Source organism: Sphingomonas natans (genome assembly GCF_030546695.1).
Classification (GTDB): domain Bacteria; phylum Pseudomonadota; class Alphaproteobacteria; order Sphingomonadales; family Sphingomonadaceae; genus Sphingomonas_I; species Sphingomonas_I natans.
Genome location: NZ_JAUOTP010000004.1, coordinates 171404 through 283375 on the forward strand (window position 1 = coordinate 171404; position 111972 = coordinate 283375).

At 67.0% G+C, this 111972-nt stretch carries 109 protein-coding genes (2 of these 109 only partly in view); 56 read left to right on the top strand and 53 right to left on the bottom strand.

What is annotated here, in order from left to right; genetic code table 11:
* Positions 1-1336, bottom strand: the 5' portion of a protein-coding gene (locus Q4F19_RS10415) for a zinc-dependent metalloprotease (RefSeq protein WP_303542275.1). Its footprint begins 1181 nt before the window's first position; 1336 of the gene's 2517 nt are visible here — the first part of the coding sequence; the start codon lies at positions 1334-1336; the stop codon falls past the left edge of the window.
* A gap of 217 nt (positions 1337-1553) precedes the next feature.
* Positions 1554-1946 (bottom strand): winged helix-turn-helix transcriptional regulator, encoded by a 393-nt coding sequence (locus Q4F19_RS10420; protein WP_431312398.1) that lies wholly within the window; start codon positions 1944-1946, stop codon positions 1554-1556.
* 116 nt (positions 1947-2062) lie between these two features.
* Between Q4F19_RS10420 and Q4F19_RS10425 the strand changes: the two genes are divergently transcribed.
* The gene (locus tag Q4F19_RS10425) at positions 2063-2806 is read left to right on the top strand and encodes an SDR family oxidoreductase (RefSeq protein ID WP_303542280.1); all 744 of its coding nucleotides are present in this window, start codon (positions 2063-2065) and stop codon (positions 2804-2806) included.
* Between the two features lie 64 nt (positions 2807-2870).
* On the opposite strand, the gene Q4F19_RS10430 is transcribed toward Q4F19_RS10425, so the two are convergent.
* The 3 genes from Q4F19_RS10430 to Q4F19_RS10440 all read right to left on the bottom strand — a co-directional run bounded on the left by Q4F19_RS10430 (position 2871) and on the right by Q4F19_RS10440 (position 8578).
* On the bottom strand, positions 2871-4463 hold the full coding sequence (locus Q4F19_RS10430) for an amidohydrolase (RefSeq protein ID WP_431312392.1): 1593 nt from the start codon (positions 4461-4463) through the stop codon (positions 2871-2873).
* A gap of 122 nt (positions 4464-4585) precedes the next feature.
* Entirely contained in the window at positions 4586-7723 is a 3138-nt protein-coding gene (locus tag Q4F19_RS10435) for a TonB-dependent receptor plug domain-containing protein (RefSeq protein WP_303542282.1), read from the bottom strand.
* A gap of 339 nt (positions 7724-8062) precedes the next feature.
* On the bottom strand, positions 8063-8578 hold the full coding sequence (locus Q4F19_RS10440) for an Lrp/AsnC family transcriptional regulator (RefSeq protein WP_303542285.1): 516 nt from the start codon (positions 8576-8578) through the stop codon (positions 8063-8065).
* Between the two features lie 241 nt (positions 8579-8819).
* Between Q4F19_RS10440 and Q4F19_RS10445 the strand changes: the two genes are divergently transcribed.
* The 3 genes from Q4F19_RS10445 (at position 8820) to wecB (ending at position 14285) form a co-directional block, all read left to right on the top strand.
* Complete coding sequence (locus Q4F19_RS10445) at positions 8820-9908, top strand: efflux RND transporter periplasmic adaptor subunit (RefSeq protein WP_303542287.1); 1089 nt, start codon at positions 8820-8822, stop codon at positions 9906-9908.
* A gap of 3 nt (positions 9909-9911) precedes the next feature.
* A complete protein-coding gene (locus Q4F19_RS10450; protein ID WP_303542289.1) occupies positions 9912-13037 on the top strand; it encodes an efflux RND transporter permease subunit in 3126 nt (1041 codons plus the stop codon).
* A gap of 99 nt (positions 13038-13136) precedes the next feature.
* Positions 13137-14285: a non-hydrolyzing UDP-N-acetylglucosamine 2-epimerase gene (wecB, locus tag Q4F19_RS10455; protein ID WP_303542290.1), complete on the top strand. Its 1149-nt coding sequence runs from the start codon at positions 13137-13139 to the stop codon at positions 14283-14285.
* A 1-nt stretch (position 14286) separates the two neighbouring features.
* Here the strand turns inward: wecB and Q4F19_RS10460 are convergent, their stop codons facing one another.
* Both Q4F19_RS10460 and alaS read right to left on the bottom strand, forming a co-directional pair.
* A complete protein-coding gene (locus tag Q4F19_RS10460) occupies positions 14287-15165 on the bottom strand; it encodes a pirin family protein (RefSeq protein WP_303542292.1) in 879 nt (292 codons plus the stop codon).
* Positions 15166-15265: 100 nt separating this feature from the next.
* A complete protein-coding gene (gene alaS, locus Q4F19_RS10465; RefSeq protein WP_303542294.1) occupies positions 15266-17941 on the bottom strand; it encodes an alanine--tRNA ligase in 2676 nt (891 codons plus the stop codon).
* Between the two features lie 126 nt (positions 17942-18067).
* On the opposite strand from alaS, the gene Q4F19_RS10470 reads away from it, so the two are divergent.
* Positions 18068-18277, top strand: a complete 210-nt coding sequence (locus Q4F19_RS10470; RefSeq protein ID WP_303542295.1) for a hypothetical protein — start codon at positions 18068-18070, stop codon at positions 18275-18277.
* 87 nt (positions 18278-18364) lie between these two features.
* Entirely contained in the window at positions 18365-19327 is a 963-nt protein-coding gene (locus tag Q4F19_RS10475; RefSeq protein ID WP_303542297.1) for an AEC family transporter, read from the top strand.
* A gap of 60 nt (positions 19328-19387) precedes the next feature.
* Here the strand turns inward: Q4F19_RS10475 and Q4F19_RS10480 are convergent, their stop codons facing one another.
* Entirely contained in the window at positions 19388-19735 is a 348-nt protein-coding gene (locus Q4F19_RS10480; protein ID WP_303542299.1) for a hypothetical protein, read from the bottom strand.
* A 136-nt stretch (positions 19736-19871) separates the two neighbouring features.
* Between Q4F19_RS10480 and Q4F19_RS10485 the strand changes: the two genes are divergently transcribed.
* Positions 19872-22157: an ATP-dependent helicase gene (locus Q4F19_RS10485; RefSeq protein WP_303542301.1), complete on the top strand. Its 2286-nt coding sequence runs from the start codon at positions 19872-19874 to the stop codon at positions 22155-22157.
* 278 nt (positions 22158-22435) lie between these two features.
* Positions 22436-23587, top strand: a complete 1152-nt coding sequence (locus Q4F19_RS10490) for a hypothetical protein (RefSeq protein ID WP_303542303.1) — start codon at positions 22436-22438, stop codon at positions 23585-23587.
* A 90-nt stretch (positions 23588-23677) separates the two neighbouring features.
* Here Q4F19_RS10490 and Q4F19_RS10495 read toward each other — a convergent pair whose 3' ends face one another.
* Genes Q4F19_RS10495 through Q4F19_RS10505 form a run of 3 tightly spaced genes read right to left on the bottom strand, consistent with a single transcriptional unit; the run spans position 23678 to position 26300 of the window.
* Positions 23678-24091 carry a DUF2497 domain-containing protein gene (locus Q4F19_RS10495; RefSeq protein WP_303542305.1) on the bottom strand — a complete coding sequence of 138 codons (414 nt, stop codon included), beginning with the start codon at positions 24089-24091 and terminating at the stop codon, positions 23678-23680.
* A 14-nt stretch (positions 24092-24105) separates the two neighbouring features.
* Positions 24106-25662, bottom strand: a complete 1557-nt coding sequence (locus tag Q4F19_RS10500) for a TolC family outer membrane protein (RefSeq protein ID WP_303542307.1) — start codon at positions 25660-25662, stop codon at positions 24106-24108.
* Positions 25663-25688: 26 nt separating this feature from the next.
* A complete protein-coding gene (locus tag Q4F19_RS10505) occupies positions 25689-26300 on the bottom strand; it encodes a protein-L-isoaspartate O-methyltransferase family protein (protein WP_303542789.1) in 612 nt (203 codons plus the stop codon).
* A gap of 365 nt (positions 26301-26665) precedes the next feature.
* Here Q4F19_RS10505 and Q4F19_RS10510 point away from each other — a divergent pair, with 365 nt between their 5' ends.
* The gene (locus tag Q4F19_RS10510; RefSeq protein WP_303542309.1) at positions 26666-28000 is read left to right on the top strand and encodes a VOC family protein; all 1335 of its coding nucleotides are present in this window, start codon (positions 26666-26668) and stop codon (positions 27998-28000) included.
* 88 nt (positions 28001-28088) lie between these two features.
* On the opposite strand, the gene Q4F19_RS10515 is transcribed toward Q4F19_RS10510, so the two are convergent.
* The 4 genes from Q4F19_RS10515 to Q4F19_RS10530 form a co-directional block, all read right to left on the bottom strand.
* Positions 28089-28517 (bottom strand): ExbD/TolR family protein, encoded by a 429-nt coding sequence (locus Q4F19_RS10515; RefSeq protein WP_303542311.1) that lies wholly within the window; start codon positions 28515-28517, stop codon positions 28089-28091.
* Between the two features lie 31 nt (positions 28518-28548).
* On the bottom strand, positions 28549-29031 hold the full coding sequence (locus Q4F19_RS10520; RefSeq protein ID WP_303542312.1) for an ExbD/TolR family protein: 483 nt from the start codon (positions 29029-29031) through the stop codon (positions 28549-28551).
* Between the two features lie 98 nt (positions 29032-29129).
* Positions 29130-29867, bottom strand: a complete 738-nt coding sequence (locus Q4F19_RS10525; protein ID WP_303542314.1) for a MotA/TolQ/ExbB proton channel family protein — start codon at positions 29865-29867, stop codon at positions 29130-29132.
* Positions 29868-29934: 67 nt separating this feature from the next.
* Positions 29935-30567 carry an energy transducer TonB gene (locus Q4F19_RS10530; protein ID WP_341850183.1) on the bottom strand — a complete coding sequence of 211 codons (633 nt, stop codon included), beginning with the start codon at positions 30565-30567 and terminating at the stop codon, positions 29935-29937.
* Between the two features lie 413 nt (positions 30568-30980).
* Here Q4F19_RS10530 and Q4F19_RS10535 point away from each other — a divergent pair, with 413 nt between their 5' ends.
* Positions 30981-31733: a hypothetical protein gene (locus Q4F19_RS10535; RefSeq protein WP_303542316.1), complete on the top strand. Its 753-nt coding sequence runs from the start codon at positions 30981-30983 to the stop codon at positions 31731-31733.
* On the opposite strand, the gene Q4F19_RS10540 is transcribed toward Q4F19_RS10535, so the two are convergent.
* Together Q4F19_RS10540 and Q4F19_RS10545 are read right to left on the bottom strand one after the other, a co-directional pair.
* On the bottom strand, positions 31688-32089 hold the full coding sequence (locus Q4F19_RS10540) for a dihydroneopterin aldolase (RefSeq protein WP_303542318.1): 402 nt from the start codon (positions 32087-32089) through the stop codon (positions 31688-31690). The genes Q4F19_RS10535 and Q4F19_RS10540 overlap by 46 nt on opposite strands.
* Complete coding sequence (locus Q4F19_RS10545; RefSeq protein WP_303542320.1) at positions 32089-32856, bottom strand: SDR family NAD(P)-dependent oxidoreductase; 768 nt, start codon at positions 32854-32856, stop codon at positions 32089-32091. Before Q4F19_RS10545 ends, Q4F19_RS10540 begins: the two co-directional genes overlap by 1 nt.
* A gap of 96 nt (positions 32857-32952) precedes the next feature.
* Here Q4F19_RS10545 and Q4F19_RS10550 point away from each other — a divergent pair, with 96 nt between their 5' ends.
* Genes Q4F19_RS10550 through Q4F19_RS10565 form a run of 4 tightly spaced genes read left to right on the top strand, consistent with a single transcriptional unit; the run spans position 32953 to position 35843 of the window.
* Positions 32953-33471, top strand: a complete 519-nt coding sequence (locus Q4F19_RS10550) for a GNAT family N-acetyltransferase (RefSeq protein ID WP_303542322.1) — start codon at positions 32953-32955, stop codon at positions 33469-33471.
* Positions 33472-33526: 55 nt separating this feature from the next.
* Positions 33527-34096 carry a DUF1285 domain-containing protein gene (locus tag Q4F19_RS10555; RefSeq protein ID WP_303542324.1) on the top strand — a complete coding sequence of 190 codons (570 nt, stop codon included), beginning with the start codon at positions 33527-33529 and terminating at the stop codon, positions 34094-34096.
* Positions 34093-34674: a CoA pyrophosphatase gene (locus Q4F19_RS10560; protein WP_303542326.1), complete on the top strand. Its 582-nt coding sequence runs from the start codon at positions 34093-34095 to the stop codon at positions 34672-34674. The genes Q4F19_RS10555 and Q4F19_RS10560 overlap by 4 nt, the downstream gene beginning before the upstream one ends.
* On the top strand, positions 34671-35843 hold the full coding sequence (locus tag Q4F19_RS10565) for a CCA tRNA nucleotidyltransferase (protein WP_303542327.1): 1173 nt from the start codon (positions 34671-34673) through the stop codon (positions 35841-35843). Before Q4F19_RS10560 ends, Q4F19_RS10565 begins: the two co-directional genes overlap by 4 nt.
* A gap of 8 nt (positions 35844-35851) precedes the next feature.
* Here Q4F19_RS10565 and Q4F19_RS10570 read toward each other — a convergent pair whose 3' ends face one another.
* The 5 genes from Q4F19_RS10570 to Q4F19_RS10590 all read right to left on the bottom strand — a co-directional run bounded on the left by Q4F19_RS10570 (position 35852) and on the right by Q4F19_RS10590 (position 43038).
* Positions 35852-37573: a putative bifunctional diguanylate cyclase/phosphodiesterase gene (locus tag Q4F19_RS10570; RefSeq protein ID WP_303542329.1), complete on the bottom strand. Its 1722-nt coding sequence runs from the start codon at positions 37571-37573 to the stop codon at positions 35852-35854.
* Positions 37574-37614: 41 nt separating this feature from the next.
* Positions 37615-39921 (bottom strand): DNA topoisomerase IV subunit A, encoded by a 2307-nt coding sequence (gene parC / locus Q4F19_RS10575; RefSeq protein ID WP_303542331.1) that lies wholly within the window; start codon positions 39919-39921, stop codon positions 37615-37617.
* A gap of 360 nt (positions 39922-40281) precedes the next feature.
* Positions 40282-40881 (bottom strand): TIGR02466 family protein, encoded by a 600-nt coding sequence (locus tag Q4F19_RS10580; RefSeq protein WP_303542333.1) that lies wholly within the window; start codon positions 40879-40881, stop codon positions 40282-40284.
* Between the two features lie 333 nt (positions 40882-41214).
* Entirely contained in the window at positions 41215-41892 is a 678-nt protein-coding gene (locus Q4F19_RS10585; RefSeq protein ID WP_303542334.1) for a PEPxxWA-CTERM sorting domain-containing protein, read from the bottom strand.
* A 222-nt stretch (positions 41893-42114) separates the two neighbouring features.
* Positions 42115-43038 carry a LysR substrate-binding domain-containing protein gene (locus tag Q4F19_RS10590; RefSeq protein WP_303542335.1) on the bottom strand — a complete coding sequence of 308 codons (924 nt, stop codon included), beginning with the start codon at positions 43036-43038 and terminating at the stop codon, positions 42115-42117.
* Positions 43039-43371: 333 nt separating this feature from the next.
* Between Q4F19_RS10590 and Q4F19_RS10595 the strand changes: the two genes are divergently transcribed.
* On the top strand, positions 43372-43527 hold the full coding sequence (locus Q4F19_RS10595) for a hypothetical protein (protein ID WP_303542336.1): 156 nt from the start codon (positions 43372-43374) through the stop codon (positions 43525-43527).
* Positions 43528-43591: 64 nt separating this feature from the next.
* Positions 43592-45661 carry a S46 family peptidase gene (locus Q4F19_RS10600; RefSeq protein WP_303542338.1) on the top strand — a complete coding sequence of 690 codons (2070 nt, stop codon included), beginning with the start codon at positions 43592-43594 and terminating at the stop codon, positions 45659-45661.
* Positions 45662-45698: 37 nt separating this feature from the next.
* On the opposite strand, the gene Q4F19_RS10605 is transcribed toward Q4F19_RS10600, so the two are convergent.
* Complete coding sequence (locus Q4F19_RS10605) at positions 45699-46226, bottom strand: hypothetical protein (protein WP_303542340.1); 528 nt, start codon at positions 46224-46226, stop codon at positions 45699-45701.
* 53 nt (positions 46227-46279) lie between these two features.
* On the opposite strand from Q4F19_RS10605, the gene Q4F19_RS10610 reads away from it, so the two are divergent.
* Entirely contained in the window at positions 46280-47692 is a 1413-nt protein-coding gene (locus Q4F19_RS10610; RefSeq protein ID WP_303542343.1) for a hypothetical protein, read from the top strand.
* Positions 47693-48519: 827 nt separating this feature from the next.
* Here the strand turns inward: Q4F19_RS10610 and Q4F19_RS10615 are convergent.
* On the bottom strand, positions 48520-50163 hold the full coding sequence (locus Q4F19_RS10615; RefSeq protein ID WP_303542346.1) for a M28 family metallopeptidase: 1644 nt from the start codon (positions 50161-50163) through the stop codon (positions 48520-48522).
* Between the two features lie 174 nt (positions 50164-50337).
* Between Q4F19_RS10615 and purC the strand changes: the two genes are divergently transcribed.
* Together purC and Q4F19_RS10625 are read left to right on the top strand one after the other, a co-directional pair.
* Complete coding sequence (gene purC / locus Q4F19_RS10620) at positions 50338-51114, top strand: phosphoribosylaminoimidazolesuccinocarboxamide synthase (RefSeq protein WP_303542348.1); 777 nt, start codon at positions 50338-50340, stop codon at positions 51112-51114.
* Complete coding sequence (locus Q4F19_RS10625) at positions 51114-51482, top strand: hypothetical protein (RefSeq protein WP_303542350.1); 369 nt, start codon at positions 51114-51116, stop codon at positions 51480-51482. Before purC ends, Q4F19_RS10625 begins: the two co-directional genes overlap by 1 nt.
* A gap of 28 nt (positions 51483-51510) precedes the next feature.
* Here Q4F19_RS10625 and Q4F19_RS10630 read toward each other — a convergent pair whose 3' ends face one another.
* From Q4F19_RS10630 to Q4F19_RS10680, 11 genes are all read right to left on the bottom strand, one after another.
* Complete coding sequence (locus tag Q4F19_RS10630; protein ID WP_303542352.1) at positions 51511-52530, bottom strand: CorA family divalent cation transporter; 1020 nt, start codon at positions 52528-52530, stop codon at positions 51511-51513.
* A gap of 77 nt (positions 52531-52607) precedes the next feature.
* Positions 52608-53471: an oxygenase MpaB family protein gene (locus Q4F19_RS10635; protein ID WP_303542354.1), complete on the bottom strand. Its 864-nt coding sequence runs from the start codon at positions 53469-53471 to the stop codon at positions 52608-52610.
* Between the two features lie 43 nt (positions 53472-53514).
* Positions 53515-54225 (bottom strand): ribonuclease T2 family protein, encoded by a 711-nt coding sequence (locus Q4F19_RS10640; RefSeq protein WP_303542356.1) that lies wholly within the window; start codon positions 54223-54225, stop codon positions 53515-53517.
* On the bottom strand, positions 54222-54644 hold the full coding sequence (locus Q4F19_RS10645) for a hypothetical protein (RefSeq protein WP_303542358.1): 423 nt from the start codon (positions 54642-54644) through the stop codon (positions 54222-54224). The genes Q4F19_RS10640 and Q4F19_RS10645 overlap by 4 nt, the downstream gene beginning before the upstream one ends.
* Before the next feature lie 48 nt (positions 54645-54692).
* Complete coding sequence (nadC, locus tag Q4F19_RS10650) at positions 54693-55532, bottom strand: carboxylating nicotinate-nucleotide diphosphorylase (RefSeq protein ID WP_303542360.1); 840 nt, start codon at positions 55530-55532, stop codon at positions 54693-54695.
* A 145-nt stretch (positions 55533-55677) separates the two neighbouring features.
* Entirely contained in the window at positions 55678-56697 is a 1020-nt protein-coding gene (nadA, locus tag Q4F19_RS10655; RefSeq protein ID WP_303542362.1) for a quinolinate synthase NadA, read from the bottom strand.
* Between the two features lie 63 nt (positions 56698-56760).
* Positions 56761-57060 (bottom strand): hypothetical protein, encoded by a 300-nt coding sequence (locus Q4F19_RS10660; protein WP_303542363.1) that lies wholly within the window; start codon positions 57058-57060, stop codon positions 56761-56763.
* A 152-nt stretch (positions 57061-57212) separates the two neighbouring features.
* The gene (locus tag Q4F19_RS10665) at positions 57213-58634 is read right to left on the bottom strand and encodes an MBOAT family O-acyltransferase (protein ID WP_303542364.1); all 1422 of its coding nucleotides are present in this window, start codon (positions 58632-58634) and stop codon (positions 57213-57215) included.
* 146 nt (positions 58635-58780) lie between these two features.
* Positions 58781-60184: an SGNH/GDSL hydrolase family protein gene (locus Q4F19_RS10670; RefSeq protein WP_303542366.1), complete on the bottom strand. Its 1404-nt coding sequence runs from the start codon at positions 60182-60184 to the stop codon at positions 58781-58783.
* Positions 60181-61185, bottom strand: a complete 1005-nt coding sequence (locus Q4F19_RS10675; RefSeq protein ID WP_303542368.1) for an SGNH/GDSL hydrolase family protein — start codon at positions 61183-61185, stop codon at positions 60181-60183. Before Q4F19_RS10675 ends, Q4F19_RS10670 begins: the two co-directional genes overlap by 4 nt.
* Positions 61186-61463: 278 nt before the next feature.
* Positions 61464-62279 carry a ferredoxin--NADP reductase gene (locus tag Q4F19_RS10680; RefSeq protein WP_303542371.1) on the bottom strand — a complete coding sequence of 272 codons (816 nt, stop codon included), beginning with the start codon at positions 62277-62279 and terminating at the stop codon, positions 61464-61466.
* Positions 62280-62573: 294 nt separating this feature from the next.
* On the opposite strand from Q4F19_RS10680, the gene Q4F19_RS10685 reads away from it, so the two are divergent.
* Entirely contained in the window at positions 62574-63869 is a 1296-nt protein-coding gene (locus Q4F19_RS10685) for a spinster family MFS transporter (RefSeq protein WP_303542373.1), read from the top strand.
* On the opposite strand, the gene Q4F19_RS10690 is transcribed toward Q4F19_RS10685, so the two are convergent.
* Complete coding sequence (locus Q4F19_RS10690; RefSeq protein WP_303542375.1) at positions 63845-64744, bottom strand: iron-containing redox enzyme family protein; 900 nt, start codon at positions 64742-64744, stop codon at positions 63845-63847. The two genes, Q4F19_RS10685 and Q4F19_RS10690, sit on opposite strands and share 25 nt — an antisense overlap.
* 111 nt (positions 64745-64855) lie before the next feature.
* On the opposite strand from Q4F19_RS10690, the gene Q4F19_RS10695 reads away from it, so the two are divergent.
* Both Q4F19_RS10695 and Q4F19_RS10700 read left to right on the top strand, forming a co-directional pair.
* Complete coding sequence (locus Q4F19_RS10695) at positions 64856-65866, top strand: 2-hydroxyacid dehydrogenase (RefSeq protein ID WP_303542376.1); 1011 nt, start codon at positions 64856-64858, stop codon at positions 65864-65866.
* 228 nt (positions 65867-66094) lie between these two features.
* Positions 66095-66382: a YMGG-like glycine zipper-containing protein gene (locus Q4F19_RS10700; RefSeq protein ID WP_303542377.1), complete on the top strand. Its 288-nt coding sequence runs from the start codon at positions 66095-66097 to the stop codon at positions 66380-66382.
* A gap of 73 nt (positions 66383-66455) precedes the next feature.
* Here the strand turns inward: Q4F19_RS10700 and Q4F19_RS10705 are convergent, their stop codons facing one another.
* The 3 genes from Q4F19_RS10705 to Q4F19_RS10715 all read right to left on the bottom strand — a co-directional run bounded on the left by Q4F19_RS10705 (position 66456) and on the right by Q4F19_RS10715 (position 69606).
* On the bottom strand, positions 66456-67151 hold the full coding sequence (locus tag Q4F19_RS10705; protein ID WP_303542380.1) for a glutamine amidotransferase: 696 nt from the start codon (positions 67149-67151) through the stop codon (positions 66456-66458).
* A gap of 109 nt (positions 67152-67260) precedes the next feature.
* A complete protein-coding gene (locus Q4F19_RS10710; RefSeq protein WP_303542381.1) occupies positions 67261-68664 on the bottom strand; it encodes an NAD(P)H-dependent flavin oxidoreductase in 1404 nt (467 codons plus the stop codon).
* A 75-nt stretch (positions 68665-68739) separates the two neighbouring features.
* Complete coding sequence (locus Q4F19_RS10715) at positions 68740-69606, bottom strand: alpha/beta fold hydrolase (RefSeq protein WP_303542382.1); 867 nt, start codon at positions 69604-69606, stop codon at positions 68740-68742.
* 53 nt (positions 69607-69659) lie between these two features.
* On the opposite strand from Q4F19_RS10715, the gene Q4F19_RS10720 reads away from it, so the two are divergent.
* Positions 69660-71066 (top strand): protein adenylyltransferase SelO family protein, encoded by a 1407-nt coding sequence (locus tag Q4F19_RS10720; protein WP_303542792.1) that lies wholly within the window; start codon positions 69660-69662, stop codon positions 71064-71066.
* Between the two features lie 51 nt (positions 71067-71117).
* Here the strand turns inward: Q4F19_RS10720 and Q4F19_RS10725 are convergent, their stop codons facing one another.
* Complete coding sequence (locus Q4F19_RS10725) at positions 71118-71792, bottom strand: cytochrome b (RefSeq protein ID WP_303542383.1); 675 nt, start codon at positions 71790-71792, stop codon at positions 71118-71120.
* Between the two features lie 140 nt (positions 71793-71932).
* Between Q4F19_RS10725 and cobA the strand changes: the two genes are divergently transcribed.
* The 6 genes from cobA to Q4F19_RS10755 all read left to right on the top strand — a co-directional run bounded on the left by cobA (position 71933) and on the right by Q4F19_RS10755 (position 76184).
* Positions 71933-72724 carry a uroporphyrinogen-III C-methyltransferase gene (gene cobA / locus Q4F19_RS10730; RefSeq protein ID WP_303542794.1) on the top strand — a complete coding sequence of 264 codons (792 nt, stop codon included), beginning with the start codon at positions 71933-71935 and terminating at the stop codon, positions 72722-72724.
* Positions 72721-72999: a DUF2849 domain-containing protein gene (locus Q4F19_RS10735; RefSeq protein WP_303542385.1), complete on the top strand. Its 279-nt coding sequence runs from the start codon at positions 72721-72723 to the stop codon at positions 72997-72999. The genes cobA and Q4F19_RS10735 overlap by 4 nt, the downstream gene beginning before the upstream one ends.
* Positions 72999-74645 carry a nitrite/sulfite reductase gene (locus Q4F19_RS10740; protein WP_303542387.1) on the top strand — a complete coding sequence of 549 codons (1647 nt, stop codon included), beginning with the start codon at positions 72999-73001 and terminating at the stop codon, positions 74643-74645. Before Q4F19_RS10735 ends, Q4F19_RS10740 begins: the two co-directional genes overlap by 1 nt.
* A complete protein-coding gene (locus tag Q4F19_RS10745; RefSeq protein ID WP_303542389.1) occupies positions 74642-75064 on the top strand; it encodes a DUF934 domain-containing protein in 423 nt (140 codons plus the stop codon). Before Q4F19_RS10740 ends, Q4F19_RS10745 begins: the two co-directional genes overlap by 4 nt.
* Complete coding sequence (locus tag Q4F19_RS10750; RefSeq protein WP_303542391.1) at positions 75057-75848, top strand: phosphoadenylyl-sulfate reductase; 792 nt, start codon at positions 75057-75059, stop codon at positions 75846-75848. The genes Q4F19_RS10745 and Q4F19_RS10750 overlap by 8 nt, the downstream gene beginning before the upstream one ends.
* A gap of 78 nt (positions 75849-75926) precedes the next feature.
* Complete coding sequence (locus tag Q4F19_RS10755; protein WP_303542392.1) at positions 75927-76184, top strand: hypothetical protein; 258 nt, start codon at positions 75927-75929, stop codon at positions 76182-76184.
* A gap of 15 nt (positions 76185-76199) precedes the next feature.
* On the opposite strand, the gene Q4F19_RS10760 is transcribed toward Q4F19_RS10755, so the two are convergent.
* Entirely contained in the window at positions 76200-77702 is a 1503-nt protein-coding gene (locus Q4F19_RS10760; RefSeq protein ID WP_303542395.1) for a replicative DNA helicase, read from the bottom strand.
* A gap of 137 nt (positions 77703-77839) precedes the next feature.
* On the opposite strand from Q4F19_RS10760, the gene Q4F19_RS10765 reads away from it, so the two are divergent.
* Genes Q4F19_RS10765 through dcd form a run of 3 tightly spaced genes read left to right on the top strand, consistent with a single transcriptional unit; the run spans position 77840 to position 79408 of the window.
* The gene (locus Q4F19_RS10765; RefSeq protein WP_303542396.1) at positions 77840-78322 is read left to right on the top strand and encodes a UPF0262 family protein; all 483 of its coding nucleotides are present in this window, start codon (positions 77840-77842) and stop codon (positions 78320-78322) included.
* A 6-nt stretch (positions 78323-78328) separates the two neighbouring features.
* Entirely contained in the window at positions 78329-78796 is a 468-nt protein-coding gene (locus Q4F19_RS10770; protein ID WP_303542399.1) for a cytidine deaminase, read from the top strand.
* 57 nt (positions 78797-78853) lie between these two features.
* Positions 78854-79408, top strand: a complete 555-nt coding sequence (gene dcd / locus Q4F19_RS10775; RefSeq protein ID WP_303542400.1) for a dCTP deaminase — start codon at positions 78854-78856, stop codon at positions 79406-79408.
* Between the two features lie 149 nt (positions 79409-79557).
* Here the strand turns inward: dcd and fsa are convergent, their stop codons facing one another.
* Positions 79558-80211 carry a fructose-6-phosphate aldolase gene (gene fsa, locus Q4F19_RS10780; protein ID WP_303542401.1) on the bottom strand — a complete coding sequence of 218 codons (654 nt, stop codon included), beginning with the start codon at positions 80209-80211 and terminating at the stop codon, positions 79558-79560.
* Between the two features lie 186 nt (positions 80212-80397).
* The gene (gene gorA / locus Q4F19_RS10785; protein ID WP_303542402.1) at positions 80398-81744 is read right to left on the bottom strand and encodes a glutathione-disulfide reductase; all 1347 of its coding nucleotides are present in this window, start codon (positions 81742-81744) and stop codon (positions 80398-80400) included.
* Positions 81745-82176: 432 nt separating this feature from the next.
* Between gorA and Q4F19_RS10790 the strand changes: the two genes are divergently transcribed.
* A complete protein-coding gene (locus Q4F19_RS10790) occupies positions 82177-82557 on the top strand; it encodes an endonuclease domain-containing protein (RefSeq protein WP_303542404.1) in 381 nt (126 codons plus the stop codon).
* A 6-nt stretch (positions 82558-82563) separates the two neighbouring features.
* Here the strand turns inward: Q4F19_RS10790 and Q4F19_RS10795 are convergent, their stop codons facing one another.
* The 3 genes from Q4F19_RS10795 to Q4F19_RS10805 form a co-directional block, all read right to left on the bottom strand.
* Positions 82564-84357, bottom strand: coding sequence for an acyl-CoA dehydrogenase C-terminal domain-containing protein (locus Q4F19_RS10795; protein ID WP_303542406.1), 1794 nt, complete (start codon positions 84355-84357; stop codon positions 82564-82566).
* A 155-nt stretch (positions 84358-84512) separates the two neighbouring features.
* Positions 84513-86816 carry a 3-hydroxyacyl-CoA dehydrogenase/enoyl-CoA hydratase family protein gene (locus tag Q4F19_RS10800; RefSeq protein ID WP_303542408.1) on the bottom strand — a complete coding sequence of 768 codons (2304 nt, stop codon included), beginning with the start codon at positions 86814-86816 and terminating at the stop codon, positions 84513-84515.
* Positions 86813-87949 (bottom strand): thiolase family protein, encoded by a 1137-nt coding sequence (locus Q4F19_RS10805; RefSeq protein ID WP_303542409.1) that lies wholly within the window; start codon positions 87947-87949, stop codon positions 86813-86815. Before Q4F19_RS10805 ends, Q4F19_RS10800 begins: the two co-directional genes overlap by 4 nt.
* 175 nt (positions 87950-88124) lie before the next feature.
* Here Q4F19_RS10805 and Q4F19_RS10810 point away from each other — a divergent pair, with 175 nt between their 5' ends.
* The 5 genes from Q4F19_RS10810 (at position 88125) to Q4F19_RS10830 (ending at position 92544) form a co-directional block, all read left to right on the top strand.
* On the top strand, positions 88125-88529 hold the full coding sequence (locus Q4F19_RS10810) for a DUF2147 domain-containing protein (RefSeq protein WP_341850184.1): 405 nt from the start codon (positions 88125-88127) through the stop codon (positions 88527-88529).
* Between the two features lie 26 nt (positions 88530-88555).
* Positions 88556-89857, top strand: coding sequence for an OmpP1/FadL family transporter (locus Q4F19_RS10815; RefSeq protein ID WP_303542412.1), 1302 nt, complete (start codon positions 88556-88558; stop codon positions 89855-89857).
* Positions 89857-91533, top strand: a complete 1677-nt coding sequence (locus tag Q4F19_RS10820; protein ID WP_303542413.1) for a long-chain-fatty-acid--CoA ligase — start codon at positions 89857-89859, stop codon at positions 91531-91533. The genes Q4F19_RS10815 and Q4F19_RS10820 overlap by 1 nt, the downstream gene beginning before the upstream one ends.
* Positions 91534-91544: 11 nt before the next feature.
* On the top strand, positions 91545-91925 hold the full coding sequence (locus Q4F19_RS10825) for a MerR family transcriptional regulator (protein WP_303542795.1): 381 nt from the start codon (positions 91545-91547) through the stop codon (positions 91923-91925).
* Between the two features lie 151 nt (positions 91926-92076).
* Complete coding sequence (locus Q4F19_RS10830; RefSeq protein ID WP_303542415.1) at positions 92077-92544, top strand: Hsp20 family protein; 468 nt, start codon at positions 92077-92079, stop codon at positions 92542-92544.
* A 67-nt stretch (positions 92545-92611) separates the two neighbouring features.
* On the opposite strand, the gene bla is transcribed toward Q4F19_RS10830, so the two are convergent.
* Genes bla through Q4F19_RS10845 form a run of 3 tightly spaced genes read right to left on the bottom strand, consistent with a single transcriptional unit; the run spans position 92612 to position 95623 of the window.
* Positions 92612-93472, bottom strand: a complete 861-nt coding sequence (bla, locus tag Q4F19_RS10835) for a subclass B3 metallo-beta-lactamase (protein ID WP_303542416.1) — start codon at positions 93470-93472, stop codon at positions 92612-92614.
* Positions 93473-93521: 49 nt separating this feature from the next.
* Positions 93522-95057 (bottom strand): M20/M25/M40 family metallo-hydrolase, encoded by a 1536-nt coding sequence (locus Q4F19_RS10840; RefSeq protein ID WP_303542418.1) that lies wholly within the window; start codon positions 95055-95057, stop codon positions 93522-93524.
* A gap of 44 nt (positions 95058-95101) precedes the next feature.
* Positions 95102-95623 carry an NUDIX domain-containing protein gene (locus Q4F19_RS10845; RefSeq protein ID WP_303542421.1) on the bottom strand — a complete coding sequence of 174 codons (522 nt, stop codon included), beginning with the start codon at positions 95621-95623 and terminating at the stop codon, positions 95102-95104.
* 90 nt (positions 95624-95713) lie between these two features.
* On the opposite strand from Q4F19_RS10845, the gene Q4F19_RS10850 reads away from it, so the two are divergent.
* The 3 genes from Q4F19_RS10850 to Q4F19_RS10860 all read left to right on the top strand — a co-directional run bounded on the left by Q4F19_RS10850 (position 95714) and on the right by Q4F19_RS10860 (position 96964).
* Positions 95714-96157 (top strand): DUF1810 domain-containing protein, encoded by a 444-nt coding sequence (locus Q4F19_RS10850; protein ID WP_303542424.1) that lies wholly within the window; start codon positions 95714-95716, stop codon positions 96155-96157.
* A gap of 79 nt (positions 96158-96236) precedes the next feature.
* Positions 96237-96728: a PilZ domain-containing protein gene (locus tag Q4F19_RS10855; RefSeq protein ID WP_303542425.1), complete on the top strand. Its 492-nt coding sequence runs from the start codon at positions 96237-96239 to the stop codon at positions 96726-96728.
* Positions 96729-96778: 50 nt separating this feature from the next.
* Positions 96779-96964, top strand: coding sequence for a hypothetical protein (locus Q4F19_RS10860; RefSeq protein ID WP_303542428.1), 186 nt, complete (start codon positions 96779-96781; stop codon positions 96962-96964).
* On the opposite strand, the gene Q4F19_RS10865 is transcribed toward Q4F19_RS10860, so the two are convergent.
* Entirely contained in the window at positions 96948-97427 is a 480-nt protein-coding gene (locus Q4F19_RS10865) for an SspB family protein (protein ID WP_303542430.1), read from the bottom strand. The two genes, Q4F19_RS10860 and Q4F19_RS10865, sit on opposite strands and share 17 nt — an antisense overlap.
* 87 nt (positions 97428-97514) lie before the next feature.
* Between Q4F19_RS10865 and hisB the strand changes: the two genes are divergently transcribed.
* The 6 genes from hisB (at position 97515) to Q4F19_RS10895 (ending at position 102002) form a co-directional block, all read left to right on the top strand.
* The gene (gene hisB / locus Q4F19_RS10870) at positions 97515-98111 is read left to right on the top strand and encodes an imidazoleglycerol-phosphate dehydratase HisB (RefSeq protein ID WP_303542431.1); all 597 of its coding nucleotides are present in this window, start codon (positions 97515-97517) and stop codon (positions 98109-98111) included.
* Complete coding sequence (gene hisH / locus Q4F19_RS10875) at positions 98101-98739, top strand: imidazole glycerol phosphate synthase subunit HisH (protein ID WP_303542433.1); 639 nt, start codon at positions 98101-98103, stop codon at positions 98737-98739. Before hisB ends, hisH begins: the two co-directional genes overlap by 11 nt.
* Positions 98736-99473, top strand: a complete 738-nt coding sequence (gene hisA / locus Q4F19_RS10880; protein ID WP_303542436.1) for a 1-(5-phosphoribosyl)-5-[(5-phosphoribosylamino)methylideneamino]imidazole-4-carboxamide isomerase — start codon at positions 98736-98738, stop codon at positions 99471-99473. Before hisH ends, hisA begins: the two co-directional genes overlap by 4 nt.
* A 175-nt stretch (positions 99474-99648) precedes the next feature.
* Complete coding sequence (gene hisF / locus Q4F19_RS10885; RefSeq protein WP_303542438.1) at positions 99649-100419, top strand: imidazole glycerol phosphate synthase subunit HisF; 771 nt, start codon at positions 99649-99651, stop codon at positions 100417-100419.
* 116 nt (positions 100420-100535) lie between these two features.
* Positions 100536-101534: an acyltransferase family protein gene (locus tag Q4F19_RS10890; RefSeq protein WP_303542797.1), complete on the top strand. Its 999-nt coding sequence runs from the start codon at positions 100536-100538 to the stop codon at positions 101532-101534.
* A gap of 81 nt (positions 101535-101615) precedes the next feature.
* On the top strand, positions 101616-102002 hold the full coding sequence (locus tag Q4F19_RS10895) for a hypothetical protein (RefSeq protein WP_303542440.1): 387 nt from the start codon (positions 101616-101618) through the stop codon (positions 102000-102002).
* A gap of 42 nt (positions 102003-102044) precedes the next feature.
* On the opposite strand, the gene Q4F19_RS10900 is transcribed toward Q4F19_RS10895, so the two are convergent.
* Positions 102045-102554, bottom strand: a complete 510-nt coding sequence (locus Q4F19_RS10900) for a hypothetical protein (protein WP_303542442.1) — start codon at positions 102552-102554, stop codon at positions 102045-102047.
* Positions 102555-102762: 208 nt separating this feature from the next.
* Between Q4F19_RS10900 and Q4F19_RS10905 the strand changes: the two genes are divergently transcribed.
* Positions 102763-103227: a hypothetical protein gene (locus tag Q4F19_RS10905; protein ID WP_303542444.1), complete on the top strand. Its 465-nt coding sequence runs from the start codon at positions 102763-102765 to the stop codon at positions 103225-103227.
* Positions 103228-103230: 3 nt separating this feature from the next.
* On the opposite strand, the gene Q4F19_RS10910 is transcribed toward Q4F19_RS10905, so the two are convergent.
* Entirely contained in the window at positions 103231-104214 is a 984-nt protein-coding gene (locus Q4F19_RS10910) for a GGDEF domain-containing protein (RefSeq protein ID WP_303542446.1), read from the bottom strand.
* A gap of 109 nt (positions 104215-104323) precedes the next feature.
* Between Q4F19_RS10910 and Q4F19_RS10915 the strand changes: the two genes are divergently transcribed.
* From Q4F19_RS10915 to Q4F19_RS10940, 6 genes are all read left to right on the top strand, one after another.
* The gene (locus tag Q4F19_RS10915) at positions 104324-105028 is read left to right on the top strand and encodes a response regulator transcription factor (protein WP_303542448.1); all 705 of its coding nucleotides are present in this window, start codon (positions 104324-104326) and stop codon (positions 105026-105028) included.
* Entirely contained in the window at positions 104997-106559 is a 1563-nt protein-coding gene (locus Q4F19_RS10920; protein ID WP_303542450.1) for a sensor histidine kinase, read from the top strand. The genes Q4F19_RS10915 and Q4F19_RS10920 overlap by 32 nt, the downstream gene beginning before the upstream one ends.
* Before the next feature lie 163 nt (positions 106560-106722).
* A complete protein-coding gene (locus Q4F19_RS10925; protein WP_303542451.1) occupies positions 106723-107166 on the top strand; it encodes an HPr kinase/phosphorylase in 444 nt (147 codons plus the stop codon).
* On the top strand, positions 107163-108089 hold the full coding sequence (gene rapZ / locus Q4F19_RS10930; protein WP_303542452.1) for an RNase adapter RapZ: 927 nt from the start codon (positions 107163-107165) through the stop codon (positions 108087-108089). Before Q4F19_RS10925 ends, rapZ begins: the two co-directional genes overlap by 4 nt.
* Positions 108090-108099: 10 nt before the next feature.
* Positions 108100-108507, top strand: coding sequence for a PTS sugar transporter subunit IIA (locus Q4F19_RS10935; RefSeq protein WP_293974234.1), 408 nt, complete (start codon positions 108100-108102; stop codon positions 108505-108507).
* Positions 108504-108779 (top strand): HPr family phosphocarrier protein, encoded by a 276-nt coding sequence (locus tag Q4F19_RS10940; protein ID WP_303542460.1) that lies wholly within the window; start codon positions 108504-108506, stop codon positions 108777-108779. Before Q4F19_RS10935 ends, Q4F19_RS10940 begins: the two co-directional genes overlap by 4 nt.
* Before the next feature lie 6 nt (positions 108780-108785).
* Here Q4F19_RS10940 and Q4F19_RS10945 read toward each other — a convergent pair whose 3' ends face one another.
* Positions 108786-109982, bottom strand: coding sequence for a DUF2252 family protein (locus Q4F19_RS10945; RefSeq protein ID WP_303542462.1), 1197 nt, complete (start codon positions 109980-109982; stop codon positions 108786-108788).
* Between the two features lie 146 nt (positions 109983-110128).
* On the opposite strand from Q4F19_RS10945, the gene Q4F19_RS10950 reads away from it, so the two are divergent.
* The gene (locus Q4F19_RS10950) at positions 110129-110959 is read left to right on the top strand and encodes a TrmH family RNA methyltransferase (protein WP_303542464.1); all 831 of its coding nucleotides are present in this window, start codon (positions 110129-110131) and stop codon (positions 110957-110959) included.
* 115 nt (positions 110960-111074) lie between these two features.
* Positions 111075-111972, top strand: partial view of an EAL domain-containing protein gene (locus Q4F19_RS10955; RefSeq protein WP_303542466.1) — the 5' portion only. It continues 368 nt past the right edge of the window; the window shows 898 of its 1266 coding nt (coding positions 1-898); the start codon lies at positions 111075-111077; its stop codon lies beyond the right edge, outside the window.

The window sequence follows — 111972 nt, forward strand, 5'->3', positions numbered from 1 at the left end:
GCTCGAGGATCATGTCGCGCTGGCCCTTGGGCATCGCGTTCCACACGTCTGGGCTGGAGAGGATCGACGGATCGGCGATGTCGATGCCCGTGCCGTCCGCGGGCAGCCCGCCCGAATAGGCATCGTAGAAATTGCCGATCGTGCGGATGCGGAAGCTGTCCATGTGCGTCTTGGTGCCGATGAGCTCGCCGGTGCGCGGGTCGCGATAGCTGCCGCCGGACGAAAAGCCGCGCTCGTCGCGGTCGATCCACAATACCGTCGGGTAGCGGATATCCATCGGGTCCACGTCGGCCGGCAGATCCAGCGCGACGATCGCATTCTTGAAGCCCGCCGCCTCGAACGCCTTGTTCCACCACAACAGCCCCTGCTTCATCGCGAAGCGGATCGGATCGGGGATCGCCGTGTCGAAATAGAAGGTGATCGGCTTGACCGGCTCGCTGAGCGCGGCCGACGGATCCTTCTTCTCCAGCCGATAGCGGCCGATGAAGCCGCCGCCCGGGGCATCGTCGGGCAGCTTGCTGAAGTCCTTGAAACGTCCGCCCAAGCCCACGCCGATGCGCGGATCGCCGTCGCGCGGCCGGAAATTGCCGATCGCGGGCGGGCGCAGGAAGCTGTGGTGGATCCGCATCGTCACCGTCTTGGCATCGGGCGTGACGACGCGGATCAGATTGCCCGGCGCGTCGCCCGAAAAGGTCGCGACCGTCTCGATCTCGGTATTGTCGGGGAAGGCCTTCATCCGCTTGGGATAGAAAGCGAAGCGCGCGGGATCGTAGCGGAACGCGCCCTGGTTGCTGCGCCGCATGTCCGCCTCGATATTGGCGGCGTCGCGATTGAACAGGGCCGTCGCGTCGACCATCACCTTGCCGCCCGCCTCGCTCTCGATCGGCAGCGCGGCGAGGACCGAGGTCGGGAAGCTGTCCGCGACATTCTGCTTGGCCGCGGCCGAGCCGTTGACCGAGCGGTAGGCGAGGTTCTGCTCCTCGACGAGCACCTTCTGCCCGGCGCGGACGAAGTGGATGACCATGCTTTCCTGCACGCCGCGATCGAACGGCAATTCCACCTCGCCGCCGCCCGTTGCCGCCGAGACGAAATAGAGCACGTCGCTGTCGAACGCGGGCACCTCAATCAGCACCTTGTTCTTCGCGGCATCGAAGGTGAAGGGCACATAGCCATCCGCGTGCATCGGCGCCGGGCCGGCGCGGGCGGACGTATCGTCGCCACCCTTTTTGGGCGGTGCCGCGAGCGCCATGCCGCCCAGCCCCAGCAGGGCTATCGCCGCGCAGCCCGTGCGCAACAGGTGGATGGCGCGCCGTCCGGCGGTCTCGTTTGGCATCATGGCTTTGGCTCCGAGGATATCTTGGGCGACTCTCTCCCAAGAGCCGGCCCAGTCAGCCTAGCAGACACGCGCGAGGCAGTTCCCATCATTATTGCGGCGATAGACGCGTTTGCGATCGAAATGCGGCGCTAACTTCGGCGTCTCTGACGTTTTCCCGTCGCTGTTTCAGCTCTGACACATGATCCCGCAACGGCCGCAGCTCACGGGAGCCACGCTTTCAGCCTTTCCGCGCGTCGAAGGCGCAACGCGCAGCGTCCACGATCGCCAGATTGCGCTCGGCCCAGATCCACACACCGCAAAAGGCCTCGCCGAGACTATGGCCGAGCGCGGTGAGCCGATAGTCGACGCGCGGCGGCACCACCGCATGAACGGTGCGGATGACGAGCCCGTCTCGCTCCATGGCGCGCAGCGTCTGCGTCAGCATCTTCTGGCTGACCCCGGTCACCGCGCGAGCCAATTGCGTAAAGCGCAGCTCGCCTTGCTCCTCCAGCACTTCCAGCACGAGCATCGTCCATTTGTCGGCGACGCGGCCGATCAGCTCATGGACGAGCGCCTCGACACGGGGATCCACGTCCTGCTCTGCAATGCCCGGCGCGCGCTCAGCGATCACATCCGCCACACGCTCTCCTTTTGGTACGTATAAATCTTTCTGGTGCCTTCTTTCGATCCGGCAGCACCGGCCTAGATCACCCGCATCGCCCGACTACGCAAGCAGGAGCAGCCTTCATGAAACTCACCGGCAACACGATCCTCATCACCGGCGGCGGATCGGGCATCGGCCGCGCGCTGGCGCACAGCTGGCATGATCTGGGCAATCACGTGATCGTCGCGGGCCGCCGGCAGGAGGCGCTGGACGAGACGATCGCCGGCCGCAGCGGAATGTCCGCGATGATCCTCGACGTCGAAAAGCCCGAGGCGATCGAAGCCTTCGCCGCCGAGCTCGTCGCCGCGCATCCCGCACTGAATGTGCTCATCAACAATGCCGGGATCATGGATCGCGAGGATCTCACCGCGCGGCGCGATCTCGCCAGCGCGGAAGCAACGATCGTCACCAATCTGCTCGGCCCGATCCGCCTGACCGACGCGCTCGTCGATCATCTGCGCGCGCAGTCCGACGCCGCGATCGTCAACACTTCGTCGGGCCTCGCCTTCGTACCGCTGAAGGGCGCACCGACCTATTCGGCGACGAAGGCCGCGATCCATTCCTACACGATCTCGCTGCGCGAGCAGCTCAAGGGCCTGATCGAGGTGATCGAACTCGCCCCGCCCGCCGTCCGCACCGATCTCACTCCCGGCCAGGCGACGCGCGAAGGCTATATGCCGCTCGATGCCTATATCGACGAGGTGATGGCTTTGTTCGCGGAAACGCCGACGCCTGAGGAGATCCTCGTCAAGGCGGTCCACTTCCTGCGCGATGCCGAAGCGGAAGGCCGCTTCCCCGCCGCGCTGGCCGCGGTCGGCGCGCTCTGAATCACAGAATGACCCCGGTCCGTCGAAAAGGGATGAAACGACGGACCGGGGGGACGGCGGGCGATCAGCCGCCCGTCGTGTTCAGGTTCGGATATTTGATGCCGAGCTGGTCGAGATAGGTCGGATACTTGCTCGGATCGTAATAGAATTTCTCCATCTGCGGTCGCAGCTTGTCCATCACGTCCTTGTTCAGCCAGATCGCCGGCGTGTCCTTGGCGGTGATGACGGGATCATATTTCTGATCCTTGAACTGGACCGTCTTCTGGAAGGTCTTGGCGTCGGCGATCAGCTTCGGCGTGGTCATCAGATCGAGCACCGTCATCGCCACCGCCTTGGCGCCCGCGACCGCGCCTTTGTGCGCGATCGGCGTCGCCATCGCGATCGCGCTGGTCTTGTTGTGGCCGATCATGCTCGGGATATTCGAGGGGAAGCGGATCGTGATCGTCGGCACCGTCCACATGATGTCGCCGATATCGTCCGATCCGCCGCCGGTCGGCACGCGCGCCTCATAAGGTCCGCCGAGCGGGGTCACCGTCGTGCTGAGCGGCTTGATCTGCCGCTTCTGCGCGGTCTGCACCGCCTTCGTGAACGCCTGGTCGTCGGCCGACCATTTCGGCATGCCGACCGCATTGATGTTCGCCCAGGCGGCCTCCGCCATCGGCTTGTTGCCATAATTGGGCGCCGCATAGCCCAGCACCTGGTGCGTCACGGTCGTGTCGGTCGCCTTGGCGGCGGCCTCGGCGATCTCGTTGCCCGTCTCGTAGAGCTTGCGCGTCGCGTCGAAGCCGAACTCGCGGAAATAATACCAGACCGAGGCCTTGTCGGGCACGACGTTGGGCTGGCCGCCGCCATTGGTGATCACATAATGCGAGCGCTGCGAGATCGGCAGATGCTCGCGCCGGAAATTCCAGGCGGTGTCCATGATCTCGACGCCGTCGAGCGCCGACCGGCCGTCCCAGGGATCGCCCGCGGCATGCGCGGTGCGGCCGTGAAACGTATATTCCACCGAGACGAGCGCGTTCGATCCGCCCATCCCCCAGCCGGTCGAGAAATCGCTGGAGACGTGCGTGAAGATGTTGGCGTCGACACCCTTGAACAGCCCGTCGCGCACATAATAAGCCTTGGTCGCGAGCAGCTCCTCGGCGATGCCCGGCCACAGCATCAGACGGCCCTGGATGTGGTTCTTCTCCATGACAGCCTTCACCGCGATCGCGGCGGCGATCTGGAGCGGCATGCCGCTATTATGACCTTCGCCATGGCCCGGCGCGCCCTCCACCATCGGCTTCAGCGTCGGCGTGCCCGGATATTGCGAGGTGCCGAGCAGGCAATCCTCGTCCGAGCCCAGGGCGATCAGCGGGCCGCCCGTACCCCAGGTCGCAGTCCACGCGCTCGGGATCCCAGCGACGCCCTTGGTGATCTTGAAGCCGTTCTTCTCGAGGATCGCGGTCAGATATTCCTGCGTCTTGAATTCCTGGAAGCCGGGCTCGGCGAAGCTGAACACGCTGTCGACCATCTCCTGGACGAGCTTGGCATGCGCATCGATGTTCGCGGCGGCATCGGCCTTCATCGCGGGCGGCGCGGCGGCGTGCGCGGCGCCGAGCGGCAGCGCGCCGGCGAGCATCGTGGCCGCGAACAGCGCGAGGCGGGAAGCTTTCATGGGGTCATCTCCGGATCGAAATATCGGCCCGGCGCCCGCCGGGTCGCGAGTGACGCAAAAGTGCACGGCACAAAAAGAAACCGGGCGGAGCCTATTAAGGCCCCGCCCGGCGGAGGGTCGGATCAGTAAGCGACGCGGATGCCCATGCGATAGACACGGCCCAGAACGTCGTAGAGGTTCCGGTTGGTCTGCGGATAGGCCGGCGTGTTGTTGCCGGTCGGGCCGTTGGCGACGAGCACCGGGTTCGAGTTCAGCAAGTTGTTGATCTTGCCGAAGATCTCGACCTTGGTCGGCCCGACGTTGAGCTTGTAGCTGGCCGAAACGTCGAAATACCAGGCGCCGGGGATCGTGTTGTCGTTGATCGTCGTCTGCGTGCTGTTCGAGAGCGGGCAGGCACTCGTGCACTCGACGAACTCCTGGCTATACTTGCCCGAGCTTACGCCGCGCGCCACCAGCTGCCCACTGAACGGACCCTGATCCCAGCCTGCCGACAGACGATAGGTCCAGTTCGGAACGCTGCCATTGTTGTTGCCGGCGCTGTCGGTGACCGGGTTGATGCCGTTGTTCGTCAGATAGTTGATATAGTGGGTCGCCAGCGCGCGCAGGGTAAGCGCGCCCTCATCGATACGCGTGCGGTAGCTCGCCTCGATATCGATGCCCTCGGTCTTCACCGATGCGAAGTTCTGGTAATAAAGGTTGATGCCGGTGATGGCCGAGGCGATATTCGCCGGGCCGGCCGCAAGACCGTTCGCCGTCTGGATCTGGCTGCAATATTGCGGCTGGTTGTCACGATAGCACAGGTTGACGATGTTCTGCGCGCTGATCGCGTCGATCGCCCCCTTCAGGTTGATCTTGTAATAATCGACCGAGGCCGCGAAGCCGCGCAGGAAGCGTGGCGTGATCACCGCGCCGCCACCGTAGGTCTTGGCCACTTCCGGCGTCAGCGGCGTCGCCGCGTTGCCGATGACCGAACCGTAGGTGTTCTCGAAGAAATTGTCCGAGCGGGTCGTGCCGTTGGCGAGCGGAACGCTGATCGCATTCGAGCGGCCGACGATCGAGAACAGCTCCTGAAGGCTTGGCGCCCGGATGTCGCGGGAAACCGTGCCGCGCAGCTTGAGGTCCTCGATGATCTGATAGGTGCCGCCCACCTTCCAGGTGTTGACCGTGCCCGAGGTCGAATAATTGGTGTGGCGGAACGCACCGTTCAGGTCAGCGCCCTTGAACAGCGGGATCACCGTCTCGGCGAAGACTTCCTTCACGTTATACGAACCGAAGGTGGGGAAGTAGTTGCCGTAGATCCACTTGGCGACGCCCTTGTCGGGGCCGGTCTGATCGACCGAGAATTGCGGATCCACCGAACCCGAGATCGATTCCTTGCGATATTCGCCGCCGAGGGTCAGCGAGACCGGGCCTGCCCACAGGTCGAACAGTTCCGGTGCCGAGATGTTGGCGCCGGCGAAGGTCTGCTTCAGCGTCTGCTCGCGCAAAGGCTGGTTGCCGCCGTTGAAGATATAGTTGAGCGCGGCCGGCGAGACATTGTTGCCGAAGCGGTTGATCGGCACGCAGCTGTCGCCCGGATGGGTCAGCGTGTAGCGGCAGGCGATGCTGCCGAGCGCCAGGCCCGACGTGCCGACATTGGCGGCGGTGACGGTCACGGCATCTGTCGCGCGCGACAGATACTGCGTCTGATAGGTGTTGATCAGCTGCTCGTCGGTCTTGGCGATGCCCTTCTGGCCGAACACTTCATATTTGAAGGCACGGTTGGCCACCTCGAACTGACCGCTGCCGCCCAGCACGTAGCGATAGACTTCGCGGGTATTGGCGCTGCCCTGAGCGGGAATGCCGTCATTGCCGAAGCCGACCGAGACCGAGGTCAGATTGGCGGCCGCCATCGCGGTCTTCACCGACTGCGGCAGGAAGGCATTGTCGTTCTGGATCGTGACGCCCGTCGAATAGGTCGCCTGATAATAGCTGACGCCGTGATATTTGGCGTACGAAGCCTGACCGTAGATTTCGAGCGCGTCGGAGAACTTCCAGCTTACGCGGCCGAAGGCGGTCTTGCGCTCTTCGTCGGGGATCAGCGTCGAGCTGTCATTGTGATAGGCGCGCGTCGTCAGCCAATCGTTGCCGACCAGCCACTGACCGGAAATCGCGGTGGTCGGGAAGTTCAGGCGGCTGGTGCCGGCGGCCAGGCCGTTGGCGACGATCTGCCCGTTGGCACCATCGGTGAAGTATACGCCGCGCAGCGCGCCCGACGTGATCAGGCCGCCCGGGGTCGAGCCGGACAGGCCGACGCTGGAGGCGACGATCTGTTCTGGCAGGCCATTGTCGGAAACGCGCACGCCGTTGACGGTGGTGGCGACATAGGCCGGATTGACGATCCGGAAGTAGCCGTAATTGTTCCAGGGACGGTCGATCGTGTGCTGACCGGCCTGGGTGAAGAACTCGCCCGATGCCAGGATATGGCCTTGTCCGTCGGGGCCGAAATCGGTGCCCGCGGTGATCGAGGCCTTGTGGTTCTGGCCATCGCCATAATCGGTGATGCCGAACTCGTAATCGGCCTTCACACCCTTGTAGGAGCGATCAAGGATGAAGTTGACGACGCCCGAGACGGCGTCCGAACCGTAGGCCGACGAAGCACCGCCGGTCACGACTTCCACGCGCTGGATCAGCGACTGGGGGAAGGTGTTGACGTCGACGACGCCGTTGCCCGCGGACGCCACCGAGCGGATGCCGTCGAACAGGACGAGCGTGCGGTTCGAGCCGAGGTTGCGCAGATTGACGGTCGCGATGCCGGCCTGGCCATTCGAGAGCGCGCCGTTCGAGTTGGCGGCGGTCGCCGAGCCGCGCACGGCGGGGAGCGTGTTGACGAAATCAGTGATGTTCGCGGGCACTTCGGCCGCGATTTCCTTGCTGCTGATCACGCTGACGGGGGTCGGTGCACTATAACCGTCGCGAACGATGCGCGTGCCGGTGACGGTGATCTCGCCTTCGTTGGCGGGCGTCGGCGCTTCGGATGCGAGCGAGGTGCGCTCGGTCGTCTCGCCGGGCTTCGTGCCGGCCGAGTTGATGAGCTCGCCGTCGGCCGGGGTCGATTTGCTTGGCGATGTCACGACCGGGTCGCTGTTCGTCGCCTGGGCCTGCGCTGCTTCCACGCCGAGGCAAAGCGCCATCACGCCGACAGTCGCAAGGATAGCCCGCTTCGTTACGGACAAGGTCTTCTGGTCGCTACACGCGACTTCGCTCAGCAGAATCGTCATCGATCGCCCCCTTCAATAAATGTTAGCCGGGGCACCGCTCTCCATATTTTCTTTTTTCGTCGTCCGCCGAGACTTTTGCCCTGACGCCCTGATCATCTTTTTTCTATTTACTATCGTTTCGGCTCGTTTCCGGAGCGACGGTCTTTGCCGTCGCTCCGATGTCCGATTCTCCTGCGATACACAGAGATGTAACAGAAGGACCGTATTCGATCCAATCAATCTTCACGCATTTTTCGATCGAACGTTTGGAAATCCGTTAAACGGAGCCCCGTGGCCCTGCGCTTTCAAACGCAACGAGCGTGTCGGACGAATGAATTCACCGTCCGGATTTTGCTTCGATCAGCGGTTTTCCACCGGTCCGCCGAACACGATCGGCGCCACCGTGCGGCGCATCACTTCGCGCATCACGAAGCTGGAGCGGATCTTGGCGACGTGCGGCAGCGTCGATAATTCGCTGCGATAGACGCGGTCATAATCCTCCAGGCTGCGCACATGCACCAGCATCAGGAAGTCGGTGTCGCCCGAGACGAAGCTGCAATAAGACATGGACGGGCATTTGACGACGGCCGTCTCGAACTCGACGAGCGCCTGCTCGGCCTGGCTCGAAAGCTCGATCGCGACCATCACGACGATCCCAAAACCGAGCCTCGGCAAATCGATCTTGGCGGTATATCCTGCGATCGCGCCGCGCTCCTCCAGGATCTTGCGGCGCCGGGCCGCGGCCGTGCTGGAGAGGTGCACGCGCTCACCGAGGTTGACGTCGGATGCGCGTCCATCGGCACTGAGCTCCCGCAGGATACGGAAGTCAGTGGCATCGATCGAATAGCTACCAGATTCGTCCATGAGTTCGCTCATCCCAATTGGAATTCCTGCATTGTTAGCCCTATTCCTGTCGAAAATTGAAGGGATGCACAAGACTGAAACATGCTAGCCTCGCCGGAGCGTTGGCACGATCCGACAGAATCAGGGGGCAATATGGTTTTTCGTGGACGCGCTATCCGTGCGTTGCCCGCCTCCGCGTGGCCGGAACTCGGCGCGCTCCGATGATCTCGCACCGCCCAACGCGTAGCCGCACTGCAATGATTCCAGCACCATCATGGCAGTGACCCGCCGTTTCGCTCTCCTGCGGCGCATCCGCCTCGCCGCCCGGCCCGCGCTTGGGCTAGGTCTGCTCGCGCTGGTCGGTGCCTGCGGCAAGGGCGCCAGCGCGCCGAAGAAACAGGCCCCGCTCGTCACCGCCACCACGCCCAGCGCGCACACGTTCATAGATCGCGTCGAGGCGGTCGGCACCGCGCGCGCCAACGAGCAGGTCACGCTCGCCGCGCCCGTTACCGAGCGTATCGATCGCCTGTTCTTCAACGATGGCGGCTATGTCCGGAAGGGCCAGATCATCGCGATCCTGGCGCAGGGGCAGGAACAGGCTTCGCTCCATGCCGCGCAGGCGGACGAGGCGCAGGCGCTGTCGCAACTCCACCGCATCCAGGCGCTGAGCACGCAAGGCTTCGCGACGGGCACGACGCTCGATCAGCAGGTCGCCGCCGCGCGCCGCGCGCGCTCCGATGCGGACAATGCCCGCGCCCAGATCGCCGATCGCGTGCTGCGAGCGCCCTTTTCGGGCTATGTCTCGCTGCGCACGATCTCGGAGGGGGCGGTCATCGCCGTCGGCACGCCGGTGGCGACCATCTCCGATATCTCGCGCATCAAGCTCGATTTCACCTTGCCCGAGACGGCGCTGTCCTCGGTGCACGCGGGTCAGCCGTTGCTGGCCATGGCGGCCGCCTATCCCGATCAGCAGGTGCGCGGCACGATCGAGACGATCGATCCCGTCATCGATCCCTCGACGCGCGCCGCCACCGTCCGCGCGATCCTCCCCAATCCGGGCAACCGGCTGAAGCCCGGCATGCTGCTCACCGTCGGCATCCAGGCGGCGACGCGGCAGGCGCTCGCCGTGCCCGAACTGGCGATCGTCGGCGATGGCTCGGATCGCTTCGTCTATGTCGTCGGCGCGGACATGAAGGCCAAGCGCACGAACGTCACGACCGGGCTGCACGATGGCGGCCTCGTCGAGATCAGGGGCCTGCCCGCCAATTCGCGGATCATCACCGAAGGCGTCGTCAAGGTCGCCGACGGGCAGACCGTCCGCATCTCCGGTGCCGCCGACAAGTCGAACGCCGGGGGCGGCTGAGCCATGTTCCTGTCCGATCTGTCCGTGCGCAGGCCCGTGGTCGCCGCGGTCGGCGCGATCATGCTCACGATCATCGGCATCGTCGGCTATCTGAACCTCTCGGTCCGCGAATATCCGGAGACCGATCCGCCCGTCATCTCGGTCCAGACCAACTATACCGGCGCCGCCGGCGCGATCATGGAAAGCCGCGTCACGCAGCCGCTCGAGGAAGCGCTTGCCGGCATCGAGGGGATCGAGACGATCACCTCCACCTCGTCCGACGGCCTCTCCAACATCTCAATCGAGTTCCGCGCAGATCGCGACGTCGATTCCGCCGCCAACGACGTGCGCGATCGTGTCTCCGGCGCGCTCGACGATCTGCCCGAGGACATCCTCCCGCCGATCATCAAGAAGGTCGACGCGGATGCGCAGGCTATCGTCTATCTCACCGTCCAGGCGCCCGGCTGGGACAAGATGAAGCTGTCCGATTATGTCGAGCGCTACATCAAGGACCGCTTCTCGACGATCGACGGCGTCGCCGAGATCCAGCTGCGCGGACTCGCCCGCCCCTCGATGCGCGTCTGGCTCGATGCGGATCGCCTCGCCGCCTTCCGCCTGACCCCCAAGGATGTCGAGACCGCGCTCAAGTCGCAGAATGTCGAGCTGCCCGCCGGCCGCATCGAATCCGCGTCCCAGAATCTTACGCTGCGCGTCAATCGCGGCTTCCGCACGCCCGCCGATTTCCGCACTCTGGTGATCGGCCGCGGCGGCGACGGCTATCTCGTGCGGCTCGGCGATGTCGCGCGCGTCGAGCAGGGCGCCGAAAACCCCTATTCCAGCTGGCGCTACAATCAGCAGACCGGCATCGGCATGGGCATCATCAAGCAATCGGGCGCGAACACGCTCTCGGTCGCGCAGGCCTCCAAGAAGTTGGCCGGCGAGATCCAGAAGGAATTGCCGCCGGGCGTGAAGATCCTCGTCGGCTCCGATACGTCGGTGTTCATCGAGGAGGCGATCAAGGGCGTCTATCACACGCTCGCCGAAGCCGCCGTGCTCGTCGTCGCGGTCATCTTCCTGTTCCTCGGTTCGTGGCGCGCGACGCTGATCCCCGCGGTCACCGTGCCGATCTGCCTGCTCGCGACCTTCGCGGTGCTGTGGGCCTGCGGCTTCTCGATCAACCTGATGACCCTGCTCGCGCTCGTCCTCGCGATCGGCCTCGTCGTCGACGACGCGATCGTCGTGCTCGAGAATATCCACCACCGCATCGTCGGCGGGGAATCGCCGCTCGTCGCCTCGTTCCGCGGCACGCGCCAGGTCGGCTTCGCAGTGATCTCCACCACGCTCGTCGTGTGCGCGGTGTTCGTGCCGGTCATGTTCATCGCCGGGCAGACGGGTCTGCTGTTCCGCGAGCTCGCCGTGGCGATGATCGCCTCGGTCGCGATTTCGGGCGTGCTCGCGCTCAGCCTTGCGCCGATGCTCTGTTCCAAGCTTCTCCGCAACGACGAACCGAGCCGGCTGACCGCGTTCATCGATCGCACCTTCGATCGCCTCGAGCGCAGCTACGAGCGCACGCTGGAGCGCGTCCTCGCCCGCCCGGCGCCGGTGCTGATCGCGGTCTGCGTCTTCCTCGTCGGCGCCGGCTGGCTGTTCATAACGGTCGATACCGAGCTGGTCCCGCCCGAGGATACGGGCGTCATCGAGGTGCGCCTCAATGCGCCCGAAGGCACCGGCTTCGATCAGCTGGATCGCTTCACCAAGCAGGCCGAGGCCAAGCTGATGCCGCTCGTCGGCGAGGGCCCGGTCCGCGCGATGAGCAGCCGCCTGCCTTATTCGACCAGCGCGAGCGAGGATTTCAACGCGGGCAGCATGACCGTCTTCCTGCGCCCTTGGGACGAGCGCACCAAGAGCTCGCTCGACGTCACCAAGATGGTCAACGCCAAGCTCGGCGAGCTGACCTCGGTCCGCGGCAACGCCACCGTCCGCTCGTCGCTCGGCCGCGGGCGCGGCCAGCCGCTCAATTTCGTGATCGCGGGCGCGACCTATCCCGATCTCGCCCGCGCGCGCGATCGAATCCTCGCCGCGGTCCGCGACAATCCGGGCCTCGTCAACGTCGATGCGGATTATGTTGAATCCAAGCCGCAATTGCTGATCGACGTCGATACCAAGCGCGCCGGCGATCTCGGCGTGTCGGTCGACGATGTCAGCCAGGCGCTGCAGACCTTGATGGGCTCGCGCCGCGTCTCGACCTACGCCGACAATGGCAAGGAATATCGCGTGATGGTCCAGGCCGAGGCCAAGGGCCGCGACGATCAGACGCGCCTCGCCGGCGTCTATGTCCGCTCGCGCGCCGGCGGGCTGATACCGCTTTCGAACCTGGTGAAGATGCGCGACAGCTCCACCGCGCGCGAACTCGGTCGCTTCAACAAGATCCGCGCGATCACCTTCCAGGGCGGTCTCGCCCCCGGCTACTCGCTCGGCAAGGCGCTCAAATTCTTCGAGGACGAGGCCGCCAAGAGCCCCGAAGTGCTCGCCGTCGGCTATCGGGGCGAGAGCCAGTCGCTCAAGCAGACGGGCAGCTCGATCTGGATCGTGTTCGGGATCACGATCGTGATCATCTATCTGCTGCTCGCCGCGCAGTTCGAGAGCTTCGTCCACCCCGCCGTGATCATTACGACCGTGCCGCTCGCCGTCGCCGGCGGCATCGTCGGCTTGGCGCTCACGCACACGACGATCAACCTGTTCAGCCAGATCGGCATCGTCATGCTCGTCGGCCTTGCCGCCAAGAACGGCATCCTGATCGTCGAATTCGCCAATCAGCTGCGCGACGAGGGCATGGCGCTCCACCGCGCGGTCGTCCACGCCGCGGTCCGCCGCCTGCGCCCGATCCTGATGACCTCGATCGCCACCGTGCTCGGCGCGGTGCCGCTGGCGATGAGCCACGGCGCGGGCGCGGGCGCGCGCTCGGCGATCGGCGTCGTCATCGTGTTCGGCGTCTCGATCGCGACCGTGATCACACTGTTCATGATCCCCCTGCTCTACAGCCTGCTCGCGCGGCGCACGGGATCGCCGCTGGCGGTCACGCGCAAGCTGGAAGCCGCGCTCGCCGACCGGCCCGATCACGGCACGCACCACCCGGCCCCCGCCGAATAGGGAAGGTCTCTCTCGACTGACTTGCCGAAACACCTGTTTTTCGGCAAAAATGGCGAAGGGGTGCCGCGGGGGCGGGCACTTTGGGGGGACTGGCCGCCGATGAAGCGGGTTGCGATCGTCGTCGGCACGCGCCCCGAGGCCATCAAGCTCGCGTCCGTCACGAGCGCGCTTCGCGAGAGCGCCGAACTCGACGTTCGCGTCCTTGCCACCGCCCAGCATCGCGACCTGCTCGATCAGGCGCTGGCCGAAATGGGGCTCGTCGCGGACGTCGATCTCGATCTGATGACGCCCGCTCAGAATCTTTCGAACTTCGCCGGTCGCTGTCTTGGCGCGCTCGGTGACATATTTGCCGCGGAAGCACCCGATTATGTGATCGGCCAGGGCGACACGACGACCGCACTCGCCGCCGCGCAGGCAGCGCACCACGCCCGCATCCCCTTCGGCCATGTCGAGGCCGGGCTCCGCAGCGGACGGCGCGACACGCCCTTCCCCGAAGAGATGAACCGTCGGCTGATCAGCCTGCTCGCCGACCACCATTTCTGCCCGACGCCGGCCGCACGCGCGAACTTGCTGCGCGAGGGCGTCTCGGTCGAGGCGATCTACGTCACCGGCAACACTATCATCGATACGCTGCGCAACGTCGTCCCCCGCTGCACCGTCGCGAAGCGCGCAGCCCCGTCGATCCTCGTCACCGTTCACCGCAGCGAGAATGTCGCCGCCCTGCCCACGATCGTCGGCGCGGTCTATGCGCTGCTCGATCTGTATCCCACGTTGCGCGTCCGCTGGCCGATCCATCCCAATCCGCGCCTCGGCGGCGCCATCCGCGACGCGCTCGACGCGCATCCCCGCGTCGATCTTACCGATTCGCTTTCCCACGGCGCGTTCGTCGAGGCGATGCGCGACGCGCGTCTGATCCTTACCGACAGCGGCGGGGTGCAGGAGGAAGCGCCCGCGCTCGGCACGCCCGTGCTCGTCCTGCGCACCGAGACCGAGCGGCCGGAAGGTATCGCCGCCGGCGTCGCCCGCCTCGTCGGCACCGATCCGCGCACGATCCTGCCCGCGGCGATCGAACTCATCGAGGACGACGCGGCGCATCGGCGCATGGCCAATGGCGCCTCGCCTTACGGCGATGGCCAGGCCGGCGCCCGCATCGCCGCGGTCGTGCGCGCCTATCTTGCCGACAGACCCGCTCGTTTCGATCCCGCCGGACCCGTCCTGCAAGATTGGGGAGGCGTGACCGCGGGATGATCTAGGCTCCGACGCCCGCGAGCGCGCCTTTGCCGTTGAACTTTCCGGCCTGATAGTCGCGAATAGCCTCGCCTATCTCTTCGCGCGTGTTCATCACGAACGGTCCGTGCGACACGACCGGTTCCCCGATCGGATCGGCGTGGCCGAACAGGAGGACGGCGTCGGTTTCCGCTGTGATCGAGATGCTGTCGCCGTCCTCGGCCATCGTGACGAGATGCCATTGCTGGACGACGCTGTCGCCGATCGAGATCGCGCCGGACACGATGTAGAGCAGGACGGCCCGATCGGCCGGCGCGGGCAAATCCACGCGCGCCTGCGCGGCGAGCCGCACGATCGACATGAACACTCCCGTCAGCGACCGGATCGGTCCGGTAGCGCCATCGAAATCGCCCGATATGAGGCTGACCGCCCCTTGCCCGCCGGCGATCGCCAAATGCGGGATCTCGTTTTCCTGCAGCCCGGTATAGGCCGGCTCGGTCATCTTCAGGCGCCCGGGAAGGTTGACCCAAAGCTGCAGGATCTCGAGCGGCCCGCCGGCCTGCTTGAAGGATGGCGGCGAGATCTCGGCATGAATGAGGCCGGACCCTGCCGTCATCCACTGCACGCCGCCCGCCTCGATCACGCTTTCGTGGCCACCCGTATCGTGATGGGCGAGATTGCCGGTCAGGATGAAGGTGACGGTCTCGAAGCCGCGATGCGGGTGGGGCCCGAAAGGAAGCCCGCCATTGTGGGGCGGATAGGTCTGCGGCCCGTGATGGTTGAGGAACAGGAACGGGTCGATCTGCTCCAGGCCGGGGCCGGGCACCGGCCGCCGCGTCGTCAGGTCGGCGATGTCGTCGCGATAGGCGGGATGGACTTTGGATAGGGAGCGCGCGGTCATGCGGGTCGCATAGGCGCCCGGACGATGGCCGTCGAACCCCGGGCGGCATATTCGCCGCCGGGATCGACGCCGCCCGTCGCCGGCATGCGGGTCACCGCATTCAGGCCGTGACCGGCTCCGCCAGCGCCGTGCGCACCGCCGCGATCGCCTCGGCGCCCTTCGTGCCGTCCGGACCGCCGCCCTGCGCCATGTCGGGCCGGCCGCCGCCGCCCTGCCCGCCCAGCGCCGCCACGGCGAGCTTGACTAGCTCGACCGCGCTGTAGCGCGCGACCAGATCGTCCGAGACGCCGACCGCGACCGCCGCGCGGCCTTCGTTGACGCCGACCAGCGCGAAGACACCCGAGCCCGCCGCCTGCTTCTGCGCGTCGATCAGGCCGCGCAGGCTCTTGGGATCAAGCCCGTCGATGACCTTGCCGAGGAACGGCACGCCGCTCGCCAGCATCTCGGGCGCGTCGGCCTCGGCCTTCGCCGCGCCGCCGCCCAAGGCCAGCGCCTTCTTCGCCTCGGCGAGCTCGCGCTCCAGCCGGCGCCGGTCCTCGACCAACGCTACCAGTCGCGCGGGCACCTCGTCGGGCTGCGCTTTAAGGACGCTTGCCGCCTCACGCAGCCGCTCGTCGCGCTGGACGAGCCACAGCCGCGCCGCCTCGCCCGTCAGCGCCTCGATCCGGCGGATGCCCGACGAGACCGCGCTTTCGGCGACGATCTTGAACAGGCCGATATCGCCCAGCGCATTGACGTGCGTACCGCCGCACAATTCCACCGACCAGGACGCCGGATCGCCCTCATGGACATGTTTGCCCATCGAGAGGACGCGGACCTCGTCGCCATATTTCTCGCCGAACAGCGCCATCGCGCCCGCGGCGATCGCCTCGTCGGGCGTCATCAGCCGGGTGGCGACGACGTCATTCTCGCGGATGTGGCGGTTCACCTCGGCCTCGACGACCGAGATATCCTCGGGGCTCAGCGCCTTTTGGTGCGAGAAATCGAAGCGCAGCCGGTCGGGCGCGACGAGGCTGCCCTTCTGCGTCACGTGCCCGCCCAGCCGGTGGCGCAGCGCCGCGTGCAGCAGATGCGTCGCGGAGTGATTGGCGCGCAGCTTCGATCGGCGGCTCACGTCGACCGCGAGGTGGATCGCATCCCCGACCTTGATCGTGCCGCTCGTTACCGTCGCCTTGTGCGCGTGCAGCCGGCCGAGCGGCTTCGACGTGTCCGAAATGTCGGCCGCGAAACCTCCGTCGGTACTCGCCGTGCCCGCATCGCCCTGCTGGCCGCCGCTCTCACCGTAGAAAGGCGTCTGGTTGGTGAGGATGACGATCTCGTCGCCCGCATTGGCCGTCTCGACGCGCTGCCCGTCTTTCACGAGCGCGACGACCTGCGCATCGCCCTCATGCCCCGCATAACCGGTGAATTCGGTGCCGCCCTGCTCCTCGGCGATGTCGAACCAGATCTCGTCCGATCCCTTGTCGCCGGAGCCCTTCCACGCGGCGCGCGCCGCCGCCTTCTGCTCGGCCATCGCCGTGTCGAAGCCCGCACGGTCCACCCCATAGCCCTGCGCGCGCAAGGCATCCTCGGTCAGGTCGTAGGGAAAGCCGAACGTGTCGTAGAGTTTGAACGCGACCTGCCCCGGCAGCGTATCGCCCGCCGCCATCGATCCCGTCGCCTCGTCGAGCAGGCGCAGCCCGTTGGCGAGCGTCTGGCGAAAGCGCGTCTCCTCCAGCTTCAGCGTCTCCTCGATCAACGGCTGCGCGCGGACCAGCTCAGGGTAAGCGACGCCCATTTCGGCGATCAGCGACGGCACGAGCCGGTGCATGAGGGGCTCGGCTGCGCCCAGCAGATGCGCGTGGCGCATCGCGCGGCGCATGATCCGGCGCAGCACATAGCCGCGGCCCTCATTGGCGGGCAGCACGCCATCGGCGACGAGAAATCCCGAGGTGCGCAGATGATCCGCGATCACGCGATGCGAGGCGGTGTTGGCGCCTGTCGTCACCGTCCGCGTCAGCTCGCCCGAGGCGGCGATCAGCGCCTTGAACGTGTCCGTGTCGTAATTGTCGTGGACGCCCTGCAGCACCGCGGCGATCCGCTCGAGCCCCATGCCCGTGTCGATGCTCGGCTTGGGCAGGTTGCCGACAATCTCGTTGGCCTCCTGCTCATATTGCATGAACACGAGATTCCAGATCTCGGTGAAGCGATCGCCATCCTCGTCGGGCGAACCCGGAGGGCCGCCGGGAATATGATCGCCATGATCGTAGAAGATTTCCGAGCAAGGGCCGCACGGCCCGCTGTCGCCCATCGCCCAGAAATTGTCCTTGGTCGGAATGCGGATGATGCGGTGCTCGGGGAGCCCTGCGATCTTCTTCCACAGGTCGAACGCCTCGTCGTCCGTATGATAGACGGTCACGGTCAGCCGCTCGGCCGGCAGGCCCCATTCCTTCGTGATCAGGTTCCAGGCGAGGCCGATCGCGCGCTCCTTGAAGTAATCGCCGAACGAGAAATTGCCGAGCATTTCGAAGAACGTATGGTGGCGTGCTGTGTAGCCGACATTGTCGAGATCGTTATGCTTGCCGCCCGCGCGGACGCATTTCTGCGACGAGGTCGCGGTGATGTAGGGCCGCGTCTCCAGGCCGGTGAACACGTTCTTGAACGGCACCATGCCCGCATTGACGAACATGAGCGTGGGATCGTTCTGCGGCACGAGCGGCGCCGAAGGCACGAACCGGTGCCCCTCGTTTCCGAAGTAGTCGAGGAAGGACCGGCGGATATCGTTCGTGGACGTCATTCCTGCGACTTAGTGGAGCGACGCCCCCTTCTCAAGCCGACGCCGCGACGCGCCGGTGACCTGCCGGCTTCTCGGCCGAAGTGGGCCATGATATTACGTTGTCGCACCGCGCGGGAGATGCGTGACATGGGCGCCGAAAGCGGGCCGAAATGGCCGTCAACGCTGTTGTTGTGGATCGTGACGGCTGGCGTCGGAGCCTTGCTCCTCTTCGCGGCCGTCCAGAACAATATCCTGGTCACGGCCGCCGTCATGGGCGTGGTCGGCTCCTATGCGGTCTTCGGCGCGGGCTGGGTCATCTGGGCCGCGCGCCAGGCGACGAAGCCCCCGCGCGCCTGACGCGCCGTATCGGCGGCGCCTGGCTCAGATCGCGATCCCCGTCCGCCACGACTTGCCACAGCTGCCCGCCTCATCGAAAGGGCAGCGATGCTGACGATTTCGGCCGCCATCCTCCCCGTCTTCGCGCTGATCGCGGCGGGGTTCGGCTTCGGCCGCTGGAAGCGCGTCGGCCGCGACGGCATCGCGATGCTCAACGATTTCACCGTCTCGCTCGCGCTGCCCGCTCTGCTATTCCGCGCGCTCGCCGAGGGCGACTATGCTGAGATGAACCGGCCCGCATTTCTGCTGATCTTCACATTAGGCCTCGTTCTCACCTTCGGCGCGGGCCTGCTCCTGCCCCCTCCGCGTAACGCCGATCACCCGCTCGTCGATCGCTCGCTGACCGCGCTGACCGCAAGCTATCCCAATGCCGGCTTCATCGGCCTGCCGATGCTGCAGGGCCTGCTGGGCAGCGTCGGATTGGCGGCGGGCGTCATCGTCGCGATCCTCACCGTCTCGCTGCAATTCGCCTTCTCGCTGCTGCTCGTCGAGATTGGTCTCGCCAGCGGCGGAGGCTTTCGCGAATCGCTCATGAAGGTGCTGCGCGCGCTCTCGCGCAATCCGCTCGTGCTGAGCCCGATCGCGGGCGGGCTGTGGGCCGCGACCGGCGTGCCGCTGCCGGCGATGGCCGCGCGCTTCATCGATCTGCTCGCCGCCGCCGCGAGCCCCTGCGCTTTGGTGACGATCGGCGCCTTCCTCGCGATCCGCCCGACCGCTCCGCGCGAACCCACCCCGCTGCTGCTGCCCGTCCTGCTGATCAAGCTCGTCGCGCAGCCCGCGGTGATGGCAGCGGGCGTCTTCTGGCTCGCGCCCGCGCTGGGGCTACCATTGCCTTACCCCTGGGCGGTCAGCGCGGTGCTGCTGGCGGCGCTGCCGACCGGCACCGGCCCATTCATGCTCGCCGAACTCTACGGCCGCGACGCCGCGCTCGCGTCGCGCGCGATCCTGCTGTCGACGATCCTCGGCACGATCGGCGTCATGCTGCTCGCCTTCCTGCTCGTCCCCCAATGAAGAAAGGGCGGCGACCCCTTCGGATCGCCGCCCTCTTTCAGGCTCTCGAAGAAGGAAGGCTTACTTCCGCTTCGACTTCTTGGTCATGCCGCCCTTCTGTACGCACTTGTCGGTCACGGTCCGCGAGCAGGCCGGCATCGAGACCGCGTCGGGGGCGGGCATCGTCGTCGCCGGCATAGCCGACGGCGCCGCGGCGGCGGGCGGCGGCATCGTCGAGTCGGCGGATGCCGGCGCGCTCATGCCCGGATCGGCGGCGGCGGGCGCGGCCGGGGCCATCGGCGCGGTCGCGTCGGTCGGCATGTTGCTGCTCGCCGGCGGCGTCGCGGCATCCTGCGGCATCGTCTGCGCGATCGCGGATGCGCTGCCGAACGAAAGCGTGGCGGCGAGAATGATGAGGCTGGTCTTCAAGGCGTGTCTCCTAAAATGGCAATCGGGTTTCCACCCGCCCCTGTGCCCCTCCGAACGCCGGGAACGCCGGAGGGTTGCGTCCCGGCCGGCGATCACCGGTTGCCCCGCGCGGACGCGTTCCCTACCTGTTCGAACGATGGAGCCCGCCCCACTCGCCCCCGAACCGCCTTATCTGCGCGGCCTGAACGAACCCCAGCGCGAGGCCGTGCTGACCTCCGAAGGTCCCGTCCTGGTGCTCGCCGGCGCGGGCACGGGCAAGACCGCCGCGCTCACCGCACGCCTGGCGCACCTGATCGCCACGCGCCGCGCCTGGCCCTCCGAGATCCTCGCCGTCACCTTCACCAACAAGGCCGCGCGCGAGATGCGCGAGCGCGTCGGCCGCATCATGGGCGAGTCGGTCGAGGGCGTGCCCTGGCTCGGCACCTTCCACTCGGTCGCCGCCAAGATGCTCCGCCGCCACGCCGAACTGGTCGGGCTGCAGAGCAATTTCACGATCCTCGACACCGACGATCAGCTCCGCCTGCTCAAGCAATTGATCGTCGCCGCCGACATCGACGAGAAGCGCTTCACCGCGCGCAGCCTCGCCGGGCTCATCGATCGCTGGAAGAATCGCGGCTGGACCCCGGCCGAGATCGACGCGGCCGAAAGCGAAGCCTTCGCCAACGGCCGCGGCCAGGAGCTCTACGCCGCCTATCAGGCGCGCCTGAAGGCCGTGAACGCCTGCGATTTCGGCGATCTGCTGCTGCACATGCTCGTCATCCTGAAGACGCATCGCGACGTGCTGAAGCAGTATCAGGATCGCTTCCGCTACATCATGGTGGACGAATATCAGGACACCAATGCCAGCCAATATCTGTGGCTGCGGCTGCTCGCGCAGGAGCGCAAGAATATCTGCTGCGTCGGCGACGACGACCAATCGATCTATTCGTGGCGCGGCGCTGAGGTCGCCAACATCCTCCGCTTCGAGCGCGATTTTCCCGGCGCCAAGGTGATCCGGCTCGAGCAGAATTACCGCTCCACCCCGCATATCCTCGCCGCCGCCTCGGGCGTCATCGCCAACAATGGCGGCCGGCTCGGCAAGACGCTCTGGACCGACGAGGCCGAGGGCGAGAAGGTCCGCGTCATCGGCGTCTGGGATGGCCCCGAGGAAGCGCGCCGGATCGGCGAGGAGATCGAATCCGGCCAGCGCCGGGGCGAAGGCCTCGACAAGGTCGCGATCCTCGTCCGCGCGCAGTTCCAGACGCGCGAGCTGGAGGATCGCTTCATCGCGATCGGCATGCCCTATCGCATCGTCGGCGGCTTCCGCTTCTACGAGCGTGCCGAGATCCGCGATGCGCTTGCCTATCTCCGCGTCATCGCCCAGCCCGCCGACGATCTGGCGTTCGAGCGGATCGTCAACACCCCCAAGCGCGGCATCGGCGACAAGGCGGTCACCAAGCTCCACCAGCTCGCCCGCGCCGAGGGCCTGCCGCTGACCCACGCCGCCGCGCGCATCCTCGACACGGACGAGCTGACCCCATCCGCCCGGCGCAGTCTCGGCAATCTCATCGGCGACATCGCCCGCTGGCGCGGCAAGCTTACCGAACTCCCCCACGCCGAACTCGCCCGGCAGATGCTCGACGAGAGCGGCTATACCGCGATGCTGCAGGCCGAACGCTCGACCGAAGCCTCGGGCCGGCTCGAGAATCTCACCGAGCTCGCGCGCGCGATGGAGGAATATGAGACGCTCGGCGCCTTCCTCGAACATGTCAGCCTCGTCATGGACAATGATGCCAATGCCGAGGACGCCAAGGTTACGATCATGACGATCCACGCCGCCAAGGGCCTCGAATATGAGACCGTCTTCCTCGCCGGCTGGGAGGAAGGCGTCTTCCCTTCGCAGCGCGCGCTGGACGAAGGCGGCAATGCCAGCCTCGAGGAGGAGCGCCGGCTGGCCTATGTCGCGATCACGCGCGCGCGGCGCCGCGCGACGATCTTCCACGCCGCCAATCGCCGCATCTACGGCCAGTGGACCTCCTCCATCCCCTCGCGCTTCGTCAACGAGCTTCCGGCCGAGCATGTCGAGAGCGAGACGACGATGTCGGGCGGCGAATCTTTGTGGCGCGCGCAATGGAGCGAGCAGGGCGATCCCTTCGCCCATGTCGCGCGCGAACGCCCCGGATACGCCGCGACGCGCGGCCCCGGCTGGCAGCGCGCCGCGACCAAGCCGCTCGACATGAACCCCGTGAAGCTCGCCGAAGTGAAGGCGAGCGCGGCGAGCTTCGCCGCCAAGCCCCGCGCCGACATCAGCCTGGGCGTCCGCGTCTTCCACACCAAGTTCGGCTATGGCGCGGTCGCGGTGATCGAGGGCAACAAGCTGGAGATCGACTTCGAACATGCCGGCCGCAAGCGCGTGCTGGACAGCTTCGTCACCGTGGGGTGAGGGGCGGCGCGGGTGCTCCCGCCCCCTCTCGGACGGAAAAGGAAGGCCTGTCGTGCCGTCGGCTCGAGCCTGATCCGGTATGCCGCTTCCTCCGATCGATGCGGTCCGCGAAAGCAAGGCGCTCGAGGCCGGGGTGACGAACATTGGCAACTGCCGGCGGTGGGGAGGATGACGGGCTTTCGCCGATAGCTTCGCTCGAAATTCGCCCGCGAGACTTGCGCAAGCGGAGACCGCCCGGCATCCTGCGGTTGCGTGAGACGCGACCTATGGAGGTTCGGATGCTGTTCACAGCCCTGCTCTCTTTCGCTGCCGCTGGGACGGCGGCTCCGGCGCCCACCGCGTCGCCTGATATCGTCGTTCGGGCCGAACGGGCGGGGGCGGCGCTTGCCAAATGCCTGGCCGCCGGATGCCAGACCCCGGACGATGTCCGCATTTCGATCGCGCAGGCCGAGTTGCAGCTCGCGCAGGGAAGCTATCTCGACGCGCTCGCCACGCTCAGCCACGTGATTGATCGGACGAAGGGAGATGCGGGCCGCTATCCGCGCATGGTCGCCGCGCTCTATGAGGCGAGTGCGACCGTTAACCTGCACGTCGGCGACATGGAGGCGTTCCGCAAGGCGACGAGCTCTCGCGCCGCGACCCTCCGCGAGAATCTGCCGGCGGGCGATCCGATGCTCGTGCTGCTGCCGATAGAATTGGGCGATGCGCGCGCGCAATCGAACGATTGGTTTGAAGCCGAGCGGCAATATCGGTCCGCTGCCCAGGATTATACGGATCAGCACCGCCCGTGGCTGGCGGCGATCGCTTCGTTGCGGGCAGCGGCGATGGCGATTTCCCGAAACAGGCTCGCACTGGGGGAAGCGCGCCTTCGCGAGATCGCCAGGATGCCCGCCGCATCGGACCCCGACATTGTCCAGATGCGGACGGTGCTGGAAGCGCGGATCGCGAGCGCACGGGGCAAGGGCAGCGGAGTCGAGGCACTGCTCTCCGCCCTGCGCGCCGATCCGCAGGCGCCGCCTTTGCTGATCCGCGCCGACGAATATCCCGAGGAGCCCGGCGCGGCCTCGGCATTAATGGCTCAGCGTTTCGGCAATGGCGATCAGATGCAGCCGCGATCTGGCGATACCGTCCCGATCCAATGGGTGGATATCGGCTTCCTGGTGCGGCCCGACGGCAGCGTATCCGACGCGGAGGTTCTGCGCGGCAACCGACTGAAGGATTGGGCCGCCCCCTATCTCCGGCAGGTGGCGAGCCGACGCTATGCCCCACTGACGGTCACGCCAGGCTCGCCGGGCCGTTATCGGGTGGAGCGCTTCACGCTGCGGGCGACGAGGATGGTGCCGAAGGGATCGCTGATCCGCCAAGCAGTGGGAGCGCCGGAGCTGCGCGTACTGGATGTGACCAAAGTAGAGCCCAAGCCCGCGGCTTAACCGCTTCATAGCGCTGCCAAGCGGGCGGCCGGCATTGACCAATTGGAAGCGAACGAGTCGGCGCGATGAAGGCGCGCCCCTGACGCCCGGTCAGCGCCCCGAAATCCGCGCGACTTCGCGCGCGACGAGCCGCTCGACCATTTCGGGCAGATGCGCGTCGAGCCAGTCTTTCAGCATCGGCCGCAGCATCTCGCGGACCAGCCCGTCCATCGTGTTGGCATCCGCATCGGGATCGATGCTGAGCCCCGACAAGGCCGCCAGCGCGCGCTGGCTCGCCGCCTGCGTCCGCTCGGACAGCAAGGCCGAAGGCTCCGCCACCGGGAAGGGCGCGACCGAGACCGGCTCAGCCGGCAGCGGCTCGCCCAGCTCCAGCACGTCCTCCGGCTCCTCGTCCGCCGCATCGGCCACCGGAGCAGGCCCGCCGACAAGCGGCTCCTCGGTGATGATGCGTCGGATCGAGGCGAGGATCTCGTCCATCGGCTGTGTCGTGGAAATCTCGGCCATCCGCGGATTATCGCTTACTGCGGCGGCCGTGTCACGTTCGCCGGATTGGGCACGAGCGAACCCGCCGGCGCCGGCATCGTCGCGACCGAATTGTCCGTGCCGAGCAACGGATCGGGCGCGAGCGGCTGGACGTCCGCATCCTTCGGCGTCTCGCCGGTCGTATGGACCGAAGTCGTCTTATATTTGCTGTCGTCGCTCCAGTCGCCGAAGCGATTGCGGACCTGCCCGTAATGCGCGACCGGATCGTAGAGCGCGCCGCCGTCGAGATTGAGGACGTCGGCCTGCGCCTGGCCCATCGCGTTGAGCAGCGCGAAACCCGCGACATATTGATCGCGCTGCGCGGTGACGAGCGCGACCTGCGCGTTCAGATATTCCTGCTCGGCATTGAGCACTTCGATCACGGTGCGCGTACCCGCCGTATTCTCCGCGCGCGCGCCTTCCAGCGCGAGCCGGTTGGCCGAGACCGCCTGCTGGTTGGCGCGGATCGCCTCTCCCGCCGCGCTGAAATTGGCATAGGCCGCGCGCGTCGTCGCGATCACGCGCCGCTCGACATCGATGCCCTGCTCCAGCGCCGCGCTCTCCTGCGCCTGCGCCTGCCGCACCCTCGCGGCGACGCCGCCGCCCTGATAGAGTGGCACGGTCATCTGCAGGCCGATCCGGTTCTGCCCGACCGTCTGATCGAACTGGTCGTTCAGGCTCGCGGGCTGGCCCGACGATTGCGCGCGGGTGTTCAGATAATCGCTGTAGCTCGTGCCCCCGGTTACCGAGAAGACCGGCAGCCGCTGCGCCGAGGCAGTGCGGACGTCATAGCCCGCCGCCTGCGTGTTGGCCGTGACCGATGCGATCGTCGGCGCATTGGAAAGCGCGATCTTCACCGCATCGTCGGCGGTCGCGGGGAGCTTGGGCAAAGCCGGCGGCTGATCGAGCTTCTCGGGCCATTTGCCGACGACCTGGCGATAGGTTTCGCGGCTTGCGGTGAGATTGCCCTGCGCGGTCGCCAGCTGGCTACGCGCGATCGCGAGCCGCGCCTCGGACTGGGCGACGTCGGTGCGCGTCAGATCGCCCACCTGGAAGCGATCGCGGCTGGCGCGCAAATTGGTCTCCAGCACGCGGACGTTGGAGGCGTTGAGCTCGACGACCGACTGGTCGCGGATCACGTTCATGTAGGCGCTCACCGCCTGCGTGAAGAGATTGCCCTCGGTCGTGCGCAGATCGGCGCGGCCGGCGATGACGCGCGCCTCGGCGGCGTTGATCGCGTTCTTGACGCGGCCGCCCTGGAACAGCGGATAGGAGAGGTTGAGCCCGCCGGTCAGCGCACGGCCGCCATTCTCGAACGTGGTCAGGCCATCGGTGCTCTGCGTCACGCCGATCGTGGCGCTCACCTGCAGCCGCGCATTGGCCTTGGCGATCGGCACGCCTTCATCCACACCGCGCAACTGCGCGCGCGCGCCGGCGAGCACCGGGCTGGTGCCATAGGCCTGGACCAGCGCATCCTTGAGCGTATCCGCCATCGCCGGGGAGACGCACAAGGCCGCCCCCGCGACCCCCGCCAGCCATCTGCGCGTAACCACTCTGCCCGATCCCCCCCCGGTCTGCATCAGAAGCGAAAAGCGTCCGGCGCGGAGAAGCCCGGCAGGATCGGCGATTCGGCCTCGACGAAGGTCGTCAGGCCGAAGCTGCCGGCAACGCGACGGCCGATCGCCAGCCGCGTCACGCCACGCTCCACCAACGCGGCGCCGATCCGTCCGCCTTCGGCAAGCTGGTCGACGATCGCCTGCGGCACGCGCTCGATCGCGCCGTCGAACAGGATGAAGTCATAGGGTGCAGATGCGCTCCAGCCGGCCGCGAGCGGTCCGGTCACGGTCTCGACGGTGGCGGGCAGCGCGGCCGCGCCGATCGCGGCGAGCCCGGCATCCTCCTCCAGCGCGACGACGTGCGCCGCAAGGTAGGTGAGCACAGCTGCCGCATATCCGCTGCCCGCGCCGATCACGAGCACGCGGTCCTGCGGGCGGACGCGCGCTTCGGTCAGCAGCCGCCCCAGCACCATCGGCGCCGGCAGCGCGCGGCCTTCGCCCAGCGGTTGCGCGATATCGAGATAGGCGAGGCTCGCGCGCTCTGCGGGCACGAAGCCCTCGCGCGGCACCGCACCCATCGCCTCGACGACGCGGGGATCATTGACGGCGGTGGTGCGCAGCTGGCTCGCCACCATCGCCCGTCGCAATTCTAGGAAATTATGCTGGCCCACGTTTCTCGCCTTTTGGTGTTTTACACATACAACACACTAGATTGTTGTGCAATGCCATATAACGCCGGACGATGACCGCCAAGCACATGCCGGGACCGCATTCTTCACTCCGTCGCAAGGACGGGATCGCGCAACGCGGACCGTCCGCGCGCAAGAAAGCGCTACGCACCGCATGGTTTCCCTTTGGTTAATGGCGCGGCAAGGTCAATGGCTCGTTGCTGGCGCATCGCGCTTTGCCGGGAAATCGGGATGGCTTAGGACGTGGGGATGCGATCTGGTCCTCCCGCCTGCCCGGCCGAATATGTCCCTTTCTCGGCCACCTCGCAGCAATGAGCGGCTTCGTCCCTGCCTCCGAATTACGCGCGCGCTTCGCCGCGATGCTCTCGGACATGTATCGCGCAGAGGTGCCGCAATATGGCGCGTTGCTGGCTCTGGTCGCCGATATCAACCGCGAGACGCTCGTCGCCGATCCGACGCTGGCCGATGCGTTGCGCGCGAGCGGCGAGGGCGACCGGATCGATGCCGAACGGCACGGCGCGATCCGGCTGGGTACGGCCCGCGAGCTCAGGTGCGTCGCCCGCGCCTTCCGGCTGATGGGGATGCGGCCGGTCGGCTATTATGATCTCGCGGCGGCCGGCGTCCCGGTCCACTCCACCGCCTTCCGGCCCGTCGATGCCGGCGAACTGGCGGCAAGCCCGTTCCGGGTCTTCACCTCGCTGCTCAGGCTGGAGCTGATCGAGGATGTCGCGCTCCGCGACGAGGCCGCCGCGATCCTGTCCCGCCGCTCGATCCTGACCGAGGAAGCCACCGCGCTGTTGGCCGCCGCCGACGCGAATGGCGGTCTCGACGAGGCCCAGTCCGAACGATTCCTCCCCGCGCTGCTGGAAACCTTCCGCTGGCACAGCCGAGCGACGATCGACCGCGAAATCTATGATCGTCTGCTCGCCAGCCACCGGCTCGTGGCCGACGTCGTCAGCTTTCCTGGTCCGCACATCAATCATCTGACGCCGCGCGTGCTGGACATCGATGCGGCGCATGCGCGGATGGCCGCGCTCGGCTTCGGCCCGAAGGATACGATCGAGGGACCGCCGCGGCGGCGTTGCCCGATCCTGCTGCGGCAGACCAGCTTCAAGGCGCTGAGCGAGGCCGTCGCCTTCCCCGGACGCACCGGCCTCTCCGCCGAGGGCAGCCATACCGCGCGCTTCGGCGAGATCGAGCAACGCGGCGCCGCGCTCACCCGCGAAGGCCGGGCGCGCTACGATCGGCTGATCGCCGGCGAGGCGCACACAAGCCTGCCGGACGACGCCGACGCGCTCCGCCGCGAGCGGCTCGCTTTCTTCCGCTATCGGCCGGCCGAATCGGCCCCGCGGCGGCTACCACCGTCGCCCGGCAATCTCGAGGCGCTGATCGCGGACGGCGCCGTCGTCGCCGCGCCGATCACCTACGAGGACTTCCTGCCGGTCAGCGCGGCGGGCATCTTCCGCTCCAATCTCGGCGACGAAGTACAAGGGAGCTATGCCGCTGCCGGCTCGCGCCCGGCGTTCGAGGAGGCGCTCGGCGAGCCCGTATCGGACGAATTCACGCTCTATGCCCGTGACGAGGCCGAATCGCTGGCCGCGGTCGATCGCGCCTTCGGCTGGCCGGCGGGCACTGCCCGCAGCTGACAAAGTCCTCCCGGTGATCTGCGGCGCCCAAAAAGAAAGGGGCGGTCCAACGGACCGCCCCCCATCATTACGCCCGAGCGACCCCAGATCACTCGTAGCCGGCGTAACGTTCGTTGCCGACGAAACCCATCTTCGAGACGTTCGCGCGCTTGGTCACGGCGAGCACCTCGTCGACCACTTCGTAGCGAGCCTGCGGATCCGGCTCCAGATGCAGCTCGGGAATCGGGTTCATCTGCTGGGTCTGATCCAGATACTGGCGCAGCACCGTCATATCGATAGGCGACCCGTTCCAGAAGATCTTGTTGGTCACATCGATCGTCACGCGATTCTTCACCGGAAGAATCGGCGGCGGCGGCGTGTTGGGCTGGTTCTGCGGGAGATCCAGCTTAACCGCATGCGTCTGCACCGGGATGGTGATGATGAACATGATCAGGAGCACCAGCATGACGTCGATGAGCGGCGTCGTGTTGATGTCCATCATGGGCTCGCCTTCGGCGCTGCCTGCACTCATGGCCATGGGTAACTACTCCTTCGAAGGCAGGCTTGGATCAACGCTCGGCGTGATAGGCGCCGGGTTCCGGCTGCGAGATGAAGCCGACCCGGGCGAAGCCCGCGCGTGCCACGTTCGTCATCGCACCACCGACACAGCGCCAGGGCGTGTTGACGTCGGCACGGATGTGAACCTCGGGAAGTTCGAGGCCGGGGGCGGATGGGCCACCCTGCTTGTCGATCTCGGCCCGCAGCTTCGCGACCGACTTGTCGAGCAGCTCTTGCGGCTTGATCCGCGACTGGCCCCAGAAAACCTCGCAGCCGCCGCTGGAATTGCCACGGATCGAGAGGACGACATTTTCCGGCTTGCTGGTCGTCGGCTCATACACGACCGACGGCAGCTTTACGGGAACGGTCTGGATCACGACCGGGACCGTGATGAGAAAGATGATGAGCAGAACCAACATGACGTCCACCAGCGGAGTCGTGTTGATGTCCGACATCGGGGCATCGGATTCGGCGGGGCCGGCACTCATGGCCATGGGTCGGCGTGTCCTGTTCTAGCTTCTGGCGGCCCGCAAAAGCACGGGCTCGCGAGTGAGAGCCGGCGGAGCCCGAAGACCCCGCCGGATCAGAGACTTCAGGCCTTCGGCGGGATCGCGGCGGTCTTCACGGCCGGGGCCGGAGCGACCTTGGCGGAAGCGATCGCCGGACGAAGCGCGCCGTTCGAGACCATGTAGCCGTGCAGGTCGGTCGCGAAGATGCCGATCTGCTCGGCGACGACCTTGTTGCGGCGGATCAGCCAGTTGTAGCCGAGCACGGCCGGAACCGCGACGGCGAGACCGAGCGCGGTCATGATCAGAGCCTCACCGACCGGGCCGGCGACGGCGTCGATCGAAGCCTGACCGGCAGCACCAATCTTGATGAGCGCGCGGTAGATACCGATAACCGTGCCGAACAGGCCGACGAACGGCGAGGTCGAACCGACCGTCGCGAGAACCGCGAGACCGTTGCCGAGCTTCGAGTTGATCGCGGCGGTGCTGCGATCGAGCGAGCCGTGCAGCCACTCATGCTGGTCGACCGGGTCGATCAGCTTGGTGTGCTGCTCCTGAGCGAGCAGGCCGTCTTCGACGATCTGGCGATAGGCCGAATCCTTCTCGAGCTTCGACGCGCCGTCCTTGATGGTCGGCGTGCCCCAGAAGCTGGTGCGGACGCGCTTGGCCTGGTTCAGGACCTTCTGCTGCTCGAGCAGCTTGGTGAACATGATGTACCACGAAGCGGCCGACATGATCACGAGGATACCGAAAACGGTCTGCGCGATGAGTCCGCCCTGCTCGAGCGCGGCCATCAGGCCATAAGGGTTGGCGTTCTTTTCCATGACGGGTGACATCCTTGGGTCTGGGGTTCGAAAGGATCGGCGGTCGGCCGGTGCCGACCGCTCTCACCTAGTTCTTGGGTATCTGCCAGCGAATCGTGCGGCTCTGCGAGGTGCGCATGGGCTTGCCCGACTGGTCCATCGCCGGCGAATAACGCCCGCGGCGGGTCAGAACACGGCAGGCCGTCTCGTCGAGATCGGGCGAGCCGCTGGAGGCGACGACCGAGCAATTCTCGATTCGGCCCTGCTCGTTGATCTGCCACGTGACCTTGGTCACGCCTTCCCGCTCTTCGCGAAGAGCGGCCGGCGGATAGTCATCCGACGTCACCCACTGCGCCGGATCACCCTTCGCGCCGGCGGCCTTGGAGACCACGGGAGCGGGAGGGGGCGGCGGAGCCGGCGGCGCAGCCGGGGTCGGCACGAACACCGGCGGCGACGGGACGGCAACGATCGGCGGAGCGATCGTCGGCGTCTGCACGACCGGAGGCGGCGCGACGATGGGCGGCGGCTCGAACTTCTGTTCGGGCGGCGGCGGTGGTGGTTTCTGTTCCGGCGGCGGCGGCGCCTCCTGGACGTCCACGACCTTCAAGTCTTGGGCAGCCTTTTTGATAACATTATAGGCAAGCCCGGTGATGAAGGCGTAGCCGAGCGCCGCGTGGAGCGCGACCACAAGCCCGATCGAGACGGCCTTGCGGGTGCTCATCGTTTGATCAGCGTAGGCCATTAAGGAACAAGACTCCTCAATCTGAATTCGATATGTGACACAGCGCACAGGCGCGGCCACAACGGATGCCACCGTCCCCGCTTCCCGATTGCTGTTAAGCCGGCGGCAAGACTTCCTATCGCGGGGCTTCCTCTCAGCGCAAGCCCTTTATAGGCATCATACACTTCGTTGCGGCAACCCTCTTGAATCCTGCACGCTCCGTCGATGTGACGACGACATTCGAAACGAGATTGCATCCTGACGCATGAACCCTTCGGAAAGCGAGACTGATGATGCGCTGCCTGCTGCCCGCCCTTGCCGTGATAATTGCCACCGGTGTCGGCACCCAGACACTTAACGCCGCGTCAATACCGCAATATGGAGCTTTCGAGACAAATCTCTCATATCCTGACATGGCCGATATGGCCCTAGCGGCGCCGATCGTCGTCGCCGCAACGATCGTGAAGGCGACTGCGCTGAAAGGCGAGACCGCCGTCGGCGTGCCGGCGGGCAGAACGCGCTATCTGATCGAGGCGCATGCCGATGCGCTGATCGCGGGCCGCGCAGAGCTGCCCGAGACCATAAGATATCTCGCGGATCTGCCGATCGCGAAGAAGACGCCCAAGCTGAAAGGCCAGCAGGTGTTGCTGCTGGCGGCGCCCGGCAGCCGCCCCGGCGAGATCCGCCTGATCGGCCCCCACGCGCAACTCGCGCGGACCACTGCGGACGAGACGCGCCTGCGCTCTATACTGAGCGCCGCGGTCGCGCCCGATGCGCCGCCGGCGGTGACGGGCATCGGCCACGCTTTCCATGTCGCGGGATCGCTTCCCGGCGAGGGAGAGACGCAGATCTTCCTGAAAACGCCGGATAACCGACCGATCTCGCTATCGATTCTGCGGCGGCCGGGCGAGACCCCGCGCTGGGCGGTCGCGCTGTCCGAACTGACCGACGCGAGCGCCGCGCCCCCCGCGCCCGACACCCTGCTCTGGTATCGGCTCGCCTGCGGCCTGCCCCGGACCCTCCCCGGAAACGCGACCGAAGGCCTCCAGCCCGCCGATGCGACGATCGCAAGCGAGGATTATCAGACCGTACTCAGCGGGCTCGGCGCCTGCCGGCGCGGTCAGGTGGAGGAAATTTCCACGCCGACGCCCGCGCAGTCGGGATAGACGTCGGGCTTCGAGGTGACGACGCGAATCGCCGTGACGCCCGGCCGCGCGGCGATCAGCGCATAGATTTCGCGCGCGAAGGTTTCCTGCAGATTGAAGCGGCGGCCCTCGGCGAGGCGGAGGATGCCGGTGCGCAGGAGATCGTAATTCCACGCCTCGGCGACGCGATCGCTCGACGGGAAATGCGCCTCGTCGACCCACAGCTCGACCGTCACGCGCAGTCGCTGGGGCGCGCCGACCTCGAAATCGTGGAATCCGATATCGACCGGGAGATCCAGCCCGTCGAGGAAGATGCGGAAGCTGCGGGGGGCGAGTTGGGCGGGGATCGCCGCGGCAGCGGCGGATTCGTGGGTCATCAGGATCTTTCGTCGAGGAACTGGACGTCGCGGGGGAGCCCGAGGAAGCGCTGCCCCGCATCGACGCGGATGACGTCGCCAGTGATTGCGGGACTCGCGATCAGAAAGCGGAGCGCGGCGACGAGATCGTCGACCGTGACCCCCCGGCGCAGCGCATTGAGCATGTGGACCGAATCGAAATTGTCGCGCGTCTGCTTGCCCGAGACGAGCGTGACCGACGGCGCGATCGCGCAGACGCGGATCCCGCGCTCCGCCAGCACCCGCGCCGAGAGCTCGGTCAGCGCCGCGAGGCCGTATTTCGAAAGCGTATAGGTGAAGAAGTCCGGATTGGGCTGCGCGAGCTTGGCATCAAGCATGTTGACGATCAGCGCGCCCGATCCCGCCGGCACGCGCTGTGCGAACGCCCGCGTGAGCAGCGCCGGCCCGCGCAGATTGGGCAAGAAATGGCGATCCCAGCCTTCGAGCGTGAAATCGTCGAACTGGTCCAGCTCGAAGCGCGACGCATTGTTCACGAGCAGAGCGGGCGGTGGCATGCCCTCCAGCGCGCCGAGGATCGTCTCCGCGCAATCCGGCGCGCCGAGATCGGCCTGGACGACGCGCGCGCCGGGCATCCCAGCGACCATCTCCTCGGCCTCTTCCGGCGAATCATAGCAATGGACGAGCAGCGTCCAGCCATCCTCGGCGAGCGCGCGCACGAAGGCGGCGCCGATCCGGCGGGCACCGCCGGTGACGATCGCTGTGCGCGGGCTGCCGAACTCCGGGGTCATCGTCCGCGCCGGTAGCGAGGCGGCCCCGACACGGCAAGCGAGCGGTGTCATCGGCCTGTCGTTGCGTTTCGCGCGCGTTCGATTATCCGGCGCGCCTTGGATCATGCCCCCGCCCTCGCCGATTTCACGATCGCGCCGCTCCGGTCCGCCGCGGCGTCCGATGTCGATGCGCTGCTCGATCGCGTCTTCGGCCCGGATCGGCGGCGGCGCACCGCCTATCGCATCCGCGACGGAATGACCGCGATCGTCGATCTCTCGTTCGCCGCTTTCGATCGCGGCGGCACGCTGATCGGATCGCTGCAATGCTGGCCGGCGGCGCTCGACGGGGACGTGCCCGTGATTCTCGTCGGGCCGGTCGCCGTCGAGCCTGCGCTCCAGCGCGAGGGTATCGGCCGCAAGATGATGGAGCGGATGATCGCGGCCGCCGATTATCTGCAGAGCGAGCCGCTCGTGCTGATCGGCGATCCCGAATATTATGGTCGCTTCTTCGGCTTCGAGGCGCACTGGACGCGCGAGTGGACGGTGCCGGGGCCGGTCGAGCGGCGGCGCCTGCTCGCGCGCGTGCCGGCCGGCATGACCCTGCCCGCAGACGGTCATCTCGGCCCGCGCCGCTGATCGCTGCGGGGCGCCGCCCCTTCCCTGCCTTCGTCCGCGCGCCTAACTGGGCAGCATGCCCGAAACCACGCCCCTGCCCGAAAATCTGGCAAGCTTGTCGCTGACCGAGATCGCCGAGCTGGTGGAGGCCAGACGGCTGCCGCCGGTCGATCAATGGCATCCGGCGCATTGCGGCGACAGCGCGATGCGGATCGCGCGCGACGGCGCCTGGTATCATGAGGGCGCGCCGATCAGACGTCCGGCGATGGTCCGCCTCTTCTCGACGATCCTGAGGCGCGAGGCAGATGGCAGCTTCGTGCTCGTGACCCCGGTCGAGAAGCTGGCGATCGCGGTGGAGGATGCACCCTTCGTCGCGGTCGAGGTGAAAAGCGAGGGCGAGGGCCGCGACCGCCGGCTCGCCTTCCGCCTCAATACCGACGAAATCGTCGTCGCCGATGCCGAGCACACGCTTCGCACGGCGCAGGCCGAAGACGGCCCGCATCCATATCTGCACGTCCGGCGCGGCCTGGAGGCGCTGCTCGCCCGTTCCGTCTATTACGAACTGGCCGAGCTCGCGATCGCCGAGGGTGGCGAGCCGCTCGGCCTGTGGAGCGAAGGCGCGTTCCAGGCGCTGGCGCCGGCATGAGGCTGGCGGATCGGCTGCGCGCCGCACTGGATCCGGCTAGCGACGCGATCGGCGGCGATGCGTTCCTGTCGGCAGGGCTCTCCTTCACTGATGCGGCGGTGCTCGTTCCGATCACCGACCGGCCCGAGCCGGGCGTATTGCTGACCTTGCGCCGCGCCGACATGCGGCACCATGCGGGGCAGGTCGCGTTTCCGGGCGGGCGGGTCGATCCGGACGACGCCGACGCGATCGCCGCGGCGCTGCGCGAGGCGGACGAGGAGATCGGGCTCGATCCGGCGCTGGTCCAGGTCATCGGCACCTCCGACCGCTATCGCACCTTCACCGGCTACGAGATCGTGCCGGTCGTCGGCATCGTGCCGCCGGACCTGGCGCTGACACCCCATGAAGCCGAGGTCGCCGCGGTATTCGAAGTGCCGCTCGCCTTCCTCCTCGAAAGCGCCAACCACGTTCGGCTGGTCCATGAAGACGATGGCCGTAGCGGCGAATATTATGAGATAATGTGGGGCGAATGGCGGATCTGGGGGGCGACCGCGGCGATGATCGTGACGCTCTCGGAAAAGCTGCGGGCCTTCGCATGAAGCTGCCGCCCGAAACGCTGGAACGACGCGAAGGCCTGGCCGCGCTCGTCGCGGCGCTGGGCGCAGCGGATGGCGAGGTGCGGCCGATCGGCGGCTATGTGCGCGATTCGGTCCTCAACCTCGATCCCAGCGACATCGATCTCGCGACGGTCCACATGCCCGAAGAGTCCGTCCGGCGCATCCGCGCGGCGGGCTTCAAGGCGGTACCGACCGGCATCGCGCACGGGACGGTCACCGCAGTGCTGCCGTCCGGCCCGGTCGAGGTGACCACACTGCGCCGCGACGTCGAGACCGACGGCCGCCACGCGATCGTCGCCTTCACCGACGATTGGGCGGCCGACGCCGCCCGGCGCGATTTCACGATCAACGCGCTCTCCGCCGATCCGCGCGACGGGCTGGTCCACGATTATTTCGGCGGGCTCGACGATCTCGCCGCCGGCCGGGTCCGGTTCATCGGCGATCCGCTCGCGCGCATCGCCGAGGATCACCTGCGGATCCTGCGCTTCTTCCGTTTCCACGCCCGATTCGGCAAAGGGCCGCCCTCGGCGGCCGATCTCGATGCCTGCGCGGCGCGCGCCAACGATCTGATGGCGCTGTCGCGCGAGCGGATCGCGCAGGAGCTGATCAAGCTGCTCGCGCTGGCCGATCCCGCACCGACGATCGCAGTGATGGTGTCGCGCGGTATCTTCCTCCCGGTCCTGCCGGAGATCGATCGCGCCGGCGTCGAGCGACTGTCCGCGCTCGTGGCGCGCGAGGGCGGCGACGGCGACGCGATCCGGCGACTCGCCGCCTTGCTGCCGTCCGACCCGGCCGTCGCCGACAAGGTCGGGGCACGGCTGAAGCTCTCCAAGCTCCAGCGCAAGCGGCTGATCGTCGCGGCCGAGCCCGCGCAGGGCGATCCGCGCGCGCTGGCATACCGGATCGGCGCGCAGGGCGCGCGCGATCGACTGCTGCTGGCCGGTGACGCGCCGGGACTCGCCGCGATCGAGGGATGGACGCCGCCGCGCCTGCCGATCGGCGGGGGCGCGCTGGTCGCGCTGGGGATGAACGCCGGCCCGAAGGTCGCGGCGGCGCTGGCGGCGATCGAGCGGCGCTGGATCGCGGAGGGCTTCCCCGATCGCGCGCGGGTCGAGGCGTTGGTGCAGGAAGAGGTCGCGCGCTCGGAATAGCCGGCCGCTCAGGCGGCCTTGCGACCCACCAGATGCTGGAAGGCCTGCGCCGCCGGCATCGGCTTGGCGAAATGATAGCCCTGCCCGGTGGTCGCGCCGAGCGCTGCCAGCAGATGCGCGGCGTTCGCCGTCTCGATTCCCTCGGCGATCGTCGTCATGCCGAGCGCGTTGGCGAGGCTCAGGATTGCGCGGATGATCGCGGTCGAATCCTTGTCGTCGAACATGGCCGAGACGAACTGGCGATCGATCTTGAGGACGTCTATCGGCAGCCGCTGGAGATAGGCGAGGCTGGAATAGCCGGTGCCGAAATCGTCCATCGCGATCCGGCAGGAAAGCGCCTTCAGCGCATCCAGCATGTCCGACGCGCGATCGGGATCGGCGACGATCGAGCTTTCGGTCAGCTCCAGCGTGATCCGGTCGCCCGGCAGATCGTGCCGGCGCAGCGCATCGGCGACCGCCGACGCCACCGAATCGCGCGCGAGCTGCACGGCCGAGACGTTGATGCTGAAATAGATGGGCAGCGGTCCGCCCGCCTGCCTGTCCCACGACGCGAGCGTCTCCACCGCGCGATCGATCACCCAGCGGCCGAGCGGCAGGATCAGCCCCGATTCCTCGGCAACGGTGATGAATTCGATCGGCGGGATCGCGCCCCGGTCCGGATGGTTCCAGCGGGCGAGCGTCTCGAAGCCCGAGATCGTCCGCGTCTCCAGATCGACGAGCGGCTGGAAGGCGAGATCGAGCTGGTCGGCCTCGATCGCGCGGCGCAGTTCGGTCTCGAGGCTGAAGCGCCGCCGCGCGCGCCCGGCCTCGCCCGGCTGATACACCTCGATCCGGCCGGAGCGCTTGGCCCGCTTCAGTGCGAACTGGCCGTTGCGGATGATGTCGCCCGCGCCCAGCGCATTTTCGTGCCACAGCGCGCAACCGATCGCGCAATCGATCTTGATCTCCAGCTCGGACAGGCGAAGCGGATAAGCGAGCGATTCCTGCAGCCTGCGCGCGACGTGCAGCGCATCGCCCGGCCCCTCGGTCAGCGGCACGAGCACGGCGAATTCGTCCGCCGCCATCCGCGCCAGCATGTCCTGCGGCCGCAGCACCGAGCGCAGCCGGCTCGCGACGGTCAGGATCAGCTCGTCGCCCGCGAGCGATCCGATGCCCTCGTTGATCCGGCTGAAGCGCGTCAGATCGAGCGCGAGTACCGCGAAGCCGCCGACATCGTCCTCGTCCGTCTCCAGCATCGTCTCGATCGCTTCGGAGAAAGCGAGCCGATTGGGCAGGCCGGTGAGGCTGTCATGCAGCATGCCGAAGCGCAGCGAGCGCTCGGTTTCGATCGCGGCGGTGCAATCGATGAGGCTCATCATCAGTCGGCGACCGAGCACGGGGTGCGCATCCAGCGGCGTCAGGTGGACCTGAAAATGGCGACCGCCGACGCCGGGCTCTTCCCAGGCATAGGATTCGCTCTCGGTATCGCTGGTCAGATGACGCATCACGCGCGCGATGAAATCGCCCAGATTGGCGTCCGGCACGCGGTTGCGCATCCGGACCAGATGCTCGTTGCGCGCGAGGAAGCGGGGCCCGTTGTCGCCCAGCACCGCGACGCCGGCGGCGATGGGAAGCGCATCGAGATATTGCTGGAGCGCGGTGGCCGAAGCCGACGGAAAGGAGAGCGCCATGTCGCCGGGCGCACCGGCGAAAGGCTGCGTGCGAATGAGCCCACCGCTGATCTTCCCCATATCCATCCCGAAATCACTATCTCCGAGACGTTAATAATGTCTCAGTTCGGATCCGCAATAACACGTCCGAAACGATTATTTCGCGGAAATCCCGTCGGGGGCATCCGTCCGGCCGCGCCGCGGGCCGCGCGCCATGCGCCGAGATCGGTTTCGGTGCGCGTCCGGCCCGACTCGCCGCCCATCGCCCAGCTGAGGCCGTCGGAAAAGCGGAAGCTGATCGCGTCGGACAGTCCGCCGTCGCGATAGCGCTGGAGGCTCGCGCCCTGCCCGCGCGTCATCTCGGGCAATTCGGCGAGCGGGAAGACGACGAGCTTCCGGTTGTCGCCGATCGCCGCGACATAATCGTCGGACGCCGCGATCGGGTGGATGACCTTGAGCTTCGCGCCGTCGCGGACGTTGACGACCTGGCGGCCCTTGCGCGTCTCGGCGACGATCTCGGCGACCTGCGCGACGAAGCCCTTGCCGTCGCTCGCGGCGAGCAGGAGCTTCTGGCCGAGCTTCGCGGGCATCAGCGCGAGCGTCGCGACATCGCCCTCCAGATCGATCATCAGCTTGACCGGCTCGCCGAAGCCGCGCCCGCCGGGCAGCTTGTCCGATCCCAGCGTATAGACGCGGCCATTGTCGGCGAAGAGCAGCAACTTGTCGGTCGTCTGCGCGTGAAAGGCGAAGGCCGGGCCGTCGCCCTCCTTGAACTTGAGCGTGTCGGCCGCCGCCAGATCGCGATGGCCAGACATCGCCCGGATCCAGCCGCGCTGCGAGAGGATCACGGTGATCGGCTCGCGCTCGATCATCGCCTCCAGCGGGATCTCGCGTGCCGGACCCTGCTCCTCGATCGTCGTGCGCCGGCGGCCGAGTGCGGTCTCGGGGCCATAGGCCTCGCGCAGCTTGGCGAAATCCTGCTTGAGCCGGGTGCGCTGGCGGCCGGGATTCTCGACGAGCGCCTCGAGCCCCTTGGCTTCCTTGTCGAGCTTCTCGCGCTCCTTGCGCAGCTCCATCTCCTCCAGCTTGCGCAAACTGCGCAGCCGCATGTTGAGGATCGCCTCGGCCTGCCGATCGGTAAGGTCGAACTCGGCCATCAGCGGCGGCTTGGGCTCGTCCTCCTCGCGGATGATCGCGATCACCCGATCGAGGTTGAGATAGGTGATCAGATAGCCGTCGAGCAGCTCGATCCGGTCGGCGATCTTCTGCAAGCGGTGCTTCGAGCGGCGGACGAGCACCTCGAACTGATGATCGATCCACGCCGCCAGCGCCTGCTTCAGCGACATGACCCGCGGCGTGCGATCCTTGTCGAGCACGTTCAAATTGAGCGGCACGCGGATCTCGAGATCGGTCAGGCGATAGAGGCTGTCGATCAGCACCTGCACGTCGACGGTGCGTGCGCGCGGCTCGATGACGATCCGGATCGCCTCGTCGCTCTCGTCGCGGACGTCGGCGAGGATCGGCAATTTCTTGTCGGCGATCAGCTGCGCGATCTGCTCGATCAGCTTGGACTTCGCCACGCCATAAGGGATTTCGGAGATGACGAGCTGCCAGGTGCCCCCCGCCAATTTCTCGACGCCCGTCTTCTCCCACTCGCCAGCCTTGTCGCGCCCGGTCGAGAAGCGCGCACGGACGCGGAAGCCGCCGCGGCCGGTGACGTAGGATTCCGCGATCGCGGCGGGACTGTCGGCGATGATCCCGCCGGTCGGGAAATCGGGCCCGCTCACGAACTGCATCAATTCCTGCGGATCGCTCTCGGGCCGATCGATCAGGAAGATGGCGGCGTCGAGCAGTTCGGCAGCATTGTGCGGCGGGATCGAGGTCGCCATCCCGACCGCAATGCCCGACGCGCCGTTGGCGAGCAGATTGGGGAACAGGCCGGGAAGAACCTCGGGCTCTTCCTCCTCGCCATTGTAGGTCGGGCGGAAATCGACGGTCTGTTCGTCGAGCCCGTCCATCAGCCGGATCGCCGCCGCGGTCAGCCGCGCCTCGGTGTAGCGCATCGCCGCGGCATTATCGCCGTCGACATTGCCGAAATTGCCTTGCCCGTCGACGAGCGGGTAGCGCAGCGCGAAGGGCTGGGCGAGGCGGACCATCGCATCGTAGATCGAGGCGTCGCCATGCGGGTGATATTTGCCCATCACGTCGCCGACGACGCGCGCGCATTTCTTGTAGCCCGATGCCGGATCCAGCCGCAGCAGCCGCATCCCCCACAGCAGCCGGCGATGGACCGGCTTCAGCCCGTCGCGCACGTCCGGCAGCGAGCGTGCCGTGATCGTCGAGAGTGCATAGACGAGATAGCGTTCGCTCAGCGCGCTATCGAAGGGGGCGTCGACGACATGATCGTGGGGGGCGGGCGCAGGCGGCATTCCGACAGCGTCTAGCAGCGCCGATCCGGCGAGGCGAGCCGGAGATGGGCGGCATCGCTAACGTCGCTCGGGGCCATCACCACCCCCCCGCATCGCGCCCACGATGATTCCGCACCGTTCTTGACCGCGGCCGTGGCGCGATGGAAAATTGGGTCCAGAGCGGGACTACCCGCCCAAGGCGAGGATCATGCGATGCGCGATTGGCTGGCGGCCCGTACGGCCCGCAACGGAACGTCCTGCTCGGACTTGAACGCCGTGTGCCTCGCTGTCCCCGCTGCCGCGCTCCTGTTCGGCGCGTTCTGGAAGTTGGGCCTGCTTTAGGCTCCCTGCCGATGCGGCGCGCATCGCTGCGCACCGGGACTATCGATAATTGAAGCTGATCGAGATGCGTTCGTCCTTCGCGTCGCTCGGCATCACCTCGTGCCGCAGCCAGCTTTCCCACAGATAGATCGCGCCCGGCCTGGGCTCGGCATAGACGAACGGCTGCAGATCGGCGGCCGCATCCGGGCGGCGGATGGGGGCGGCCATCAGCATCGCCAGCCGCGGATCCTCCAGCTTCAGCGCGCCCGAGCCCGGCGGCACCGCAACGTAGAGCGTGCCAGAGACCGCGCTGTGCGGGTGGATATGCCCCGAATGGACGCCGCCGCGCTTCATGACGTTGACCCACAGACTGTCGAGCTTCAGCGGCCGGGCGAGATCGAAGCCGCATTCCTTCGCGAACACCGCGACGTGCCGGTTCAACGCCTTGACCAGATCGGCGAAGACCGGATCGCGCTGCGGCAGATCGTTGAGCGAGGCGTAGGACGTATAGCCGCGATAGCCCTTCTCCTTCGACCAGGCGCGCCCGGCGCGATCATCCTCGGCCAGCGTGCGGCAGCTGTGCGCCAGCTCCTCCAGCAGAGCGGGATCGTCGAGCGCGCTCTCGGAGAAGAGCGTGGCGAAGAGGCGACGGGTGGTCATGCGGTCGCGATAGGGGGGCGGGCGCGGCTTGCCAATCGCGCCGGGCGGCGCGATTTCGTAGCTTCTTGTCGCGACGCGGTTGCGCGTTGGTCTCAACGCCATTGTCGCAGCGAACTTCCCAACCGTCGCAATTTGGTGGGCGCTACCACCTCTCTTTCCCTCACATGATGGACGTTCAGTCCCTGGTATTGCTGCGATATATTCCGGAGACCAAGGGCATGCCGGCCGCCGCTCAGCCGATTATGTGATTGAGGACAGGCCGATGCTGCGCATCATTCGCTGAGCGCCATGGCCCTTCGTGGCGCCGAAAACGCCGCCTTCGCGAAGACTCGCTCAGGCGTAGCGGACGCATACCTTGCGGCGATTGCGCAACGCACCGCCGATTGCGCCGAAGCCGGCGACCATGAGCGCCCAACTTGCCGGTTCGGGCACCGAAGACGAAACCGAATTGTACGAGAAATTCTGGAAACGCAGACCAAACGTGTCCGTGTTGTCGAAGATGGTGAAACCCGCAAAGGGGGTCAGCCCGCTGAAACTGTAGTTGGCATAACCGGACACGGTCGTGACTGCTCGCGAGTCGACCAGCGCCCCGGTCGCCGAAAAGAAATCGATCGAGAAACTGGTATTGCCGTCGGCAGTACCAGAGGTGAACGACAGGCCATCGGCGGCGCTGTCGAGTAGCGCCGAGAGCGGCGCGGCATTGCCGGGCTGCGACAGCAGCGACTTGGACGCAGGGGCGACGAACGGATCCCAGAAGACGACTCCGACAAGCCCATTCGAACGGAGCGTAAGCGGGTTCGTCGGCGATCCAGTGATGCCGATGCCCGCCGCCGTCTGCCCGAGAAAGGTCTGCGCAAACGACGCGCCGACGCCGGTGACCACCGACCCGCTCGTCGCGCCGCTGAGGTCGACATCGACGGTTGCGGCCGGCGCCGCACTCACCGCAATCAAAAGACAGGCCGAAGACGCGGCAGCGAGCCACGATCGCCCGTAGAGGCATTTCGGAGACATTTTTTCTCCCCTCTATCGTCGCCGGATGGTCCTAGCGCACGGAATCGACTAGCCGAAAATATCACGACTCAAATTAACCGACAAGTTGTCGGTTTGGGAACTCATGGTCTCGACGCAAGCATCTGCAGGCTCGACTATGCTTTCATGAATATCACGCGTCCTGCGAAGTTCAGATGAGGTCCGTGGGCGTCATCGCCGGCTCTGGGACCGCACAACATGCGATCAGGGCGCGACGAACGCGCCCGTCGTGTCGGTGCGCGCGTGGATCGCATATTCCTCGATCAGCCAGTCGCGGAACAGGCGGACCTTGCGCAGGCGGCGCTTGGGCTCGGGATAGACGAGCCACATGCACACGCCATCGAACGCGACCGTCTCGAACGGGCGGATCAGGCGGCCGTCGGCGAGCTCGGCGGTCCAGAAGGTCGGGGTGAGCAGGGTCACGCCCTGCCCGGCCATGACCAGCTGCGCCTCCAGATTCTGCGCATCGAAGCGGGTCGCGGGGACCATCGAGACCGCGGTCTCTACCCCCGCCGCCTTGAACCACAGATCCCACCAGTCCGCGTCCGAGGCCAGACGCGGCGCGGTCAGCAATTGCGCGGGATCGGTCAGCCCGCCCAGGCGCTGCGCGAAATCGGGGCTGCACATCGGCGTGAAATAGACGCGGTGGAGGAAGTGCGCGGCCATACCCGGCCACATCGCCGGATCGCGCCCGGTGCGGATGCCGATATCGTGGCCCGATTTGCCGAAATCATGCGTGAAGTTGCTCGTCTCCAGCCGCAGCGCGATATCGGGATGCGCGAGCTGGAAGCGGCCCAAGCGCGGCGCGAGCCAGGCGGTGGCGAACGAGACAGCGGCGGTGATCGACAGCACCTGATCCGTCTCGGCGCGCGCGAAGCCGAACGCATCGTCCAGCGTATCGAACGCCTCCGAGACGAGCGGCGCCGCCTGCCGCCCCGCCTCGGTCAGCACCACGCGCCGCCCGCCGCGCGTGAACAAGGAGGTGCCGAGCCGCTCCTCGAGCAGCCTTATCTGATAGCTGACCGCGGCCTGCGTCATGCCCAGCTCGTTCGCGGCGGCGGTGAAATTGAGATGGCGCGCGGCCGCCTCGAACACGCGGACGGCGGCGAGCGGCGGGATCTGGCGCATGGCTATTCCGCTCCTCCCGCGCGATGCCCGTCCGGGTTACCCTCCCGCTCATCCTGAGGAGCCGCTGAGCTTGTCGAAGCGGCGTCTCGAAGGACGCGCCCTGCCGGCGATGCATGTCCTTCGAGACGGGCCCTCGACAAGCTCGGTCCCTCCTCAGGATGGGCGGTGAGGCAAATAATCCGGGCGACATAGTTCGGCATGACGATCTGCCATAAGCCACGCTTATGCCGCACCTGCAACGATTGATTGGCCCTCCTTATCGCGCAGGCGCATTGGAACCGTGCGTCACCGGATCGACCGGGGGCGCGGAAAGGAGACACAGCTATGTATCACATGAAGAATTTCGAAGGTCTGGCCGCGCATCGCGCGATCGCACCCCTGCCGCTTCTGGCCTCGCCGATCGCCGCCGTCCGCGCGTTCGTGCGCTGGTGGGGCGAGCATCAGGCCTGGCCGGCCAACGAGCCCGCACAGCTCACGCCCCCGCGCTGAGCCGCCAACTTGGCAGTCCCCTGATCGCTGGCTAGACCCCAGTCATAAAGATCAGGGGACTTCCATGACGCCGATCCGTTTCGCCGTGGCGCTCGCCGCCGGCATCGCTCTCCCTCTCTCCGCCGCCTCCGCCGACGAAGGCATGTGGACCTTCGACGCCTTCCCGTCCGCGAAGGTGAAGGCCGCCTACGGCTTCGCGCCCGACCAGGCCTGGCTCGATCGCGTGCGGCTCTCCTCGCTGCGGCTGACCGGGGGCTGCTCGTCCAGCCTCGTCTCGGGGCAGGGCCTCGTTCTCACCAACCATCATTGCGTGCGCGATTGCGCCCAGCAGATCTCGACCGGGACGGCCGATTATATCGCCGGCGGCTTCCTCGCCGCGACCCTCGCCGACGAGCGCAAATGCGCAGGTCAGCAGGCCGAGATCGTCACCGCCATCACCGACACGACCGCGCGCGTCCAGAAGGCGATCGGCACGCTCACCGGCGCCGCGCTCGCCAAAGCCCGCGACGGCGAGGTGGCGGCGATCGAGAAGGAAGGCTGCACCGATCCCGCGACCGAACGCTGCCAGGTCGTCACCCTGTTTGGCGGCGGCCAGTACAAGCTCTATCACTATCGCAAATATACGGACGTCCGGCTCGTCTACGCGCCCGAGGCCGACGCGGCCTTCTTCGGCGGCGATCCCGACAATTTCAATTTCCCGCGCTACGATCTCGATGCGGCCTTCCTGCGCCTCTACGAGAATGGCAAGCCGGTCGCGACGCCTGCGCACCTGACCTGGGCCGCGCGCGCGCCCAAGGAAGGCGAACTCGTCTTCATCACCGGCAATCCCGGTTCGACCCAGCGCCTCCTGACCCAGGCGCAGATGGCGTTCCAGCGCGACGTCTCGCTCCCCGCGCTCGAACTCTATCTGTCCGAGATGCGCGGCCGGCTGATATCGGCGATGGCGGGCGATCCCGAGAAGACGCGCACCGGGCAGGATCTGCTGTTCGGCATCGAAAATAGCTACAAGGCGCGCTACGGCCAGTGGCAGGCGCTGCTCGATCCGGGCTTTGCGGGCAAGCTCGCGCAGACCGAGGCGGAGCTGCGCGCGAAGGTCGCCGCCGATCCCGCCACCGCGCAGAAGATCGGCGATCCGTGGACCGATCTCGCCAAGCTGATGGTCGGCTATCGCGACATCTACAAGCCGTACAATTGGCTGGAGCTGCGCGCGGGCGGCTTCTCCGATCTCTATGGCGATGCGCGCGCGATCGTCCGCGCCGCGCAGGAGCGCGCCAAGCCCAATGCCGAGCGGCTTCCGGAATACCAGGATTCCAAGCTGGCTCTGCTCGAGAAGCAGCTGACCGACGACAAGCCAGTCTATCCCTGGCTCGAAGAGATCAGCATCGCTTACTGGCTCTCCAAGACGCGCGAGGCGCTGACGACCGACGCGCCGCCGGTGAAGGCGCTGCTCGGCAAGGAAAGCCCCGAACAGGTCGCGCACCGGCTGGTGACGGGCACCAAGCTCGGCGATCCGAAGGTGCGCGCCGCGCTCTTCTCGGGCGGACTCGCGGCGGTGCAGGCCTCGGACGATCCGCTGATCCGCTATGTGCTGGCCCATGATGGAGACGCGCGCGCGATCAAGGATCGCTACCGCTTCGAGATCGAGGCGCCGGTCACCGCCGCGCAGTCGAAGCTCGCCACCGCGCGCTTCGCCGCGTTCGGCACCGATCTCTACCCCGACGCGACCTTCACGCTGCGCCTGTCCTACGGCGCGGTGAAGGGCTGGACCTATCAGGGCGTGACGGTGAAGCCGACGACGGTGTTCGCCGGCATGTACGAGCGCGCGACGGGCGCGGACCCGTTCAAGCTGCCCCCGAAGGTGCTCGCCGCCGAGGGCCGGATCGACAAGACGAAGGTCGTCGATTTCACGAGCGACAACGACATTATCGGCGGCAATTCGGGCTCGCCGATCCTCGATGCGAAGGGCGCGGTGATCGGCGCGGTGTTCGACGGCAACATCCACTCGCTCGGCGGCAATTTCGGCTTCGACGGAACGCTCAACCGCAGCGTGTCGGTCTCGACCGTGGCGGTCGAGGAAGCGCTGACCAAGATCTATCCCGCGCCGCGACTGCTGGCGGAGCTGCACGCGAAATGAGGGAATAAGGTCCCGGATCAGGACCGTGCAGCCGGTTTCAGTCCTTGGGCATCGAAGAACCGGATGCGCGGCCTGATCCCGCGGCGGCGACGGTCGTCCAGCCGCAGACGAGCCAAAGCCAGCCGATGAGCAGCACGGGGCCCGCGGGATGATACAGAAGCGCATCCACCGCGTGGAGGGAGACGCTTTCGATCAGGAACAGCGTCGCGAGTGCCGCGGTCGCGCCGACCGCGATCGACGATCGGCGCGTCGTCGCGCGCCGCATGACCGCGAACATCGCCGCTGCGGCCGATAGGACGACGACGAGCAGCATCACGGCCTGTGCGGGGCGTCGCTCGGAATAAAGGCCCGCGCCGATCAGCCATGCGTCGATCGCGCCGACGATGTGGTGCCGCGTCATCGCGACGACTTCGACGGCGAACAGCATGTGTATCGCGGCAATGACAGCCCAGGTGCGGCGCTCGCGAAGACGGCCCGGCCCTGCCGCCCGGAACGCGAGCGCGGCGGCCGATGCCGCCGGCACGAAGGCCAGCAATCCGGCTGCTTGGGTTGAATTGATCTGCATTGGCAACCTGCTTAGGCATACGTCCGCGCCATGATCGCGGCAAGGAGTGGGCGATGACCGTGATATTCGCCTATCTCTGCTTCGTGCCGATCGCGGCATTGTGCTTCGCACGGTCGCCGACGCGCACCGCGATCCTGCTCGTGCTGCTCGGTGGATGGTGGCTGCTCCCGGTCGCCCGCTATGCGGCCGGCCCGCCGGGGACGGACTTCCACTGGTGGGTCAGCGGAATCGCGCTGCCATCCGATCTGCTGCTCACCAAGGCATGGATCCCTCCCTTGGTGGCCTTCGCCGGAGCCGCGCTGCGCGAGCCGACCCGATTGCGCGCCTGGCGGCCCGCCGCGATCGATCTGCCGATGGCGGCGTGGTGCCTGTGGCCGCTGGTCAACGGCCTCGGCGGAACGGCTAATCCCTCCCCTTGGCTCGCCTTCCTGTATGTTTCAGGGACGTGGGGATTGCCGTGGCTGATCGGCCGGGTCTGGCTTGCGGACCGGGAGAGCTGCCTTGCGCTGATCCGCGCGATCGCGCTCTCGGGGCTCGCGGCCCTGCCGATCGCGATCATCGAGGGGGTTCGCCCGGCGATGCTTTACGGGCTCGTCTACGGCCCGCATCCGTATCGGGCCGACGGCGTCGAGCGCTATGTGGGCTATCGCCCGATCGGATTTCTGGAACACGGCAATCTTTATGGCCTTTGGATCGCGATCGCCGCGTTCGCCGCGGTGTGGCTGCGGCGCAATGGGCACGGCGCGCACCGGCACTGGCTGATCCTGGCGATCGTGAACGTCGTGGTCGCGCTCGCGTCGCAATCGGCGGGCGCGATCCTGTTATTGTGTCTGGCGCTCGTGCTGGTCGCCATCTGGCGGTTGCCGATCTTCGTTCCTGCCGCGGTGATTGCGGGCGCTCTGCTGCTGCTCGTCGCGGCGGTGCATCTGTCCGGCGTCCTGCCCTTGCAGTCGATCGCACGCAGCGCGGCAGGAGAGCAGATGCTCGCCGCCATGCGGCGCATCGGGCGCGGTTCATTCCTCTGGCGCGTATCGCAGGACACCAAGACGCTGGCGGGCATCGCCGCGCACCCGATCCTCGGCACCGGGCATTGGGATTGGTGGCGGCCCTACGGCACGCGCCCCTGGGGGCAGATGCTGCTGCTGATCGGACAATATGGCCTGGCCGGGCTGCTGCTGGCGTGGGGCGCGCTCCTCGCTGCCTGCGTCGCGACATTTGCGCGCCTGCATGAATGGGGCGATCGGCTGGCAGGCGATGCAGCGCTGCCGCTGGCGATCATCGTGCTGCTCGCGCTCGCCGACGCGACTCTCAATGCGTTCTTTTTCTCGCCTGCGATCCTCGCGGCAGGGGCGATCGCCGTAAAGCCGATGCCGTGGAACTCGTCCGGACGAACATCGCGCGCACCGGCCGCCAGCGCTCCATTTCCTACGCCCGGAAGGCCTGATCGCGTACGGCGGCGAGGCTGACCAGGTCCGAAAGACCCGGCCCTCGCCCGACAGGCGATCCGGGCGCCACAGGCGGCGAATTCGGCCTCGACCGCGCCATCGGGCCGGCCCTCCTCCTTGGAGATCGATGCGCGGGCCGCCTCGATCTTTCTAGGATGTAGCGATCGACCGGCAACTGGCGTGCGAAGCGACCCAACATGGCGCAACCGCCGCCAGAGCAGCCGCGGGCGCGATCCGCGGCATGATCCGAGATTGCCGTCGCATGCCTGATCGAGCAACCCACCCCCAACCCCTACCTTCCAGGGAGGGAGGTCATGACGGCTTGTGGTGGGAGGCGGTCATTGCCCCCCCTCCCTGGAAGGGAGGGGCTGGGGGTGGGTCGCCATCCAGCGATGCGCCCGGCCGGACGGCAACCCACCCCTCAATCCCCTCCCTTTCAGGGAGGGGAGGTAACGGCGGCAATCGTGTGAGCGAACGCTCAGCGAGCCCTCTCCGCTTCGCGGGAGCGGGGGCGCCGCGTTTGAGGGATAAGTCCGCGATTGGGGCGAAAGCTGCCGTTCGCACATGGCGCAAAAGGCCTGTCCTACAGGAGCCCCCCATCTTATCCTCTTGCCGGCTCTTTCTCATCGTCGGCCTATCGCCAGAAGCCCGCACGGCCCGCTTCAGGCCCGGACGCACGCAATCCTCAACTTCCTCAACTTCGCTCGCGCAAGATACGGAGAAGTCCGGACTCCGATCGGGTCCAGCCCTTCGTCACGATCCGACCCCACCGCCGCTTCATCGAGGATCGTTGGCGGGTCTGGAATGCCGCTGTCGGCGCCGACGCAGCCGTAGCGCCGGCGACGTATCTACCGCCGCGCCGCGGCCGTCTTCGCCCGCAGCGCCTTGAACTCGCTCCCCTCGCGCCAGTCCGGCCACGCTCGGCTGTTCGCGAGGCTCGCGCCGATATCGTAGAAGAGCTGCACGTCCTGCGCCGCGCCGCGCAGGTCCCATTTGGGCGACCAGTCGTCGCACGGCTGGTGGTAGCATTTCATATAGTCGGCGAGCCATTTGTCGCCCGCCTTGCGGCCGCCCTTCGCCAGATCGTGGCCCCCGCTCATCCCCATCAGCAGCAAAGCCGGCACGCCGCGGCGGACGAGCGAGAAATGGTCGGCGCGGTAGAAGAGGCCGCGCTCGGGCAAAGCCTCGGGGGTGATCCGCCGGCCCTGCTTCGCAGCCGCGGCGGCGAGCATGTCCTCCAGCTCGCTCTGGCCGTTGCCGACGAGGACGACGTCCTTCGCCGGGCCGGCGGTCTGCAGCACGTCCATCGTCAGCACCGCGACCGTCTCTGAGACCGGAAACAGCGGATGCGCGGCATAGGCCTCCGAGCCGAGCAGCCCGCGCTCCTCGGCCGTCCACAGCGCGAAGACGACGCTGCGGTCAGGCGCGGGGCCGGCCCTGAACAGGCGCGCGAGCTCCAGCACGCCGGCGACGCCGGTGCCGTCGTCGCCCGCGCCCTGCCGCACCGTCTTGCCCTGCGCGTCGGGCGCGCCGATGCCGTAGGCGTCCCAATGCGCGCCATAGACGATCGTCTCGTCGGGATGCCCGCTGCCCTTGATCCGGCCGATCACATTGTGGCTCTCGACATGGCTGAGCTCGACCGGCGCATCCACGCTCAAGGCGGCGCCGGGGAGCGGCACCGGGCGGAAATCGTCGCGCCGCGCGGCAATGCGAAGGGCCGTCAGGTCGAGCCCGGATCGCTTGAACAGGTCGGTTGCGGCCGCGCCCTCCAGCCAGCCCTGCAGCGCGACGCGATAATCGCCGGGCTGACGGACGATGTCGTAATTCTCGCCGCCGGGCGCGCGCACCGTCTCCCAGCCATAGCCTGCGCCCGCCGTATCGTGGACGATCAGCGCGCCGATCGCGCCGCGCCGCGCGGCCTCGTCATATTTGTAGGTCCAGCGGCCATAATAGGTCATCCGCCGCCCGCCGAACTTGCCCGCGACGGCCTCGCCCGCCGCCGCCTCGAAATCGGGATCGTTGACGAGGAACACCGCGATCTTGCCCTTCAGATCGACGCCCTTGAAATCGTCCCAGGCGCGCTCGGGTGCGGTCACGCCATAACCGACGAAGACGAGCGGCGCTTTCGCGATCGTCACCCGATCCGCATCGCGCACCGTGTTTACGTAGATGCCCTGCCCCTCGGTCAGCGCCACCGGCCCGGCGTTCGTGTCGATCGTCACCTGCGTCGTCGGCGCGAGCTTCGTGCGGACGAGCGGCACCGACTGGAAATAGCTGCCGTCGGCGGAGATCGGCTCTAGCCCCAGCGCGCGATACTCCCGCGCCAGATAGCCGATCGTCCGCTCCTCCCCCGGCGTGCCGGGGCCACGTCCCTGATAGGGCGCCGAGGTCAGCTCGCGGACGATCCCCGTCATCCGCGCCGGGTTGATCTGGGCAGGCGCCTGCGCCGAGGCGGCCGTGGACATCAGTGCAAACAGGGCCAGCGACCGCATAACAGGCTTCCTTCAAGGGATCAGGCGTCATGCCCGGCAAGATACGCCGGGGCCAGCCCTTCCGTTGCGGTGCCCGGCGGCTTGCACTATATGCCGTGTCCCGCCCCGCACGCGCGCCGCTCTTCGACGTCGCGAGCGGGGCGCTTCTCGTTTACGGTCCAGTGAGGAGCCCTGATGACGCGTCGCCGCCAGATTTACGAGGGCAAGGCCAAGATCCTGTACGAGGGTCCGGAGCCCGGCACCCTGATCCAGTATTTCAAGGACGACGCGACCGCCTTCAACGCGCAGAAGAAGGGGACGATCAGCGGCAAGGGCGTGCTCAACAACCGGATTTCCGAGCATGTCTTCACATTGCTCGGCAATATCGGCGTGCCGACCCACTTCATCCGCCGCCTCAACATGCGCGAGCAGTTGATCCGCCAGTGCGAGATCGTGCCGATCGAGGTCGTGATCCGCAACGTCGCCGCGGGCAGCATCGCCAAGCGGCTCGGGCTGGAGGAAGGCCTGCAGCTCCCGCGCACGATCATCGAATATTATTACAAGGACGATGCGCTCGGCGATCCGATCGTCTCCGAAGAGCATATCGCCTGCTTCGGCTGGGCCAGCCAGGACGAGATGCACGACATCGCCGACATGGCGATCCGCATCAACGATTTCCTGACCGGGTTGTTTGCCGGCGTCGGCATCCGGCTCGTGGATTTCAAGCTCGAATTCGGGCGAATCTACGACAATGATTATGCGCGGATCATCCTCGCCGACGAGATCAGCCCGGACGGCTGCCGGTTGTGGGACATGACGACCGGCGAGAAGCTCGACAAGGATCGCTTCCGCCAGGATCTGGGCGGCGAGGTCGAGGCCTATCAGGAGATTGCGCGCCGGCTGGGCCTGCTGCCCGAAGGCGAGAATACGGTGCTCGACATGGCCGAGCATCGCAAGAACCGGGGCAAGTGATGCGCGCGCGTAGCCTGCTCGCGCTCGCGGGGGCGCTGATCGCCGCCGGGGCGGCGCAGGCTGCGCCCGCGCCCGAAGCCGTCAAGGTCGAGCCGGTCAGCCTGAACTGCGATGCGATCTCCTATCGCGGCACGCTCGATCCGGTGACGGTCAAGCAGCTGGAGCCGATCCACAATCTGGATGCGGTCGCGGCAGTTCTCAAGAAGAAGGGCTATGTGTTCGATCGCGCGCGCGGCGTCGTCACGATCGGCCTCCCGCCCGAGGCCAAGGCCAATATCGATTCCCTGCCGCCGGGCGAGCCGATCGTGCTGCCCGCCAAGGATGGCGGGATCGTCTGCGTGCTCGTGCCGAGCGCCGACTCGGTCTGAGTCGCCCCCTCCCGCCCGATCTCCGGCGTCAGCGGCGGATCAGCCCCATCCGTCGCAGGGCCAGCCAGGTGATGCCCGAACAGGCCACGCCGGCGATCGCGGCCAGCAGCGTTCCTCCCGCGCCATGCGCGAACGGCAGGCCGCCCGTATTCATCCCGAAGAAGCCAGTGACGAGCGTCGCCGGTACGAACAACGCGGTCACGATCGACAGCAGATAGACATTCTCGTTCGTGCGCTGGCCGGCTTGGAGATCCAGCTCGTCGCGCAGGAGCCGAAGCTGGCTCTGGACCGCGATGATGTCGCGATCCAGCGCGCCGAGCCGCGCGCCCTGCCAGCCGATCAAGGCGGAGAGGTCGGGCGGCAACGTCACATCGCCTTCCAGCCGATGGATCGCCGTCCGCATGCCCGCGGTCAGGCGATGCAGCCGCGCCGACAGGCGGCGCATGCCGACGAGCAGGCGCGTGTCCGGCATGCCTTCGTCGGCAAGGATCTGGTCCTCCAGCGCGAGCTGCTCGGCGAGGATCACCTGCGTGCGCTCGCCGACGAGATCGCCGAGCGCTGCGAAGATCAGCTCCAGCGCAGCCCCTCCGTCCAGCGGCCCCGACTCCGCGAGCTGCGCGCGCAGCGTATCCGGCGTCTTCAGCGGGCGATGGCGGCCCGTGACGATGAGGCCCGGCCGATAGGCGACGCGGAGCGCGCCGATCCGGCCGGTTTCGATGGCGTCGAAATCGCGTTCCAGATCGGGCAGGATCAAGACCAGCGCGTCATTCTGCCACTGCCCCTGCGGCCGCGTGTCGATCTCGACGAAAAGGGCGGCTGCGTCCGCCGGCAAGCCCGCCTCCTGCGTCACCCAGCGCACGCTCCGCCGATCGCACAGATCGAGATGAACCCAGCGGAACGGCGCCTCGCGCGGTGGCTCGACATGATCCAGGACGAGCGCGTCATTCTCGTTCCAGCAGCTCCAGATGATCCCGGGCTGCACGAGCGCGAGCGCGATCGGCACCGGTTCGGAGCCGGCGTCTCCCGCAAGATCGATCGGATGGCGCATGTCGCCGCCCTTCTAGCGCAAGTGGCCGCCGAACGCAGTCCCGCGCGCCCGAAGCTGCTCTGGATCGCGCTTTTACATCAGGCGAGCCGCGCCTGCGCGCGTTTCGCCGAGCCGTCGGTCAGCGCCCAGCGCAGCACGCGGCCGACGCCGTGAACGCCGAGCCGCAGCGGCGACCGTCCCATTTCCGGCATCCTGTAGCGATGCAGCGCGCGCGCCCAGGCCGGCAGCAAGTCGATCGCCGCGCCGGCTAGCAGCTTGCCGACGGGAAGCAGCAGCGGATGCGGCGACGGCTGATCGAGCAAAGCCGCGGCGACCGCGCGCGTGCGTTCGTCGGCGCGAAGCTGCGGGCGCACGGCCTGGAGATAGGTCTCGACCGCGCGCCGCGAGCGCGGCACCTCGCGCGCGCCGAGCCGCTCGGCGACGAGCGCCGTCTCGTCATAATAACGATCCTGCTCGGCGGCCGGGAAGGCCGAATCGCGGTAGCGCAGGTAAGCGGCGAGGAACGAACTCGCCTCCGCGACATGCACCCAGGTCAGCAGTTCCGGATCGTTGGCCGAATAAGGCGTGCCGTCGGGCAGCACGCCGGCAACACGATCGTGGATCGTGCGCACTCGATCGATCAACCGCTCGGCCTCCGCCTTCGCGCCATAGGTCGTGCCGGCGACGAACTGCGCGGTACGGCGCAGGCGGCCGGCGCGGTCGCGCTCGAAATCCGAATGGTCCCACACGCCCGCCAGCGCCAGCGGGTGGAGCATCTGCAACAGCAGCGCGGAAGTGCCGCCGATCATCATCGAGGTGAAATCGCCATGGACGCGCCAGCAGGCAGATTGCGGCCCGAACAGGCCTTCGTCGCCCGGGGGCCGGTCGAGATCGAGTTCGCCCGATCCGAAGCCGACGAGCCCGTGGACCTGATCCTGTATCGCGCGGCGCAGACTTTCCATCCGTTTGATGTGGGGACGGCGTGCCGCCGGCGCCACCGCCGCCTCAGTTGCGCCCGCGCCAGATCTTCACGGGTGCGCTTGGGTCGCCGGCGGGCGCCGGACAACTGGTCCAGCGCAGCCTCTTGTCGAGGCACACCCAGACTTCCTCCAGCCAGCCCTGACGATTGACGTTGAGCCGGACCATGTCCGTGCTCATGCCGCGATTGGCGGCGGCGAAGGCACGCTGGATCGAGGCGGTGCTCGTCGCGCCATACGAAAGCGCGCGCAGGTTCGGCATGCGCAGTCCGGCGAACAGGCGTCGCGACTCGGCGAAATAGCGGTCCGGATCATAGCCCGACATGCACGTGCCGTGTTTGGCCCATTCGTGCTGCGCGAGTTGCGCCAAGGGCGTCGCGCAATAATGCGCGCGCAGCGTCGCTAGCGGCAGAGGCGCCGCCGGCGCGCACCACTGCGGCCACGTCTTGCCCTCTCCGTCGGGCCACAGCCCGTGGAGCACGAAACCGCGCTTGCCTGCGCCTGCGCGGCAATCGAGCGCACCAGCACCGCTGCTGCCGCCCTTGCGACAATTTTCGGCGAGCCAAATGAGCGAGAGCGTGTAGCTGCCGATGGGCACGACGCGGCTCGGCTCGCGCTCGCTCGCGCCTTCGATATCCGGCGCGGCGATGCGCGGCGGCACCGTGCAGACCGGCGCGGCCATGGCCGATGCGAGCGGCGCCAACGCGGCCACTGCCAGCGCAAGTCCGAGCCTCGTCATTCTTTCGTCCCCTTCATCCAGGCGCGCGCATCGGATCGCAGCAGCATCAGCGCGCCCGCGACCTGGAGGAAGATGCAGATCGCCGCGAGCATGCCGCGCGTCCCCGGCACCGCGTCGCGCTCGCCGAGCATCCGTCCGATCACGACCAAGGCCCAGGCCGCGAGCGCGAGCGCAACCCAGGACGCGATCCGGCTGCCCGCGCGCGAGACGAGGATCAGCACGGCCAACGGCAGCAACAGGCTCACCCCATCGATCAGCGCGAGGCCCAGCCGGTCGTCGATGCCTAGCGCCTTGAACAAGCCCGCGGCGCGATAGACGGCCAAAGTCCCAGGCCAGGCGATCGCCATATTGACCGCGCCGAGCAGGAGCGCCGCGATCCAGAGCCGTTCGAACACCGTGATGGAAGCAGGCCGTACCATAATCCCCCGAGCCGCCGACGATAGCGGCGGTCGCCCCGGCGACAAGCCTCAGATCGTCTCGAAATCGAGCCCGATATCGACCGCGGGAGCCGACTGGGTCAGCCGCCCGACCGAAACATAGGTGACGCCCGTCGCGGCGATCGCGCCGATCGTGTCGAGCCGAACGCCGCCGGACGCCTCGGTCGGCACGCGTCCGGCGACGAGCGCCACCGCCTCGGCCAGCATCGGCGGCGCCATATTGTCGAGCAGCAGATGTGTCGCGCCGTTGGCGATGGCCGGTTCGATCTGGTCGATCCGGTCGACCTCGACGATGATCCGCGCGATGCCTGCGTCGCGCGCGCGCGCGGTCGCGGGGCCGACGCCGCCGGCGACCGCGACATGATTGTCCTTGATCATCGCCGCATCCCACAGCCCCATGCGATGATTGGCGCCGCCGCCCATCCGCACCGCATATTTTTCGAGCGCGCGCAGCCCGGGGATCGTCTTGCGCGTGTCGAGCAGGGTCGCGCCCGTAGCAGCGATCGCATCGACATAGGACGCGGTCAGCGTCGCGACGCCGGAGAGATGCTGGACGGTATTGAGCGCCGAGCGTTCGGCGGTGAGCAAAGCGCGCGCGTTGCCGGCGATGCGCATCAGCACGGTGGCGGCGGCGACGCGATCGCCCTCGGCGGCGAGCGTCTCGATCTCGACGGCGGGGTCGAGCGCGCGGAAGAAGGCCTCGGCAATCGGCAGGCCCGCGACGGCGATCGCCTCGCGCGCCGCCATCACGCCCGAAAAGCGCGCGTCTGCGGGGATGACGGCGGCGGCGGTGATGTCGCCCGACGGTCCCATATCCTCGGCCAGAGTGGCGGCGACGAAGGCGTCGATATCGAACCCGTGTATGTGCAAACCCGATTCCCTTACTGCGCAAAGGGTGGCCGCTCCCGCAGCACAACGCCGTCTCTCCGTTCGTCCTGAGCTTGTCGAAGGACCGTTCTTACTACTTGGACGGCAGAACAAGGACGGTGCTTCGACAAGCTCAGCACAAACGGGGTTAGGGTGCCCCGATCCAGTCCCCCGTTACCCGCACCGGGCGGCCGACATCGCCCTGCCCCACGCTCGCGCTCGCCATCTCCAGCATCCGGTCGAGCGGCCTCTTCGCGGCGAGCCGCGTGGCCTCGTCCATCTCGATCCTTGGCGTCAGGTCGCGCAGCGCGAGGTACAGTTTCTCGAGGCTGTTCATCGCCATATACGGGCACATGTTGCAGTTGCAGTTCCCGTCCGCGCCCGGCGCGCCGATGAATTTCTTGTGCGGTGCGGCCTTCTCCATCTGGTGGATGATGTGCGGCTCGGTCGCAACGATGATCGTCTGCGCGGGCGACGAGAGCGCGAATTCGAGGATCGCGCGCGTCGAGCCGATCTGGTCGGCATGGTCGAGGATGTAGGCCGGGCATTCGGGGTGCGCGGCGACCGGGGCGTCGGGATATTGCGCCTTCAGCTTCAGCAGCTCGGTCTCCGAGAAAGCCTCGTGGACGATGCACGCGCCCGGCCACAGCAGCATGTCGCGCCCAGTCTTGCGGTTGAAATAAGCACCCAGATTCTTGTCCGGCGCGAAGATGATCTTCTGGTCCATCGGGATCTGGCTGAGGATCTTCTCGGCCGAGGACGAGGTGACGATGATGTCCGAATGCGCCTTCACCGCCGCCGAGCAGTTGATGTAGGTGAGCGCGATATGGTCCGGGTGCGCGGCGCGGAACGTGGCGAACTGCTCGGGCGGGCAGCTGTCCTCGAGAGAGCAGCCGGCAGCCATGTCAGGCAGCACGACGATCTTGTCGGGCGACAGGATCTTGGCGACCTCGGCCATGAAGCGCACGCCGCAAAAGGCGATGACGTCGGCGTCGGTCTCGGCGGCCTTCTTGCTGAGATCGAGGCTGTCGCCGACGAAATCGGCGAGATCCTGGATCTCGGGCACCTGATAATAATGGGCGAGGATCACGGCGTTGCGCTCCTTGCGCAGCCGATCGATCTCGGCGCGCAGGTCGAGCCCGGCAAGGTTGGTCACGGGTGCGTTCACGGCAGCGTCTCTCCTCGTCGCGCGAGATAGGGATGCGCGCGCGATTTGTCGAAGATTCTCGGGTCAGATCTGCGGCCCCCCGAACCGTGCATTCTCCGCTTTCTTCCATTGATCGTGCAGCCACGCGCGCGGCCGACCGACGCCGACCACTTCGGTGAAATCCAGCCAGCCTTCGGCCGCTTCCGACAGCCGCGCCTGGACGGGGCTGGGCGTCAGATCGTTCGCCCAATCGCGCAGCGAGACCGCGTTGAGCACAAGCAGGAGCAGGCCCGCCACCGCGAGCACGCCCGCCGTCCAGCCGAGACCGGGCGCGTCGACGGGCGCGGCGGGAAGATCGATCGGCGAGGGCGTTTCGCGAGGCATGTCCGACTTCCTCTAACCTATCCGTTCGTTTCGAGCGAAGTTCGAGCTTGCCGAGAACGAAGTCGAGAAGGCTGGCGAAGGGTTCTCGACGGACGCTTCTCGACAAGCTCGAAGCTGCTCGAACCGAACGGAGGAGTCTGGCGCAGCCATTATCAGAACTGGTAATAGATGAACGGCGCAACACCCTCGAAGCGCATCGCATCGACGATCACGATCGCCACCGCCACCAGCGCTCCCAAAGCCGGCACCGGCAACCAGCGCAGCCTGAGCGCCAGCTTTTGCCCCAGATCGCCGGGCGCGAAATGGAAGCTCATGCCCAGCACGATCAGCGCGACCGCAAGCGGCGTCACGACCAGCTCCGCGCCCGCCATTCCGCCGCCCAGCAGCCCGCCCAGATAGGCGGTCGCCTGCCCGAAGCTTTCGGCGCGGAAGAAGATCCAGCCGAGCACGACGATGTGGAAGGTGATCAGGATGCCGAGCACGCGCGGCATGCGTGGAGCGCCTTCGGGGCGGAAGCGCGCCCAGACCCGCTCCAGCGCGAGGACACCGCCGTGCAGCCCGCCCCAGATGACGAAGGTCCATTTGGCGCCGTGCCACAAGCCGCCGAGCAGCATCGTCGCGAGCAGATTGACGCACTGGCGCGCGAAGCCCCGCCGATTGCCGCCGAGCGCATCGATATAGAGATAATCGCGCAGCCAGCTCGACAGGCTGATATGCCAGCGACGCCAGAATTCCTGGAGCGAGGCCGCGCGATAGGGCTGGTCGAAATTGAGCGGAAAGCGATAGCCGAGCAGGGCCGCGATCCCGATCGCCATGTCGCTATAGGCCGAGAAATCGCAGTAGATCTGGACCGCATAGCCATAAGCCGCGGCGATCAGATCGATCGCCGAATGCGAGGCCGGATCGAAGAAGACCGGATCGACGAGGCTCGTCGAGATCTCCGAGGCGACGACCGCCTTCTTGAAGAGGCCCCACACGATCAGCACAAGCCCCATGGTGGCCATGTCGCGCGTCAGCACCGGCGTGCGCTTGAACTGCGGCAGCAGATCCGATCCGCGCACGATCGGCCCCGCGACGAGATGTGGGAAAAAGGACATGAGCAGGGTGATGTCGAGCAGCCGCTCGGCGGCGATGCGGCGCTTGTAGACGTCGATGAGGTAGCTCATCCCCTGGAAGGTGAAGAAGCTCACCCCCACCGGCAGCACGATCTGCATGAGCGGCATATCTCGCGCGAAGCCGAGCCCCGCTAGGATCGCGCCGAGCTGCTCGAGGAAGAAATCGTAATATTTGAAGACGCCGAGGATGCAGAGATTGGCGGCGACGCCCACAAGCATGATCGCCTTGCGCGTACCCTCTTCCTCTTCGCCGGTCCGCTCGATCAGCCGCGCGGCGCCCCAGTTCAGGAAGGCCGAGACGATCAGCAGCGCGACGAAGCGCCAGTCCCACGCGCCGTAAAACACCCAGCTCGCGAGCAGCAGCAGGATCTTGCGCCACTCGTTCGATCCCCGCGCAGCCCAGGTGACCGAAAAGACGAGGAGGTAGAAGAGCCCGAAGGTGAGCGTCGGGAACAGCATCTAGCGGCTACTGCCCAGCGCCGTTTGCCCTTCCGTTCGGTTCGAGCAGCTTCGAGCGAAGTCGAGAAGCGACCGTCGAGAACACTTCTCGACTTCGTTCTCGGCAAGCTCGAACTGCGCTCGAAGCAAACGGGTGGGATGACGAATCACTTCGCCCCGCTCGCGCGATCCAGGTCCGCCTGCAGCCGGTCGGCGATCTCCTTGCCGCCGGCCTTCGTGTAATGGACATAGTCGCTGCGCATCAGCGGCGGATTAGCGCGGACCCAGCGCAAGGCCGTGCAGCGGCCGCCCATCCGCCCTTCCCAATCCCAGAAGGCGACGTGGAGCGAGGTGGCCACGCGCCGCTGGATATCGCGCACGACCGAGAGCCCGGCGGGCGGGAAGAGCGGGTTGCGCGCGGTTTCGGGCGGGCGGACGGGCAAGGGCTGGACGACCGCGCCGGGCGGATAGATCGACTTGGGCGGGGTCGGCGCCTGCGTGACGCCGAGATAGGTGCCCAGCTTGGCCATCGCTGCGGCGAGTCCGGTCCCTGCGGACGGATCGAGCACGGGTGCTGCCGCCGTCACCACGGGCAATTCGCCCCCGTCGCGGCATGCGCTGCTGTCCCCGCCCGGGCCGTTGGCGAGCAGGTCGCTCCGCCGCGTCAGCGCGTCGGGCGCCCCCAGCAGCAGGATCGGCACATTGCCCGCAAGCCTCCGGATGCGGCCGATCTGGCTGCGCAGGATCGCCTCATATTCGAAAGGCGAGACGCGCGGCGCGAAGCCCTCGTTCGTGCCGAAGGCGAGCACGATCAGATCGGGATCGTAGGTCTGCATCTCCTCGGCGACGACGCTGTCGTCGGTCCGCCCGAAATGAACGAGCTGCGAGCCGACGACGCCGACGTTCGAGAGGGCGATGCCGCCGTGATCGAAAAAGGTCGCCCAGCTCGTCAGCGTCACCGGGCCGCCATCAGTAGTGATGTCGACATGCGTCTGTGGGGTTGGTGCGGTGAGGGTCCGGCATTCGGGCCGCGCGGAGGCGGACGCCCAGCTGAGCCTTTGCTCGCTCTGGTCGCCGATCCGCACGGTCAGCGCCCCCGCGCCCGGCCCAGCCATCGCGCACAGCACGACCCGGTCGAAGCGCTCGCTCGCCTCGGCCTCCAGCGCCATCGTCGCGCCCGGCGCGCGGCTCGTCAGCGTGAAGGCGGACAGGCCGAGCGGCGGGTGCCCGTCGCCCCAGCCCTTGCCGAAATCGGAGGCGATGCTCCAGTCGGGCGACATCGAGACGGTCACGCCGCGCGTGAGATAGCCGTCATAAGGCCGCCCCGGTGCGAGCACGCCGCGCCCGCCGCCGCCATAGCGGCCCTGCAGCGTCTCGCGCAGCGCCCCGGAGATCATGTCGCCAGCCGAATGGCTATCGCCGATCTGGAGGATGTGGAGCGGCTTGCTTTTGGGCGCACCCGGCGCATTCGCCTTGGCGAGCTTCGCGAAAAAAGGCTGCAGGACCTGCGTGTTGCTCAGGCCCTCGCCCGCGCCCAGCGCGGCGCCTGCCGCCAGCAGCAGGCCGATCATGCCTGCGGCCGATCAACCGGCGGCGGCGGCGGCGCCAGCGCGACGGGCGGCGCCTGCCCGCGCGCCTTGTCCGCCGCCTCTCGGATCCGCGCGGCGAGCGCTTTGGTAATCCGGACATAGCCGTTCATCGACATGTGCACGCCGTCATTGGCGCGCAGCAGCTTTGGCGCGCCGCTCTGGTCGGGATAATAAGCTTCATATTGCCCCTGCGGATCGACGGTGAGCGGGCGGATATCGACGAAGGGCACGCCCAGCCGCCCCATCAGCGACCGGTAGAAGGCGTTCATCGCGGTCGTGTCGCTGTCGAAGCCCGAATCGCGCATCACCGGCAGGCCGACCCAATAGACGGCGGCGCCGTGGCGGCGGAGCATCGCCACATAGGATTCGACGCGGGCGCCGATGATCGCCTGCCAGCGCGTGCTCATCAGCGCGCCGCATTTGCCGTCGTCACCGCACACGCCCTGCGCGTCGTTCGCGCCGAACGAGATGACCGCGACGTCGATCGGCTGGTCGCCGATGCGGCCTTCGTCATGCTGTTCGAGATTGAGGCGCTTGTAGCGGGTGAAGCCGGTCGATTGCTGGCTGTATTTCTCAACGCGAAAGCCCTGGGCGACGGGGAGCAGCCGATACAGGCCCGACCAGACGCCGTCGCCGAAGCTGTCGCCGAACACGCCGATGCGGACCGTGCGGCCATTGCGGACGCTGTCTTCGAGGCTGGGCTGCGGCTGATCGTCGGTCAGCGCGACGGGGGCTTCGGGCAGGACCGCGGCGGGCGCGGGCTTGTCCTTGGGCTCTTCGGTGGGTTTGACCGGATCGGGCGCGGCGGGGCCGGTCGGCGGGGGGGGCGCTATCGCCGGCTCGGCGCCCTGCACCGGCGCGGCTTCGGGCGCGAGCATGACGGCCTGGTGGCTCTCATTGCCCGTGCCGAACGCATAGCCGATCGCGACCCCCGCGGCGACGCCGAGGAACAGGACGGCGGTTCGATCGAGGAGCAAGCGCACGGGCGACACGCTTCGCGGACTGCCGCGCGCGCAGGCGCTTGGCAAGGCGGGTTTGCGCGGAAAGCTGTGGATGGAGTCGAGCGGGGGATGGATGGTGGCAGCACAATTGCCAACCGCTCCTCCTAAGGAGCCCCTTCGACTGCCTGCCAAGGCAGGCGCTCAGGACAGGCATTGAGCTTGTCGAAATGGCGTCTCGACGGACTCGTGCGACGGCACTGGTCCTTCGAGACGGGCCTTCTTCAAGCTCAGTCCCTCCTCAGGATGAGCGGTGGTGAGCTTTATCCGACGAAGGCGCGTTCGATCACATATTCGCCGGGGTTGGCGTTGGAGCCCTCGGTGAAACCCTGCCCGTCGAGCAATGCGGCGGTCTCCTTGATCATCGCCATCGATCCGCACAGCATGACGCGATCATGTTCGGGATCGAACTTCTGCGGCCGCTCGGGCGCGCCCGCGAAGATCGTGCCGTCGGCGATCAGCGCATCGATGCGGCCCGACGTATGGAAGGGTTCGCGCGTGACGGTCGGAATATAATGGAGCTGGGTGGCGGCGAAATCCTCGACCAAGGGATCGCCGGCGAGCTTGTTGTCGAGCTCCTCGCGATAGGCGAGATCGCTGACCTTGCGGACCGAGTGGACGACGACGACCTGCTCGTAGCGATCATAGATGTCCGGATCGCGGATGATCGACATCCAGGGTGCAAGCCCGGTGCCGGTGCCGAACAGGAACAGGCGGCGGCCGGGCAGCAGCGCGTCGGCGACGAGCGTGCCGGTGGGCTTGCGGCCGAGAAAGATCTCGTCGCCTTCCTTGACCTGCTGGAGCTTGGAGGTGAGCGGGCCGTCCTCGACCTTGATCGACAGGAATTCGAGCTCCTCGGCCCAGGACGGCGAGGCGACCGAATAAGCGCGCAGCAGCGGCTTGCCGTTGTCGCCCATCAGCCCGATCATGACGAACTCACCCGAGCGGAAGCGGAAGCTGGGCGGGCGCGTCACCGTGAAGCTGAACAGATGCTCGTTCCAATGACGGACCGAGAGCACCTTCTCGACAGTGAGGCTGCCGGTCGGCTCGAGGGGCGTGAGCAAAGCGTGGGCGGACATGTCTGGCCTTGGGCGATTTCGGGAAGCCATTGCCTTTAGGGTAGGCCGCGAGCGGATCGCAATGCGCGATGCGCGAAAGCGATCAAGAATTGCTTGGCGGTGGGATAGGCGCGACGGGTGGAAGGAGAACCCGCCGCTCATCCTGAGGAGCCACTGAGCTTGGCGAAGTGGCGTCTCGAAGGATCTGGCCGCCGGATGTCCTTCGAGACGAGGCTTCGACTTCGCTCAGCCTCTCCTCAGGATGAGCGGTGGAACAGGCTTGTGCCGCCCCCGTCCCCGCGCCAAGGCGCGGGCATGGCTACCCGCCCCCAAATCCGCCCCAAACTCACGCTCGCGCTGCTGACGATCGTCTATGTCGTCAATTTCGTCGATCGCCAGCTCGTCGGCATCGTCGGCCAGCCGATGAAGGCCGAGCTGGGCCTGAGCGATACGCAGCTCGGTCTGCTCGGCGGGGTCGCGTTCGCGCTTTTCTACACGGTGCTGGGGCTGCCGATCGCGCGCGTGGCGGATCGGCGATCGCGCGTCGGCATCGTCGCGCTCAGCCTGGCGCTCTGGTCGGCAATGACGGCCTTGTGCGGGATGGCGGGGAGCTTCACCCAGCTTCTTGCCGCGCGGATCGGCGTCGGTGTCGGCGAAGCGGGGTGCGCGCCCGCGTCGCAGAGCCTCGTCGCCGATCTCTATCCGCCCGAGCGGCGCGCGACGGCTCTGTCCTTGCTGTCGCTCGGCATTCCGATCGGGATGCTGATCGGCGCGGTCGCGGGCGGCTGGATCGGCCAGACACTGGGCTGGCGGGCGGCGTTCCTCGCATTGGGTCTGCCGGGGATCGTGCTGGCGGGGATCGTCGCGCTCGTCCTGCGCGAACCGGAGCGGCCGAGCGTCGCCGCGGATGCGCCCTCAATGGCCAAGGTCGCGCTAACGCTGCTGCGCCGGCCGGCCTTCCTGCACATGGCTGCGGGGGCAACGCTGGCCTCCTTTGCCGGCTATGGCCTGACGAGCTTCGCGGTACCGCTCGTCATCCGCCGCTTCGAATTGCCGCTCGGGATCGCCGCGACCGGCTACGGGCTGGTCGCGGGCCTCGGCATCGGCCTCGGTATTGGCATGGGCGGATGGCTGGCAGACCGGCTCGGCCGCCGATATCAAGGCGCGCCGGGCTATGTCGCGGCGGCGGGCGTCCTGATCGCCGCGTTGCTCTTCCAGTTCGCGCTTTCGCAGATGGCGCCGCTCGCGCTGGCGGCAGCCAGCATCATCCCGCTCGTCGGCGCGCACCTCTATTTTGGGCCGACTTACGGGGTGACCGCGAACTGCGTTGGTTCACGCGAGCGGGCGACGGCGGTGGCGATCCTGCTGATGGCGATGAATGCGATCGGGCTGGGGCTCGGGCCTCTGGCGGTCGGGGCGCTCAGCGATCACTTCGCCAGGGCCGCCTCGATCGATCTGTGCCCCGGCTCGATGCCCTGCCCGGCAGCGTCGGCGGCAGGGCTGACGAAAGCCCTGCGACTGGATCTGATCGTCTATGTCTGGGCGGCGCTCCACTTTCTGCTCGCCGCCCGCGCGCTACGCCGCGATCAGCTCCACAGATTGGCGCGATAGCTTTCGAAGCATTGCGCGCCGCACGTCAGGCGGATCAGCGCGCCCTCGGCGATCGCGGTGGCGCGGCGGGGGTCCTCGGCGACGAGCGGGATCAAGGCTTCGCGGTTCCAGTCTTCGCTATGCTTGACGTCGAGCACGGCATGAAGATCGAAATATCGTCGCTCGCGATCGCTGAGGCCGATGCGGCGCAGGCCCTTGGCGACCATCGCCGAGCGGCCCGGCGCGGTGAGCTCGATGACACCAAGCGCGCCAACCGAATGCCAGGCATAACGACGGCTCGTCGCCATCGCGGTCATGGCGTTGGCCAGCGCGAGGCTCTGCCAGACGGTCGTCTCGATGCGCGGCGAAACCTCCATCGTTTCGACGAGCGTATCCAGCATCGGGCCGTGCATGCCCTTCACGTTGCCGCGGCCCATCTCGTCCCAATAATTGCGGGCGAGCTCGAGCTTGGCCTGCACCGGCAGCTTGACCTGCGTCAGCGCGACGAGATCGTCGAAGCCCGCTTCGCCAGCAGCCTCCTGCTCGAAGAACCAGCGCAGCTGATCGCGCGTCGCTTGCTCGGCCAGCCACGGAAACAGCGCGTCGCCCTGGCCGGGACCGGTTTGCTTCAAATCCTCGAACCAAGCGACGAAACCCGCCGGATCGGTCGGCGCGGCGGCAGCCTCCGCGGCGATGCCCGCGCGCAGTTCCTCGACGAAACCGCCTTCCAGGCGCAGCATGCGCGTGTCGCGCTCGAGCGTCTTCTGCCAGTCGTCATCGACGAATTGCGGAGCCATCCGCTCGCGATTCCAGTGGGCAAGCCCGCGCTGGAAACTGTCGGTAAGAAACTGCGACGCGCGAGCGCGTCCCTCGTCCAGATTGAACCTGGTCGCCATGCTATTGAACCCCGGGGATAATGTTGGCGATAGAACGAGCCCGATCCGGGCCGGTTCCCCAGAAATCGCGCCGCGCTTGACCGTCTGCGCCCGCCGCGCTTAGCCAACGACATGTCCGAAGCGCTCCGCTCGCAGCCCCGCCCGGCCCGACCCCGCGTGTTCGTCACGCGCACGCTCCCGCCCGGTGTGGAGCAGCGCATGCAGGATTTGTTCGACGTAACGCTGAGTACGGACGATCTCTGCCTCGACGCCGCCGCGCTGCGCCGGGCGACCGCCGATATCGACGTGCTCATCCCGACGATCACCGATCGCATCGATGCCGCGCTGATCGGCGGAGCAGGACCGTCGCTCCGGCTGATCGCCAATTTCGGCAATGGCGTCGATCATATCGATCTGAAGGCGGCGCGCGCGCGGGGGATCGTCGTCACGAACACGCCCGGCGTGCTGACCGAGGATACCGCCGATCTGGCGATGGCGCTGATTCTCGCCGTGCCGCGCCGGATCGTGGAAGGCGAGCGCATCGCGCGATCGGGCGAATGGACGGGCTGGAGCCCCTGCGCGATGCTGGGCCACCGGATTGCGGGCCGCACGCTCGGCATCATCGGCATGGGGCGGATCGGCCGGGCGGTCGCGGCGCGGGCGCGCGGCTTCGGGCTGCGCATCGTCTATCACAATCGCCGCCGGCTGCCGGGGGCAATCGAGGCCGAACTCGGCGCGACCTACCTTCCAAGCGCCGATGCGCTGATGGAAGCTGCCGACATCGTGTCGATCCACTGCCCGCTGACCGCCGAGACGCATGGCCTGATCGATGCGCGGCGGCTCGCGCTGCTCGGCGCGCAGGGTTATCTGATCAACATCGCGCGCGGCGAGATCGTGGACGGGGAAGCGGTGATCCACGCGCTGGAAAACGGCGTGATCGCTGGTGCCGGTCTGGACGTGTTCGATCACGCGCCCACCGTCGATCCTCGCCTAATCGCGCAGGACAATGTCCTGCTGCTGCCGCACATGGCCTCCGCCACCTATGAGGCGCGCAACGCGCAGGGCGCCAAGGTGATCGCCAATATCAAGGCGTGGGCAGACGGGCATCGCCCGCCCGATCAGGTGCTGGAAGGCTGGGTCTGACGCCCTCCGGCGATGAATGGCGCGCAACGGCGCATTCAGGTGCGATTGCAGGTCGACATGCGAAACGGATGATCGGCCGAAAGCCCCGGTATCCGGTGCGTTCGGCCGCCCGCGAACAACGAAGGCAGACGTACGATCCCTCTGGCGGCAGATGAACCCCAGATAAAGGAACCGGACTCCGATTTCGCCGTTCAACCCGCACAAGTTTCGTAACGAAGGGAAGTCGCCATGAACCGTACCGGACTTATCGCCGGCGCCGTCGCTCTCTCGGTGAGCCTCGGTTCGCCCGTCGCGGCCCAGAACGCCAACCAGATGCTCAAGGGCACCGCGATCGGTGCCGGCGGCGGCGCGCTTGCGGGCGCGATCATCCCGGGCATGTCGGTCGGCACGGGCGCCCTCGTCGGCGCAGCCGGCGGCGCCGCCTACACGGCTCTGAAGAAGAACCGTCATTATTATCGGGATAGCCGTGGCCGCCGCTACTATGTCAGCAAGAGCGGCTACCGCGTCTACAAATAAGTTTGGATCCACGCCCTAGCGGCGAGGGAGCAAGGCGGGGTCCCGGCAGCGATGTCGGGGCCCCGTTTCCGTTTCAGGCCAGCGCCGCCAGCCATTCGGCGATCATCGCCCGCCCGGCGGCGACGGCAGCCGGCCCCGCGCTGGCGTGATCGGCTCGGATCGTGGCGACATCTGTGTTGGCTGCTGCGATATAGTCTTCCGCCTGCAGCCAATCCTCGATGCGCGGATCCTCGCCCATCTCGGCATGGAATTGGAGCGCGAGCTGGCGGCGGCCGCGTCGGAAGGCCTGGTGGGTGAAGCGTGGCGTCTCGGCGAGATGCTCGCACCGCTCCGGCAGATCGAACGTGTCGCCATGCCAGTGGAGGACGCGGACGCCGGCCAGATGGCGCAGCGGCGACTCCGCTCCTGTCGGAGTCAACGCGATCGGCGCGAAGCCGACTTCCTTCGTTGGACCGGGATAGACGCGCGCACCGAGCGCGGCCGCCATCATCTGGCTGCCGAAACAGACGCCGAGCGTCGGCCGGTCCGCCTCCAGCCGACGCGCGAGCCGCTTGAGCTGGCAGGCGATCCACGGAAATTCGGCTTGTTCGTAGACGCCGAGCGGCCCGCCCATCATGATGAGCAGATCGGGCGCGACCAGATCGATCTTCGGAAAGGCCGGATCGACGACGTCGATCCGATCGATCTCGTACCCCGCCTGCTCGATCGGCAGGCGGAAGCCGGCGACGCCTTCATACGGCACATGACGGATGATCAAAGCGCGCTTCATCGGTACGAGCTTAGAAGGCTCGCGGCAAATGTGGCGCTAGATTATCTTCTGCCCGCAAAATGCGAGGATGAGATTGTCATCCCGGCGAGCGCCGGGATGACAAAATGGCTCAATCGCCGCTCAGGATACGATCGACGAGTTGCTTCACGGTGGGCACGAAGCCGTTCGAGTAGAAGGGATCCTGCTTGAACTTGTAGGCCGAGTGGCCCGCGAACATCAGATTTTCGTCGACGGGCCCGCCATGCGCGATGTCCTGGAGCGTCTTCTGGATGCAGAAGCTGCGCGGATCGGCGAGCCGGCCCGTGCTGTTGCCCTCGGTATCCGCCCAGGCCGAAAAGCTGCACTGGCTGAGGCAGCCCATGCAATCCGCCTGATCCTTGCGGATGATCTTCATCTCCTCGGGCGTGACGAAGACGAGCGTGTTGTCGGGCGTCTTGAGCGCGGTCGTGAAGCCGCGGCCATACCATTCACGCGCGCGGTGAAGATCGCCGAGCGTGACCCAGAAGCTCTTGCCCTTCACGCCGACGTCGAGCTGGAACTGGTGATCGCCCGCCGCTTCCATCGAGAAGGCGATCTGCCGCTCCGATCGCGCTTCCAGATTGCGCAGGAACGGCGTGCGGACCGCCGACGAATAGAAGCCGGTCGGCGAGAAGCGGTGGAGCAGGATGTCGCCCTCGTCGAGCATGGTCAGCCGATCCTTCCATTCCTGGCTGATCGGGCTTTCCTGCGTGAGCAACGGCCGCGTGCCGAACTGGAAGGCGATCGCGCCCAGCTCGGGATTGTCGATCCAATGATCCCAATCGCGCAGATACCAGACGCCGCCCGCCATGATGATCGGCACGTCTTCGGAGACACCGCCCGCGCGCATCGTCTCGCGCAGCGCCTTGACGCGCGGATAGGGATCCTGGGGTGCGCGCGGATCTTCCGCATTGGAAAGGCCATTATGCCCGCCGGCGAGCCAGGGATCTTCATAGACCACGCCCGACAGCCATTCCGACGCCTTGGAATATGCACGCTTCCAAAGGGCATTGAAGGCGCGACCGGAGCTGACGATCGGCAGATAGCTGACGCCGTAGGAGGCCGCGATCTCGGACAATTTGTACGGCATGCCCGCGCCGCAGGTGACGCCCGCAACCATGCCGCGCGTCTTTTCCAGCACGCCGTGGAGGACGCGCTGCGCGCCGCCCATTTCCCACAGCACGTTGATGTTGATCGCGCCCTTGCCGCCGGCAATCTCGAAGGCGCGCTTCACCTGCTCGACGGCGCCGTCGATCGCATATTGGACGAGCTCCTCGTGGCGATCGCGGCGCGTGAGCGCGCGATAGATCTGGGGGATGATCTTGCCCTCCGGATCATAGCTGTCGGCGTTGACAGCGGAGACGGTGCCGATGCCGCCCGCCGCCGCCCAGGCGCCCGCGCTTGCATGGTTCGAGACCGCGACACCCTTGCCGCCCTCGATCAGCGGCCAGACTTCGCGGCCACCGTAACGTATCGGGCGCAGACCCTTGAACAAACCTTCCTCCGACGAAACTCTCTCACGCTTATAAGAGAAAGCGTCTGGGATTGCGCGATCAAAGTTGTTGCGGACCTATTCGAGGCGCGGCGCATCAATCCGGGCGAGCAGGCGATCGATCGCGGCGACGCATTCGGGCTCGTCCAGCGTGGGCGCGTGGCCGATCCGGGGGACCGTGAGCAGCTCCATCAAGGGCAGGCGTTCGATCATCCGCGCCGCGGGCGCTTCGCTCAAAATGTCCGATAATGCGCCCCGAACGAGCAGAGCGGGCAGGCCTTCGAAGCCGTCGATCAGCGGCCACGGATCCGGCGCGGGATCGGGCGGCGGCAAGGAAAAGGGAATCGCGATCGCCGGATCATAATCGGTGACGATCCGACCGGCTTCCTCACGCGCGATCCGATGCGCCATGCCCAGCCAGTCGGCGGCTCCGTAATCGGGATAAGCGGCAGCGTGCGTCGCAGCCTGCGCCGCCGCAGCGGCATCCCAGTCCGGCCAACTCTCGCCCGTCCCCGCATAGCTCGCGATGCGCGCGACGCCGGCCGGATCGATGACCGGGCCGATATCGTTCAGCAGGATGCCGGCGAGGAGCGCCGGTTCGATCGTGCCGAGCAGCATGGCGACGATGCCGCCCAGCGAGGTGCCGAACAGGGCAACCGGCCCGAGCGCGAGCCCGTGAAGCAGCGCGCGGACGTCCCCGGCATAGACGGGCGGAACATAGGTCATCGGATCGGGCGCATATTGGCTCAGGCCCCGCCCGCGCAGTTCCACCACGATCACGCGCCGCGGTCCCGACAGCCGCTCCGCGAGCGTCGCGAAATCGCGCGCGTTGCGGGTCAGACCGGGCACGCAAAGCAACGGCGTCGCCGCGTCGCTGCCGGGATAGTCCCGATAATGGAGCGTCAGGCCGTCCGCCGAAAGCCAAGTGCGATCCTCATAGGGCATGACGGCGGATCCTCCGGTTGCGCGAGAAGGCAGGGCAGCACCATATCGCGGCTATGGCCCATGATCCGCAACCCACGCAATTCCGCCCGTCAACCGCGATCGACGACGTGGCGGACTTTCTGGCCGACCCGGTGGCGGCGGCAGACTTCCCAGAGCACATCCTGCGCTTCCGCAACGACAAGGCAGCCGCGCAGGTCGGCCTCGCGACGCTCGACGATCCTGCGTGGACCGATCATTTCGGCCGCTTCCAACCGCTGCCGGGCAGCCTGCCACAGCCGCTGGCGCTGCGCTATCACGGGCACCAGTTCCGATCCTACAATCCAGACATCGGCGACGGGCGCGGTTTCCTGTTCGCGCAGCTGCTGGACGATCGCGATCGGCTGTTGGACCTGGGGACCAAGGGATCGGGCCAGACGCCCTATAGCCGCTTCGGCGACGGGCGGCTGACGCTGAAGGGCGGGGTGCGCGAGATCCTCGCGACCGAAATGCTGGAGGCTCTGGGCGTACGCACCTCACGCACCTTCTCGCTCATCGAGACAGGCGAAGCGCTCCATCGCGGCGATGAGCCCTCGCCGACGCGCTCGGCAGTGTTGGTGCGGCTCAGCCACAGCCATATCCGGATCGGCAGCTTCCAGCGACTGGCGACGCTAGGCCTGATCGACGAGATCGGCCGCCTCGCCCGCTACGTGCTCCGCCATCTCTATGGCGAGGAACCGGGCGCCGATCCGGAACTGCGCCTCCTGGAGCTGGTCGTGGCCGGCACGGCGCGGCTTGCCGCCTCCTATATGGCGGCGGGATTCGTCCACGGCGTGCTCAACACCGACAATATCAACGTCACCGCCGAGAGCTTCGACTATGGCCCGTGGCGCTTCACGCCGCACTGGGAGCCGGGCTTCACCGCCGCTTATTTCGATCATCAGGGGCTCTACGCGTTCGGACGTCAGGCACATGCGATTCACTGGAACCTCGTCCAGCTCGCGATCGCCCTGTCGAGCGTCCAACCGGTGGAGGCGCTGGCGCCGATCCTCGATACGTTCCCGGCCGCCTACGAGGCTGCAATGGTCGATGCGATGCTCGGGCGACTCGGCCTCGCCCACGCGAACGAAGCCGCCGATCTCGCGCTGGTCCAGGCGATCGAGGAAGCGCTGGCGCTCGGCACGGTCACGATCGACCGCTTCTTCTTCGACTGGGCCGGCGGGCGGCGCCGATCACCCTCGCCTGCCGACCAGGCTTATGAAGCGCCAGCCTTCGTTGCGCTGGCTCGCTCGATCGACGGCCGCGCAGCGGCGGGATCGATCGATCACCCCTTCTGGGCGGACGCCGATCCGTGCTCGATGCATATCGACGAGGTGGAGGCGATCTGGTCGGCGATCGATCGCGACGACGACTGGCGACCGCTGGAGACCAAGGTCACCGCCATCCGGCGCATGGGCGAGGCTATGGCAGGCTTGCGCGGCTGACAGCGCGACGAAACGAACGTACGGGCGCCGGCGAAAAGCCCAATCCGTTTGCTAAGGCGTCACCCGCCGGCGGCCGGGATGCCCCAGCCCCATCCGATCGAGCTCCGGCTCCCTATCCGCAAACTGGTGCTTCAGCGCGCCGCCGATGTGGAGCACGAGCAAGGCGAGCAACAGCCAGCCGCCGATCAGATGGAATTTCTCGATCCGCTCGTGCAGCTCACGCTGCTCGGCGACGCCCTCGGGTGCGCGGCCGATCTCGTTGACCGGGCCGATCAGCGGGAGCGCGAATGCGTTCCAGACCATGATCGGCTTGCGGGGTGCCGGCGCAGGCGCCCCCGGCGGCGCCTTCGCGGCGCGCTGCGCGGCGGCGTAGTCCGCGCCGGGCGATCCGATCGGCGGATTGGCCGAGACGAGCGCCCAGCCCGAGAAGGGCAGCAGGACCATCGCGCAATACAGCAGGAAGTGGACGACATGCGCCATGTTCGCCTCCCACTTCTTCATCGGCAGGAAGGGCGGCGGCTTGTGCGTCAGTCGCCAGACGACGCGGACGATCGTGAGCGCGAGAATCGTGATGCCCGACGAGATGTGCCACAGGAAGAAGCCGCGCGGCATGATCGGCCGCAGGAGGCCGGACGCGAGATTGTAGAAGATGGCAAGCGCGATCAGCCAGTGGAGCCACATCGCCACGCGCGTGTAGCGGGCACTGTCGGTATATCTCGTCGCCATCGCGCCCTCCTGAACGGACCGGACAGTAACGTGCCGCAACGGGCGGTCAACCGCGCCACAGGCCGTGAAAAACTTATGCTACGACCACACCAAGATAGCTTGCATTGCGCCGGAAGCCGGGGGATCGCATCTGCGACATGATGGCATCCCTCCTCGATCCGGACGCGCGCGGGCGCGTGATTCTCGTCGGCGCGGGGCCTGGCGACCCCGGGCTGCTGACGGTGCGCGCCGTGGAGGCGCTCAAGCTGGCCGATGTGGTCGTGCATGACGGCCTGATCGATCCTGCCGTGCTGGATCTGGCGCCAGCCGCCGCGCAGCGCATCTCGGTCGCCAAGACACGTGCCCGGCACACGCTGCCGCAGGAGGCGATCAATGCGCTGATCGTCGCGCATGTCCGCGCCGGATCGATCGTCGTGCGCCTGAAGGGCGGCGATCCGTTCGTATTCGGGCGCGGCGGCGAAGAGGTCGAGGCGGTGCGCGCCGCCGGCCTGCGCGTCGAGGTGGTGCCCGGCGTCTCCGCGGCACTGGGTTGCGCGGCGGAAGCGATGCTGCCGCTCACGCATCGCGACTGGTCCAGCGCGGTCAGCTTCGTCGCGGGCCAATGCAAGGGGCTGTCCGAACAGGACTGGTCCGGGCTGGCCGGCAAGGGGCGTACGCTCGTGATCTACATGGGCGTCGCCTCGGGCGGCTGCATCGCCGACAAGTTGATGAGCGACGGACTTGCGCCGGACCTGCCGGTCGCGGTGCTGGAGCGGGGCACCCTGCCCGGCGCCCGCGCGATGCGGACGGTGCTGGCCGATCTCGGCGGGCTGCTCGCCCGCGAGAAGGTCGCGAGCCCGGCGATCATCGTCGTCGGCGAGGTGGTGTTGCTTTCGGACGCGGTGAATCGGATGCAGCATTTCGCGCAACAGGCTGAGGTGATCGCGTCGTGAAACTGGTGACCGGCAACGATCTCGTCTCGGGCGACGTCATCTGGTGGACCGGCAGCGGCTGGTCGCGCTTCATTGCCGATGCGGTCGACTCGGGCACCGAGGGCGAGGCGATCGGCAAGCGCGAGGAAGCTGCCTTGCGCGTCAACGGCCCCTATGTGGTGGAGGCTGCGGACGGCCCGTTCGCGCCCGTGCCGCTGCATATCAAGGAACGTATCCGCGCCTCGGGACCGACCGTCCGGACCGATCTCGGCGTGCAGGCAGAGAAGCAGCACTGATGTACAAATATGACGAATATGATCAGGCGATCGTCGATGCGCGCGTCGAGGAGTTCCGCGACCAGTGCAACCGGCGCCTGTCGGGCGAGATGACCGAGGACCAGTTCAAGCCGCTGCGGCTGATGAACGGACTCTATCTCCAGCTCCATGCTTATATGCTGCGTGTCGCGGTGCCCTATGGCACGCTCGACAGCCGGCAGATGCACATGCTGGCGCATATCGCGCGCAAATATGATCGCGGCTACGGCCATTTCACGACGCGCCAGAACCTCCAGTACAATTGGATCAAGCTGGACGATGCCGCCGACATCCTCGCCGAGTTGGCGACGGTCGAGATGCATGCGATCCAGACGAGCGGCAATTGCATCCGCAATATCTCGGCCGATCAATATGCGGGCGCGGCCGCCGACGAGGTCGCGGACCCTCGCCCCTATGCCGAGCTGCTGCGCCAGTGGAGCACCTTCCACCCCGAATTCCTGCTGCTGCCCCGCAAGTTCAAGATCGCGGTGATCGGCGCGGACGAGGATCGCGCGGCGATGAAGCTGCACGATATCGGGCTGAAGCTGGTGAGGAATGCCGCCGGCGCGCTGGGCTTCGAAGTCTATGTCGGTGGCGGCCAGGGGCGGACGCCGATGGTGGCGCCGCTTATCCGCGAGTTCCTGCCCGCCGACGATCTGGTCAGCTATCTGGAAGCGTGCCTGCGCGTCTACAATCGCTATGGCCGGCGCGACAATCTCTACAAGGCGCGGATCAAGATCCTCGTCCACGAGATCGGCGCGGACGAATATCGCCGGCAGGTCGAGGAGGAATATCTCCACGTGAAGACGCTGGGCCTCGACCCGCCCGCGGCCGAACTGGAACGGATCGCGGCGATGTTCGCGCTGCCGCCGCTCGATCCGAACGCACCCGGCGAGATCGAGCGGAGCGATCCCGATTTCGCCCTGTGGCTCGACCAGCAGGTCGTCGATCACAAGGTGCCCGGCCATGCGATCGTGACGATCAGCCTGAAGCCGACCGGCGGTATTCCCGGCGACGCCTCGGCCGACCAGATCGACGCGATGGCCAAGCTCGCGCAGGTGTTCAGCCATGACGAACTGCGCGTCACGCACGCGCAGAACATCGTGCTGCCGCATGTCCGCAAGGCGGATCTCTATGCGATCTGGACGCGGCTGGAGGAAACGGGACTGGCGACGCCGAACCTGGATCTCGTCACCGACATCATCGCCTGCCCCGGCCTCGATTATTGCGCGCTCGCCAATGCGCGCTCGATCCCGCTCGCGCAGAAGATCACCGAGCGCTTCGCCAATCTCGATCGCCAGCGCGATCTGGGCGAGGTGAAGCTCAAGATATCGGGCTGCATCAATGCCTGCGGGCATCACCATGCCGGCCATATCGGCATCCTCGGCGTCGATCGGAAAGGCGAGGAGAATTACCAGCTCTCCTTCGGCGGATCGGGCGCGGAGGATGCGAGCGTGGGCAAGATCATCGGCCCGGGCTTCTCCGAGGACGGGGTGGTCGACGCGGTCGAGAAGGCGCTGGAGACCTATCGCGGCATCCGCGTGGAGGGAGAGCGCTTCCTCGACACCTATCGCCGCGTCGGGCCCGAGCCGTTCAAGGCCGCCATCTACGAGAAGGCGCCGGCATGAGCCTGATCCGCTTTCGCGTCGACGAGGCGCATGAGGAGCCCGCCGTCACGCTCGATGCCTTTCTCGGCCAGTCGAACGCGACCGCCGTCCGCGTCGAGCCGGGCGAGGACGCGCGCGTGCTGTTGCCGTTCCTCGATCGGCTGCAACTCATCGAAATCGCCTTTCCCAAGTTTCGCGACGGGCGTGGCTATTCCTCGGCGCGGATCCTGCGCGAGTCCGGCTTTACCGGCGAGTTGCGTGCCGCCGGCGACGTGCTGCTCGATCAGGTCGTGATCCTGCGCCGCTGCGGCTTCGACGCGTTGGCGAGCGATCATGTGCTGGATCTGGCGAAGGTCGAGGAGGCGCTCGCCCGCTTCCCCGCCGTCTACCAGAAGGCGGCGGACGCCAAGCCACCCGTCTGGGCGTTGCGGCATGGCTAATGCCGCGGCCCATGCGATCGACATGATCGACGTCCGCCCGGCCTTCACGGCCGAGGACGTGGCCGCGCTCAACGCGCGCTTTGCCGGCGTGCCCGCGCACGAGATGCTCCGCGAATTGCTGACCGGGGATCTGGCCGGACGGACCGCCTTGGTGTCCTCGTTCGGCGCGGAGAGCGCAGTGCTGCTGCATCTCGTCAGCGAGATCGACACGAGCATCCCGCTGGTCTTTACGAACACGCAGAAGATGTTCGGCGAGACCTTGGCCTATCGCGACGAGCTTTCGGAGCGACTGGGCTTCGGCGATCTGCGCGTCTTCCGCCCCGATCCGCGCCTGCTCGCCGAAAAGGACCGGACGGGCCTGCGCTGGTCCTACGATCCGGACGGTTGCTGCGAGATCCGCAAGGTCGAGCCGCTGAAGCGCGCGCTGAAGGGCTTCGACGCGTGGATATCGGGCCGCAAGGGGTTCCAGGCGGGCACCCGCACGGCGATGCCGATGTTCGAGCTCGACGAGACGGACGCCGCCGGCTCCGGCCCCAAGCTCAAGATCAACCCGCTCGCCGGCTGGAGCAAGGACGCGCTCAACGCCTATTTCGTCGAGCATGACCTGCTGCACCATCCGCTGGAGGCGCAGGGATATCCGTCGATCGGCTGCTCGCCCTGCACCAGCAAGGTCCTGCCCGGCGAGGATCCGCGTTCGGGCCGCTGGCGGGGCTGGGACAAGGTCGAGTGCGGCATCCACACGCCGATCCCCGGCGGCCCGCAGGCGGACGACCCGATCTTCTGATCCTGACGCGCCGGACGGCGGAACCCGACGTAAGCCTGGCGGATTTAAGCCCCGATCCGAAGGAAGGGGCCGCGACGCATGGCAATCTGGGCGCTGGCATTCGCCGCATTGACCGGCGTCTCCGCGCCGCCGCGCAACGTACCGGCGACCTTCGACCTTGCCGACGTCGCGACGCCCACGATGGAAAAGCGAAAGATCGCGCTGCCGCTGCGCAAACGGCGCTCGCGCTATCTGCTCCCAAAGGCCGAACTTCCCGCCGAGGACGCACCCGGCATCGAGCTTCGCTGGAAGCTGCGGAAGGTCAAACTGACGATGCCCTTGCCCACGATCGGCTGATCCGGTCGCGCGTCATCAGTTTCGGTAATCGTCCTCGGCCAGATCACTGAACTTGGTGATCTTCGCCTCGAACTTCAGCTTCACCCTGCCCGTCGCGCCGTGGCGGCTCTTGGCGATGATCAGCTCGCACAGGCCGAAGGCGCCCTCCATGTCGCGCATCCACTGGTCGTGCGCCTCGAAGCTCTTAGCGTCGTCGCCTTCGCCCGGCCGCTTGGGTTCGCGCGAGGCGACATAATATTCCTCGCGAAACACGAACAGCACCATGTCCGCATCCTGCTCGATCGAACCCGATTCGCGCAGATCCGAAAGCTGCGGGCGCTTGTCCTCGCGGCTCTCCACCTGACGGCTGAGCTGGGAGAGCGCCATCACCGGCACGCCAAGCTCCTTGGCGAGCGTCTTCAGGCCGCGGCTAATCTCCGAAATCTCCTGCACGCGATTGCCGTCGCGGCTGTTGCCGGACCCCTGCAGCAGTTGGAGATAGTCGACGACGATGAAGCCGATGCCGCGCTGGCGCTTCAGCCGGCGGGCGCGCGTTCTGAGCGCCGCGATCGTCAGGCCCGGCGTATCGTCGATATAGAGCGGCAGATTCTCCAACTCCTGCGCGGCGCGGGCGAGGTTGCGGAAGTCGGCCTGGCTGATCTTGCCCATGCGCAGATTTTCGGAGCTGATCCCCGATTGCTCGGACAGGATACGCGTCGCGAGCTGGTCCGCCGACATTTCGAGGCTGAAGAAGGCGACCGCCGCACCGATCGACTTCTCGTCCGGAATGCCGTCCTCGCGATCGCGGATCAGGCGGCGCGCGGCATTGTAGGCGATGTTGGTCGCCAGCGACGTCTTGCCCATGCCGGGGCGCCCAGCGAGGATCAGCAGATCGGACGAGTGGAGGCCACCAATCTTGGCGTTGACGCTCTCGAGGCCGGTCGTGACGCCCGAGACGTGCCCGCCCGAATTCAGCGCACGCTCGGCCTGTTCGACCGCCATGCGCGTCGCCTGGCCGAAGGTCTTGACCGAGCCCTGCTCGCCGCCTTCTTCCGCGACACGATACAAGGCGACTTCGGCGGCCTCGATCTGGCTCTTGGGATCGACCGACTCGGAGGTATCGACCGCCTTCTCGACCATCTCGCGCCCGACGCCGATCAGCGCGCGGAGCAGAGCGAGATCGTAGATCTGCGCGGCGAAATCGCGTGCGCCGATCAAGGCCGCACCCGATCCGGTCAGCTGGGCGAGATAAGAGGGGCCGCCAAGCTCCTTCAGCGCCTGATCCGCCTCGAACATCGGCCGCAGCGTCACCGGATTGGCGATCATGTTGCGCTCGGCGAGCTTCAGGATCGCCTCGAAGATCCGGCCATGCGCGGGCTCGTGGAAATGATCGGGGCGGAGCTTGAGCTGGACATCCTCGACCAGCCGATTGTCGATCATCAGCGCGCCCAGCAAAGCGGCTTCCGCGTCGACATTGTGCGGCAGCGCCTGCGCGCCGACGGCTTCGGGCTGGGGCAGGATTCGGAGAGTTTCGGCCATCCGGTCATGTGCGCCCTGGGGGGCACCCGCGCCAAGACCCATCCGAAAAAGATGCGTTCATGCTTCTGTGGACAAGTCGGCTCGCGATGCTGCGCCGCTCGGGTTTGCAAGCGGGCGCGGGTCCATTAAGCGGTGGCATGGCCGATCCGCGTCTCATCGCCATAGAGCTCGACGAGCAGACGATCCTGTGGCGCAACGCCGATATCGAGCAGGAACGGCGGATCGCGATCTTCGATCTGCTCGAGGAGAATCGCTTCGAGCCGCAGCGCGCCTATCCGCAGGGCTATGCCGGGCCGTACAGACTAAAGCTGTCCGTCGAGGAAGGCCGGCTGGCGATCGCCATCGCGGGCGAGGACGGCCAGCATCTGGAAACGCTGATCCTGGCGCTGGGGCGTTTCCGCCGGCCGATCCGGGATTATTTCGCGATCTGCGACAGTTATTTCCAGGCGGTCGCCAAGGCGACGCCGCAGCAGATCGAGACGATCGACATGGCGCGGCGCGGCATCCACAACGAAGCGGCCGAGCTTCTGATCGAGCGGCTCGACGGCAAGATCACGGTCGATTTCGATACGGCGCGGCGGCTCTTCACCTTGATCTGCGTGCTGCATATCCGCCAGTGAGGATCCATGGCTGAAGTGAGGATGGAAGACGCCGCCGCGGGCGTGCTGATCGAGGCGGCGCGCGAGGCGGCGCGCAACGCGCATGCGCCTTATTCGCGCTTTGCGGTCGGCGCGGCATTGCTGCTGACCGACGGGACGATCGTGCCGGGCACCAATTTCGAGAATGCGAGCTACGGCCTGTCGCTCTGCGCCGAGACGGTGGCGCTGGCGTCCGCCAATGTGGCCGGGCGTCTCAAGGACGTGGTCGCGGTCGGAATCGTCGGCGGGATGATGAAACCGGGCGGCGGGATCGACGGCGAGGAGGCGATCTATCCGTGCGGGCGCTGCCGGCAGGTGCTGAACGAGGCCGCGCAGATGGGCGGGCGCGATATCGCCATTTACTGCGCGAGCGGTGATGGACGCGAGCTGCGCAGCCACCGGCTGAGCGAACTGCTGCCCCACGCCTTCGGGCCCGGCGATCTCGGCATCGGCTGAGCCTTGCACTCCGCGGCCATCGCGGCGAAAGCCCGCGCGACACTTGGGGGTTAGCCAATGGCCATTCAATCCGACCGCTGGATCCGCGAGCAGGCGCTCGCCAACGGCATGATCGAGCCGTTCGTCGACGGACAGAAGCGCGACGGCTGCATCAGCTACGGGCTCTCCTCCTACGGCTATGACGCGCGCGTCTCCGACGAGTTCAAGGTGTTCACCAACATCGATAGCGTGATCGTCGATCCCAAGGACTTCGCCGCCAACAGCTTCGTCGATCGCAAGACCGACTGCTGCATCATCCCGCCCAACAGCTTCGCGCTGGCGCGGACGGTCGAATATTTCCGCGTGCCGCGCGACGTGCTCGTCATCTGTCTCGGCAAATCGACCTATGCGCGGTGCGGGATCATCGTCAACGTGACACCGCTCGAGCCCGGCTGGGAGGGGCATGTCACGCTGGAATTCTCGAACACGACGCCCCTGCCCGCCAAGATCTACGCCAACGAGGGGGCGTGCCAGTTCCTGTTCCTGCAGGGCAATGAGCCGTGCGAGGTGAGTTATGCGGACCGGGCGGGGAAATATATGGGCCAGCAGGGCGTGACGCTGCCGCGGCTTTGAACCCCGTCGAGAGCCCGAACCGATCATCCTGAGGAGGGACTGAGCCCGGCGAAGGCCCGTCTCGAAGGACCTGCGACGTCGGTCCAAGTCCTTCGAGACGCCATTTCGACAAGCTCAATGGCTCCTCAGGATGAGCGGTAATGGCCTGATCAGATGATCGACTGGCCGGTCTTCGCCCAATCGGCGGCGAAGCTTTCCAGGCCCTTGTCGGTCAGCGGGTGCTTCGAGAGCTGCTTGATGACCGAGGGCGGCGCGGTCATCACGTCGGCGCCGATCTTGGCGGCGTCGAGGACGTGCATCGGCCCGCGGACGCTGGCGACGAGGATTTCGGTGTCGAAATCATAATTGTCGTAGATCAGGCGGATGTCGGCGATCAGCTCCATGCCGGACAGGCTGATATCGTCGAGCCGGCCGACGAAGGGCGAGATGAAGCTCGCGCGCGCCTTGGCTGCCAGCAGCGCCTGATTGGCCGAGAAGCAGAGCGTGACGTTGACCATCGTGCCATCGTCGCGGAGCTTCTTGCAGGTCTTGAGGCCGTCGATCGTCAGCGGCACCTTGATGCAGACGTTGTCGGCGATCTTGCGGAGGATTTCGGCCTCCTTCATCATGTCCTCATGCGCGCTGGCGACGACCTCGGCCGAGACGGGGCCGGAGGTGATGCCGCAAATCTCCTTCACGACCTCCTTGAAGTCGCGTCCGGACTTGCCGATCAGCGTCGGGTTGGTCGTGACGCCGTCCAGCAGGTTGGCTTCCTGGAGCTCACGGATGTCATCGACGTCGGCGGTATCTGCGAAGAACTTCATGGGGTCGGCTCCTGATAATCTGGGGGCGATATAGACGGTCGGTGGCGGTTCGTAAGCGCTGAACGCTCATCCTCTCGCTCCGTTCGCCCTGAGCCTGTCGAAGGGCCGTCTTTCTTAGAGGGAGCGGCGAAGGAAGAACGGTGCTTCGACAGGCTCAGCACGAACGGGTTCTACGGTGTTCCGCTCCTAACGCATCAGAACGAGTTCCTCCGCCATGCTCGGATGCAGCGCGACGGTTTCGTCGAACTGCTGCTTGGTGAGCTTGGCCTTCACCGCGATCGCGGCGGCCTGGAGGATTTCGGGCGCGTCGGGGCCGATCATGTGCAGGCCGAGCACGACCTCCGTCTCAGAGTGGACGATCATCTTGTAGAGCGCGCGCTCGTCGCGATCGGCGAGGACGTTCTTCATCGGCCGGAAGTCTGCCGTGTATGTCTTGCAATTGCCGTACTTCATGTTCGCCTCGGTCTCGGTCAGCCCGACGCCGGCCATCGGCGGATTGCTGAACACCGCGCTCGGGATGCAGCCATAATCGACGCGCCACGGCTTCTTGCCGAAGATCGTGTCGGCGAAGGCCTGCCCCTCGCGGATCGCGACGGGGGTGAGCTGGACGCGATTGGTGACGTCGCCGACCGCATAGATGCTGTCGCAGACCGTCTTGCTGTCGTCATCGACGGGGATCGCGCCGCGCTTGTCGAGATGGATGCCCGCGCTCTCCAGCCCGAGCCCGTCGGTATTCGGGCGGCGGCCGGTGGCGAACAGCACCATATCGGTCTCGACGGGATCGAAACCGCCCGCGAAATAGACCTTGAGCGTGCCATCCTCCTGACGCTCGATCTTCTCCATCACGGTGTGGAACTTGAATTCGATGCCCTTGGCGATGCTGATCGCAAGCAGCCGCTCGCGGATCTGCTGCTCGTACTGGCGCAGGATCACGTCGGTCCGGTTGACGAGCGTCACATGCGCGCCGAATTCGTGGAAGATGCCCGCAAATTCGTTGGCGATATAGCCCGCGCCGGCGATGATGATCCGCTTGGGCAGCGTCTCCAGCTCGAACACCTCGTTGGAGGTGATACCGAACTCGGCGCCGGGGAAATCGGGCACGTCGGGGGTGGCGCCCGTGGCGACGAGGATCTTGCCGGCGGTGTAATCGGTCTGGCCGACGCGGACGCTATTGGGTCCGGTGACGACCGCGCGCTCGCCGATGAACTGGACATTGTTGTTGGCGAGCGTCGTGCCGTAGCTGCCCTCGATCCGCTTGACGACCTCCAGCACATTGTCGCGCAGCACCGGCCAAACGAATTCGCAGTCGGGCACCTTCCAGCCGAAGCGGCGCGCGTCGGTCAGATCCTCGGCGAAATGCGCGCCATAGACGAGCATCTTCTTGGGCACGCAGCCGCGGATCACGCAGGTGCCGCCGACGCGATATTCCTCGGCCACCGCGACCTTGGCGCCGTAAGCCCCCGCGACACGCGAAGCCCTGACGCCACCGGAGCCGGCGCCGATGACGAACAGGTCATAATCAAATTCGGACATTCACGGCCTCCAGTGGAGGATGCGATCTAGGGAGCCGGCGCGCGCGGGGCAAATGGGACAGTGCGATTGACGTGATCGAGTGCGTGACTGAGCGCGGAAGTTGACAAAGTTGACACTACGTCACCCCCCGGTGCGGGGCCTGTGCGCCGAAACGTCCCCGGAAAGTCGCACCTCTGCGCGTGCGCGCGTGACACGCGGGCTCCTGCGCACGCACGCTTGGGGAGGTGCCTGCAGCGGGGCGGGAAGGAAAGGCTTGGCCATGATGTCCGACTCGGTTGCGAGGGCGGACAGATCAGGTGTCACACGAAATCCTACATTGCAAAGGGGATTGGGTGGGGCGGGCAGCGGTTGCTCCCATGACTTCCCCTCCCTGCAAGGGAGGGGATTGAAGGGTGGGTGGAAGCAAGCGAGCCCGCTGATAGAAAGGATGCCGTGCAGCGCGTCCCGCCCGAATCGACCACGAACGCGCGGCGTCTGCGGCGGGACGCCACGGTCGAGGAGCGGCTGCTTTGGGCGGCGTTGCGGGGACTACAGCCGCGCTTTACCCGCCAGCTCGTTGTGGACCGATACATCGTCGATTTTGCCTGCCGCTCGGCGCGATTGGCGATCGAGCTGGACGGCGGGCAGCATGCCCTTCGCACCGAAGAAGATGCGGCGCGGACCGCGCATCTGGCGCGGCATGGCTGGACCGTGCTGCGGTTCTGGAACGACGACGTGCGGGATCATCTGGACGGGGTGCTGGCGACTATTCTCGCCAGCGTTGCGCGAGTTTCTACCCACCCCCAGCCCCTCCCTGAAAGGGAGGGGGGTTAGCAGGAATCAAAACGCCGCTTCGTCCAGTGCCATAATGCTGGCCTTGCCGGCCTTGATTGCCAGGAAGCGCGCAGTGGCGTCCGGCAGGATGCGATCGAAGAAGAAGGCGGCGGTGGCGATCTTCGCCTTGTAGAAGGCCGCCTCGCCGCTGCCCTCGGCAAGCTTCGCCGCCGAGACCTTGGCCGCCTTGGCGAAGCAATAGGCCATCGCCACGAGCCCCAGCAGCCGCAGATAATCGGTTGCCGCGGCACCCGCTTCCTCGGGATCCGCGAGGCCCTTCTGCGCGATCGTCGCGGTCGAGAGCTGGAGCGCGCCGAACGCCTGGCCCAACGCGCCGATCATCGGCGCGAGCGGACCTTCGGCGGCGGCATTGTCCTCGATGAACTGCGAGACGGGGTGGAAGAAGGCGCGCAGATTGCGGCCCATGCCGGCGGGCATCTTGCGGCCGACCAGATCGAGCGCCTGGATGCCGTTCGTGCCCTCGTAGATCATCGCGATCCGCGCATCGCGAACATATTGCTCGACGCCGCTCTCGCGGATGTAGCCGTGCCCGCCATAGACCTGCACCGCGAGGTTGGCGGCATCATAGCCGAGATCGGTGAAGAGCGCCTTCACGACTGGCGTCATCAAGGCGACGAAATCGGTCGCGCGCTTGCGCACCTCGGGATCAGGGCTCGACGTCTCGGCATCCAGCGCGCGGCTGACCCACACGCCGACGGCGCGGCAGCCTTCCAGATAGGCGCGCATCGTCATCAGCATGCGGCGCACATCGGGGTGGACGATGATCGGATCGGCGGGCTTGTCCGGCGCCTTGACGCCCGAGAGCGAGCGGCCCTGAACGCGGTCCTTCGCGTAATAGACCGCCGACTGGTACGCCGCCTCGCCGACGCCGAGCCCCTGGATGCCGACCGAGACGCGCTCGGTGTTCATCATCGTGAACATCGCGGCCATGCCCTTGTTGGGCTCGCCGATCAGCCAGCCCACCGACTCCTCGAAGATCATCTGGCAGGTGGCGGAGGCCTTCATGCCCATCTTATGTTCGATATTGCCGCAGGTGACGCCGTTGAGATTGCCGAGCGAGCCATCCGCATTGGGCACATATTTGGGGACGAGGAAGAGGCTGATCCCCTTCACCCCCTTCGGCGCATCGGGGGTGCGGGCGAGCACCAGGTGGACGATATTGTCGGTCAGATCATGCTCGCCGGCCGAGATGAAGATCTTGTTGCCGGTGAGCCTGTAGCTGCCGTCGCCCTGCAGGACGGCGCGGGTGCGCAGCAGGCCGAGATCGGTGCCGCAATGCGCCTCGGTCAGGCACATCGTCCCCGACCATTCGCCCGAGACGAGCTTGGGCATATAGGCCTGCTTGAGCTCCTCCGAGCCGTGGCCGTCGAGCGCGGTGGTCGCGCCGTGGGTAAGGCCGGGATAGAGGCTGAACGAGACGTTCGAGGCGCAGATCATCTCCTCGATGAGCTTGTTGACCTGCTCGGGCAGGCCCTGCCCGCCCCATTTGGGATCCGAGGCGAGCGCGCACCAGCCGCCCTCGCGAAACTGATCGTAGGCGGCCTTGAAACCCTCGGGCGTGCGGACGACGCCATTCTCGATCCGGCAGCCTTCCTCGTCGCCCGTGCGGTTGAGCGGGAGCAGCACCTCGGTGTTGAGGCGCGCGGCCTCCTCGAGGACGGCATCGACGGTCTCGTCGTCGAATTCGGCGAGCACCGCGGCGTCGCCGAAGCCGTCGTCGCCATGCAGCTCGCGGAGCGCGAAGCGCATGTCGCGTAGGGGCGCCTGATACACTTGCATCTTGTCTCTCCTTGGCCTCGTGGGGCCACCCGCTCATCCTGAGGAGCCATTGAGCTTGTCGAAATGGCGTCTCGAAGGACGGTTCATGTCCTTCGAGACGGGTCTTCGACTTCGCTCAGCCCCTCCTCAGGATGAGCGGATTGCGTGTTTCACCATCAATTCCGCAGCGGCTTGCCGGTCTCGAGCATCGTCTCGATCCGGGCGAGCGTGCGGGGATCGCGGACGCGCAGCATGAACGCCTCGCGCTCCAGCTTGAGCATGTCCTTCTCGGTCACGACATCGACCAGATCGGCCGGGCCGCCGGTCAGCACGCCCGCGAGCGCATCCGAGACGACGAGGTCGTAATCGGTGGCGAGGCCGCGCTTGTGGAAGCTCTCGGCCGCCATCTTCATGCCGACGCGGCCGCTCTCGCCGGGCAGGCGGAATTCGGGCGGCTTGGGCGGCTGATAGCCGTCGACGAGCGAAAGCGCCTTGGCCTTGGTGTCGGCGAGCAGGCGATCGCGATTCATCGTGATGCCGTCGGACGGGCGCAGGAAGCCATAGTCCCTGGCCTGCGCGGCGGACTTCGAGACGGTCGCGGTCGAGACGATCTCGAACACCTTGGAGGGTGCCGGCATCGGCCCCTTGGGAAGCGCGGGGTTCTCCATCCAGCGCTCGATCATCTCGCCGCAGCCGCCCCAGCCGGGGATCAGCCCGACGCCGACCTCGACGAGGCCGGTATAGGTCTCGGCATGCGCCTGGATCGCGTCGGAGTTCAGCAGGATCTCGCAGCCGCCGCCGATCGCCATGCCGAACGGCGCGGACACGACCGGGAACGGCGCATATTTGAGCGCCTTGTAGGCCTGCTGGCCGCCCGCGACGAGCTTCTCGACCTCGCCCCAGGCGGCGATGTTGAGCGCGAAGAGCGCGAGGCCGAGATTGGCGCCGGCCGAGAAATTGGTGCCGTCATTATAGACGATGAGCGCCTTGTAGCTCGCCTGGACGAGCGGGATCGCCTTGCCGATGATCTTCATCACCTCGCCATCGAGCGCGTTCATCTTGCCGGTGAATTCGAGCGCCACGACGCCGTCGCCGATATCCCACAGAGCGGCCGAACCATTCTTGAGCAGGGGCTGCTGGCCGCGCTTGAGATCCTCGAAGCGGATCACGCCTTCGGGGACGGCCACGTCGTGATAGGCGCCGTCGAGGCCGAGATATTGCTGCTTGGTGCCCTCGACGCGGTAGAAGCTGCGGTCGCCCGCGAGCGCGATCAGCGGCGGCACGGGGACGCCCTTCTCGGTCATCAGCGCGGCGAGCCTGGCCGCGCCGATCTTGTCGATCAGCTCGAACGGGCCCCATTTCCAATTGTAGCCGAGCTTCATCGCCTCATCGATCGCGACGAGATCGTCGGCCGCGCTGGGCACGAGGCTCGCGGCATAGGCCAAAGTCGGGCCGAGGACGGCCCAGGCATAAGCGTTGGTCGCGACCAACGTCGCCAGATCGGCGCGCGGCGGCTGCACGGTGATAGCCTCGCGATAGGCGCCGGTCGCGAGATCGATCGCCTCCTTGCGCTTGCCGCCGCCGTCGCGATTGAGCCGGTAGAAACCGCCCTTGCCCTTGCGGCCGGTATAGCCGTCCGCGATCATCTTCTCGATCAGCGGCGAGGCCTTGGCGATCGCTTGATAGGGATCGTCGGGCGCGAGCGTCGAGGTCAGGCTCTTCTGGAGATTGGGCATCAGATCGACGCCGACGAGATCGACGAGCGCGAAGATGCCCGTCTTGGGCACGCCCATCGGCTTGCCGGCGATCGCGTCGGCCTCCTCGACCGTCACGCCGAGATCGAAGGCGGCGTTGAGGCCCGACTGGATCCAGAAGGTGCCGATGCGGTTGGCGATGAAGCCGGGCGTATCCTTGGCGCGAACGATCGTCTTGCCCATCGCCCGGTCGACGAACGCCTCGACGCGGGCGACGAGAGCGGGATCGCTCTTGGGGCCGGTGACGATCTCGATCAGGCGCATGTAGCGCGGCGGATTGAAGAAGTGGGTGATGAGGAAATCGCGCGCGAATTCCTCCGAGCGGCCCGCGATCAGATGATCGAGCGGGATGGTCGAGGTGTTGGACGAGATCGCGGTGCCGGGCCGGCGGACCGCCTCGATCTTGGCGTAGAGATCCTGCTTGAGATCGATCCGCTCGATGATCGCCTCGACGACCCAGTCGCACTCGGCGATGCGGCCGAGATGATCCTCGATATTGCCCGTCTCGACGAGCTTCGCGGCTGCGGCCGACATGAACGGCGCGGGATCGGTCTTGAGCATCCTGGCGACCGCGCCCTTCGCGACCGCGTCGCGATCTGCGGGATCGCGGACGATATCGAGCAGCAGCACCGGGATACCGGCATTGGCGACCTGCGCGGCGATGCCGGCGCCCATGACGCCCGCGCCGATCACGCAGACTTTTTTGATAGCGGAGACGTCGCTCATTCGACCGACTCCAGGAGCGTCGCGATGCCCTGCCCGCCGCCGATGCATTGCGTGGCGAGCGCATATTTGCCGCCCTCGCGCTTGAGCAGCGACGCCGCCTTGCCGACGATGCGCGCGCCGGTCGCGCCCAAGGGATGGCCGATCGCGATCGCGCCGCCATCGATATTCACCTTGGCGGGATCAAGCCCCAGATCCTTCATGCAGGCGATGGCCTGGCTGGCGAAGGCCTCGTTCAGCTCGACCACGTCGAGCTGGCCGCCGTCGATGCCGCCGCGTGACAGCGCCTTGCGGCTCGCCTCGACCGGACCGATGCCCATGATTTCGGGCGCGCAGCCGGAGACCGCGACCGACTTGATGCGGGCGAGGATCGGCAGGTCGTGCGCGCGGGCATAGTCCTCGGAGCAGACGAGCACGGCACTCGCGCCATCGGTGAGCGGCGAGGCGGTGCCGGCGGTGACCGAGCCCTCCGTGCTGAAGGCGGGCTTCAGGCCGGCGAGACCCTCGGCCGAGGTGTCGGGACGCAGCGTGCCATCCTCGCTGACGGTGCCGGCCTTGGCTTCGATCGGGACGATCTCGTCGACCAGCTTGCCCGACGCGCGCGCGGCGGCGGCCTTCTGCTGGCTGCCGACCGCGAACGCTTCCTGATCGGCGCGCGTGATCTGATATTTGGTCGCGACATTCTCGGCGGTGTCGCCCATGCCCATATAGGCGGCGCTCTTGGCGGCCAGCGTCGGGTTGGGGAGCGGATTGAAGCCCGACATCGGCACGCGGCTCATCGATTCGACGCCGGCGGCGATAAACACCTCGCCCGCGCCGATCTGGATCTGGCCCATCGCGATGTGGATCGCGCTCATCGAGGAGCCGCAGAAGCGGTTCACCGTCATCCCGCCGACCGACAAGGGGAGGTCCGCCAGCAACCCGATCAGGCGTGCGACGTTCAATCCCTGCTCTCCTTCCGGGAAGGCGCAGCCGACGATGATGTCTTCGATGTCGGAGGCCTCGACGCCGGTCTTGGCGATCAGGCCGCGCACCACCTGGGCGGCCAGATCATCGGGACGGACGCGGGCGAGAGCGCCCTTGCTCGCCAGATGGAAGGGGGACCGGGCATAGCCCGCAATGACCACGTTACGCATCGAATCGGCCTCTCCGTTGCCGTCACAACATAGGTGACGGCGTTGCCCCTATAGGTGCGTTGATTTCCCTATACGTCAACCCATTTTTGAGGCAGAAGTGATTCTCGGAGCCGCCCAAGGGGCAGCCCGAACATGTCGCACGGCCCGATCAACGGGCCGGCAGAAGGAGATGAGGATGATCATCCTGATGGCCGCGGCCGCACTGGCCGCCGGGGACGCCGAGTCCGTCGTCGGAAAGTGGCGCGCCGCCAGCAAGAACGCCGTGGTCGAGATCAGCAAGTGCGGCGCATCGATCTGCGGCAAGCTGACCGGATCGGATGGCCTGCGCGCAAATCCCGGCATGCTCGACACCAAGAACCAGGATGCGGCAGCGCGCGGTCGCAAGGTGCTCGGCCTGCCGATGATCGGCGGCGCCTTCACCTTCGCGGACGGCGCCTGGTCCGGCGGGACGGTCTATAATCCCGAGGATGGCGGCACCTACAAGGCGACGCTGACCAATCCCGACGCCGACCATCTGAAGCTCAAGGGCTGCATCGTCTGGCCCTTGTGCAAGACGCAGACCTGGACCCGCATTCGCTGACAAGCGCGATTTCGTAGGAGAGAAAAATGAAGACCATCGTGTTCAGGGGAGCGATGCTCGCGGCCGCACCGGCAGCCTTGCTCGCAGCCGGCGCCGCGCATGCCGGCGCCTTCTATCTGCAGGAACAATCGGTCCGCGCCGCAGGACGCGCCTTTTCGGGCGAAGTCGCCGATCAGGGCGCAGCCTCGCTCTGGTGGAACCCGGCCGCGATCGGCGGTATGACCGGCGGCGACGGCGCGCTCGGCGTCAGCGCGATCCTGCCCAAGGGCAAGGTCTCCAACACGAACACGCTGATCAGGCGCCCGACCAATGCGGCACCCGTCGCCGTCGGCGGCGATCAGGTCTCCAAGGATCCGATCAACAACGGCTATCTGCCCTCCGGCGCGATCGCCTACGGAATCACGCCTCAGATCGCGCTCGGCCTCGCCGTCACCTCGCCCTACAGCTTCACCACCAATTATGATTCGACCAGCTGGGCACGCTACACCGCCGACAAGACCAATTTGCGCACCTTCGACATCCAGCCTTCGATCGCCTTCGCGCCGAACGAGAATATCAGCCTGGGCGTCGCGCTGAATGCCGAGCATTCGAAGGCGAGCCTCTCCAACTTCCTGCCCAACATCTCCGCGCTGCAGCCCGACGGCCACCAGACGCTGAAGGGCGACGGCTGGGATTTCGGCTGGACCGCGGGCGCGCAGTTCAAGTCCGGGCCGGTCACGCTCGGTGCGAGCTACAAATCGAGCATCAAGCATGTGCTGAAGGGTGAGGTCATCACCGCCGGGCTGCTCGGCCCGCTCGTCGGCCAGAACGGCACGATCAACACGAAGGCGACCTTCCGCACGCCCTGGCAGGCGACGGTCGGCGGCCGCTTCAAGGCGACCGAACAGCTGACGCTGAACGCGCAGGTCGTGCGCTTCGGCTGGAACAAGTTCGACGATATCCGTCTCGGCGCGCCGCTCAACGTGGCGATCCCCGAAAATTACGGGAATACGTGGAGCTATGCCGGCGGCGTCGATTACGCGATGTCCCCGAAATGGACCCTGCGCGGTGGCGTCCAGTATGACCAGTCGCCGACGAAGAACACCCAGCGCGACGCCCGCGTGCCGGACGGCGATCGCTGGAACTTCGCGGTCGGCACCAGCTACGACGTGACGCCCGGCTTCACGATCGATGCCGCCGCCAATTATATCGACGTCAAGAATGCCAGCATCGATCGCCTGACCGCGGCCTATGCGGGCACCGCGGTGCAGACGCCGATCATCGTCAATGGCGAGCTGCGCAAGGCGAGCGTGCTCGTGTTCGCGCTCGGCGGACGGCTGCGCTTCTGATGCAGGTTTCGGTCGTTCCCCCTTCGACCGAAGGCACGGCCGGAGAAGCACCGCTTCTCCGGCCGCGGCTGCTGACCGACCTGCTCGACGCGACGGTCGCGCGGCATCCCGACTGGACCGCGATCGATTTCCTGGGGCGCACCTGGAGCTATGGCGAGATCGGTGCGCTCGTGGAGCGCGCCGCGCGCGGGCTGCAGGACCAGGGGCTGAAGCCGGGCGACCGCTTCGGCCTGTGCCTGCCCAATTCGCCCTATTTCGTGATCCTGTATTTCGCGGTGCTGCGCATCGGCGGCATCGTCGTGAACTTCAATCCACTCTACGTGGAGCGCGAGCTCGAGCATCAGATCAAGGACAGCGGGACGCGGATGATGGCCGTGCCCGATCTCGTCCAGATCCACGGCAAGGTGCTCAACGTCGCCGAGACGAGCAAGCTCGACCGGATCATCGTCTGCCCGATGACGGGCATCCTGCCCTGGGCGCTGGGCCTGGGCTTCCGCTTCCTGAAACGGAAGGACCATGCGCAGGTGCCCGACGATGCGCGTCATGTCGCGTGGGTCGATCTGATCGCGTCGGATCGCGCGCACACGCCCGTCGCGCGCAATCCCGATGACATTGCCGTTCTTCAATATACGGGCGGCACCACCGGCGTGCCCAAGGGCGCGATGCTGACCCACGCCAATCTCGCCGCGAACAGCGCGCAGATGGTCGTCCATGTCGGCGATCATCCCGACGTGCAGGAGCGCACCTTGGGCGTGCTGCCCATGTTCCACGTCTTCGCGCTGACGACGGTGCTCAATTACTCGGTCGACAGCGGCGCGGAGATGATCCTGCTGCCCCGCTTCGACCTGAAGCAGATGCTGAAGACGATCGCGCGCACGCACCCCACGCAATTCTTCGGCGTGCCGACCATCTATGTCGCGATCAACGGCGCCGACGAGGCCGCGCTCGCCGGCTTCAAATCGATCCGCTGCTGTATCTCGGGGGGCGCGCCCTTGCCCTTCGAAGTGCGCGAAGCGTTCGAGCGGCGCACGGGCGTGATGGTCGTCGAGGGCTATGGCCTATCGGAGGCGTCCCCGATCCTCGCCTGCAATCCGCTGCAGGGCCCGGTCAAGGACAACAGCACCGGCCCGGCCTTCCCCGACACCGTGATCGAGATCCGCGATCTGGACGATCCGCATCGCGTGCTGGCGCAGGGCGAGCGCGGCGAGGTCTGCGCGCGCGGGCCGCAGGTGATGAAGGGCTATTGGCGGAACGAGACGGCGACCGACGCGGTGTTCGTCGACGGCGCGCTGCGCACCGGCGACGTCGGCTATGTCGACGAGGACGGCTATCTGTTCCTCGTCGATCGCATCAAGGACGTGATCCTGTGCAGCGGCTTCAACGTCTATCCGCGCGTGATCGAGGATGCCGCCTACCAGCATCCGGCGGTGAAGGAGGCGATCGCGATCGGCGTGCCCGACACATATCGCGGCCAGGCGCCGAAACTGTTCCTCGTCTTCCGCGACGGAATGAGCGCCACGAAAGAAGAGTTGTCGGATTTCCTCCACGACCGCATCAACAAGATCGAGATGCCGAAGGAAATCGAGATCCGCACGAGCCTGCCCAAGACGCTGATCGGGAAATTGTCGCGCAAGGACCTCGTCGCCGAGGAAGCGGCGAAGGCCAAGCCTTCGTGACGACGCTCGACATGGAGGATCTTCGCGGCATCCAGCAGATGGCGGAGCAGCTGGGCATCACCCAGCGCACGATCCGCTTCTATGAGGACAAGGGCCTGATCGAGCCGCAGCGCGCGGGCACGACGCGCGTCTATACCAAGCGCGAATTCGCGCGGATGCAGCTGATCCTGCGCGGCAAGAGCCTCGGCTTCTCGCTGCGCGACATCAAGGATTTCCTCGACCTCTACGATCATGATCCCGCGCATATCGAGCAGACGCATCTGCTCCAGACGCGCGTCTCCGATCGCATCACCGAGCTGGAGGAACAGCAGCGCGCGATCATCCAGACGCTCGCCGAACTGCGCCTGATCGAGCGTATGGCGCTGGACCGGATCCGCGCCGTCGAAGGCTGACGACCGGGTTCGTCGCACGCGGGTCTTGAAACCGGTTCGGCCCTTCCTAGCTCATTGCTGTCGCGGATCGTCGCCTGATGGGGCGGTTCGCGGCGGGCCGGTGGCGTGACCACGGCCCCGTATTTTCAATCGCTTGGAAAGGATTGGACACATGCGTGCTATCGATTTCTCCCCCCTGCTCCGCAGCTCGATCGGCTTCGAGAATCTCAACCGCCTCGTCGATCTGGCGACGCGCGGCGAGAGCGACGCCTATCCGCCCTACAATATCGAGAAGGTCGCCGAGGACGTCTATCGCATCTCGATGGCGACCGCCGGCTTCACCCGCGACGAGCTCGACATCACCGCGCAGGACAATGTCCTGACGATCACCGGCCGCGCCGTCGAGGCGGCGGACGGCGAGAAGCGCGAATATCTGCATCGCGGCATCGGCAAGCGCGCCTTCGAGCGCCGCTTCCAGCTCGCCGACACGATCCGCGTGACCGGCGCCTCCTATGCGGACGGCCTGCTCAACGTGGAGCTCGTGCGCGAGGTGCCCGAGCATAAGAAGCCGCGCACGATCGCGATCGACGGGCAGCAGCCCGCGCTCGAGGCGGTGAACGACGCGCGCCAGGCGGCGTAACGCCCGGCGCCGGTAACGGCAAAGACGGCGCCCCTGCCCCTTGCGGGCGGGGGCGCTTTTCTGTGCGTCAGCTCGGCGGATTGCCCGCCTTCTGGCTCGCCAATTCCTTGCGGAAGCCGCTTTCGGCTCCCTCGACGGCCCGCCCCAGCTCGCCGGGATCGACGAACGCATCCGCCTTGCCGGCCGCGAGCGCCGCGCGCTTGGCGTTCAGCCCGAAGCCCTCGGCATGGAAATTGAGGAAGATGTCGGCGCGCACGCGGCGCAGCCTGGCGAAGGTCGCTTCGAAATCGGCGGCGGCGTTCGGGTAATCGGGATTGCCGACGAGCTTCTGCCCCGCGACCGAGAGGCTGGAGGCGAAGATCACGCGCTTGCCAGCGACATTCGTCAGCCAGCTCGTCGCGCCCTTGGTATGGCCGGGGGTCAGCAGAGCGGTTAGCGTGATCGGGCCGAGCGTGATCCGCTCGCCGTCGCGGATCAGGCGATCGACCTTCACGGACGGAAAATCGCTGATGTCGGTACGGCCGATCGTGCGGCCCGCTTCCAGATCGGGGCGGTCGCCGGCGCTGGCGAGCAGCTTGGCGCCGGTCAGCCGCTTGAGTTCGGCCAATCCGCCCGCATGATCGGCATGGCTGTGGTTGATCAGGATGATGCGGACGTCGCTCAGGCGGAAGCCGAGCGCGCGGATGTTCGCGGCGATCAGCGGCGCGCTCTCGGGCAGCGCGCCATCGATCAGGACATGCCCCTTCGGCCCGGTCAGCAGATAGGCCGAGAGGCCGGCCGTGCCGACATAATAGAGATCGCCCCGGATCCGGAACGGCGTGGCGGGCCGGTTCCAGGCGATGCGCGTCTCGGCCGATTGCGCCAGCGCGGGGGCGAGCGGGGTGGCGAGCGTGAGGAGGAAAGCGGCGAGCAAGCGGAAGCGGGTCATGAGGTAGTTGCTAGCCAGCGGACTTCTTCCTCACAATCCGTTCTGTGGTTCACAGCGGCTGGGTGAACAGCGCGTAGAGGCTCTTCACGCCGATGAAATAATTGCCGATCCGCAGATTCTCGTTCGCGGCATGCTGGTTGTTGTCGTTGTTGACGAGCGGGACGAGCAGGATCGGTGCCTTCACGCCATCGACCAGCGGCCGGGTCGGAACGCTGCCGCCCATGATCGGGATACGCACCGGCTCGGCCTGCCACGCGCCGACAAAGGCCCGGCGCGCCCAGCCGCCGACCGCGGCATCGAGCGGGGTCTGCAGCGCCTGGCCCTGCCCCTCGCCGCCCTCGAGTGTGGCCAGTTTGGCGTATGCGGCGCGCTCGGCGTCGGTCGGCGGGCCCTTTGTCAGATGATAGCCCTGATCCTCGACCCATTTGCGCACCAAGGCGATCTGGCGCGGCGCGGGCGTGCCGGGCACGGTGCGCGCATCGAAGGTGGCGATGGCGAAGGCGGGAATGATCGTTCGCGAGGCTTCGGGCGAGCCCGCCTTCATCGAAGTGATGTTGAGCGAGGGATATGCCAGCGCGCCTTGATAGCTGTCGCCGACCTTTTCGTTGGTCTTGATGCCGAGCCGCTTGCGCAAAGCGACCTCGTCGTCCGGCACCGCCGCGCGCGCCGCCTTCGCGGCGGGATCGAGCGCGACGCCCTCGTAGAAGCCGGGAATGAGCACGCGCCCGTCAGCGTCCTTCATCGTCGCGAGCAGCTGGGCGAGGGAGAAAGCCGGATTGGCGGCGTAATTGCCGTAATGGCCGCTGTGCAGCTCGCTGCGCGCGCCCCATACCGTCAGCGAGAAGCCGCCGCCGCCGCGATGGCCGAATACCAAGGTCGGCTTGTTGCTCTCGTGCATCGGCCCGTCGAGCATCACCACCGCATCCGCCTTCAGCAGGGCGGCGTTCTGGTCGACGACGTCCTTCAGCGTCGGCGGGCCGCCTTCCTCATGGCTGTCGATCAGGATCTTGATCTGGATCGCGGGCAGCTTCCCCGCCGCCTTCAGCGCGTCCATCGCCGCCATCAGCATCAGGATCGGCGCCTTGTCGTCGGCGGCCGAGCGCGCGAACAGCCGCCATTCGGGATCGGGTACGCCTTTGGTCAGGTCTTCGATCGGCAGCGTCTCCCATGTGCCGTCGGCGCGCTTGCGTTTGAGCGTGGGCACGAACGGCCCCGGCTGGTCCCATTCGGCGGGGTTCACCGCCTGACCGTCCATATGCGCGTAGAAGAGCACCGTCTTGACGCCCTTCGCCGGCGCCGGGCCGGCCGCATAGACCATCGGCGTCTCGCCATCGGCGAGCTGCCGCGCGGTGAAGCCGTGGCGCTTGAACGCGGCCTCCACCCAATCGGCATTGCGCCGCATATCGGCGGTCGAGGTGCGCAGCACGTTGGGCAATTTCACCGCCTCGACAAGCTCGGGCAAGGTCGCGCGCGCGGCGGCGGTGATCGCCTTGTCGTCGGCCGGGGTCAGCGCGCGCGCGGGCGAAGCGGCCAGCAGCAGGCTCGCGCACACGGATGCGGCGGTCGAAAAGCGGATCAGTCGCATGATATTCCCCGTCGGGCAGCGCGAGGACCGCGCCCGCGGGTAGATTAGGGGCTTTCGGGCACAGGTCCAGCGATGACGGGCGACGGCATCGCGTCGCTCTCGTCCGAGTGCAGCATCAGCTCCAGCGCCGAGAGGAATGGGCGCTGGCTCGCCAGCATCATCTCCTCGGCTCGGTCCAAGGCGAACCAGCGCGCCTCGCCCACTTCCGGCGCGGTGATGATCTTGCCCGATCGCGGTGGCCATTCGATCGTGATCTCGTTGCTGACGAGATCGGCGACATCCCAGTCGCGTTCGGCGGCGAACGCCTCGACGCGCTTCCCGCCCGCCTGCCGGACCGTGCAGAGCGATCGCGGCCTATCGGTCAGCAACAGCCCCAATTCCTCGTGAAGCTCGCGCACGGCGGTCTCGATCGCTTCCTCGCCCGGCTCGATCGCGCCCTTCGGAATCTGCCAGGCGCCCTCGTTGCGACGGCGCCAATAAGGCCCGCCCGGCAGGACGAGCAGAACCTCCACGCCCGCCGGACGGCGACGATACAGAAGGACGCCCGCACTGCGGGGATGGGTCATGCGGTCGCTCCCTGTTCCTCGCCCGCACGTCCAACGCCGAAATGGGGATGTGTGTCCGCAACCTCACGCTTTGTGCGGTGTTTGCAAACAATGGCGTCTTCCGGCTTCGATCTCGATCGCTTCGTCACCGCACAGCAGGACAGCTATGCCGCGGCCCTGACCGAATTGAAGGCGGGCCGGAAGCGGAGCCACTGGATGTGGTTCGTCTTCCCGCAGATCGCCGGGCTCGGCCACAGTGCGATGTCGCGCCATTATGCGATCGGCTCGCTCGCCGAGGCGCGCGCCTATCTCGCGCATCCCATTCTCGGCGCGCGGCTGATCGAATGTCTCGCCGCGCTCGAGGCGGGAAAGCAGGACGATATGGTCGCCATCTTCGGCGCGATCGATGCGACGAAGCTGCGCTCCTCGCTGACGTTGTTCGGCCGCGCCGCACCCGAAATGCGCGTCTTCCAACGCGCGCTCGACCGTTGGTTCGGCGGCACCGCCGATGCGATGACGCTCGCCATAATCGAGGAAGTTCGCGAAATTCCTTAGTCGTTTGCGATGCCTTCACCATATCCTGTAGGAATTGCGCAACCGGGATCATCCGATGATCGCGGAGGGGGACAGAGCCGTGCCGTTTCTGGCTAAACTCGATCTGGACGCGGGCAGCGACGCACGGCGATCGCGTCGTTTCCTGGCGAATCGTCTCGACGGAATGCTGGTCGGCAAGGACCGCCGCTTCGACATCATCATCCACAATATCTCCGAGACCGGCTTCCTCGCCGAATTCTCGTCCGAGCTGCGCCCCGGCGATACGGTGCGGCTGCAGCTGGCGCGGATCGGCTTCGTCGACGCGCGCGTCGTCCGCAAGCGCGGGCTCGGCCATGGCTGCCAGTTCCTGACCCCCGTGCCCGCCGACATCGTCCAGGAGACGATCGCCGCAAGCCTGAGCTTCGCCGAGACCGCGAGCAGAAGCGAACCGCTTACGCCCGAGGAAGCCGAAAAGCAGGGCTATCGCCGGCGCGCGAAGCGCGAGCGGCTCGGCGCGCTGATCCTCCTCGCCTGTACCCTGCTGGCGGTCGTCATCCTCGCCGCCGCGCTGATCCGCATCCTGACAGCCTGATCCTTCCGCCGCGCCGTGCGTTCGTGGCGGAGGCGAACAGGAGACGGCCCATGAACCCGATCGCGCAACCCATCGAAGGATCGCATCCGCCCAAGGAGGACGTGCCGGCGACGCCGGCGACGTCCGCCAATGCCGGCGAAGGCAAAGGCGAGCCCGAAGGCGGACCGGAACTGAGCGAAGAGGAAGAAGCGCGCGCGGGCGCGATCGTCCGCGCGGAAACTACTTCTTCCGGGTGAAATCCACCGAGACGACGTTCGAGCCATCTTCGACCGGGCGCGCGACGACCGGATCATTCTCGGCGACCGCAATCTCTTCCGGCTGCTGATCGTCGGCCTGCGCCGAGAAGTGCAGCGCGAAATCGACCGCCGGATCGTGGAAGGCGGTGATCGCGGCGAACGGGATCGAAAGCTTGGAGCCGACCTGGTTGAAGGACAGGCCGATCTCGAAGCCGCTCTTCGTGACGTGCAGATCCCAGAAGCGGTTCTGGACGACGATCGTCATCTCGTCGGGATAACGCTCGGTCAGGTGGCGCGGGATATCGACGCCGGGCGCGCCGGTCTTGAAGGTGATGTAGAAATGGTGGTTGCCGGGCAGGCCGGTCTGCTCGACCTGCCCCAGCACCCGGCCGACGACCGCGCGCAGCGCGTCCTGCACGATCTCGTCGTAGGGAATCAGGCTGTCTTGCGGAGTCTCGCTCATCGGCCCTCACCTGAACGCGGGGGCTGATCCGGTCAAGACGCGAGAGGCGGATTGCCCGATGCGCGCTCCCCGTCTAGTCGGCTGCGCATGCGCAGCGCCACCATCAGCCGCAAGACCGCGGAGACCGCGATCGAGGTCGTCGTCAACCTCGACGGCACCGGCACCTATACGATCGCCACGGGGATCGGCTTCCTCGATCACATGATCGAGCAGCTCTCGCGCCATTCGCTGATCGATATCGTGCTGAAGGTCGACGGCGATCTCCATATCGACCAGCACCACACGACCGAGGACAGCGCGCTCGCTCTGGGCCAGGCGGTGGCGAAGGCGCTCGGCGACCGGCGCGGCATCACCCGCTATGGTCTGTGCTACGCGCCGATGGACGAGACGCTTTCGCGCGCCGCGATCGACATTTCGGGGCGCCCGTTCCTCGCCTGGCGATCCGGCTTCACGCAGGAGAAGCTGGGCGAGCTGGATACCGAGCTGGTCGAGCACTGGTTCCAGAGCTTCACCGGCGAAGTGGGCATGACGCTGCACCTCGAGACGCTCTACGGCCGGAACAACCACCATATCTGCGAGAGCCTGTTCAAGGCGACCGCCCGCGCCTTGCGGCAGGCGGTGGAGATCGATCCGCGCAAGGCCGACCAGATCCCCTCGACCAAGGGCACCCTTGGTGGCCTCTAGGGGGGCGGCCTCCGACCGCCTCGCGCTGATCGATTATGGCGCGGGCAATCTCCACTCGGTGGAGAATGCGCTGCGCGCCGCCGGCGCGGGCAACATCCTCGTCACCGCCGATCCTGCGGTCGCCGCGGCCGCCGACCGGATCGTGCTGCCCGGCGTCGGCGCCTTCGCCAATTGCATGGGCGCGCTCTCGGCGATTCCCGGCATGGTCGAGGCGCTGGACGAGGCGGTGATCCGCAACGCCCGCCCCTTTCTCGGCATCTGCGTCGGCATGCAATTGATGGCGACCGCGGGCGAGGAATTCGGCCGGCACGAGGGGCTCGGCTGGATCCCCGGCACCGTCGCCAAGATGGACTCGCCCAACGAGAGCATCCGCATCCCGCACATGGGCTGGAACGACGTCCGGATCGAGCGCGACCATCCGCTGATCGAGAGCGGGGAGGCCTATTTCCTCCACAGCTTCGCCTTCCACACCGACGATCCCGCCGATCTGCTGGCGACGACCGAGCATGGCGGGGCGATCACCGCCGCGGTCGGCCGCGCGAACATGCTGGGCGTCCAGTTCCACCCCGAGAAGAGCCAGGCCTATGGGCTGGGCTTCCTCGCCCGCTTCCTGGAGTGGCAGCCTTGAGCATCATCGTCTTTCCCGCCATCGACCTGAAGGGCGGCAATGTCGTGCGCCTCGCCGAAGGCGATATGGATCGCGCGACCATCTATGGCGACGATCCGGCCGCGCAGGCTTTGCTCTTCGCGGAGGCCGGGGCCGACCATCTCCACGTCGTCGATCTCGACGGGGCGTTTGCGGGCGAGTCGGTCAACGGCGCGGCGGTGCGCGCGATCGTCGCCGCCTTCCCCGGCCGGGTGCAATTGGGCGGCGGCATCCGCACGCGCGCCGCGATCGACGGCTGGCTGGAGCTCGGCGTCGCACGGATCGTGATCGGCACGGCGGCGCTGGAGGATCCCGAGCTCGTTCGTGAGGCGGCGCGCGACCTCCCCGGCCGCATCGTCGTCGCGGTCGACGCGCGCGACGGGATGGTCGCGACGCGCGGCTGGGCCGAAGTCTCGGAATTGACCGCCGCCGATCTGGCCAACCGCTTCGTCGATGTCGGCGTCGCGGCCCTGCTGTTCACCGATGTCGGGCGCGACGGGATGCTGAAGGGCTGCAACACGCGCGCGACCGTGGCGCTGGCGCGCAAGACGGCGATGCCCGTAATCGCCAGCGGCGGGGTCGCGGGTCTCGTCGACATCGTCGATCTGGCGCGCAGCGCATCGGAGGGAATCGAGGGCGTCATCACCGGGCGCGCGCTGTACGATGGGCGGCTCGATCTCGCCGACGCCTTGCGCGTGGCGCGGGGCGGACGGTGAAAAAGGGGTTCACGCAGAGACGCGGAGACGCAGAGGCGTTGCGCCCGGCGCGCGGCGCCAGTTTCCTGTCGCGGCCGATGATGATGGGCCTGACGGCCGAACCATGCACGTCCATCTCTGCGGCTCTGCGGCTCTGCGCGAGACCCTTCTTTTTCTCCGTTCCAGAAGCGGCGCGATGACCGTCCGCGTTCGCGTCATCCCCTGCCTCGACGTCGCCGGCGGGCGCGTGGTCAAGGGCGTGCAGTTCCTCGACCTCGCTGATGCTGGCGATCCGGTCGAGCAGGCCAAGGTCTATGACGCGGCCGGCGCGGACGAGCTCTGCTTTCTCGACATCACCGCGACGCACGAGGATCGGGGCACGATCCTCGACGTCGTCGCGCGGACCGCGGCGGTCTGCTTCATGCCGCTGACCGTGGGCGGCGGGGTCCGCACCGTGGAGGATGCGCGCGCTCTGCTGCTGGCGGGCGCCGACAAGGTGGCGATCAACAGCGCGGCGGTCGCGCGGCCCGAGCTCGCCGCGGAGCTGGCCGATCGCTTCGGCGCGCAATGTGTGGTCGGTGCGGTCGATGCCAAGGCGGTCGGCCGCGGGCGCTGGGAGATCTTCACGCATGGCGGCCGGCGCGAGACGGGGATCGACGCGATCGAACATGCCGTGCGGCTGGCGTCGCTCGGCGCGGGCGAACTGCTCGTCACCTCGATGGACCGCGACGGCACCAAGGGCGGCTACGATCTGGCGCTGACCCGCGCGATCACGCAGGCGGTGTCGGTGCCGGTCATCGCCAGCGGCGGGGTGGGCACGCTCGAGGATCTGGTCGCGGGCGTCACCGACGGCCATGCGAGCGCGGTCCTCGCCGCCTCGATCTTCCATTTCGGCCAGCATACGGTGGCGGAGGCGCATGCGGCGCTCGCCGCGGCGGGTTTGCCCGTGCGGCGCCCTTTGGCATAGCCGCCCGGCACCCCGCTTCCGCTTTCGCATGCTTTGCGAAACGGGCATTTCAGCACCTATGCCGATGATGCGCAGCTAGGATCGCCATGGGACGGCGTTTTGTCACACTGGATGCGATGCGCGGCGTGGCGGCGCTCTTCGTGGTCTATCGCCACTATAGCGAGATGTTCGGGCCGATCAGGACGCAGTTCAGCTATCTGGCCGTGGATCTGTTTTTCCTGTTGAGCGGGTTTGTCCTGGCGCTGCGCTACGATGTCGCGGGGGCCGCACGAATGCCATCGCGCGAGCCCCTGATACGCAGGGCGATCCGGCTTTACCCGCTCTATCTGTTGGGTATCGTTCTCAGCCTGGGACTGCTCGATTTCGACGAAATGCTCCCCTCCGATTTCCGCATAGCTGTCGTCACCGGCTTGATGATGCTCCCGTCCCCGACGGCCGGGAGTTCGCCATCCATCGTTCCGCTCATGCAATCCGGCTGGTCGCTCTTCTTCGAACTGTTCGTCGCGAACACGCTGTTCGCGATCATGCGCGGGCGGCTATCGACGCGCTGGCTGCTGGCGATCGTCGCCTGTGCCGGACTGGCCCTGCTGACAGCCGATGCGATCCTCGGCTCTCTCGATATCGGCTCGACCTGGCCGACATTCGTAGGGGGTTTTCCGCGCACGCTTTTCCCATTCTTCACAGGCATGGCACTGCAGCGGCTCCATGAGAACGCGACGCGGCGGCGGTCGATACCCTCGTGGGTCATCGTCCTGATTCTGGTGCTGCTCCTGCTTCCGTCCATCCCGGGTCCGGTGGGACGCTTCTACGAGATCGCTTGCGTATTCGCGGCTTTCCCGGCGCTCGTTCACTTCGGAAGCTCCGCCTTCAAGAAGAGACCCGCGATCGGCAGAGCGCTGGGCGACATGTCCTATGCGCTCTATGCGATCCATGTGCCGCTCGTCCTCTTCTTCGGGACGCTTGCACGGCGACAAGCGTGGCAGCCCGGAATCCCGCTCACGATCGTCCTGATCTCCCTGCTGGCCGCGCTCGCTCTCCTGGTAGTACGCGTTTACGATGAGCCTCTCAGAGCCTGGATCAACCGCCGTCGGCATGATGCCGCAATCCACTCGTAGAACTGGCGCTGCTTTGCCGCTGGCGCTTGGGCGCTTGCCGAACGACACGGCCCGTTAACCTTTGGCGGTTAGGCGCGCGGGATGACGACCGGCACTTATGCTCTCGAAACGAACGCCGCCGGAAATCGCATCGTCGCCACGCTCAGCGGCTTTTTCGGCCTCGGCCAGGTCGCAGCTTATGCGCAGGAGGCCGAACGGCTGATCCGGCGCCCCTCGATAAGTTTCGGGGGTTACCGCATGGTGATAGATCTGACCGACTGTGCGGTTCAGTCGCAGGAGGTGATCGCGGCCTTCAGCCAGCACGTCGCCGGCGTGCCTCGCGCCGATCGGCTCGCGGTCGTGGCGGGCAGTCCGATCATCCGGCAGCAGATCCGTCGCATCATCGGTCGCCCGGAGATCGCCATTTTCGAGCATCTGCCGGACGCGATGGCATGGCTGAACGGCGCGGTGACCGAGCGAGCCGGCTAGCGCGGGCGATCGCGGCGCGCCGCTTGCCGCCGGACGCGGCGGCTACCGGGATCGCGATGGAAAGGTGGCGTGGAGCGCGGCGGTCGACGGGGCAGCGTCCCGGGCATCGCCACCCGTGGCATAGGCCTGAAGCCAGGTCTCCGCGGCGTTGGCCGAAATGAACACCTCGCGCGTCCCGACGGCCAGGGCCGCACGCGGATGCTGCTTGTCGACCGAAGACCGCACGACCGCCGCGAGCCGATCTTCCGGCTTGTAGATTTCGGCGTTCATCGCCTGGAACTGGAGAACGGACTGCGGATTTTCGACGACCCAGTCGCGCACGTCGAACAACACGCGCAGCGCCCCGAAGCGCCTCCGCGCCTCATCGATGATGCGCCGCTGCTGCGTGAAATAGAGTTGCGCGTCGGCTTCGCGCCAGACCCCTCCGCCCACGACCCGCACGGTCGCGCAGGCATTGTCGAGACCGCATTGGAAGGACGCCTTGCGCAGATGCGACACGTCCCATTGAACCAATAGATCGAGCGTCTTCGGCGGCTTGAAAGAGACGGACATTATGTTCGGGTTCCCGGAAACCTGTTCTGGCGGTGGCGTATCGTCCTTTCTGAAATCTTGCCCGGCTGCCCGGCGGCGGCCGGATTTAGACCAACGTCGCATGCCGCAGGATCATGCATGGAATGCCGAAACGAACGCGCGTGGCGACGATATCGGTGGTCTCGTTGACCGGCCGGAACAATATCCGCGCTCGGACATATTTGCCGCCATGCTCACGACACTTATCCTGTTCGCCGCCCAGGCGGCCGCGCAACCCCAGTCCGGCACGGGCCAGGTCATCCAGCGCGGCGGCCAGATCGCCTCGCGCCCCGTCGTCGATGTCGGCGCGAAGAAGACCGAGATTCCGCCGGTTCTGCAGCGCGCCGCGGTCAACCCCTACGCCACGGCGGGCATGACGAGCTGTCCGCAGCTGCGTTCCAGCCTCGCCAGCCTGTCGGCGGTGCTCGGGCCGGATTTCAGGGTGGGGGCGAACACGCAGGAGAATCGCGCGGGCAAGCTCGCCGAGGCCGGGGGCAAGACGCTCGTCAACGGGCTCGTGCCGTTCCGCAGCCTCGTTCGCGAGATTTCGGGCGCCGCGCCGGCCGAGCGCCGGCTGAATGCCGCGATCAGCGCCGGCCATGCGCGGCGCGGTTTCCTGCGCGGCCTGGCCGTCGCGCGGAAGTGCCGCGTCTGAGCGTCAGCCGCGGTCGAGCTCGATCCGGTTGCGGCCCTTGTCCTTGGCGCGATAGAGCGCCTCGTCGGCGCGATGGAGCAGGCCGTCGCCCTGCTCGTCGGGACGCAGCTGGGCGACGCCGGCCGAGAAGGTGATCCGGCCGATCGGCGTCTCATTGGTGCGCGACTTGAAGTCGCGCGTGGCGAGCTCGGCGCGGATCGCATCGACGCGCGCGGCGGCTTCGTCGAGGGGCACGCCTTCGAACAGCATGACGAATTCCTCGCCGCCCTGACGTCCGACGAAGGCGTCCGCGCCCGCACCGTCGGTGAGGCAATCGCCGACGAGACGCAGCACGCGATCGCCGAGCGCATGGCCGTGCGTGTCGTTGAGCCGCTTGAAATGATCGATATCGCAGAAAGCCAGCGACAGCGCCTGATCGGCGGCGCGCGTGCCCTCGACCGCGCGCAGCAAAGCCGCCTCCAGCGCGCGACGATTCGGCAGGCCGGTCAGCTGATCGCGCTCGGCCGATTGACGCGCCTCGGCGAGATCGCGCTGCACCGTTTCCAGCTCGGCGCCCATGCTCCGCAACTTCTCCTCGGCGCCACGCGCGCGCGCGACCATGTTGCGCGTGACGCCGACGAGCGCCGCCGTCACCTGATCGCCGAGGGTCGAGCCGATGAGCGCCTCGGCCTCGGTCGCCAGCGCCTCGCGATAGGCCTCGGCTTCGTCGGCGGAGCGGCCGACGAGCAGGACCGCGCCATCGATCCGCATCTGCGCCGAGACGATCAGCTCCTCGAGCAGGCGCGTCAGCGCCTCGACCCCGGGGCTCGGCGCCATCAGCGTCAGGAGCGCCTCGTCGTCCGCAGGCGGCAGGATGCCCTCGACCTCGACCGGCGCCGCCGCTTTCGCGCCGAAGCCGAGACGATGACGGAGCCGGGCCATCCAGCCGGGTCCGTCGGGGAGCTTGGCCGCGCGAAGCGCGGCGCCGAGGCGAGGATCGTGATGCACGACGTCTCGTTACGTTATCAGTCCTAATATTTTATGAGCCGCGCCTGCCATTGAGGCGGACCGGCCCTTCGGATAGGACGGCGCCGCGGCAACGGGACGAACAACACATATGGCCGGAGCGATCGCGCTCGTCGATGACGATCGCAATATCCTGACATCGGTATCGATCGCGCTGCAGGCCGAGGGATTCACCGTCCGCGTCTATTCGGACGGCGAGGCGGCGCTGAAGTCCTTGATCGACAATCCACCCGACCTTGCCGTGCTCGATATCAAGATGCCGCGCATGGACGGGATGGAGCTGCTCCGCCGCCTGCGCGAGAAGAGCGCGCTGCCCGTGATCTTCCTGACATCGAAGGATGACGAGCTGGACGAGGCGCTGGGCCTCGCGATGGGCGCCGACGATTATATCACCAAGCCGTTCAGCCAGCGGCTGCTGATCGCGCGCATCCGATCGCTGCTGCGCCGTTCCGAAATGCGCGCCAAGCCCGAGGGCGGCGAGGAGCCGCCGGCCGAGAAGATCGTGCGCGGCCGACTGGAAATGGATCCGGCGCGCTACCGCGTGCTGTGGCAGGGGCTTGAAGTCACGCTCACCGTCACCGAATTCATGATCCTCGAAACGCTGGCCCAGCGCCCGGGCATCGTGAAGTCGCGTGACCAGCTGATGGACACCGCCTACCAGGACGATGTCTATGTCGACGATCGCACCATCGACAGCCACATCAAGCGGCTCCGGCGCAAGTTCCGCGCCGTCGATCCGGAATTCAAGGCGATCGAGACGCTCTATGGTATCGGCTATCGTTTCGCGGAGGAATGACGGGCTGGAAAGCTGGCTCGGCCGGCTTTCGCTCACCGCCCGCATCCTCGCCGTCAACATCTTCGCGCTCATCGTGCTGGCGGGAGGCTTCTTCTATCTCGATTCCTATCGCAGCCAGCTGATCGAGGAACGCACCGACCAGGCCGAAACCGAGGTGCAGATGGCCGCGCGCGCGATCGCGGTCGCGCCCACCGCCAATCGCCCTCGCCTGCTCGCCGTGCTAGGCCAGGCGAACGAGAGCCGGTTCCGGCTCTATGCCGGCGGCAACGCCCCGCCCGTCGATGGCTGGCGCGCGGGCCCCGCGACCTACGAGCTGCGCGATCCTGCCAGCGAGCAGTGGCAGCGCCACGTCGCGCGCGCGCTGGATCGCGCGATCGATCAGGTCGTCGGCGCGGACGTGCCCGAACCCTTCATCGAGCCGGCCCGCGACACGCTGGGCGCGTGGCCCGAGGCGCTGGCCGCGAACCGGACCGGGCACGCCCAATCGCACGTCCGCCGCGCGCCCGACCGGACCCCCGTCATCTCGGCGGCGACGCGCGTGCCGGGCGGCGGCGTGCTGCTGATGACGACCAACCAGCGCGACGTGGTCCGCACGGTGCGCGCCGAGCGCTTCTGGCTCGGCATCGTCCTGCTCGGCACCGCCGCGCTCTCGATCTTCCTTTCGGTGTTCCTCGCGCGCACGATCGCGCGGCCGCTGCGGCGGCTGGCGATCGCCGCGCACCGCGTGCGGCTGGGGCGATCACGCGAAGTGCAGGTGCCGCGCCTGCCCGCGCGCCGCGACGAGATCGGCACGCTTGCGCGCGCGCTTTCCGACATGAGCCAGGCGCTGCGCCAGCGGATCGACGCGACCGAGGCCTTCGCCGCCGATGTCGCGCACGAGATCAAGAATCCCCTCGCCTCGCTCCGCTCCGCGGTCGACAGCCTCGATCTCGTCGGCGATGCCGAGCTGCGTCAGAAGCTGATCGCGATCATCCGCAACGATGTCGGCCGGCTCGACCGGCTCATCACCGACATATCCGAAGCCTCGCGGATGGACGCGCAGCTCTCCCGCGCGCGCTTCGAGACGATCGATCTCGGCGCGATGATCGAATTGCTCGTCGCCGCGCGCGACGAGCGCGGCTTGGACCACGGCGTGCGCCTGGCGTTTGCGCGGCCGAACCGGGGGAGCGCGCTGATCTTCGGCGACGGCCACCGGCTGGCGCGCGCGATCGAGAATCTCGTCGACAACGCCATCTCCTTCTCGCCCCCCGGCGGGCTCGTCCAGGTGGCGGCGACGCGCGATCAGGACGAGATCGTCGTCCGCGTGGAGGACGAGGGCCCCGGCGTGCCCGAACATGCGCGCGAGGCGATCTTCAACCGTTTCCATTCGATCCGCCCCGAGGGCGAGGAGTTCGGGCGGCATTCGGGGCTTGGGCTCGCGATCGCCAAGGCGATCGTCGAAGGGCATAGCGGCAAGATCTATGTGAGCGATCGCGAGGGCGACGCGCAGGGCGCGCGCTTCACGATCCGCATCCCCGCAGCGCAGCGTTAGGGAATATCGACATTCCGGATTTTCCCTATCCCGCTCATCCTGAGGAGGGACTGAGCTTGTCGAAGTCCCGTCTCGAAGGATCGGCACCGTCGCGGCCGTCCTTCGAGACGCCCCTTCGACGGGCTCAGGGGCTCCTCAGGATGAGCGGGGGGAGACTTGTCTCATGCCGATGATTCCGCCAGCTCCCGAGACCCTCCACGCCACCTGCGTCGCGATCAGCGGGCGCGGCGTGCTGATCCTCGGGGCGTCGGGCGCGGGCAAGTCCGATCTGGCGCTGCGCCTGATCGATCGCGGTGCGGCGCTGGTGGCGGATGACGGGGTCGAGGTGCGCGCGGTGGACGGGCGCGCGATCGGCCGCGCACCGGCGACGATCGCCGGGCAGATCGAGGTGCGCGGGCTCGGCATCCTGACTCTGCCCGCGGCGGCGGACGCGCCGATCGCGCTCTGCATCCTGCTCGGCCCGGCGGGCGAGCGGATGCCGCCCGAGACGCTGCCGACCTTCGCCGTAGCCGGGCTGCCCGTGCCGATGCTGGCGATCGATCCGTTCGAGGCGTCGGCACCTATCAAGGTCGAGCGCGGCCTCGCTCTCTACGGACTGCCGGCATGAGCGATCCGAAGCGCGTCCTGCTCGTCACCGGCATGTCGGGTGCGGGGCGGACGACCGCGCTCAAGAGTCTCGAGGATATGGGCTGGGAGACGAGCGACAATCTGCCGCTCGCGCTCGTTGACCGGCTGCTGGCGAGCCCCCCGCCCCCGGGCGATGTCGAGGATGACCGCCCGCTCGCGGTCGGCATCGACAGCCGCACGCGCGGCTTCGACGTGGCAGCGATCCTCAAGCGCGTGGAGAGCCTGCGCGGCGGCCCGCGGCTCGCGATCGAGATCCTGTTTCTCGATTGCTCGGGCGCGGTGCTGGTCCAGCGTTATTCGGCGACGCGTCGGCGGCACCCGCTCGCGCTCGACCGCCCCGCCGAGGACGGCATCGTCCAGGAGCGCGAATTGCTCGATCCGCTGCGCGATGCCGCCGATTATCTGATCGATACGAGCAGCCACACGACCAACAGCCTCCAGCAGGAGATGCGCGAACGTTTCGCCACCGGCCCCGCCGCGGAATCGACGCTCCACGTCACCTCGTTCGGCTATTCGCGCGGGCTGCCGCGCGGCGCCGATCTCGTCTTCGACTGCCGTTTCCTGCGCAATCCCCACTGGGTGCCCGAATTGCGCCCCGGCACGGGGCTGGACGCCGATGTCGCGGCCTATGTGATGGGCGATCCGGTCTATGAGGAGGCGGTGTCGCGCTTCGAGGATCTGCTGCTGCTGTTGCTCCCGCGCTACGCCGGGGAGGGAAAATCCTATATCAATATCGCGATCGGCTGCACCGGAGGGCGGCATCGCTCGGTCCATGTCGCGACGCGCATCGGGCGCCGGTTGCGCAACGCCGGTTTTTCCCCCACCATCGCGCATCGTGATCTGGCGCATCGAACGTCGGACGCGATGGAGGGAAAGCCTGAGGCTGGCGAAACAGCGACGTGACGGTGAGTAAATGATCGGACTGGTGCTGGTGACTCATGGTCAGCTCGCGGCAGAATTCGTGCGAGCGATGGAGCATGTTGTCGGTCCCCAGCAGGCGATCGAGGCGATCTGCATCGGCCCGGACGATGACATGGAGGCGCGTCGCGCCGACATTGCGCGTGCCGTGGCCGCCGTGGATCTCGGCAAGGGCGTGATCCTGCTGACGGATCTGTTCGGCGGCACGCCGTCGAATCTGGCCATCTCGCTCATGGAGCCCGGTCGCGTCGAAGTGATTGCCGGCGTCAATCTGCCCATGCTCATCCGGCTGGAAGGCGCGCGCAAGATGATGAAGGTGCAGGCAGCAGTGGCGGCAGCGCGCGAGGCGGGCCGCAAATATATTTCGGTCGCATCCGAAGTGCTCGGCGAGGCGGCCGCATGACCGGCGAGATCGAGCGCACCGTTTTGATCAGCAACCGCCGCGGGCTCCATGCGCGCGCGAGTGCCAAGTTCGTGACGCTCGCCAGCGCGCAATCGGCCGCGGTCGAGGTCGCCAAGGACGGCAACCGCGTCGCCGGCACATCGATCATGGGGCTGATGATGCTCGGCGCCGCGCAAGGCGACTCGGTCACGATCCGCGCCAGCGGCGACGGCGCCGACAAGGCGCTGGACGCCTTGTGCGGGCTGGTGGAAGCCAAGTTCGGCGAGGAATAACTAGCCTCAGGCCGCCTGCGACAAAGCGTAGCGGCGGCAATGCTCCAGATAGCCGGCCTCGTGGCTCGCGGTGAGATCGACGACGCTGTCCCATAGCCAGGTCGGCGCATCGATGCTTGCGCTCTGGTGGCGGGCGATGGCGCGGCCCCAATCGCGGCGTTCGCCGGCATCCATCTGGCGCGCATGCCCGACGCCGACGATATAGGCGAGATAGCGCGCCGCGCGCGTCGCCTCGGCGCGCGAGAATTGGTCGATCTCCAGCTTCAGATCCTGCGGCAGCAGCTCGCGCAGCACGATCGGGCGATCGAGGATGCGGGTCGCGAGCATCCGCTCGCCGAGATTGGGGGCGAGCGCGCTCGCGCCCGCGACGACGCGCTCGGCATGATCGCGCGGCATCTGCTGCTTGTGCGACGACGGCGCGACCGCCGCGGTCGCTTCCTTCAGATCGATCAGCGCATATTCGGACGGGCTCTTGCGCGTGCCGCCGATCGAAACCAGCGCGGCGAAGCGCAGATTGCCGAGCGAGCTGCAGCCCTTCTTCCAATAAGCGGAATCGACGAGGCGCATCCGATCGTCGCCGTTCCGCCCGCTGAGCGACAGGATCATCGCGGCGACCGCGGGATCGTCGAACAGATTTTCGAGCGCGGCCTTCTCGTCTTCGGTGAGCGCCCAGAATTTCTTGCCGAGCGGCAGCGTCGGCTCGACATCGTCGAGCCGCTCCTCGGCCAGATGCCGCCAGCGCCGCCCCATCGCACGGCGGCGGACGAGGCGGACGACATTGGGCTCGGGCGCCACGGCCTCGCTCTGCTCGGCCATGGCGAGGCCATAGCCCTCGACCATCTGCTCGATCATCTGCGCGGTCGTGACGCCCGGCAGATCCGAGCCACGCGCGGCGGTCGCGAGCGACAGGCCGAGGCGGATCAGATCGTGCGCGGGATTGCCGATCACGCTCTGATCGAGATCGCGGATCTGGATATCGACCTTGCCCTCCGCATTGGCCACGGGCCCGAGATTGCCGAGATGGCAATCGCCGCAAATCCAGATGGCTGGGCCCGCGGGCAGGCGCTTGGCCGGCGGCGACACGGCCAGCCATTCGTAGAATTTCGCGGTATTGCCCCGGACATAGGCATGGGTCGATCGCGCCATCTTGAGCGCGCGGCTCTGTTCGAGTTCGCGCACGCGCTGTTGGTTGATCCGCTCCATTGCCACTCCATTGCCCGATCGTTGCCGTTCAACGCGCGGCGCGGGAAATGGCTGGTCCTGCTCGGAAAAATCTTTCGCAGCTGAGCCAGGCGGCCGATTTGGCGGATCGCATCGACGCCCCGACGCCGGCCCGCTAAACGCCGCTTATGCCCCGCGAGATCACCGCTTACTCGAACCCGCTCGTCAAGCGCGTGCGCAACCTGCGCGACAAGCGTCACCGCAAGGATGAAGGCCTGTTCCTCGCCGAAGGGCTGCGCATCCTCGCCGAGGCCGAGGAGACGGGCGTGCTGCCGCTCTGGCTGTTCTTCGCCGCCGACGGCGCCGGCCACCCGATCGCGCGCCGGTTGATCGCCAAGGTCGAGGCGGCCGGCGGCGAGGCGATCGAAACGACGCGCGACATCCTCCACAAGCTTTCCGGCAAGGATAATCCGCAGACGGTGATCGGCGTCTATGCCCAGCCGGAGACGGGGCTGGAGCGGATCGATCGCAGCGCCGCGCCGATCTGGCTGGTCGCGCAATCGCTGCGTGATCCCGGCAATCTGGGGACGATGCTGCGCACCGGCGACGCAGTCGGCGCGGGCGGGCTGATCCTGATCGACGATTGCGTCGATCCCTTTTCGGTCGAGGCGGTCCGCGCGAGCATGGGCGCGATGTTCACCCAGAGGATCGCGCAGGCGCGCTGGCCCGATTTCCTCGCCTGGCTGCGCGCGGGGCCGGGGCTGCTCGTGGCGACGCATCTCGAGGCGAGCGTCGACTATCGCGTACCCGATTATGGCAAGCCGACGTTCCTGCTGATCGGCAATGAGGCGCAGGGTCTGCCGGCCGACTATGCCGCGGCGGCCGACGTCCGCGTCAAGATCCCGATGCGGGGCAAGGCGGACAGCCTCAACGCCGCGGTCGCCTGCGCCGTGATGGCCTATGAGGTGCTTGGCCGGATCGACGGGGTCCGGCCGCCCGCCTCCCGGGAGACTGCCTGATCGAGGCGAGTTGTCGCTGTCTTGCCAGGTCACCAAGGGCTTGAAATGCCTTGAGAAGGCTTAGAACCGACGTAGCGTTAACGGTTGATCAGGGTTGCGGTGGCATGAGGGAAAGATGGTATCCCCAGCCACCTTGCCGCCCAACACCGAACGCAGGGTCCTCGCTCTCATCGAGATCGTGCGCTTCGAGGTCCTCAAACGGACCGTGGGCTATGCGTCGGCAACCAATTTGTTGCTCACGGTGGCGGAGAAAGTCAGCGATCTTCCGGGCTGCATCTCCGCGCGCGGCGACCGACACTATGTAGAGGTCATGCTCGCCTGCACGCCGGGCGCGGATCTCAGAGCCGAGCTCCATGCGGTGGCGGGTGCGATCAGCGGCCCGATCGACATCGGCGGCTATGAATTCAGTCTCTGCGTCCGGATGGGTGCTGCCGAAGCGCATCCCTACGAGGATATGGCGGCTTTGTTCGGCCGCGCCGAAAGCGCGCTGGCCCGCGCCAACGAGCAGCACAAGCTGATCGCGATCGCGCTGCCCGAAGACGAATCCGCCTTCGCCAGCCGGCTCACCTTCATGTGCGGGCTGCAGAAGGCGATCCGCGAGGACGAGCTGGAGCTTCATTACCAGCCGAAGATCCGCGCACGATCGGGCAAGACCGCGGCGCTGGAGGCGCTGGTCCGCTGGAACCACCCGACCGAGGGCATGATCCCGCCCGATCGCTTCATCGGCCTGGCCGAGGAAACCGGCGATATCACCAAGCTTACCGAGTGGGTGATCCGCCGCGCGATCGCCGATCAGGGACGGCTGCTGAAGCTCGGCCACAAGCTGCCGATCGACGTCAACATATCAGGCGTGATGATCGCCGATCCCAATTTCGCCTGGGATACGCTGATGCTGTTCACCGCCGTGCAGGGCGATATCGGCTTCGAGATCACCGAGACGGCGATGATCGCCGATCCCGCCCGCGCTCTGGAAAATCTGCGCACGATCGCCGATGCGGGGATCAAGCTCGCCA

Bases quoted from the DNA above. Each gene is read 5' to 3' on its own strand.
- Q4F19_RS10585 (WP_303542334.1), bottom strand. From the start codon at position 41,892: ATGTCTCCGAAATGCCTCTACGGGCGATCGTGGCTCGCTGCCGCGTCT.
- purC (WP_303542348.1), top strand. From the start codon at position 50,338: ATGACGCGTCGCCGCCAGATTTACGAGGGCAAGGCCAAGATCCTGTAC.
- fsa (WP_303542401.1), bottom strand. From the start codon at position 80,211: ATGAAGTTCTTCGCAGATACCGCCGACGTCGATGACATCCGTGAGCTC.
- Q4F19_RS10630 (WP_303542352.1), bottom strand. From the start codon at position 52,530: ATGCGCCATCCGATCGATCTTGCGGGAGACGCCGGCTCCGAACCGGTG.
- Q4F19_RS10510 (WP_303542309.1), top strand. From the start codon at position 26,666: ATGAGCGGCTTCGTCCCTGCCTCCGAATTACGCGCGCGCTTCGCCGCG.
- Q4F19_RS10725 (WP_303542383.1), bottom strand. From the start codon at position 71,792: ATGGCGACGAGATATACCGACAGTGCCCGCTACACGCGCGTGGCGATG.
- Q4F19_RS10770 (WP_303542399.1), top strand. From the start codon at position 78,329: ATGGCTGAAGTGAGGATGGAAGACGCCGCCGCGGGCGTGCTGATCGAG.
- Q4F19_RS10945 (WP_303542462.1), bottom strand. From the start codon at position 109,982: ATGGAGCGGATCAACCAACAGCGCGTGCGCGAACTCGAACAGAGCCGC.
- Q4F19_RS10565 (WP_303542327.1), top strand. From the start codon at position 34,671: ATGAAGCTGCCGCCCGAAACGCTGGAACGACGCGAAGGCCTGGCCGCG.
- Q4F19_RS10915 (WP_303542448.1), top strand. From the start codon at position 104,324: ATGGCCGGAGCGATCGCGCTCGTCGATGACGATCGCAATATCCTGACA.
- Q4F19_RS10595 (WP_303542336.1), top strand. From the start codon at position 43,372: ATGAAGAATTTCGAAGGTCTGGCCGCGCATCGCGCGATCGCACCCCTG.
- Q4F19_RS10850 (WP_303542424.1), top strand. From the start codon at position 95,714: ATGGCGTCTTCCGGCTTCGATCTCGATCGCTTCGTCACCGCACAGCAG.
- gorA (WP_303542402.1), bottom strand. From the start codon at position 81,744: ATGTCCGAATTTGATTATGACCTGTTCGTCATCGGCGCCGGCTCCGGT.
- Q4F19_RS10615 (WP_303542346.1), bottom strand. From the start codon at position 50,163: ATGCGGTCGCTGGCCCTGTTTGCACTGATGTCCACGGCCGCCTCGGCG.
- Q4F19_RS10700 (WP_303542377.1), top strand. From the start codon at position 66,095: ATGAACCGTACCGGACTTATCGCCGGCGCCGTCGCTCTCTCGGTGAGC.
- Q4F19_RS10765 (WP_303542396.1), top strand. From the start codon at position 77,840: ATGGCCGATCCGCGTCTCATCGCCATAGAGCTCGACGAGCAGACGATC.
- Q4F19_RS10450 (WP_303542289.1), top strand. From the start codon at position 9,912: ATGTTCCTGTCCGATCTGTCCGTGCGCAGGCCCGTGGTCGCCGCGGTC.
- Q4F19_RS10890 (WP_303542797.1), top strand. From the start codon at position 100,536: ATGCGCGGCGTGGCGGCGCTCTTCGTGGTCTATCGCCACTATAGCGAG.
- Q4F19_RS10555 (WP_303542324.1), top strand. From the start codon at position 33,527: ATGCCCGAAACCACGCCCCTGCCCGAAAATCTGGCAAGCTTGTCGCTG.
- Q4F19_RS10640 (WP_303542356.1), bottom strand. From the start codon at position 54,225: ATGACGAGGCTCGGACTTGCGCTGGCAGTGGCCGCGTTGGCGCCGCTC.
- Q4F19_RS10845 (WP_303542421.1), bottom strand. From the start codon at position 95,623: ATGACCCATCCCCGCAGTGCGGGCGTCCTTCTGTATCGTCGCCGTCCG.
- Q4F19_RS10940 (WP_303542460.1), top strand. From the start codon at position 108,504: ATGACCGGCGAGATCGAGCGCACCGTTTTGATCAGCAACCGCCGCGGG.
- Q4F19_RS10815 (WP_303542412.1), top strand. From the start codon at position 88,556: ATGAAGACCATCGTGTTCAGGGGAGCGATGCTCGCGGCCGCACCGGCA.
- Q4F19_RS10540 (WP_303542318.1), bottom strand. From the start codon at position 32,089: ATGACCCACGAATCCGCCGCTGCCGCGGCGATCCCCGCCCAACTCGCC.
- Q4F19_RS10545 (WP_303542320.1), bottom strand. From the start codon at position 32,856: ATGACCCCGGAGTTCGGCAGCCCGCGCACAGCGATCGTCACCGGCGGT.
- hisB (WP_303542431.1), top strand. From the start codon at position 97,515: ATGCGCAGCGCCACCATCAGCCGCAAGACCGCGGAGACCGCGATCGAG.
- Q4F19_RS10560 (WP_303542326.1), top strand. From the start codon at position 34,093: ATGAGGCTGGCGGATCGGCTGCGCGCCGCACTGGATCCGGCTAGCGAC.
- Q4F19_RS10900 (WP_303542442.1), bottom strand. From the start codon at position 102,554: ATGTCCGTCTCTTTCAAGCCGCCGAAGACGCTCGATCTATTGGTTCAA.
- Q4F19_RS10435 (WP_303542282.1), bottom strand. From the start codon at position 7,723: ATGACGATTCTGCTGAGCGAAGTCGCGTGTAGCGACCAGAAGACCTTG.
- Q4F19_RS10695 (WP_303542376.1), top strand. From the start codon at position 64,856: ATGTCCGAAGCGCTCCGCTCGCAGCCCCGCCCGGCCCGACCCCGCGTG.
- Q4F19_RS10430 (WP_431312392.1), bottom strand. From the start codon at position 4,463: ATGAAAGCTTCCCGCCTCGCGCTGTTCGCGGCCACGATGCTCGCCGGC.
- Q4F19_RS10645 (WP_303542358.1), bottom strand. From the start codon at position 54,644: ATGGTACGGCCTGCTTCCATCACGGTGTTCGAACGGCTCTGGATCGCG.
- Q4F19_RS10590 (WP_303542335.1), bottom strand. From the start codon at position 43,038: ATGCGCCAGATCCCGCCGCTCGCCGCCGTCCGCGTGTTCGAGGCGGCC.
- Q4F19_RS10635 (WP_303542354.1), bottom strand. From the start codon at position 53,471: ATGGAAAGTCTGCGCCGCGCGATACAGGATCAGGTCCACGGGCTCGTC.
- Q4F19_RS10950 (WP_303542464.1), top strand. From the start codon at position 110,129: ATGCCCCGCGAGATCACCGCTTACTCGAACCCGCTCGTCAAGCGCGTG.
- Q4F19_RS10515 (WP_303542311.1), bottom strand. From the start codon at position 28,517: ATGGCCATGAGTGCAGGCAGCGCCGAAGGCGAGCCCATGATGGACATC.
- Q4F19_RS10470 (WP_303542295.1), top strand. From the start codon at position 18,068: ATGGGCGCCGAAAGCGGGCCGAAATGGCCGTCAACGCTGTTGTTGTGG.
- Q4F19_RS10740 (WP_303542387.1), top strand. From the start codon at position 72,999: ATGTACAAATATGACGAATATGATCAGGCGATCGTCGATGCGCGCGTC.
- Q4F19_RS10605 (WP_303542340.1), bottom strand. From the start codon at position 46,226: ATGCAGATCAATTCAACCCAAGCAGCCGGATTGCTGGCCTTCGTGCCG.
- Q4F19_RS10665 (WP_303542364.1), bottom strand. From the start codon at position 58,634: ATGCTGTTCCCGACGCTCACCTTCGGGCTCTTCTACCTCCTCGTCTTT.
- Q4F19_RS10600 (WP_303542338.1), top strand. From the start codon at position 43,592: ATGACGCCGATCCGTTTCGCCGTGGCGCTCGCCGCCGGCATCGCTCTC.
- Q4F19_RS10525 (WP_303542314.1), bottom strand. From the start codon at position 29,867: ATGGAAAAGAACGCCAACCCTTATGGCCTGATGGCCGCGCTCGAGCAG.
- Q4F19_RS10935 (WP_293974234.1), top strand. From the start codon at position 108,100: ATGATCGGACTGGTGCTGGTGACTCATGGTCAGCTCGCGGCAGAATTC.
- Q4F19_RS10715 (WP_303542382.1), bottom strand. From the start codon at position 69,606: ATGCCCTATGAGGATCGCACTTGGCTTTCGGCGGACGGCCTGACGCTC.
- Q4F19_RS10805 (WP_303542409.1), bottom strand. From the start codon at position 87,949: ATGCGTAACGTGGTCATTGCGGGCTATGCCCGGTCCCCCTTCCATCTG.
- Q4F19_RS10800 (WP_303542408.1), bottom strand. From the start codon at position 86,816: ATGAGCGACGTCTCCGCTATCAAAAAAGTCTGCGTGATCGGCGCGGGC.
- Q4F19_RS10660 (WP_303542363.1), bottom strand. From the start codon at position 57,060: ATGCCTCGCGAAACGCCCTCGCCGATCGATCTTCCCGCCGCGCCCGTC.
- bla (WP_303542416.1), bottom strand. From the start codon at position 93,472: ATGACCCGCTTCCGCTTGCTCGCCGCTTTCCTCCTCACGCTCGCCACC.
- Q4F19_RS10475 (WP_303542297.1), top strand. From the start codon at position 18,365: ATGCTGACGATTTCGGCCGCCATCCTCCCCGTCTTCGCGCTGATCGCG.
- Q4F19_RS10440 (WP_303542285.1), bottom strand. From the start codon at position 8,578: ATGAGCGAACTCATGGACGAATCTGGTAGCTATTCGATCGATGCCACT.
- Q4F19_RS10505 (WP_303542789.1), bottom strand. From the start codon at position 26,300: ATGGTGGCGAGCCAGCTGCGCACCACCGCCGTCAATGATCCCCGCGTC.
- Q4F19_RS10445 (WP_303542287.1), top strand. From the start codon at position 8,820: ATGGCAGTGACCCGCCGTTTCGCTCTCCTGCGGCGCATCCGCCTCGCC.
- Q4F19_RS10905 (WP_303542444.1), top strand. From the start codon at position 102,763: ATGCTCACGACACTTATCCTGTTCGCCGCCCAGGCGGCCGCGCAACCC.
- Q4F19_RS10865 (WP_303542430.1), bottom strand. From the start codon at position 97,427: ATGAGCGAGACTCCGCAAGACAGCCTGATTCCCTACGACGAGATCGTG.
- Q4F19_RS10820 (WP_303542413.1), top strand. From the start codon at position 89,857: ATGCAGGTTTCGGTCGTTCCCCCTTCGACCGAAGGCACGGCCGGAGAA.
- rapZ (WP_303542452.1), top strand. From the start codon at position 107,163: ATGAGCGATCCGAAGCGCGTCCTGCTCGTCACCGGCATGTCGGGTGCG.
- Q4F19_RS10795 (WP_303542406.1), bottom strand. From the start codon at position 84,357: ATGCAAGTGTATCAGGCGCCCCTACGCGACATGCGCTTCGCGCTCCGC.
- hisF (WP_303542438.1), top strand. From the start codon at position 99,649: ATGACCGTCCGCGTTCGCGTCATCCCCTGCCTCGACGTCGCCGGCGGG.
- Q4F19_RS10705 (WP_303542380.1), bottom strand. From the start codon at position 67,151: ATGAAGCGCGCTTTGATCATCCGTCATGTGCCGTATGAAGGCGTCGCC.
- Q4F19_RS10925 (WP_303542451.1), top strand. From the start codon at position 106,723: ATGCCGATGATTCCGCCAGCTCCCGAGACCCTCCACGCCACCTGCGTC.
- Q4F19_RS10720 (WP_303542792.1), top strand. From the start codon at position 69,660: ATGGCCCATGATCCGCAACCCACGCAATTCCGCCCGTCAACCGCGATC.
- Q4F19_RS10520 (WP_303542312.1), bottom strand. From the start codon at position 29,031: ATGGCCATGAGTGCCGGCCCCGCCGAATCCGATGCCCCGATGTCGGAC.
- Q4F19_RS10490 (WP_303542303.1), top strand. From the start codon at position 22,436: ATGCTGTTCACAGCCCTGCTCTCTTTCGCTGCCGCTGGGACGGCGGCT.
- Q4F19_RS10570 (WP_303542329.1), bottom strand. From the start codon at position 37,573: ATGGGGAAGATCAGCGGTGGGCTCATTCGCACGCAGCCTTTCGCCGGT.
- Q4F19_RS10690 (WP_303542375.1), bottom strand. From the start codon at position 64,744: ATGGCGACCAGGTTCAATCTGGACGAGGGACGCGCTCGCGCGTCGCAG.
- Q4F19_RS10830 (WP_303542415.1), top strand. From the start codon at position 92,077: ATGCGTGCTATCGATTTCTCCCCCCTGCTCCGCAGCTCGATCGGCTTC.
- Q4F19_RS10760 (WP_303542395.1), bottom strand. From the start codon at position 77,702: ATGGCCGAAACTCTCCGAATCCTGCCCCAGCCCGAAGCCGTCGGCGCG.
- Q4F19_RS10530 (WP_341850183.1), bottom strand. From the start codon at position 30,567: ATGAGCACCCGCAAGGCCGTCTCGATCGGGCTTGTGGTCGCGCTCCAC.
- Q4F19_RS10625 (WP_303542350.1), top strand. From the start codon at position 51,114: ATGCGCGCGCGTAGCCTGCTCGCGCTCGCGGGGGCGCTGATCGCCGCC.
- Q4F19_RS10895 (WP_303542440.1), top strand. From the start codon at position 101,616: ATGACGACCGGCACTTATGCTCTCGAAACGAACGCCGCCGGAAATCGC.
- dcd (WP_303542400.1), top strand. From the start codon at position 78,854: ATGGCCATTCAATCCGACCGCTGGATCCGCGAGCAGGCGCTCGCCAAC.
- Q4F19_RS10750 (WP_303542391.1), top strand. From the start codon at position 75,057: ATGGCTAATGCCGCGGCCCATGCGATCGACATGATCGACGTCCGCCCG.
- parC (WP_303542331.1), bottom strand. From the start codon at position 39,921: ATGCCGCCTGCGCCCGCCCCCCACGATCATGTCGTCGACGCCCCCTTC.
- alaS (WP_303542294.1), bottom strand. From the start codon at position 17,941: ATGACGTCCACGAACGATATCCGCCGGTCCTTCCTCGACTACTTCGGA.
- Q4F19_RS10860 (WP_303542428.1), top strand. From the start codon at position 96,779: ATGAACCCGATCGCGCAACCCATCGAAGGATCGCATCCGCCCAAGGAG.
- Q4F19_RS10670 (WP_303542366.1), bottom strand. From the start codon at position 60,184: ATGATCGGCCTGCTGCTGGCGGCAGGCGCCGCGCTGGGCGCGGGCGAG.
- Q4F19_RS10745 (WP_303542389.1), top strand. From the start codon at position 74,642: ATGAGCCTGATCCGCTTTCGCGTCGACGAGGCGCATGAGGAGCCCGCC.
- Q4F19_RS10685 (WP_303542373.1), top strand. From the start codon at position 62,574: ATGGCTACCCGCCCCCAAATCCGCCCCAAACTCACGCTCGCGCTGCTG.
- Q4F19_RS10755 (WP_303542392.1), top strand. From the start codon at position 75,927: ATGGCAATCTGGGCGCTGGCATTCGCCGCATTGACCGGCGTCTCCGCG.
- Q4F19_RS10825 (WP_303542795.1), top strand. From the start codon at position 91,545: ATGGAGGATCTTCGCGGCATCCAGCAGATGGCGGAGCAGCTGGGCATC.
- Q4F19_RS10610 (WP_303542343.1), top strand. From the start codon at position 46,280: ATGACCGTGATATTCGCCTATCTCTGCTTCGTGCCGATCGCGGCATTG.
- Q4F19_RS10810 (WP_341850184.1), top strand. From the start codon at position 88,125: ATGATCATCCTGATGGCCGCGGCCGCACTGGCCGCCGGGGACGCCGAG.
- Q4F19_RS10495 (WP_303542305.1), bottom strand. From the start codon at position 24,091: ATGGCCGAGATTTCCACGACACAGCCGATGGACGAGATCCTCGCCTCG.
- Q4F19_RS10680 (WP_303542371.1), bottom strand. From the start codon at position 62,279: ATGTCCGCCCACGCTTTGCTCACGCCCCTCGAGCCGACCGGCAGCCTC.
- Q4F19_RS10535 (WP_303542316.1), top strand. From the start codon at position 30,981: ATGGCCGATATGGCCCTAGCGGCGCCGATCGTCGTCGCCGCAACGATC.
- cobA (WP_303542794.1), top strand. From the start codon at position 71,933: ATGGCATCCCTCCTCGATCCGGACGCGCGCGGGCGCGTGATTCTCGTC.
- Q4F19_RS10460 (WP_303542292.1), bottom strand. From the start codon at position 15,165: ATGACCGCGCGCTCCCTATCCAAAGTCCATCCCGCCTATCGCGACGAC.
- Q4F19_RS10425 (WP_303542280.1), top strand. From the start codon at position 2,063: ATGAAACTCACCGGCAACACGATCCTCATCACCGGCGGCGGATCGGGC.
- Q4F19_RS10920 (WP_303542450.1), top strand. From the start codon at position 104,997: ATGGTATCGGCTATCGTTTCGCGGAGGAATGACGGGCTGGAAAGCTGG.
- wecB (WP_303542290.1), top strand. From the start codon at position 13,137: ATGAAGCGGGTTGCGATCGTCGTCGGCACGCGCCCCGAGGCCATCAAG.
- Q4F19_RS10485 (WP_303542301.1), top strand. From the start codon at position 19,872: ATGGAGCCCGCCCCACTCGCCCCCGAACCGCCTTATCTGCGCGGCCTG.
- Q4F19_RS10580 (WP_303542333.1), bottom strand. From the start codon at position 40,881: ATGACCACCCGTCGCCTCTTCGCCACGCTCTTCTCCGAGAGCGCGCTC.
- Q4F19_RS10840 (WP_303542418.1), bottom strand. From the start codon at position 95,057: ATGCGACTGATCCGCTTTTCGACCGCCGCATCCGTGTGCGCGAGCCTG.